This is a genomic window from Kocuria varians (assembly GCF_006539885.1).
GTDB classification, from domain to species: Bacteria; Actinomycetota; Actinomycetes; order Actinomycetales; family Micrococcaceae; genus Kocuria; species Kocuria varians.
This window is the reverse complement of sequence record NZ_BJNW01000003.1, coordinates 114,974-198,105: the sequence shown is the minus strand read 5'-3', so window position 1 is coordinate 198,105 and position 83,132 is coordinate 114,974. Positions and strand designations below refer to the sequence as shown.

General features: G+C 71.1%; 65 protein-coding genes, 2 tRNA genes, 1 pseudogene and 1 riboswitch (1 of these 69 cut by a window edge). Of the genes and pseudogenes, 39 read left to right on the top strand and 29 right to left on the bottom strand.

What is annotated here, in order from left to right; translation table 11 throughout:
* The first annotated feature begins 223 nt into the window (after nucleotides 1–223).
* The 3 genes and pseudogenes from KVA01_RS03000 to KVA01_RS12825 all read left to right on the top strand — a co-directional run bounded on the left by KVA01_RS03000 (nucleotide 224) and on the right by KVA01_RS12825 (nucleotide 3,928).
* A complete protein-coding gene (locus KVA01_RS03000) occupies nucleotides 224–1,213 on the top strand; it encodes an IS481 family transposase (protein WP_141268866.1) in 990 nt (329 codons plus the stop codon).
* Between the two features lie 331 nt (nucleotides 1,214–1,544).
* A pseudogene (locus KVA01_RS12830) lies at nucleotides 1,545–2,561 on the top strand (AMP-binding protein).
* Nucleotides 2,498–3,928 carry an AMP-binding protein gene (locus tag KVA01_RS12825; protein WP_233438733.1) on the top strand — a complete coding sequence of 477 codons (1,431 nt, stop codon included), beginning with the start codon at nucleotides 2,498–2,500 and terminating at the stop codon, nucleotides 3,926–3,928. The pseudogene KVA01_RS12830 and the gene KVA01_RS12825 overlap by 64 nt, the downstream one beginning before the upstream one ends.
* On the opposite strand, the gene KVA01_RS02990 is transcribed toward KVA01_RS12825, so the two are convergent.
* The 3 genes from KVA01_RS02990 to KVA01_RS02980 all read right to left on the bottom strand — a co-directional run bounded on the left by KVA01_RS02990 (nucleotide 3,903) and on the right by KVA01_RS02980 (nucleotide 7,254).
* Nucleotides 3,903–5,579, bottom strand: a complete 1,677-nt coding sequence (locus tag KVA01_RS02990; protein WP_068471224.1) for an FAD-binding oxidoreductase — start codon at nucleotides 5,577–5,579, stop codon at nucleotides 3,903–3,905. The genes KVA01_RS12825 and KVA01_RS02990 overlap by 26 nt on opposite strands.
* 28 nt (nucleotides 5,580–5,607) lie before the next feature.
* A complete protein-coding gene (locus KVA01_RS02985) occupies nucleotides 5,608–6,354 on the bottom strand; it encodes a lysophospholipid acyltransferase family protein (RefSeq protein WP_231860717.1) in 747 nt (248 codons plus the stop codon).
* Nucleotides 6,355–6,471: 117 nt separating this feature from the next.
* Complete coding sequence (locus tag KVA01_RS02980) at nucleotides 6,472–7,254, bottom strand: SDR family NAD(P)-dependent oxidoreductase (protein ID WP_141268864.1); 783 nt, start codon at nucleotides 7,252–7,254, stop codon at nucleotides 6,472–6,474.
* A 145-nt stretch (nucleotides 7,255–7,399) separates the two neighbouring features.
* Between KVA01_RS02980 and KVA01_RS02975 the strand changes: the two genes are divergently transcribed.
* Together KVA01_RS02975 and KVA01_RS02970 are read left to right on the top strand one after the other, a co-directional pair.
* Complete coding sequence (locus KVA01_RS02975; RefSeq protein ID WP_068469882.1) at nucleotides 7,400–9,655, top strand: HAD-IB family hydrolase; 2,256 nt, start codon at nucleotides 7,400–7,402, stop codon at nucleotides 9,653–9,655.
* A gap of 3 nt (nucleotides 9,656–9,658) precedes the next feature.
* Entirely contained in the window at nucleotides 9,659–10,300 is a 642-nt protein-coding gene (locus tag KVA01_RS02970; protein ID WP_068469884.1) for a TetR/AcrR family transcriptional regulator, read from the top strand.
* On the opposite strand, the gene KVA01_RS02965 is transcribed toward KVA01_RS02970, so the two are convergent.
* From KVA01_RS02965 to KVA01_RS02955, 3 genes are all read right to left on the bottom strand, one after another.
* On the bottom strand, nucleotides 10,297–11,517 hold the full coding sequence (locus KVA01_RS02965; protein ID WP_231860661.1) for a DUF4032 domain-containing protein: 1,221 nt from the start codon (nucleotides 11,515–11,517) through the stop codon (nucleotides 10,297–10,299). The genes KVA01_RS02970 and KVA01_RS02965 overlap by 4 nt on opposite strands.
* A gap of 61 nt (nucleotides 11,518–11,578) precedes the next feature.
* Nucleotides 11,579–12,376 (bottom strand): trehalose-phosphatase, encoded by a 798-nt coding sequence (gene otsB, locus KVA01_RS02960; protein ID WP_068469888.1) that lies wholly within the window; start codon nucleotides 12,374–12,376, stop codon nucleotides 11,579–11,581.
* On the bottom strand, nucleotides 12,369–13,934 hold the full coding sequence (locus KVA01_RS02955) for an alpha,alpha-trehalose-phosphate synthase (UDP-forming) (RefSeq protein ID WP_141268862.1): 1,566 nt from the start codon (nucleotides 13,932–13,934) through the stop codon (nucleotides 12,369–12,371). Before KVA01_RS02955 ends, otsB begins: the two co-directional genes overlap by 8 nt.
* Before the next feature lie 291 nt (nucleotides 13,935–14,225).
* Between KVA01_RS02955 and KVA01_RS02950 the strand changes: the two genes are divergently transcribed.
* On the top strand, nucleotides 14,226–15,101 hold the full coding sequence (locus tag KVA01_RS02950) for a DsbA family protein (RefSeq protein ID WP_141268860.1): 876 nt from the start codon (nucleotides 14,226–14,228) through the stop codon (nucleotides 15,099–15,101).
* Nucleotides 15,102–15,491: 390 nt separating this feature from the next.
* Here the strand turns inward: KVA01_RS02950 and KVA01_RS02945 are convergent, their stop codons facing one another.
* Nucleotides 15,492–16,031 (bottom strand): hypothetical protein, encoded by a 540-nt coding sequence (locus KVA01_RS02945; RefSeq protein WP_141268858.1) that lies wholly within the window; start codon nucleotides 16,029–16,031, stop codon nucleotides 15,492–15,494.
* A 97-nt stretch (nucleotides 16,032–16,128) separates the two neighbouring features.
* Here KVA01_RS02945 and KVA01_RS02940 point away from each other — a divergent pair, with 97 nt between their 5' ends.
* Nucleotides 16,129–16,596: a tyrosine-type recombinase/integrase gene (locus tag KVA01_RS02940; RefSeq protein ID WP_141268856.1), complete on the top strand. Its 468-nt coding sequence runs from the start codon at nucleotides 16,129–16,131 to the stop codon at nucleotides 16,594–16,596.
* A gap of 39 nt (nucleotides 16,597–16,635) precedes the next feature.
* On the opposite strand, the gene KVA01_RS02935 is transcribed toward KVA01_RS02940, so the two are convergent.
* Nucleotides 16,636–16,712, bottom strand: a tRNA-Thr gene (locus KVA01_RS02935).
* Between the two features lie 193 nt (nucleotides 16,713–16,905).
* On the opposite strand from KVA01_RS02935, the gene KVA01_RS02930 reads away from it, so the two are divergent.
* On the top strand, nucleotides 16,906–17,409 hold the full coding sequence (locus KVA01_RS02930; protein WP_068469900.1) for a ferritin: 504 nt from the start codon (nucleotides 16,906–16,908) through the stop codon (nucleotides 17,407–17,409).
* 87 nt (nucleotides 17,410–17,496) lie between these two features.
* Here KVA01_RS02930 and KVA01_RS02925 read toward each other — a convergent pair whose 3' ends face one another.
* The 3 genes from KVA01_RS02925 to KVA01_RS02915 form a co-directional block, all read right to left on the bottom strand.
* On the bottom strand, nucleotides 17,497–18,099 hold the full coding sequence (locus KVA01_RS02925; protein WP_068469901.1) for a TIGR03085 family metal-binding protein: 603 nt from the start codon (nucleotides 18,097–18,099) through the stop codon (nucleotides 17,497–17,499).
* 86 nt (nucleotides 18,100–18,185) lie between these two features.
* Nucleotides 18,186–20,147: an ABC transporter ATP-binding protein gene (locus tag KVA01_RS02920; RefSeq protein WP_068469903.1), complete on the bottom strand. Its 1,962-nt coding sequence runs from the start codon at nucleotides 20,145–20,147 to the stop codon at nucleotides 18,186–18,188.
* On the bottom strand, nucleotides 20,144–21,892 hold the full coding sequence (locus KVA01_RS02915; RefSeq protein ID WP_141268854.1) for an ABC transporter ATP-binding protein: 1,749 nt from the start codon (nucleotides 21,890–21,892) through the stop codon (nucleotides 20,144–20,146). Before KVA01_RS02915 ends, KVA01_RS02920 begins: the two co-directional genes overlap by 4 nt.
* Nucleotides 21,893–22,081: 189 nt before the next feature.
* On the opposite strand from KVA01_RS02915, the gene KVA01_RS02910 reads away from it, so the two are divergent.
* The 8 genes from KVA01_RS02910 (at nucleotide 22,082) to KVA01_RS02875 (ending at nucleotide 33,720) form a co-directional block, all read left to right on the top strand.
* Nucleotides 22,082–22,873 carry a DeoR/GlpR family DNA-binding transcription regulator gene (locus KVA01_RS02910; protein ID WP_141268852.1) on the top strand — a complete coding sequence of 264 codons (792 nt, stop codon included), beginning with the start codon at nucleotides 22,082–22,084 and terminating at the stop codon, nucleotides 22,871–22,873.
* The gene (locus KVA01_RS02905; protein ID WP_068469910.1) at nucleotides 22,870–24,000 is read left to right on the top strand and encodes a 1-phosphofructokinase family hexose kinase; all 1,131 of its coding nucleotides are present in this window, start codon (nucleotides 22,870–22,872) and stop codon (nucleotides 23,998–24,000) included. Before KVA01_RS02910 ends, KVA01_RS02905 begins: the two co-directional genes overlap by 4 nt.
* Before the next feature lie 42 nt (nucleotides 24,001–24,042).
* Complete coding sequence (locus tag KVA01_RS02900; RefSeq protein ID WP_068469912.1) at nucleotides 24,043–26,238, top strand: PTS fructose transporter subunit IIABC; 2,196 nt, start codon at nucleotides 24,043–24,045, stop codon at nucleotides 26,236–26,238.
* A 5-nt stretch (nucleotides 26,239–26,243) separates the two neighbouring features.
* A complete protein-coding gene (gene ptsP, locus KVA01_RS02895; RefSeq protein ID WP_267899920.1) occupies nucleotides 26,244–27,977 on the top strand; it encodes a phosphoenolpyruvate--protein phosphotransferase in 1,734 nt (577 codons plus the stop codon).
* 83 nt (nucleotides 27,978–28,060) lie between these two features.
* Nucleotides 28,061–28,342 (top strand): HPr family phosphocarrier protein, encoded by a 282-nt coding sequence (locus KVA01_RS02890; protein WP_068469914.1) that lies wholly within the window; start codon nucleotides 28,061–28,063, stop codon nucleotides 28,340–28,342.
* A 77-nt stretch (nucleotides 28,343–28,419) separates the two neighbouring features.
* On the top strand, nucleotides 28,420–30,333 hold the full coding sequence (locus KVA01_RS02885; protein ID WP_141268850.1) for an FMN-binding glutamate synthase family protein: 1,914 nt from the start codon (nucleotides 28,420–28,422) through the stop codon (nucleotides 30,331–30,333).
* Between the two features lie 87 nt (nucleotides 30,334–30,420).
* Nucleotides 30,421–31,503 (top strand): lipid II:glycine glycyltransferase FemX, encoded by a 1,083-nt coding sequence (locus KVA01_RS02880; RefSeq protein WP_068469918.1) that lies wholly within the window; start codon nucleotides 30,421–30,423, stop codon nucleotides 31,501–31,503.
* A gap of 117 nt (nucleotides 31,504–31,620) precedes the next feature.
* Complete coding sequence (locus KVA01_RS02875; protein WP_141268848.1) at nucleotides 31,621–33,720, top strand: threonine/serine exporter family protein; 2,100 nt, start codon at nucleotides 31,621–31,623, stop codon at nucleotides 33,718–33,720.
* A 99-nt stretch (nucleotides 33,721–33,819) separates the two neighbouring features.
* On the opposite strand, the gene KVA01_RS02870 is transcribed toward KVA01_RS02875, so the two are convergent.
* The gene (locus tag KVA01_RS02870; RefSeq protein WP_141268846.1) at nucleotides 33,820–34,671 is read right to left on the bottom strand and encodes a siderophore-interacting protein; all 852 of its coding nucleotides are present in this window, start codon (nucleotides 34,669–34,671) and stop codon (nucleotides 33,820–33,822) included.
* Between the two features lie 19 nt (nucleotides 34,672–34,690).
* Nucleotides 34,691–35,374 (bottom strand): uracil-DNA glycosylase, encoded by a 684-nt coding sequence (locus tag KVA01_RS02865; RefSeq protein WP_082810392.1) that lies wholly within the window; start codon nucleotides 35,372–35,374, stop codon nucleotides 34,691–34,693.
* A 62-nt stretch (nucleotides 35,375–35,436) separates the two neighbouring features.
* Here KVA01_RS02865 and KVA01_RS02860 point away from each other — a divergent pair, with 62 nt between their 5' ends.
* The 4 genes from KVA01_RS02860 to KVA01_RS02845 all read left to right on the top strand — a co-directional run bounded on the left by KVA01_RS02860 (nucleotide 35,437) and on the right by KVA01_RS02845 (nucleotide 39,210).
* The gene (locus KVA01_RS02860) at nucleotides 35,437–35,661 is read left to right on the top strand and encodes a DUF3263 domain-containing protein (RefSeq protein WP_068469923.1); all 225 of its coding nucleotides are present in this window, start codon (nucleotides 35,437–35,439) and stop codon (nucleotides 35,659–35,661) included.
* 77 nt (nucleotides 35,662–35,738) lie between these two features.
* Nucleotides 35,739–36,050, top strand: coding sequence for a hypothetical protein (locus KVA01_RS12820; protein WP_231860663.1), 312 nt, complete (start codon nucleotides 35,739–35,741; stop codon nucleotides 36,048–36,050).
* 266 nt (nucleotides 36,051–36,316) lie between these two features.
* Nucleotides 36,317–37,951, top strand: coding sequence for a chaperonin GroEL (gene groL, locus KVA01_RS02850; RefSeq protein ID WP_141268844.1), 1,635 nt, complete (start codon nucleotides 36,317–36,319; stop codon nucleotides 37,949–37,951).
* A gap of 149 nt (nucleotides 37,952–38,100) precedes the next feature.
* Nucleotides 38,101–39,210 (top strand): ribonuclease H family protein, encoded by a 1,110-nt coding sequence (locus KVA01_RS02845; RefSeq protein WP_068469927.1) that lies wholly within the window; start codon nucleotides 38,101–38,103, stop codon nucleotides 39,208–39,210.
* 7 nt (nucleotides 39,211–39,217) lie between these two features.
* Here KVA01_RS02845 and KVA01_RS02840 read toward each other — a convergent pair whose 3' ends face one another.
* The 4 genes from KVA01_RS02840 to KVA01_RS02825 all read right to left on the bottom strand — a co-directional run bounded on the left by KVA01_RS02840 (nucleotide 39,218) and on the right by KVA01_RS02825 (nucleotide 42,141).
* Entirely contained in the window at nucleotides 39,218–39,508 is a 291-nt protein-coding gene (locus KVA01_RS02840) for a WXG100 family type VII secretion target (protein ID WP_068469930.1), read from the bottom strand.
* 105 nt (nucleotides 39,509–39,613) lie between these two features.
* Nucleotides 39,614–41,086, bottom strand: coding sequence for a sensor histidine kinase (locus tag KVA01_RS02835; RefSeq protein WP_174805692.1), 1,473 nt, complete (start codon nucleotides 41,084–41,086; stop codon nucleotides 39,614–39,616).
* A 4-nt stretch (nucleotides 41,087–41,090) separates the two neighbouring features.
* A complete protein-coding gene (locus KVA01_RS02830; protein ID WP_068470152.1) occupies nucleotides 41,091–41,804 on the bottom strand; it encodes a response regulator transcription factor in 714 nt (237 codons plus the stop codon).
* 79 nt (nucleotides 41,805–41,883) lie between these two features.
* A complete protein-coding gene (locus KVA01_RS02825) occupies nucleotides 41,884–42,141 on the bottom strand; it encodes a hypothetical protein (RefSeq protein ID WP_068469932.1) in 258 nt (85 codons plus the stop codon).
* Nucleotides 42,142–42,299: 158 nt separating this feature from the next.
* Between KVA01_RS02825 and KVA01_RS02820 the strand changes: the two genes are divergently transcribed.
* The 3 genes from KVA01_RS02820 to KVA01_RS02810 are packed head-to-tail and all read left to right on the top strand — an operon-like array spanning nucleotide 42,300 to nucleotide 44,786.
* Nucleotides 42,300–42,683, top strand: a complete 384-nt coding sequence (locus KVA01_RS02820) for a cold-shock protein (RefSeq protein ID WP_068470154.1) — start codon at nucleotides 42,300–42,302, stop codon at nucleotides 42,681–42,683.
* Nucleotides 42,676–43,515 carry a DUF3027 domain-containing protein gene (locus KVA01_RS02815; protein WP_141268842.1) on the top strand — a complete coding sequence of 280 codons (840 nt, stop codon included), beginning with the start codon at nucleotides 42,676–42,678 and terminating at the stop codon, nucleotides 43,513–43,515. Before KVA01_RS02820 ends, KVA01_RS02815 begins: the two co-directional genes overlap by 8 nt.
* A 56-nt stretch (nucleotides 43,516–43,571) precedes the next feature.
* On the top strand, nucleotides 43,572–44,786 hold the full coding sequence (locus KVA01_RS02810; protein ID WP_068469936.1) for an MFS transporter: 1,215 nt from the start codon (nucleotides 43,572–43,574) through the stop codon (nucleotides 44,784–44,786).
* Between the two features lie 45 nt (nucleotides 44,787–44,831).
* On the opposite strand, the gene serC is transcribed toward KVA01_RS02810, so the two are convergent.
* Entirely contained in the window at nucleotides 44,832–45,959 is a 1,128-nt protein-coding gene (gene serC, locus KVA01_RS02805; protein WP_068469938.1) for a phosphoserine transaminase, read from the bottom strand.
* A gap of 196 nt (nucleotides 45,960–46,155) precedes the next feature.
* Between serC and KVA01_RS02800 the strand changes: the two genes are divergently transcribed.
* The 4 genes from KVA01_RS02800 (at nucleotide 46,156) to KVA01_RS02785 (ending at nucleotide 49,748) form a co-directional block, all read left to right on the top strand.
* Nucleotides 46,156–46,866, top strand: coding sequence for a metal-dependent transcriptional regulator (locus KVA01_RS02800; RefSeq protein ID WP_068469939.1), 711 nt, complete (start codon nucleotides 46,156–46,158; stop codon nucleotides 46,864–46,866).
* Nucleotides 46,867–47,253: 387 nt separating this feature from the next.
* Nucleotides 47,254–47,420: riboswitch (cyclic di-AMP (ydaO/yuaA leader) on the top strand.
* Between the two features lie 5 nt (nucleotides 47,421–47,425).
* On the top strand, nucleotides 47,426–48,037 hold the full coding sequence (locus KVA01_RS02795) for a C40 family peptidase (protein WP_068469941.1): 612 nt from the start codon (nucleotides 47,426–47,428) through the stop codon (nucleotides 48,035–48,037).
* A gap of 243 nt (nucleotides 48,038–48,280) precedes the next feature.
* A complete protein-coding gene (locus tag KVA01_RS02790; RefSeq protein ID WP_141268840.1) occupies nucleotides 48,281–49,282 on the top strand; it encodes a C40 family peptidase in 1,002 nt (333 codons plus the stop codon).
* Between the two features lie 181 nt (nucleotides 49,283–49,463).
* Complete coding sequence (locus tag KVA01_RS02785; RefSeq protein WP_068469945.1) at nucleotides 49,464–49,748, top strand: hypothetical protein; 285 nt, start codon at nucleotides 49,464–49,466, stop codon at nucleotides 49,746–49,748.
* 155 nt (nucleotides 49,749–49,903) lie between these two features.
* On the opposite strand, the gene KVA01_RS13090 is transcribed toward KVA01_RS02785, so the two are convergent.
* Nucleotides 49,904–50,785: a DUF4031 domain-containing protein gene (locus KVA01_RS13090; RefSeq protein ID WP_068469947.1), complete on the bottom strand. Its 882-nt coding sequence runs from the start codon at nucleotides 50,783–50,785 to the stop codon at nucleotides 49,904–49,906.
* A 60-nt stretch (nucleotides 50,786–50,845) separates the two neighbouring features.
* On the opposite strand from KVA01_RS13090, the gene KVA01_RS02775 reads away from it, so the two are divergent.
* Nucleotides 50,846–50,918 (top strand) — tRNA-Arg (locus tag KVA01_RS02775).
* Nucleotides 50,919–51,081: 163 nt separating this feature from the next.
* Here KVA01_RS02775 and KVA01_RS02770 read toward each other — a convergent pair.
* Entirely contained in the window at nucleotides 51,082–51,783 is a 702-nt protein-coding gene (locus KVA01_RS02770; protein WP_141268838.1) for a hypothetical protein, read from the bottom strand.
* Nucleotides 51,784–51,888: 105 nt separating this feature from the next.
* Here KVA01_RS02770 and KVA01_RS02765 point away from each other — a divergent pair, with 105 nt between their 5' ends.
* Nucleotides 51,889–52,620 (top strand): NHL repeat-containing protein, encoded by a 732-nt coding sequence (locus tag KVA01_RS02765; RefSeq protein ID WP_231860664.1) that lies wholly within the window; start codon nucleotides 51,889–51,891, stop codon nucleotides 52,618–52,620.
* 89 nt (nucleotides 52,621–52,709) lie between these two features.
* Nucleotides 52,710–55,166 carry a DNA helicase PcrA gene (gene pcrA / locus KVA01_RS02760; RefSeq protein ID WP_068469953.1) on the top strand — a complete coding sequence of 819 codons (2,457 nt, stop codon included), beginning with the start codon at nucleotides 52,710–52,712 and terminating at the stop codon, nucleotides 55,164–55,166.
* Nucleotides 55,167–55,267: 101 nt separating this feature from the next.
* Here pcrA and KVA01_RS02755 read toward each other — a convergent pair whose 3' ends face one another.
* Nucleotides 55,268–56,125: a hypothetical protein gene (locus KVA01_RS02755; protein ID WP_068469955.1), complete on the bottom strand. Its 858-nt coding sequence runs from the start codon at nucleotides 56,123–56,125 to the stop codon at nucleotides 55,268–55,270.
* 216 nt (nucleotides 56,126–56,341) lie between these two features.
* Here KVA01_RS02755 and sucC point away from each other — a divergent pair, with 216 nt between their 5' ends.
* Together sucC and sucD are read left to right on the top strand one after the other, a co-directional pair.
* Nucleotides 56,342–57,511: an ADP-forming succinate--CoA ligase subunit beta gene (sucC, locus tag KVA01_RS02750; protein WP_068469957.1), complete on the top strand. Its 1,170-nt coding sequence runs from the start codon at nucleotides 56,342–56,344 to the stop codon at nucleotides 57,509–57,511.
* A gap of 32 nt (nucleotides 57,512–57,543) precedes the next feature.
* Complete coding sequence (gene sucD, locus KVA01_RS02745) at nucleotides 57,544–58,461, top strand: succinate--CoA ligase subunit alpha (RefSeq protein ID WP_068469959.1); 918 nt, start codon at nucleotides 57,544–57,546, stop codon at nucleotides 58,459–58,461.
* A gap of 171 nt (nucleotides 58,462–58,632) precedes the next feature.
* Here sucD and purU read toward each other — a convergent pair whose 3' ends face one another.
* From purU to KVA01_RS02730, 3 genes are all read right to left on the bottom strand, one after another.
* Nucleotides 58,633–59,505 carry a formyltetrahydrofolate deformylase gene (gene purU, locus KVA01_RS02740; RefSeq protein WP_068469962.1) on the bottom strand — a complete coding sequence of 291 codons (873 nt, stop codon included), beginning with the start codon at nucleotides 59,503–59,505 and terminating at the stop codon, nucleotides 58,633–58,635.
* 744 nt (nucleotides 59,506–60,249) lie between these two features.
* A complete protein-coding gene (locus tag KVA01_RS02735) occupies nucleotides 60,250–61,413 on the bottom strand; it encodes a VIT1/CCC1 transporter family protein (RefSeq protein ID WP_141268836.1) in 1,164 nt (387 codons plus the stop codon).
* 90 nt (nucleotides 61,414–61,503) lie between these two features.
* Nucleotides 61,504–64,494, bottom strand: a complete 2,991-nt coding sequence (locus tag KVA01_RS02730) for a DEAD/DEAH box helicase (protein ID WP_141268834.1) — start codon at nucleotides 64,492–64,494, stop codon at nucleotides 61,504–61,506.
* A 188-nt stretch (nucleotides 64,495–64,682) separates the two neighbouring features.
* On the opposite strand from KVA01_RS02730, the gene KVA01_RS02725 reads away from it, so the two are divergent.
* The 4 genes from KVA01_RS02725 to KVA01_RS02710 all read left to right on the top strand — a co-directional run bounded on the left by KVA01_RS02725 (nucleotide 64,683) and on the right by KVA01_RS02710 (nucleotide 73,306).
* On the top strand, nucleotides 64,683–67,811 hold the full coding sequence (locus KVA01_RS02725) for a hypothetical protein (protein ID WP_141268832.1): 3,129 nt from the start codon (nucleotides 64,683–64,685) through the stop codon (nucleotides 67,809–67,811).
* 157 nt (nucleotides 67,812–67,968) lie between these two features.
* On the top strand, nucleotides 67,969–70,122 hold the full coding sequence (betT, locus tag KVA01_RS02720) for a choline BCCT transporter BetT (RefSeq protein WP_068469971.1): 2,154 nt from the start codon (nucleotides 67,969–67,971) through the stop codon (nucleotides 70,120–70,122).
* Nucleotides 70,119–71,612 (top strand): aldehyde dehydrogenase family protein, encoded by a 1,494-nt coding sequence (locus tag KVA01_RS02715; RefSeq protein WP_068469973.1) that lies wholly within the window; start codon nucleotides 70,119–70,121, stop codon nucleotides 71,610–71,612. The genes betT and KVA01_RS02715 overlap by 4 nt, the downstream gene beginning before the upstream one ends.
* 113 nt (nucleotides 71,613–71,725) lie before the next feature.
* Nucleotides 71,726–73,306, top strand: coding sequence for a GMC family oxidoreductase (locus tag KVA01_RS02710; RefSeq protein WP_141268830.1), 1,581 nt, complete (start codon nucleotides 71,726–71,728; stop codon nucleotides 73,304–73,306).
* Nucleotides 73,307–73,426: 120 nt separating this feature from the next.
* Here the strand turns inward: KVA01_RS02710 and KVA01_RS02705 are convergent, their stop codons facing one another.
* Both KVA01_RS02705 and KVA01_RS02700 read right to left on the bottom strand, forming a co-directional pair.
* Complete coding sequence (locus KVA01_RS02705; protein WP_068469977.1) at nucleotides 73,427–73,723, bottom strand: hypothetical protein; 297 nt, start codon at nucleotides 73,721–73,723, stop codon at nucleotides 73,427–73,429.
* Between the two features lie 375 nt (nucleotides 73,724–74,098).
* Entirely contained in the window at nucleotides 74,099–75,271 is a 1,173-nt protein-coding gene (locus KVA01_RS02700; protein WP_068469979.1) for a glycosyltransferase family 4 protein, read from the bottom strand.
* A 117-nt stretch (nucleotides 75,272–75,388) separates the two neighbouring features.
* On the opposite strand from KVA01_RS02700, the gene KVA01_RS02695 reads away from it, so the two are divergent.
* The gene (locus KVA01_RS02695; protein WP_141268828.1) at nucleotides 75,389–77,290 is read left to right on the top strand and encodes a cell division protein PerM; all 1,902 of its coding nucleotides are present in this window, start codon (nucleotides 75,389–75,391) and stop codon (nucleotides 77,288–77,290) included.
* Nucleotides 77,291–77,443: 153 nt separating this feature from the next.
* Here KVA01_RS02695 and KVA01_RS02690 read toward each other — a convergent pair whose 3' ends face one another.
* Nucleotides 77,444–78,061: a hypothetical protein gene (locus KVA01_RS02690; RefSeq protein WP_068469981.1), complete on the bottom strand. Its 618-nt coding sequence runs from the start codon at nucleotides 78,059–78,061 to the stop codon at nucleotides 77,444–77,446.
* Nucleotides 78,062–78,129: 68 nt separating this feature from the next.
* On the opposite strand from KVA01_RS02690, the gene purN reads away from it, so the two are divergent.
* Both purN and purH read left to right on the top strand, forming a co-directional pair.
* Nucleotides 78,130–78,723 (top strand): phosphoribosylglycinamide formyltransferase, encoded by a 594-nt coding sequence (gene purN, locus KVA01_RS02685; RefSeq protein WP_141268826.1) that lies wholly within the window; start codon nucleotides 78,130–78,132, stop codon nucleotides 78,721–78,723.
* Between the two features lie 177 nt (nucleotides 78,724–78,900).
* Nucleotides 78,901–80,511, top strand: a complete 1,611-nt coding sequence (gene purH, locus KVA01_RS02680; RefSeq protein ID WP_068469983.1) for a bifunctional phosphoribosylaminoimidazolecarboxamide formyltransferase/IMP cyclohydrolase — start codon at nucleotides 78,901–78,903, stop codon at nucleotides 80,509–80,511.
* Nucleotides 80,512–80,669: 158 nt separating this feature from the next.
* Here the strand turns inward: purH and KVA01_RS02675 are convergent, their stop codons facing one another.
* Complete coding sequence (locus KVA01_RS02675) at nucleotides 80,670–81,203, bottom strand: gamma carbonic anhydrase family protein (RefSeq protein WP_068469985.1); 534 nt, start codon at nucleotides 81,201–81,203, stop codon at nucleotides 80,670–80,672.
* Between the two features lie 67 nt (nucleotides 81,204–81,270).
* Nucleotides 81,271–83,132, bottom strand: the 3' portion of a protein-coding gene (locus tag KVA01_RS02670) for a beta-phosphoglucomutase family hydrolase (protein ID WP_141268824.1). 1,495 nt of this gene lie beyond the right edge of the window; 1,862 of the gene's 3,357 nt are visible here — the last part of the coding sequence; its start codon lies beyond the right edge, outside the window; it ends in the stop codon at nucleotides 81,271–81,273.

Genomic DNA, 83,132 nt, shown 5'->3' with positions numbered 1-83,132 from the left:
GCCACGCCCGCGCCACCCACGTGGGACCGGGGTACGTGGATGGGCGGGGGGACTGGCGGGGACCCGGCGCCCCATGCAGTGGGGGCCGGCCCCGGACGCTGTCTAGATGTGGTGTCCAGGGACGTTGTTTCGGTGACACGGGCCTGATCTGCTGAAGGGCGAAGACCTCCGGTTGTGAAGTGGAGCTGTTGAGTTCAACCGCTTCACGAACCAGGAGGCCTTCGTGTCCCACGCTAACGCTGCTCTCACTCCTCGCGCTCGTCTGCGCTTGGCGCGCCTGATCGTCGATGACGGGTGGCCACCGTCGGTGGCGGCAAAGATGTTCATGGTGTCAAGCGTGACCGCCCGCAAGTGGGCGGCGCGGTTTCGCGCGGAAGGCGCCGCGGGGATGCAGGATCGGTCCAGCCGTCCGCACTCAATGCCCACGAAGACGCCACTGCCGGTCGTCAAACGGATCGTGAAGGCGAGGTGGCGACGGCGGCTCGGGCCCGTCCAGATCGCCGGCGAGCTCGGCATCGCACCCTCGACCGTTCACGCGGTCCTCGTGCGCTGCCGGATCAACCGGCTCAGCCGCATCGACCGGGTCACGGGGGAACCGATCCGCCGCTACGAACACGACCACCCCGGCTCCTTGATCCACGTCGATGTCACGAAGTTCGGCAATATCCCCGACGGCGGCGGGCACCGCTTCCTTGGTCGTGCGCGCGGCACGAGGAATCGGCATGCGATGAAGGGCGTGAACCGCGACGCCCGCCATCAGCCCCGGCTCGGGATCGGCTACCTTCACACCGTCATCGACGACCACTCCCGCGTCGCCTACGTCGAGATGCACGCGGATGAGCGATCCGAGACCGCCATCGGCGTCTTGCGCCGCGCGACAGACTGGTTCGCCGACCAGGGCGTCACCGTCGAACGTGTCCTCTCCGACAACGGCGCCTGCTACCGCTCTCACGCCTGGCGAGACGCTTGCGAGGATCTCAGCATCCGACACAAACGAACTCGCCCCTACCGGCCGCAGACCAACGGCAAAATCGAGCGCTTCCACCGCACCCTCGCCGACGGCTGGGCCTACGCCCGTTTCTACAAATCAGAAACCGAACGCCGCGCAGCACTACCGGGCTGGATCCACTTCTACAATCACCACAGGCACCACTCCGCTATCGGAGCCCCACCCCTCAGCAGACTCAACAACCTGCCTGGACACCACATCTAGAGTGTGTGCGGCCATGCGTAGCCGGGGTAGGTGAACCACCGGGGTGCTTATCCACCCTCTTGCATGTGGGGTGGCGTGTGGTGTGATTGGGTGTGGGCTCGGGGCCGTCAGGCTCGCGGGCCTTTTTTCATGCCCGAAATCCGCATTCGCGGGGACCGAGTTCGGTGTGTGGGGGGTCTGCAGCTCGGAGACATCTTCTCGGCCCTATGGTCCAGACACGTTCTTGGGCCGCTGCCGGGGCCTCGGCTGTGGTGTTGGCCCCGATAAGTTCCTGTGTGCTGTGACAGCCATCCCGGCGGCTACCGGGTAATCTGCGCCACACGATGAAGGGATGGACCTACCCATGGACATAACCGCCAGGGACCAAGAACATGCTCTGCTCTGGAATCCCTCCGAGGAATCGGTGGTGGGGTCCCGGATGGATGCTTTCGCCCGCTGGGTGGAGCAGACCCGCGGTGTGATGCTGCCCGGATATGCGGCTCTGCACACGTGGTCGGTGGAGCACCTCGAGGAGTTCTGGGGCGCTGTCTGGGAGTACTTCGGGGTGGTGGCTTCCGCACCCTGTGAGCGAGTGCTGACCACCGAGCACATGCCGGGGGCGCAGTGGTTCCCCGGTGCGCTGCTGAACTACGCGGAGAACTCGCTGCGAGCCGCGAAGACCAGACCGGACGAGGTCGCCATCGTGGGCGAGCACGAGACACGGGAACCGAACCGGTGGACGTGGCGGGAGCTGGAGGCCCGTGTGGCGTCTCTGGCCGCGAAGCTGCGGGAGCTGGGCGTGGAACCGGGGGACCGGGTGGCCGGCGTGCTGCCCAATATCCCCGAGATGGTGGCCGCACTGCTGGCGACCGCGTCTGTAGGGGCGGTGTGATCCGTGGTGAACACCGACTTCGGTCCCACGGGTGTCGCGGACCGGTTCGCGCAGATCGAGCCCCGCGTGCTGTTCGTGGTGGACGGCTACGAGTTCGGCGGCTCGGTGCGTGACATGACGGGGACGTACGCCAACCTTCTTGGAGTGCTTCCCTCCGTGGAACAACTCATCGTGGTTGATCAGATGGGCGAGGACCAGGTGGGGGAACTGCCGGAGAGCGCCCTGCGGTTCTCGGCGATCGTGGCGCAGGAGGCCGAGCCCCGGTACGAGCAGCTGCCGTTCGAGCACCCCCTCTGGATCCTCTACTCGTCCGGGACCACCGGGCGCCCGAAGGGGATCGTCCACTCGCACGGCGGTGTGACCCTGGAGTTCTGCAAGTCGCTGGGTCTCCACTCGGACTGGGACCGGAGGATGTGGCCTACTTCGCCGTGGCCACCACCTGGATGGTGTGGAACATGCTCGCCGGCATCCTGCTGACGGGTGCGCAGATCATCACGTACGACGGCTCACCCGCGTTCGGCGGCCCGCAGAAGTCGTTCGAGCTCGTGGCGCGCAACCGTGCCACGTTCTTCGGTGCCGGGGCGGGTGTGCTGAGCATGGTGCAGCGCGCGGGGATCACGCCCAACGTGAGCATGGACTTCTCGGCGCTGCGCTCGATCCTCGTCACGGGCTCCCCGCTGCCCGACGCCGCGTGGGACTGGATCTACCAGGCGGTCTCGGACAGCGTGCGGCTGGGGTCGGACTCCGGCGGCACGGACGTGACGAGCGCGTTCATCGGCACGAACCCCTACCAGCCGGTCTACCGCGGTGAGATCATGGGCCCCTACCTGGGCGTGGACGCCCAGCCCTGGAACTCCCGGGGCGAGCGTGTGTGGGACGAGGTGGGGGAGCTCGTGATCACCCGGCCCATGCCGAGCATGCCGGTGTTCTTCTGGGATGACCCGGATGGTTCGCGCTACCGAGCCGCGTACTTCGACATGTTCCCGGGGGTCTGGCGCCAGGGCGACTGGGTGACGCAGCTGGGGGCCGGTCCGTTCGTGGTCCACGGCCGCTCGGACTCGACGATCAACCGCGGGGGCATCCGCACGGGATCCGCCGACCTCACGCACGTGGTGGACCGCGTGGACGGCGTTGCGGCCTCCATGGTGATCGGCGCGGAGCTGGCCGGCGGCGACTACTACATGCCGCTGTTCGTGGTCCCGCAGCCCGGCACGCGCCTGACCGAGGAGCTGCGCGAGCGCATCGTGGACGCGATCCGCACGCAGGTCTCTCCGCGCTACGTCCCGGACGAGATCATCGAGGCCCCCGCCGTTCCGCGGACGCGCACGGGAAAGCTGCTGGAGATCCCCGTGAAGAAGCTGTTCCAGGGCGCCGACCCCTCCAGCCTCAACCGTGCCACCGCGGAGGACGCCGGGGTGCTGGACTGGTACGCCGACATCGCGAAGAGCCACGTGGGTGGTGACAGGACCAACGACGGTACTGGCAGGCCGCAGGCGTCGCGGTATCCGCGCGGGAGGATCCTCTGCGGGAGGTGGAGAACGTGTGGTCCCCGCCCCGCCTCCGGCGGACCAGGGCTCTGGCCAAGGGCGGCGTGGCAGCGCGCGCCTCGGTTGCCACGCCGGCCCTGGGTCGTCGGGGGAACCGGCGCGGAACGAGCGGTCCGGCCCGGAACTGCTGTCCGGCGCCGGGATCGCCCCGCAGCTGCCTGCCCGGGGGGGGGCGGCCACCCGGGACGCGAAACGGGCCCCGCGGCGTCGTCGTACGACGTCACGGGGCCCGTCGACCATGTGGCACAGACCGCAGAGAAGGGCGGGGCCGTCAGGAGACGATCTTGCCCGGGTTGAAGTGCCGTCCGGGGTCCGCGACCTCGAACAGGCCCTTCATGAGGCGCACCCCCTCGGGCGAGACGTCCTGCTCCATCCACGGCTGGTGCTCCACGCCCACGCCGTGGTGGTGGGAGAGCGTGGCGCCGGAGTCCACGAAGGACTGCTGGATGGCGGACTTGATGACGTGGTACTCCTCGTACGGGTTCTCCTCGTCGAAGACGTACGCGAACGTGAAGTACAGGCATGCCCCCGAGTGGTACGAGTGGGACATGTGCGACATGATCCAGCCGATCTTGCCGAGCTGCGCGTAGGCGCGCTGGGCGGCGTCGTACGCGGCCTTGTGCACCGTGGTCAGCCGTGACCAGGGGGCGGCGGTCTCGGAGACGTCCCCCACCGTGTTCTGCTCGAGCAGGAAGTCCCGCAGATGGGGCGTGTCGAACTTCTTCTGGTCGTAGAGCGCACCGGGCCCCGGGCCGAGGACGACGGCGCCCTCCGCCCTCGCGATCCGGGCCACCGCCTTCTTGCGCTCGGCGACGTCCTTGGCGGTGCCCTCGAAGCACACGTAGGACAGGCACATCGCGTCCGTGTCCCAGCCGCGTCGACGCATCACGGCCCACAGCGCCTCCTGCCCCTTGGCCGCGAGCCGGCCCTTCATGGACGTCGCGGCCTTCTGCGTGGCGAGCGAGAACCCGGTCTCGTGGGCGTCCGAGACGCGGGCGAAGGTCAGCGGGATCTCCGCCTCGGTGTAGCGGCGGACGGCCGTGAGCGCCTGCTGCCACGTGGGGAACATGTAGGCGATGACCTCGTGCTCCTCGGGCAGCCGGTGCACCTGCACGGTGAGCTCCGTGATGATGCCCAGGCGCCCCTCCGAACCGAGGACCATCTCCCGCAGGCTCGGCCCGGTGGACGTGGACGGCAGTGGGCGCAGCACCACGGTGCCGGTGGGGCGTGCCATGCGCAGGCCGCGCACGATGTCCGCGATGTCCCCGTACTTGTCCGACTGCATCCCGGAGGAGCGGGTCGCGGCCCAGCCGCCGAGCGTGGAGTGGGCGAACGAGTCCGGGAAGTGGCCGAGCGTCCAGCCGCGGTCGTTGAGCTGCTCCTCCATGTCCGGGCCCAGCACCCCGGCCTGGATGGTCGCGAGCCCGGAGGTCTCGTCGATCTCCAGGACACGGTTGAGCCGGCCCAGGTCCACGGAGACGATGCAGCGTTCCTCCGCCCTCTCCGCCTGCAGGCTGCGCGAGATGCTGGAGCCTCCACCGAACGGGATCACCACGAGGTCCTCGGCCACGGCGGCCTCCAGGATCCGATTGAGCTCCTCTTCGGAGCCGGGGTAAACGACGACGTCCGGGACGCGCTCGAAGTCGTTGCGCAGCGTCTGCAGCAGCTCCAGGACGGACTTCCCGGCCCAGTGCACGATACGCAGCTCGTCGTCCACGCTCACGTTCTCCGCACCACTGATCCCGCGCAGAAGGGCCAGGACATCCTCCGGGGCGCGCGAGGCGGGGACCCGCGCGGTGTCGAAGTCCACGGTGTCGCGCTCCCGGGGCCGCAGGCGGACGCCGATCGCCTTCTCCACGAACGGGGCGAACGCTGGCTTGTTCTCGTAGTCGAAGAACACGCCCTCCTCGCCCCAGCCCCACCACTTCTGATGCTTCACGTGTGCCACCGGGGGACCACCTCTTCCTGGGAGACGACTAGTCCTGGATCATGCGACGGTTCGCGGCGTACAGCGCACGCACCGCGGCCTCGATCCGTTCGTTGAAGCTGCGCGCGGTCTCGTTGCCGCGGGCCCGCAGGGGAGCGCCCACGGCCACGACCACGGGCGGGCGGCCACGGCGCGGCCAGTTGGCCCCGCGCGGCATGGCCTCGTGGGCACCGATCAGGGCGACGGGCACCACCGGCACCTGGACGGCCAGGGCCAACGACGCCGCCCCGACCTGGAACGGGGCCATCTTCCCGGTCTTCGAGCGGGTGCCCTCCGGGAAGATCAGCAGCGGGACCCCGGCGGCCAGCAGCTTCTTGGACAGTCCCTTGTTGGCGCCCTCGCCCCGGCGGTCCACGGGGAAGGCGTTGAACACGAGCTGCGTGAAGAACTTCTTGTGCCACGCGGTGAAGAAGTAGTCCGCGGCCACACCGGTCGCGAGATTACGGGAGATGTAGCGCGGCACGCCGCTCATCACGAGCGGCGCGTCCAGGTGGCTGGAGTGGTTCGCCACGACCACGCACGTGCCCTTCACGCCGTACGCGGCGGGGTCCACCACGTCCGTCCTGCGGATGGTGCGGTTGACCAGTCCACGGAAGAAGATGCTCTGCACGATCCGTCGCGCGATGCGCCGCGTGCGGTTCGTGTAGTGCGCGGCGGTGAGCTCCGCGGACTCGGCGGGAGGTGCGGGGGGCGCCGGCTCCTCCTCGCCCGCGCTGCCCTCCAGGGAGTCGAGCACGCGGGGGCGTGGCTCCGGCTCCTTCCGCGCGGGACGTGACGGGCGTGCGCGACGGGTGCCGACGGCGTCGTCGTCGTTCTCGGGCGAGGGCGTGGCTCCGCGGGCGGGGGACACCGCTCAGGCCTTCGGCTCGCGACTGCGCACGCCGGTGATGGCGCGCGAGATCCAGCGCACGGTCGGGCGGGGGAGGTGGTGCAGGGCGGCGACCATGACCTTGTAGCGCAGCGTGGGCACCGAGATCACCTTGCCGCGGGCGACGTCCGCCAGGGCCTCCTCGACCAGGCGGTCCGCGTCCAGCCACATGAAGTCCGGGATGGAGGTGCCGGCGATGCCCGCGCGGCTGTGGAACTCGGTGCGCACCCACCCCGGCAGCACGGCGGTGACGTGGACGCCGGTGCCGTGCAGCTCCACGGCGAGGGACTCGGTCATGGTGGTGGTGTAGGCCTTGATCGCGGAGTACTCGCCCATGGTCACGCACCCGGAGGTCGAGGACACGTTGACGATCCACCCCGAGCGGCGTTTCGTCATGGCCCGGGCCGCCGCGCCGGACAGCCGTGTCACGGCCGCGCACATGACGTCGAAGCCGGCCTCGTGCTGGCTGAAGTCCTCCGCGGTGAAGGGCGCCTTGACGGAGAAGCCCGCGTTGTTCACGAGCATGTCCACCGGCGCGGAGGGGTCCTCGAGCCGCTGGGCCACGCGCCACACGTCCTCGCGCACGGCGAGGTCCGCGGTCAGCGTCTCCACGTGGATCCCGTGCTCGGTGCCCAGCTCCGCCGCGGTCTGCTCGAGCCGGGCCGTGTCCCGGGCGACCAGGACGAGGTTGAAGCCCCTGCGGGCGAGGGAGCGTGCGAACGCGGCACCGATGCCTGACGTCCCACCGGTCACGAGAGCGGTAAGCATGCCCCTAAGATACACTACGGTAGGCGTAGCGAAGCCCCTCGACCCCCGCGCGCGAACCCCCGTGGACCCCGCCCCGACCGGCCACGGCACCAAGGCGCGCGCCGTGTCCGCGCGACGCCCACCTTCCCACCGACGGAGGAATTCCTTGACCGAGACCACCCCCACCCGTGTGCTCCTCACGGGGGCCACAGGGTTCCTGGGACAGGCCGTCCTGGAGCGTCTTCTCTCGAGCTCCGACGACATCCACGTGACCGCGGTGGTCCGCCCCAGAGGGGGGCAGTCCGGCGCGGACCGGCTGCGGCAGCTGCTGCGCAAGCCCGCCTTCAGCTCGTGGCGGGCCGCAGTGGGGGAGGAGCGCGCGGCACAGGTCTTCGCCGAGCGCACGAGCGTCCTGGAGGGCGACCTCACGGGGCTCGCGGCGATCACGGAGCCGTTCGACGTGGTGGTCCACTCGGCCTCCACGGTGTCGTTCGACCCGCCGATCGACGAGGCCTTCAGGACCAACGTGGGCGGTGCCGTGGGCCTCTACGACGCCCTGGGCGCCGCGGGCCAGGATCCCCACGTGATCCACGTGTCCACGTGCTACGTGGGCGGCATCGCCAAGGGGCTGCGGCCGGAGACCTCGGTGGAGCACGACGTCGACTGGCGGGTCGAGTTCGAGGCCGCCGTCCGTGCCGCGGACACGGCAGAGGTGGAGTCCCGGACGCCCGAGCGGCTCGAGTCCTTCATCCGCCGGGCCACGGTGCTGCACCGCAAGGAGGGCCCCAAGTCTGTGGCGCGCGCCGCGGAGGAGGCCCGGCTCGAGTGGGTGCGCTCGCGGCTCGTGGACCACGGCCGCACCCGGGCGCAGTCGCTCGGGTGGACGGACGTCTACACCTTCACCAAGGCCCTCGGCGAGCGCGTGGCCGAGCAGAAGTGGGCGGGGGAGGGGCACCGGCTGTCGGTGGTGCGCCCCTCGATCATCGAGTCCGCGCTGCGCCACCCGTTCCCGGGGTGGATCGACGGCTACAAGGTCGCGGACCCGCTGATCATGGCCTACGCCAAGGGTGCGCTGCCGGAGTTCCCCGGACTGCCGGACTCGGTGCTGGACGTGATCCCCGTGGACTTCGTGGTCAACGCGATCCTCGCCCTCGTGCAGGGTGGCCACCGGGACCCGAACGGGACGCCCACCCCGCAGGGGGTCGAGCCGCGGGCCGCCTACTACCAGGTGTGCTCCGGGGCCTCGAACCCTCTGCCGTTCCACCAGATGTACCGCAGCGTGCGCTCCTACTTCCTGGAGCGTCCGCTGGAGGACGCGCACGGCCAGCCGATTCCCGTGCCCGAGTGGACGTTCCCCGCGAACAACTCCATGGAGCGAGGTCTCGCCGTGAGGGAGAAGCTCGCGGCCGCGGGGAGCCTGCTGAGCTCGGTGCTGCCGGCCACGGCGACCACCCGGGAGTGGACCAACTCGCTGCACCGGATGCAGACCGGGCTGGGCTCGCTGCGCACGTACGTGGACCTCTACCAGAACTACGCACGCACCGAGATGATCTTCGACGACACCCACCTGAGGCGGCTGGACCGCTGCCTGCCGGAGGGGACGCCGCAGGACCGGCACTTCGACGTGCGCGCCATCGCGTGGCCCGAGTACTGGCGGGAGGTCCACCTGCCCGCGCTGACCGAGATGACGCGCGCCTACAACCGGGCCAGGGCGGCGTCGCGCCAGGGGGCCGTGCAGGGGCGCGGGCTGACGGAGGCCACGGACGTGGTGGCCGTGTTCGACCTCGAGGGCACGGTGTCCCGCGGGAACATCATCTCGCAGTACGCCCGGCTGCGGCGCCTGGAGCTCAGCCCCCTGCGGTGGCCCGCGGAACTGGGCGAGCTGGTGGGCCACGCGCCCACGTACATCCGGGCCGAGCGCCGTGACCGCGGCGAGTTCATCCGCGCATTCCTGCGCCGCTACCGGGGTGTTCCGGTGGCGCGGGTGGAGGAGCTCATGGCGGGGCCGCTGGGCCGCGAGATGGCGCGCAGCGTGCAACCGGGGGCGCTCGAGCGGATCCGGGAGCACCGCGCCGCCGGGCACCGCACCGTGCTCGTGACCGGCTCGCCGGACCTCATGGTGAGCCCCATCGCGAGGCTGTTCGACGACGTCGTGGCCGGCCGCATGGACCAGGTGGACGGTGTGCTCACCGGCTACCTGGCCGCCCCGCCGCTCGTGGACGAGGCACGCGCCCAGTGGCTCAAGCGCTACGCGCAGGACCACGGTCTGGACCTGAGCCGCTCGTACGGCTACGGGGACTCCGTGGCGGACGCGAGCTGGCTCGCGCTCGTGGGCCACCCCTGCGCCGTGAACCCGGACCTGCTCCTGTACCGGCGTGCGCGCACGGCGCACTGGCCGGTCGAGGACTGGCGGGGGGCCTGAGCGGTGGTCGCGGAGGTTCCTGCCGGGGTCCGGGGCGCGGGGGACGACGACGCCGCGCGCTCGGCTGCGCGGGGGGCGCCGCCCTCCGGCGATCCCCGTACGGCCCGCACGGACCGCAAGATCGTGGCCGGTGCCCTGCGGCTGCTGCGCGAGGGCGGGCCGCAGCGGGTGACGATCGAGGCGGTCTCCGCGCGCACGGGTGTGGCCAAGACCTCGATCTACCGCCGCTACGACAACAGTGCAAAGATGCTCGAGGCGGCCCTGCGCCAGACCGCCGCCGCCGAGGTGCCCGTGGTCGAGGACGCCACGTGGCAGGAGGCACTGGACGACGCGCTCGACCTGCTGCTGCGCGACATGGGCATGGGAGTGGCCATCACCCTGCTGCAGGAGCCGCACTCGGAGACGTCCAGGGTGCTGCGCGCCTCCGTGGTGCGACCGCGCATGGACGCCCTGCGCGCGCTGCTCGAACGGGACCGCAGCCGCGGCCTGATCCGCGAGGCCGTGGACCTGGACATGGTCGTGGACTTCGTGCTGGGCGCCGCCTACGCCCACGTGGCGCGCTACGGCTCGCTCGACGACTCGTGGACGCAGCGGGTGCACCGCAGCGTGACGGACCTGATCTGCACGCGCCCGGGGGCGGACTAGAAGACGTTCTTCTCGTCCGGGAGCTGCGCGAGGTAGTGCTTCACGTAGTCGCGCACGGCCTCCAGGGTGGGGATGTCCGCGCGGGCGCTCTCGGACATGAACCAGCGGTGCTCCAGCACCTCGTGGATGATCTGGGCCGGTTCGCGCTTGCGCCGCAGCTGCCCGGGGATGGCCTCCATGATCGGCACGAAGACCTCACGCATCCACAGCTGGGCCGTGAGGTCCTCCGGCAGCCCCGGGTACAGGGTGTGGCCGAACTGGTGGATGTCCGTGAGGATGCGTCGCGCCTGGTTCTCCTGGGTGTTCAGCCCCGTGAGGTGCAGCAGCCGGCGGGCGTGGTGGCCCGGCTCCACCACGCGTGGGCGCAGGTGGACCTGACCGGTCTCGTCCTTGTCCAGGGAGGCCTCCTCGACGTCGAAGCCGAGGTCGTTGAGACGCTCGACCCTGGCCTGCACGCGCCAGCGGTCGTCCACGGGGAAGGTCTCCGTGGCGGTGAGCTCCTCCCACAGCCCCTCGTAGGTGTCCACGAGCCGCTGGGAGATCTCGAACGGATCCACGGACGCCGGGTCCACGCCCACGTCCAGGAGCCGGCGCTGCATGTCCTCGCCGGCGAGCAGGTCCATGACCTCGCCGGCCACGTTCGTGCGGGCGAGGTCGATGTCGTACCCGCGCTGCCCGGGTGTGAGCTGCGGGTGCAGCTCGCCGGTCTCGGCGTCCACGAGGTACGCGGCGAAAGCTCCGGCGTCCCGGCGGAACAGCGTGTTGGACAGCGAGACGTCACCCCAGTAGAAGCCGGAGAGGTGCAGCTGGACGATGAGCAGGGCCAGGGCGTCCACGAGCCGTTCGATCGTCTCCGGCGCGGGGACCTGCTCGAAGATCGTGCGGTAGGGCAGGGAGAAGCTCAGGTGGTCGGTCACCAGGGCCGCGGGCAGCGGTTCCCCGTCCGATGTGTAGCGGTCCGTGACCACCGAGTCCGGCACGACGGACGGGGTGGACATGGGCTGGAGCTTGCGCAGCAGTCCGTACTCGCGCCGGGCGTAGTGCGCGGTGGTCTCCTTGACCGCCACGACCTTGGGGCCCACACGGGCGAAGCGCACCACGTGGCGGGACAGTCCCCGCGGGTAGGTCGCGAGCACCTCCGGGGGCCACTGCTCGAGCGGGAGCTCCCAGGGCAGTTCGAGCAGCGCAGGATCCGGGAAGGCCGTGCTGATGGACACCCCTCGCAGGGGTCGCGGTGCTCCCTGTGCCGGAGAGTCGGGGGGTGAGGTGGCCGTCATGTCAGTTCATGCTAGTCACGGCGGGGGTCCTGCGCTGCGCGAGACGCGTCAGCAGGGCTGCCAGGGCCTCGGGATCTGCCACCCGCCAGCGCGCCACGGAGTCCTTCTCACCCACCTTGATGCCCACGTCCTGCGGGCCCAGGACGGCCAGGGCGTCCTCGTCCGTGACGTCGTCCCCGGCGAACACGGTGGCGTCCGGGTGCAGCGCCGCGGTGATGGTCGTGAGGCCGTCCCCCTTGGTCGCGCCGAGCACCGAGCACTCCACGACGAGCTGGCCGGGCGTGAGCCGCAGCCCCGGCATGGCCGAGTACACCGCGGTCATCTCCTCGAGCGCGCGCTCGGCCACCGCGGGGTCCTCGATCGGACGCGCGTGGAAGGCGACGCCGGCGGGCTTGAGCTCCGCGTGGGCGCCGGGATAGCGCTCCACGAGCGCGAACGTGGCGTCCACGGCGCGCTCCAGCAGGTCCGTCTGTGTGGAGGTGAGCTCAATCGGGGTGGTCGCCCCGGAGCCCTGGGCAGCGGAGAGGTCCACTTCCGCGCCGTGTGAGCCGGAGAGCACCATGCGCCCCTGCGGGTCCACCACGGTGCGCAGGAACTCGAGGGGCCGCCCCGAGATCACGGCCACCGTGGTGTGCGGCAGGGCCGCAAGGGCGTCCAGCGCCTGCTGGGCGGCGGGCAGGGGGCGGGTGTCCGCGGGGTCGGAGGTGAACGGGGCGAGCGTGCCGTCGAAGTCCAGCGCCACGAGCAGCTCGTCCGCCTGCGCGGCGCGCGCCAGGGCGTCTCCCAGGCCGTCATCCACGGTCGGTCCCGCTGCCCTCGTTGCCCGCGGCGGCGTCGTCCCCGGAACCGGAAGCCGAGCCCGGGCCCGACCCCGCGGCCGGCCCCGGGATCGAGGGGTGGTAGGCCGCGTGATCGGCGAGGTCGTCCAGGAAGCGGCGGGACCAGTCCACGACGTCGTGCGTGAGCACCTGCCAGCGCATGGCCGCCATGCGCTTGCGGGCCTCGGCGCGCGGGAGGTCGCGGGCACGCAGCATGGCGTCCTTGAGGCCGTCGATGTCGTGCGGGTTGACGAGGATCGCGTGCTTGAGCTGCTCCGCGGCACCCGTGAACTCCGAGAGCACGAGCGCACCGGAACCGTCCCGGCGCGCGGCCACGTACTCCTTGGCCACGAGGTTCATGCCGTCCCGCAGCGCGGTCACGAGCATGACGTCCGCGGCCAGGTAGAGCGCGACCATCTCCTCGAACGGGTAACCGTGGTGCAGGTAGCGGATCGCGGTGTGGGAGATCGTGTCGTGCTGGCCGTTGATCCGGCCCACCATGCCCTCCACGAGCTCGCGTAGCTGCCGGTAGGAGTCCACGCGCTCGCGGGAGGGGCTGGCCACCTGGATCAGCACGGAGTCCGCCACGCTCAGCTTGCCGTCGTTCAGCAGCTCCCCGTACGCCTTGATGCGGTGGCGGATGCCCTTGGTGTAGTCCAGCCGGTCCACCCCGAGGTAGATGGTCTCCGGGTTGCCCAGCTCCTCGCGGATCTCCCGGGCCCGCGCCTGCACCGACGGGTCCGAGGCGAGCTCCTTGATGGACTCCACGTCGATCGAGATGGGGTAGGACCCGGCGCTGACCGTCCACGAGGTCTGCTCGCCGTCCGCGGTGGACTCCGAGAACTCCGCACTGCCCTTCGTGAACTGCACCCCCAGGTACCTGCGCACGCAGCGCTGGAAGTTCTGGGCGTCCCCGGGGCGCTGGAAGCCGATCAGGTCCGCGCCCGTGAGGCCCTCCAGCACCGCCCTGCGCCACGGCAGCTGCGAGAAGATCTCGGTGGGAGGGAACGGGATGTGGTTGAAGAAGCCGATGGTCACGTCCGGGCGCAGCCGCCGTAGCATGCGCGGCACGAGCTGCAGCTGGTAGTCCTGCACCCACACGGTGGCCCCCGCGGCGGCGGTCTCCGCGGCGTGGCGCGCGAAGCGCTCGTTGACCCGGCGGTAGGCGTACCACCAGGTGCGGTGGAACTCCGGGGACGCGATCACGTCGTGGTACAGCGGCCACAGGGTCGCGTTGGAGAAGCCCTCGTAGTAGCGGCGGACCTCCAGCTCGGACAAGGACACCGGGACAAGGTGGAAGACGTCATGGTAGAACGGCTCCAGGTCCTCGTCCGGGGCGCCGTGCCAGCCGACCCAGGCGCCGTCGCGCTGCGCCATCACGGGCGCCAGCGCGCTCACCAGACCGCCGGGGGAGCGGCGCCACGTGCTGCCGCCGTCCTCGTCCACGATCCGGTCCACGGGCAGCCGGTTGGAGACCACCACGAAGTCGTAGCCGTCCTGCGGCACGCTCACTTCTTCCAGAGACTGTTCTGCGGACACGGTGGGTTCCTTCCCCCGGGGACGGCTGGTCACCCCATTCTAAGTGGGCGTACTACCGGCGGGCTGGGTGACGACGTTGCTGGGGCGGTCGACGCCGTGGGGTGGGGTGCAGACGCCGCGGAGTCGCGGCGAGGTCCGGGCGACGATGCCGCCGGGCCGGGGCCGCGGCGTCGTCGCCCGCCCACGCCGGGCTGGGAGCGGGCTGGACCGGCCTGAGGAGGGGCCGGGTACCCTGAGATCAGGAGCAGTACCACCCCGTGCCCACCCCCTCGGAAGGAAACCCGGAGCCCCATGGCCGCACAGAAGAAGAACGTGGCTGCGTCCGCGTCGGAGGACGCCAGGGAGCGCGCCCGCCGGATCGCCGACCAGCAATCCCGCCGCTCCAACGGCAAGCCCACCGGCCTGATCATCGGCATCGTGGTGCTGGTGGTCGTGATCGCGCTGATCATCGGACTCGTGATCTGGCAGAACAACAAGGCCAAGATCCCTGACGCCGGGCCCGTGCCCGCGAGCTCCAACCAGTACGGCGGCATCACGCTCGCCAAGGACGGGATCAAGAAGAACACCTCGGACGTCCAGGAGCGCGACCTCTCCACGCTGCCCGCCGCCGAGGAGAGCCCGGACACCACCAAGACCCCGCTGGGGATCGTGGACGCGGACAAGGCCGCGAGCAACGGCAAGCCCGTGCAGCTCGTGATCTTCCAGGACTTCGAGTGCGTGCACTGCGCGGACTTCGAGAAGGAGAACGCGGACACCATCAAGAAGGCCGTGGACTCCGGGAAGGTGGAGGTCGAGTACCGCAACCTCAACTTCCTGGACAAGGCCACCGCGGACCAGTACTCCTCCCGCTCCGCGAACGCCGCGTACCTCGTGGCCGAGCAGGTCAGCACCGACCAGTACATGGAGTATGCCCAGGAGATCTTCACCCACCAGGGCAGCGGCGGGCTGAGCAACGAGCAGATCGCGGAGATCGCCAACAAGCACGGCGCGCACCTCACCGCGGACGACCTGGACGAGAACACCTACCGTCCCCTCGTGAACGTGGACGCCCGCGAGGCCGTGAACAACGGCGTGGCCGGCACCCCCACCATCTACGTGGACGGCAAGCGCTACGAGCAGGGCACCTTCTCAGACGTCCTGAACAAGGCCGTGAAGGCCAAGAAGTAGAGTCTGCGGCGGCGTCGCGGGGATTCCCGACGACGCCGCCCGCTCACCCCGGCGCGAAGAGCCCCGGTCGTCGTGGGCGGCCGGGGCTCTTGCGTGGGTTCACGTGGAGGTGGTGGCAGCGGGGCTCACCGGGTCTTTCGACCAGCAACGGCCAAGCGGTCAGCGGTCGTGTGTCCCTCGTGCCCGGTGTCCGCCCTGGTCGGATCGGAGCCCCCTGCCGGATTCGAACCGGCGACCCTCTGTTTACAAGACAGGGGCGCGGACAGACAGAACCCCCGGCTGACCTGCTGTTCCGCAGGATGCCGGGGGTTTCGTGTGTTCAGCGTGTTGCTCAGTGTGGCTCAATGTTGGTGTGTGCGTGTGCCCGGAACACACGGGGAACACACACGCTCAGGACGACCACTTGCCGTCCGGGAGGCGGTCACTGCCGACCATGACCCCGTCCGAGGAGTACACGGCCACGAGGTCGATGTTCTTCGCCTGCGGGGTGCCCGTGAGCTCCTGCACCTTGGACGCCAGGACGCCGGCCGCGTGGTTCTGGGTGGCACCCACCCCGGCGGGGGTAATCAGGTGGACGATGTAGTCGTCACCCTCCATGCCCTCAGACTCGATGATCGACACACCCTCGGCCGCGGGCGCTTCGGTGGGCGCCGGCGTTGCAGCTCCCGCAGTGTTCTCCGCGGGGGAGCCCTCAGAAACGGTGGGCGCGGTGGTCGGTTCTGCGGCCTCCGCCGCCGGGGCGGTCTCGGCAGCCTGGGGCTCCGTCGTGGTGGTCTCCAGGCTTGCCGTAGGGGTCTCGGCGAGCGGTATGGCGGTGACCGTGACGTGCGGGGCCGAGGTGAATGACTGGGTCTCCGGGTGCTCGATGAACAGGCGGTCGATGATCAACACCGCGCCAATCAGGGCAAGCAGCACCACCAAGGCGCTCAACACTTTGCGGAGAGGGGATGAAGAACTGTCCCGAGGGGACGGGGAGGGAGAGCTCATGGGGGGTGCTCCTAGGTAGGGGGCTCAGGTGAGCCGGTAGATGTCGAACCCGGTGCGCTCCCGGATCAGGATCGCCCGCGACCTGGACGCTGAGGGCCGGGAGGATTACACGAAGAGCCGCCGCACCAGGTGGGTGCCGGTGCCGGCCTTGCTGCTCCCAGACCTGGTGAAGGCCGCGGCACGCTCTGGTTCGGGCGGGTACATCTTCCCGGGGCCCACTGGCACTCGGTGGACGTCGGCGATGTGGCGGCGCCGCTGGGCTCGGGCCCGTACTGCGACAGGCTACCCGGACTTCGACACCCACGAGCTACGGCACACGGCGGCGTTGTGGGCGATCGCGTCCGGTGCGGATGTGAAGCTGGTGCAGCGGATGCTCGGCCACGCCTCAGCGGCGATGACCCTGGACACGTACGCGGAGCTCATGGAGGACCGGATGGGCGACGTCGCTGACCGGATGGGCGCGATGCTCGCAGGTGCCCCCAACACACGAGGGACACACAGCCGGTAGCCGCACATCCCTCGTGGTGGGCGTCTACCCTAGTCAGAGTGGAGCCCCCTGCCGGATTCGAACCGGCGACCCTCTGTTTACAAGACAGATGCTCTGGCCATCTGAGCTAAGGGGGCGCTCGGTCCCGGCCGCGGCGGCCGGGTGCCCCCCGGCCCGCGCCGTGCACGGGACCGCTTCATGATACTGGACGACCGGTCGCCGGGCGCGCACCCGCGCGGCACCGGGCGGGTGAGACCCCTCGGTGGCAGGTGCCACTGAGGCAGGCATAACTCACTATCCACGGGGGCCAAAACGTGGTTCGATGAGCGCATGGAAATCAAGGGACGTATGGCAGAAGCAATCACCGAGCAGATCACCATGGAGCTCCAGGCGAGCGTGGTCTACCGCCAGCTCTCCATCGAGATGGACGTGGCGAGCCTGCCCGGGTTCTCGCAGTGGTTCCGCGCCCAGGCCGCGGAAGAGGTCACCCACGCGGAGAAGTTCATCGCCCACGTGGTGGACCGCGGCGGCGACCCGAAGATCGGTTCCATGAGCGGTCCCACCCTGGAGGACACCTCCCCGCTGGGCTGCTTCCAGGCGGCTCTCGAGCACGAGCGCAAGGTCTCCGAGTCGATCCGCAACCTGTACCGGTTGGCCCAGGAGGAGGGCGACATCGACGCCATGCCCCTGCTGCACTGGTTCATCAGCGAGCAGATCGAGGAGGAGGCCAGCGTCGAGGAGATCGTCGACCAGGTCCGCCTGGTGCACAACGACGGCCCCGGCCTGCTGCGCCTCGACGCCGAGCTCGGTTCACGCAAGGTCGAGAACGACTGACACACCCCGCACCGACGACGACCGGCCCCGCTCTCGCGAGCGGGGCCGGTCGTTTCACCTCCGGAGGAGATCAGCGGAGAACGGCGGTCACTCCTGGGTGATCTCCACGTCCGCCTGCTCCCGGCGCCCGAAGGCCCAGAGCAGCAGCTCAGCGGGTTCGCCGCGCACGATCCGCACCTTGCGGGCGGACTTCTTGCCCCCGCGCACCGCGCCGAAACCGGCGGCGATCAGCACCACGGACTCGGGCTCCTTGCGTAGCAGCCCGGGACCCATCAGCTTCAGAGTGCTCCACAGTGCACGCTGCTCGTCGTTGAGCAGCTGACGCGCGTGCCACTGGGGCTGTGCGCGCCGGACGTCCTCGTGGTGGATGAAGAACTCACCCGTGTTCAACCGCTTGTCGATGGGCGACCACCGGCCGGGGGAGTGCAGCGGCGGACGCTCCACCAGGTTCACGAGCTCCTCCCACGGCAGCTCGCGGTACTCGGCGTCCACCGTCTCCGCGTGCTTGCCGAGCACCGGGAGCTTGGGGGAGAGCAGCCCCGGGATGGCGTCCGGGCGGGCGTCCCGCACGGCCAGGTGCACGGCGAGATCGCGGGTGACCCACCCCTCGCACAGCGTGGGGGCATCCGGGCCCACGCGTCGCAGCAGGGCCGCGAGGTGACGGCGTTCGACGTTGGCAAAGTTGGTCACGACAGCATCCGATCTGTGGGGGTGGCCGGTCACGTCAACCGTAGACGCGCCCGGTGGTGATTGCCACCGGTCCGACGTCCCGGCCGTCACGGCGCCGGGACGTCCGGCGGCGTCGTCGTCGGCTGCTCGGGCGGGGCGTCCGCGCCGTCCGAGAACTGCGCGCGGTAGAGCCGGGCGTACGCGCCGTCCCGGGCGATGAGCTCCGCGTGCGAGCCCTGCTCCACGATCCGCCCCGCCTCCATGACGACGATCGTGTCCGCGTCCCGGATGGTTGAGAGCCGGTGGGCGATCACGAAGGACGTCCGGTTCTCGCGCAGGGCGGCCATGGCCTTCTGGACGAGCAGCTCCGTGCGGGTGTCCACCGCGGAGGTGGCCTCGTCCAGGATCAGCAGGGAGGGCTGGGAGAGGAACGCACGGGCGATCGTGATGAGCTGCTTCTCGCCGGCGGAGACCGAGGTCTCGTCCTCGGTGAGCACGGTGTCGTAGCCCTCCGGCAGGGCCCGCACGAAGCGGTCCACGTAGGTGGCCTTCGCCGCGGCCACGACCTCCTCGTCCGTGGCGTCCTGGCGGCCGAAGCGGATGTTCTCCATGATGCTGCCGGTGAACAGCCAGGCGTCCTGCAGCACCATGCCCACCTGGGAACGGAGATCGTCCCGGGCGAGGTCCCGGATGTCGATGCCGTCCAGGAGGATGCGCCCGGCGTCGATCTCGTAGAAGCGCAGCACCAGGTTCACGAGCGTGGTCTTGCCCGCGCCCGTGGGCCCCACGATGGCCACTGTGCGCCCGGGGGAGGCATGGAGCGAGAGGTCCTCGATCATGGGCGGCTCGCCCGCGGCCAGTCCGGTCTTGTCGTAGGAAAAGTCCACGTGCTCGAAGCGCACCTCGCCGCGCAGCCGCTCCGGCAGCCGCGCGGTGGGCGTCTCGGGCTCCTGCTCCGGGGCGTCGAGAAGCTCGAACGTGCGCTCGGCGGAGGCGATGCCGGACTGCAGCTGGTTGGCCATGCCGGCGATCTGGGACAGCGGCTGCGTGAACTCGCGGGAGTACTGGATGAACGCGGTGGCGTCACCGAGCGTGAGCTGTCCGGAGGCCACGCGCAGACCGCCGAGCACCGCGATCCCCACGTAGGAGAGGTAGGAGATGAACTGCATCACCGGCATGATCGTCCCGGAGAGGAACTGCGCTCCGAACGCGGCGCGGTAGAGGTCCTCGTTGCGCTCGTCGAAGCGTGCCTGCATCTGCCGTTCCCGTCCGTAGGCGTGCACGAGCTCGTGGCCGGAGAAGGACTCCTCGATGTGGCCGTTGAGCGCGCCCGTGGCCTTCCACTGGCGGGTGAACATCTTCTGGGAGCGCGAGCCGATCACGCCGGCGGCCACCGCGGACAGCGGCAGGGCCAGCAGTGCCACGAGGGCGAGCTGCCACGAGACCGCGAACATCATCACCACGATGCCCAGCACCGTGAGCACGCTCTGCACGAGCTGCGCGAAGGTCTGCTGCAGGGCGGTCTGGATGTTGTCGACGTCGTTGGTCACGCGGGACATCACGTCCCCGCGTTGGCGGGTGTCGAAGTAGCTCAGGGGCAAGGCGTTGAGCTTGCGCTCGATCTCCGCGCGCAGGTCGTAGACGACCCGCATGACCACGCGGTTGAGCACGTAGCCCTGCAGCCACATCAGGGCGGAGGCCAGCAGGTACATGGCGAGCACCACGAGGATCAGGGTCCCCAGTCGCTGGAAGTCCACGCCCTGGCCGGGCACGAGGTCCATGCGGGAGACCATGTCCGCGTACGTGTCCTGGCCCTGGGAGCGCAGCATGGCCTCTGCCTGGCGCTGGTCCGTGCCGGCGGGCAGGGAGCGGGCGACGACGCCGGCGAAGATCACGTCCGTGGCGCGGCCGAGCACGCGCGGGGCGAAGACGCCGAGCAGCACCGAGCCCACCACGGAGCCCACCACCACGGCGAGTGCCGCGCGGTGGGGCGAGAGCAGTCCGAGCAGGCGCAGGGCCGAGGACCAGAACTTCTGCGGCTTCGCGGCCGGCTGGGGGGTCTCGCTCACAGGTCGCCTCCGGTGCTCTGCTCCGCCGTGAGCTGGGAGCTCACGATCTCGCGGTAGGTGGGGCTGGTCTCCAGCAGCTCGTCGTGGCTGCCGCGGGCCGTGATGCGCCCGTGTTCAAGGACCAGGATGAGGTCCGCGTCCGCGATGGTGGACACGCGCTGGGCGACGGTGACCACGGTGGCGTCCCGGGTGACCGGGCGCAGGGCCGCGCGCAGGGCGGCGTCCGTGGCGACGTCCAGGGCGGAGAAGGAGTCGTCGAAGACGTACACGCGGGGGCGGGCCACGATCGCGCGGGCGATGCTCAGCCGCTGGCGCTGACCGCCGGAGACGTTGGTGCTGCCCTGGGCCACGGAGGACTCCAGGCCGTGCGGCATGGCGCGCACGAAGTCCTCGGCCTGGGCCACCCGCAGGGCCTCCCAGAGTTCCTCGTCCGTGGCGTCCTCGCGGCCGAAGCGCAGGTTCTCCGCAACGGTCCCCGAGAACAGGAACGCCTTCTGCGGCACGAGCCCCACGCGGCCGGCGAGGTCCTCGGGCGCGTAGTCCGGCAGGGCGACGTCGTCGAGCAGCACCCGCCCGGCCACGGGATCGAACAGCCGGGGGATCAGGCTCACGAGGGTGGTCTTGCCGGAGCCCGTGGCTCCCACCACGGCCACGGTGGTGCCGGGCTCCGCGGCGAAGTCGATCTGGTCGAGCACCGGCTCCTCGGCGCCGGGGTAGCGGAAGCAGACGCCGTCGAAGCGCAGCCTGCCCCGGGGCTCCGGCGCCGTGGCCGGGTGCTGCGGCGGGTGGATGCTGGGTTCGGTGTCCAGGACCTCGCAGATGCGCTCGGCGCACACGATGGCGCGCGGGACCATCATGAACATGAAGCTGGCCATCATCACGGAGGTCAGGATCTGCAGCATGTACTGCAGGAAGGCGGTCAGCGCACCGATCTGGATCAGGCCCTGGTCCACGCGGTGGCCACCGAACCACAGGACGGCCGCGGTGGCGCCGTGCATGATCATGTTGACCACGGGGAACATCAGCACGAACAGGGCGCCGATCCGCAGCGAGATCTCCGTGAGGTCCTGGTTGGCGCGGCGGAAGCGCTGGGTCTCGAACGGCTCCTTCACGAAGGCCCGGATCACCCGGATGCCGGTGATCTGCTCGCGCAGCACCCCGTTGATGCCGTCCAGGCGCTCCTGCATGGTGCGGAACCACGGCATCAGCTTGGCCATGAGCACGCCGAGCAGCACCCCCATGACCGGGATGGAGACCCACACGAGCCAGGACAGCCCGGCGTCCTCGCGCAGGGCCATCACGATCCCGCCGATGCACATGATGGGCGCCATGACCATGAAGTTCAGGGTCATCAGTGTGAGCATCTGGATCTGCTGGACGTCGTTGGTGTTGCGGGTGATCAGCGAGGGCGCTCCGAAGGCGCCGACCTCGCGGGCACTGAACGCGCCGACCCGGCGGTAGACGTCCCGGCGCAGGTCCCGGCCCACGCCCATGGCCGTGCGTGCCCCGCACCACACGGCGGCGACGGCGGTGACGATCTGGCCCAGCGCGACCGCCAGCATGAGGGCGCCGGTGCGCCAGATGAAGTCCGTATCCCCGCGGGCCACGCCGTCGTCGATGATCCGGGCGTTGAGGCTCGGAAGGAAGAGGGTGGCTATGGTGGAGAGCAGCTGGAACACCAGGACACCCACGACCCACGGAAGGTAGGGGCGGGTGGAGGTGCGGAGCAGACGCAACAGCGACATAGAGGAGGATCCTGACGCGGGGCGCCGACGGCGCGAGGGCTGGTCCGGCCAATATATGCGCGCCCGGAGACACGGTGGGACCACTCGCCCCGGTGAATGTGGGGTAGGGGCTGGTAAAACCACATAAACAGACATAAGCTCACATTTAGAGGGGATGTCACCGCCGTCACCCCCGTCCGTGAGGTGAAGATGTTCGCAGCAGAGCGCCACGAGGAGATCGCCCGGACCGTGGTCCGCGAGCGACGCGTGAGCGGTGCCGAGCTCGCCCGCCGGCTCGAGGTCACCATGGAGACCGTCCGCCGGGACCTCGCGGTCCTGGAGTCCGAGGGCAGGTTGCGCCGCGTGCACGGCGGGGCAGTGTCCGTGGACCAGTCCACGAGCGGTGAGCAGGGCATGGACTCCCGCCAGCGCCTGGCCGCGGTGGAGAAGCGAAGCATCGCGCGCAGGGCCCTGGAGCTGCTCGAGCAGGCCGGTGCCGGTGCCGTGGTGCTGGACGCGGGAACCACGGTCGAGGCGCTCGCGGAGCTGCTGCTCTCCCGTGACAACCACCTGGCCGGTGGCCAGGAGCAGCTGATCATCACCCACGCGCTACACATCGCCGCGAAGCTCTCGGAGGCCGAGGGCGTGGGTCTGGAGCTCGTGGGCGGGCGCATCCGCAAGCTCACCTCCGCCGCCACCGGCTCCCGGGCCGTCCAGCACTACGACCAGCTGCGCCCCGACCTCGCGTTCGTGGGCTGCAACGGGGCCCACGCACAGTTCGGCCTGTCCACCCCGGACCCCATCGAGGCCGTGGTCAAGGCGGCGATCGTGCGGGCCGCGCGGCGCGTGGTGGTCCTGTGCGACGCCAGCAAGCAGGACCAGGAGACGCTCACCCGGTTCTGCTCCCTCGAAGAGATCGACACGTTCATCACGGGCCGGGCCCCCGTGGGGGACCTGGCCCGAGCCCTCGAAGACGCCGATGTGGAAGTGGTCCTCGCATGATCATCACCGTGACCCTCAACCCCTCCGTGGACCGCACGGTGGACCTCTCGCAGCCGCTGCAGCGGGGGGAGGTGCAGCGCGCGAGCGGGACCCGCCAGGATCCCGGCGGCAAGGGCGTGAACATCTCCCGGGCGCTGGCGGCCAGCGGCGAGGAGACCGTGGCGCTCGCACCGGGCGACTCCTCGGACCCGCTGTTCACCGGCCTCGACGCCGCGGGCGTGCGCTACGAGAACGTGCCGATCGGTGCGGCCATCCGCTCGAACATCACCATCACCGAGCCGGATGGCACCACCACCAAGATCAACGAGCCGGGCCCCCCGGTCGACGAGGACACCGTGGAGCGGATCGTGGAGCGGATCGTGCGCCGCGGCCCGGGTGCCTCGTGGCTCGTGTGCGCCGGTTCCGTGCCTCCCGGTCCTGCCCCGGACGTCTACGCGGTCCTCGCGGCACGCGTGAAGGGCGCCCTGGGTGCCGCCGCACCCCTGCTGGCCCTGGACACCTCCGGCGCTCCGCTCTTCGAGGCGCTGGCCCCGGGGTTGCCGGTGCTTCCGGACGTCATCAAGCCCAACGGCTTCGAGCTGGCGGAGTCCCTCGGACGCACCGACGGCGCGGCCTTCGAGGCCGATCCGAAGGCCGCCGCCGAGGCCGCGCGCGAGCTTGTGGCCCGCGGCGTGGGCGCGGTGCTGTGCACACTGGGTGGCAACGGCGCCGTGCTCGTGACCGCCGAGGGCGCGTGGCACGCCGTCCACGAGCCCGTCACCGTCCGCTCCACCGTGGGTGCGGGGGACAGCGCACTGACCGGCTACCTCGTGGCCTCCCAGCGCGGCGACTCCCCGAGCGAGTGCCTGCGCCAGGCGGTCGCCCACGGTTCCGCCGCGGCGTCGCTGCCCGGCACGCAGATGCCCACCGTGGCCCAGACGCGGCCGGAGGCCGTGCACGTCACGGACCTCAGTCTGCCGCCGCTCGCCCTCGCCGCGGGGAGCGCAGCTGACGACGCCGCGGCGTCGTCCCCGGCGGGCCCGGCCACCGCGCCGCAGGCGCACGAGCCCGCGGCAGCTGCCGCACCCACCAGCCCGCGGACCGCCGGAGACCCCTCCGGACCCGCCCCCACAGACCCCCGATCCTGACCACACCAGCGCGCCCCACGGGACGCAGCCAAGGAGCCTGACATGTCAGATCTCATCAACCCCGGACTGGTCCTGCTGGACCGGGACCTGGGCGGATCCACGGACAGCGTGATCCGTGCCCTCGCGGCGACCGTCCACGCGGAGGGGCGTGCGCGGGACACGGATTCCCTGGCCGCGGATGCCCTGGCCCGCGAGGCCAAGAACGCCACGGGCATCCCCGGTGGCATCGGGATCCCGCACTGCCGCTCGGAGGCGGTGACCGAGGCGACCCTGGTGATGGCCCGGCTCGCCCGGGCCGTGGACTTCGGAGCCAAGGACGGCCCCGCGGACATCGTGTTCTTCATCGCGGCACCCGCCGGCGCGGACCAGGAGCACCTCAAGCTGCTCTCCAAGCTGGCCCGCTCGCTCATGAAGAAGCCCTTCGTGGCCTCGTTGCGCGCCGCGCAGACGCCGCAGGAGGTCGTGGACATCGTGGACCGCGCCCTCGGACTCGCACCCCCGGCCGAGGAGGCCTCGGCGGACACCACCGCGAGCACCGCCGGATCCGGCGACGCCGCGGGGTCCGCGGGATCCACCGCCGCCGGCACCGCGCAGGCGGGGGCCGGTGCCGCTGCCGGAACCGGTGCTGCTGCCGGAGTTGCCGGAGCAGGCGCGGCGGCCGGGACGGCGGCGTCGGCGGGAGAGACCGCCACGACCGCCGTGCCGGACACCGCCGCGGCCGCGTCCGGCACGCGCCGACTCGTGGCCGTGACCGCGTGCCCCACCGGCATCGCCCACACCTACATGGCCGCGGACGCCCTGACGAACACGGCCGAGGAGATGGGCGTGGACCTGCAGGTCGAGACGCAGGGCTCCTCCGGGGCCACGCGGCTGGACCCCAAGGTCATCGCCGACGCCGAGGCCGTCATCTTCGCCACGGACGTGGACGTGCGGGACCGCTCCCGCTTCGCCGGTCTGCCGTACATCGCCTCCGCGGTCAAGCGCGGCATCGACGAGCCGCGGGAGATGATCCAGGAGGCCATCGCGGCCGCGGACGACCCGCGTGCGCCGCAGGTCATCGGGGACGGCTCCCAGGCGGATGCCGGGATGACCGGCAGCGAGGGGTGGGGCACCCGGATCCGCAAGGCCGTGATGACGGGCGTGAGCTACATGATCCCGTTCGTGGCCGCGGGTGGTCTGCTCATGGCCATCGCGTTCATCATCGCGGACCCCGTGCGCGTGGCGCAGCAGGCGGATGACATCCTGGGCACCGTGACCCTCGGCAACCTCGGGGACGTCTCCCTGTCCATGTACCTGGGCGCGGTGCTGTTCAAGATCGGCAACCTCTCCATGAGCCTGCTGGTCCCGGCGCTCGCGGGCTACATCGCCTACGGGCTCGCGGACCGGCCGGGCATCGCCCCCGGCTTCACCGCCGGCCTCGTTGCCAATTTCATGGGTGCGGGCTTCATCGGCGGCATCGTGGGCGGTCTGCTGGCCGGGCTGTGCGCGTACTGGCTGACCCTGCCCAAGCTGCCCCGCTGGCTCGGCTCGCTGATGCCCGTGGTGATCATCCCGTTGCTGGCCTCGCTCTTCGCGGGCGGTCTGCTGCTGCTGTTCATCGGCGGTCCCATCGCGGCGTTCATGACGTGGCTGACCGGGCTGCTCTCCGGAATGAGCGGCGCGTCCGCCGTGGCCCTGGGCGCGGTGCTCGGCCTCATGATGTGCTCCGACCTGGGCGGGCCCATCAACAAGGTGGCCTACTCGTTCGCGGTGGCCGGCCTCGGCGCCGCGACCGCGACCAACACCGCCCCGCAGGAGATCATGGCCGCGGTCATCGCCTCCGGCATGGTGGCCCCGCTGGGCCTGGCCCTGGCCTCCACGGTCCTGGGCCGCAAGTACTTCACCGCTGCGGAGCGTGAGAACGGGAAGACCTCGTGGCTGCTGGGGGCGTCCTTCATCTCGGAGGGTGCCATCCCGTTCGCCGCGGCGGACCCGCTGCGCGTGATCCCCTCGACCATGCTGGGCGGCGCCGTGACCGGTGCCCTGTGCATGGCGTTCGGTGTCACCTCCGCCGCCCCGCACGGCGGCATCTGGATCCTGCCGGTCATCGGCAACCCGCTGGCGTTCGTGGCGTCGATCCTGGTGGGCACCGTGGTCACCGGCGTGGTGGTGACGCTCCTCAAGCGCGTGGGCAACGTGAAGCAGCACGTGGCGGACGTTCCCGGCGTGCCGCAGACCAAGCAGACGGTGGAGGCGTGAGCACAGTGAGCGAGAACACCGTGAAGACCGAGGCCGGCGCGCGCGACGAGCTGCACGGCGTGGGCGTGAGCCCGGGGCGCGTGATCGCGCCGCTGGTGCACATGGCCCCCGCCGTCAGCGAGCCCCCTGAGGGCGATCCCCTCGAGGGCGACCCCGAGGCCGCGACCGACCGGCTCAAGGCCGCCGCGCTCGCCGTCAAGGCCGGGCTCAAGGAGCGCGCCGCCAGGGCACGGTCCGAGTCCGCGGCGGAGGTCCTCAAGGCCACCGCGCTGATGGCCGGTGACAAGGCGCTCGTGAAGAACGCGGGCAAGCTCGTCACGGAGCAGGGGCTCAGCCCCGAGCGCGCCCTGTGGCAGGCCGCCACCGCCTACGCGGACCAGATGCGCGCGATGGGCGGCTACATGGCCGAGCGCGCGGCGGACATCGAGGACGTCCGGGCGCGCATCGTCGCCGAGCTGCGCGGCGAGGACGCGCCGGGCGTGCCGCAGCGCCGCGAGCCGTTCGTGCTGGCCGCCGAGGACCTCGCGCCCGCGGACACCGCGGTGCTCGACCCGGACGTCGTGATCGCCCTGGTCACGCAGTCCGGTGGCCCGCAGTCCCACACGGCCATCCTGGCCCGCAACCTGGGGCTGCCGGCGGTCGTCGCGGTCGACGGCGTGCTGGACGTGGCCGGCGGGGCCTCCGTCTTCGTGGACGGGGCCACGGGCACCGTGGTCGTGGCGCCGGGCGACGCCGAGCGGGACGCCGTGCTCGCGTGGCAGCGCGCCTCCGAGCAGCTCGCGTCCTTCGACGGCGGCGGCGTCCTCTCCGACGGCACGGCCGTCCCGCTGCTCGCCAACGTGGGCACCGGCGACGACGCCCGGGCCGCCGCGGAGGCCGGTGCCGAGGGCGTGGGCCTGCTGCGCACCGAGTTCTGCTTCCTGGGCCGGGACAGCGAACCGACCGTGGACGAGCAGGCGGACGCCTACGCCGAGGTCTTCGAGGCGTTCCCCGGTCGCAAGGTCGTGGTGCGCACGCTCGACGCCGGCGCGGACAAGCCCCTGCCGTTCCTCACGGACGCCACGGAGCCGAACCCGGCCCTGGGCGTGCGCGGCTACCGCACCGACTGGACCACCCCGGGCGTGCTCGAGCGCCAGCTCGAGGCGATCGGAGTGGCGCAGCAGCGCAGCACCGCCGAGGTGTGGGTCATGGCACCGATGATCGCGACCGTCGAGGAGGCCGCGCGCTTCCACGACCTCGTGGTGGCCGCCGGGCTGCGGGTCGGCGGCGTCATGGTCGAGACCCCCGCCGCAGCGATCACCGCCGAGCAGATCCTGGAGCGCGTGGACTTCGTGTCCCTGGGCACCAACGACCTCACCCAGTACACGATGGCCGCGGACCGCATGCTGGGCTCCCTCGCGGAGCTCAACTCGCCCTGGCAGCCGGCTGTGCTGCGCATGATCCGGGCCACGGCCCAGGGCGCCGCGGCGGCCACCGAGCTCGGGGGCGCGCACAAGCACGTGGGCGTGTGCGGCGAGGCCGCCGCGGACCCGGCGCTCGCCGTCGTCCTCGTGGGACTCGGGGTGGACACGCTGTCCATGAGCCCGCGGTCCCTCGCGGCCGTCGCGGCCGTGCTGCGCGGGGTGGACCTCGCCGAGGCACGCCGCCTGGCCGAGCTCGCCGTGCACGCCACGAGCGCCCACGAGGCGAAGGACACGGTGCGGGCCCAGCTGCCCGTGCTGGCCGAACTGGGGCTGTGACCCCGGCGGGACCACCGTCCTGCGACGGGTCGGCGGCACCGCACCAGACCGACCACCGATGCACGACGAACAAGGAGCTGACAATGACCGAACGCACTGCGACCGTGGCCTCCCGAGTGGGCCTGCACGCGCGACCCGCGGCGATCTTCGCCGAGGCCGCCGGGGAGTACGAGAACCTGGAGATTACCATCCGCTCGGAGGGTGAGGATGCCGAGGAGGGCATGGACGCCTCGTCCGTGCTGTCCCTGATGTCCCTGGGGGCCTCCCACGGGGACAAGGTCGTCCTCGCGGCCGAGGGCGACGGCGCCGAGGAGGCGCTCGAGCACCTGGCCGGGATCATCGAGACGGACCTCGACGCCGAGTGATCCGCCCCGCACACCGGTGAGGCCGGGCACCCGTCACGGGGGCCCGGCCTCGTCCGTGCGGGGGTAGCCTGACCGGCATGGTTCGTTCACTGATCATCTCCGGTCTCGCCGCGGCGACCCTTTTCGCGGTTCTCGCCGCGGTTCTCGGCCCGTGGGGCTGGTGGATCCTCGCGGCGGTGCTGCTCGCCCTGCTGCTCGTGGGCATCGCCGACGCCACGCAGCGCCGGCACTCGATCCTGCGCAACTTCCCCGTGCTGGGGCACATGCGCTTCATGCTCGAGAAGATCCGACCCGAGATCCAGCAGTACTTCATCGAGCGCAACTGGGACGGCAGGCCGTTCGACCGCGATCAGCGCTCGCTCGTGTACTCCCGGGCCAAGGGCTTCAAGGGGGACAAGGCCTTCGGCACCGAGCTGGACGTCAACGCGCCCGGCTACGAGTACTTCGTGCAGTCCATCGCGCCCAAGGCGGCGCCGGAGGACGAGCACCGCGTGCGCCTGGGTGGCCCGGACTGCACCCGGCCCTACGACGCCTCCCTGCTCAACATCTCCTCCATGAGCTTCGGCTCGCTGTCCAAGAACGCGGTGCTCGCCATGAACAAGGGTGCGGCGCTGGGCGGCTTCGCGCAGGAGACCGGCGAAGGCGGGCTCACGAAGTACCACCTCGCGCACGACGCGGACATCTTCTGGGAGTTCGGCTCCGGCTACTTCGGCACGCGGGACGCGGACGGCAACTTCGATCCGGAGGTCTTCCGCAAGAAGGCCACCCTGCCGCAGGTCAAGGCCATCAACATCAAGCTCTCGCAGGGTGCGAAGCCCGGCCTGGGCGGCGTGCTCCCCGGGGCCAAGGTGACCGAGGAGATCGCCGAGGCGCGCGGCGTGCCCGTGGGCCAGACGTGCATCTCCCCGGCGAGCCACTCCGCGTTCACCACCCCGCGCGAGCTCGTGCGCTTCATCGCCGAGCTGCGGGAGCTCTCGGACCGCAAGCCCATCGGCTTCAAGCTGTGCGTGGGCTCTCGCGTGGAGGTCCTGGCCATGTGCAAGGCCATGATTGAGGAGGGCGTGACCCCGGACTTCATCATCGTGGACGGCTCCGAGGGTGGCACCGGCGCTGCTCCGCTGGAGTACCAGGACCACGTGGGCACCCCGCTCGTGGAGGGGCTGATCCTGATGCACAACGCCCTCGTGGGCTCGGGGCTGCGGGACCGCATCAAGCTCGGCTGCGCGGGCAAGATCACGTCCGGCCACGACATCGTGCGCCACATCATCCAGGGCGCAGACTTCTGCATGAGCGCCCGCGCGATGATGATGGCGGTGGGCTGCATCCAGGCCCAGGCGTGCCACACGAACAAGTGCCCGGTGGGCGTGACCACCCAGAACCCTCGGCTCTACAAGGCCCTGGACGTGGCGGACAAGGGTGAGCGCGTGGAGCGCTACCACCGCCTCACCGTGCAGGAGGCCGGGCAGATCATCTCCACGATGGGCTGCGAACACCCCGAGGAGCTCACGCGCGAGATGCTGCGCCGCAAGGTCACGGCCACGCAGAGCATCTCCTACGAGTCCCTCTACCGCTGGCTGCAGCCCGGCGAGCTCTTCGACGGGGTGGAGGGCGGCTGGGGTGAGGACTGGCGCTTCGCGGACCCGGACCGTTTCACCGCGGGGCACCCGGGCAAGTACGTTTTCCACGACCGCAGCCCCCTGAGCCCCGGCGGGGTCGTTCCGGAGGCGGACCGGGCACCCGAGCTGGTCACGGCGGGGCGGAAGGCCGGCAACGACGCAGCCGCCCCCGGCACCCGGGCGGGCACGGCGGCGTCGGCAGCGGGTTACGACGACGCCGCGCAGCCCGCTCCTGCGGCCTCCGGCCGTCCCGAGGGCCGCCCCGGCACGGAGGCCGGCGCGCAGCACACCACGCAGGATCCCGCCCCGGAGTCCGAGACCGACCACGTGGACCCGGCGGACGGCGCCACGGGCCGCGACCCGGGCCTCGCCTGAGGTCGGAGATAGCATGTGAGGCGACGGCGTTGCCCAGCGGCGCCGCGCACGGTCAGAGCACGCCCGCGGTACAGGATTGAGAGACCCTTGCGAGAATTCACGGCACGTTTTGCGACCGGCCAGGAAATGGCCGAGTGGGACTCCCACGTCACGGCCAACCCCTCCGGCGGCAACCTGCTCCAGTCGGAGGCGTTCGCCGAGGTCAAGAAGGACCACGGCTGGAAGCCGGTCCACGTGGTCTACGAGCCCACCGACGGCTCGCAGCCCAGCTACAACCTGGTGCTGGAGAAGTCCGTGCGGGCGCTGGGCAAGCTCTGGTACATGATCAAGGGCCCGGACGTGGAGAGCGTGGACGACATGCCGGGCATCGTGGCCGCGAACGAGCGCTTCGTGGCCGGCGCCGCCCACGGCGTGTTCGCCATCAAGTACGAGCCGGAGATCCTCGCCTCGGACTACGCGAGCGGTGTGCTTGCCCGCTGCGGCCTGGTGAAGTCCTTCCAGATCCAGCCCAACGACTCCACCGCCGTGCTGGACACGGACATGGACGAGAAGGCCCTGCTGAAGTCCCTGCATTCCCGCGGGCGCAACGCGGTGCGCCGCGCCATGCGCGAGGGCTGCGAGGTGGAGCAGGTGCCGCTCACCGAGGAGAACATGCGCGCCATGTACGCGCTGATGGACTCCGTGGGCCAGGGCAACGCGAAGGTCAACCTGCGCTCCTACGAGTACTACAGGGCGTTCTGGAACAACTTCGCGGACCGCGGTCAGGGCCGCCTGTACTTCACGTACGAGGACGGCAAGCCCTCGGTGGGTGCTTACGTGATCGCGTACGGGAACAAGGGAACCTACAAGGACGGCGGCTCCAAGCCCCGCCGCCGCCAGTACGGCGACTCCCACCTGGTGCAGTGGAGCGCGATCACGGACCTGAAGCAGGACCACGGGATCGTCCAGTACGACTTCTGCGGCACCCCGCCCTCGGACCAGCTCAAGAACAAGGAGCACCACTACTACGGTCTGGGCCTGTTCAAGACGAGCTTCACGAAGACTGTCGTGGACTACGTAGGAGTTTGGGACCAGCCGCTCAGCCGGGCGAAATACGCTGTGTGGACGAACCTGGCGGAGAAGGTCCAGCGCCAGCTCTGGGTGCGCCGCACGGGCCAGCCGTTCTACTGAGCGGCGGCGGTCCCGCGCGGACACCCCGCCACCACGGCGCGCTCGCGGTGCCACCGCGGGCGCGTCACCGTATAAGAGTCCAGCAGTGCCTGCGGGGGCAGGGGAGGTTCATCCGACGTGAGCGTGACCGATCAGCTGACGCGTCTGGCGCACCAGGGGTACCCGTCCTCGGGTGAGGACCGGGACGCCGCGGGCGCGGACGTGAAACCGTTCGGTCCCGGTGGGGACACCGCGCTGCACGGTGCGGTGCGCCGCACTGTCCCGCGCCGTCGCGTCCGCGCCGCCGCGCGTCCCACCGAGGAGCAGGCCGCGCAGGCCCAGCGCCGCAGCGCCGCCCTGCACGCGGAGACGGGGACCGCGTCGTCGCCCCAGTCGTCCGTGACGCACGCCCCGCGGACGGCCTCACCGAAGGCCACCGCGCTGCCGGTGCTCACGCCCCGCCAGATCGCGGAGGACCGAGCCGGTGGCGAGCGCCGCAGTGGTGTCCCCGCGGCGCTGACCGAGCCCATCAGCGGCGTCTCCCGCCGCAGCACGGCCGCGGCGGCGTCGCCGGTGGAGCGGCCCGAGACGGTCGTCCACGAGATCGCCCCGGCCACCACAGCCATCCCGCGCGCCACGTACCCGGCCGCCAGCGTCAAGCCCGCCCGCGCGCCGCGCTCCCTGCTGCGCTCGCTCGTGCAGGGGGACACCGCCCCCACGGCGCCCATGAAGGTGGTGGACCGGCTCACCGCCACCCCGTTCCAGCACCTGCGCAAGTTCGGGGACAGCACGGACCGGCAGGCCCGGCGCACCCTGAACTTCGCCCTGCGGCTGGCCGAGACCATGTTCCACTACGGCGCGGACGCCCTGGACGTGGAGAACGCGATCATCGCCGTGTGCGCCACGTACGGGGTGGAGAACCTGGACGTGGACATCACCAACCAGTCCGTGACCATCAACTACGTCGCGGAGTCCACTGCCACGGGCAAGCTGCCCGGCGTGGACGAGGCCCCCAGGAAGGCCGGCTCCTCCGCGCACCCCACCACGGCGTCCTTCGACGGTGTCCCCGGCACCACGGGGGAGCACCGCAAGGCCTCCCACGACCGCGACCGGCACCGGGAGGACCAGGACCTGTGGGGGGACTCGACGACGTCGAGCCACACGGTGATGCGCGTGGTGCGCTCGTGGACGGACAACTACGCCGGACTGGCGGACTCCCACCAGCTCGTGACGCGCATCATCGAGGGCGAGATGCCTCTGCGCGAGGCCGAGCGGGAGCTCAAGCAGATCAACGCCAACCCCAAGCCCTATCCGCGGTGGATGGTGTGGGTCGCAACCGTTCTTGCGGCGGGCACCCTGACCCTCGCACTGGGCGGCACGTTCGTCGGGGCGGTCGTTGCCATGGGCTCGGCCACCCTGGTGCAACTGGTCGGCGCCAAGCTGGGAGGGTGGCGGATTCCGGAGTTCTTCTCCCTGGCGGCCAACGCGCTGGTCGTGACCCTGGGCGCCATGGTGATCTCTGCCCTGGGGGTGGAGCTGTCCCCACCGAGAGTCATCGCCGGTGGGCTCATCATGCTGCTGCCCACCACCCGCATGGTCTCCACCATGCAGGACGCCATCAACGGCTTCCCGGTCACTGCGGCGGGGCGGCTGCTCTCCACGGCCATGGCGTTCCTGGCGATCGTGGCGGGGATCGCGCTCGGGATCACGCTGACCGTCCGCGTGGGCAACGTCCCGGGCATCGACGTCTCGCAGTCCAGCTTCACACCCTCCGGCGTCCTGCAGAACGTGGTGTTCATGCTGGTCTCGGTGGTGCTGATCGCGGTCACCATGCAGGCGAAGCCGCGGCACATCCTGCCGGCGGTGCTGGCGGCGTTCGCGGGTCTGCTGGTCTACCACGGGATCGGCCTGGTGGACCCCGGGACCCGGCTGGCCACGGGCGTCAGCGCGGTGGTCAGCGGCTGCGTGGCCGCGCTGCTCGCGGCGCGCGAGCGGATCCCGCAGGCGGTCCTGGCCATCCCCGCCATGACCTACCTGCTGCCGGGTCTCACGCTGTTCCGCGGTATGTACGCGATCACGGTGGAGAACCAGACCGCCGGGCAGGGCATCACCGAGCTGCTCAACGCCATGGCGTCCATCGTGCTCCTGGCCGCCGGCGTGGTGCTGGCGAAGTACCTCATGCGTCCGTTCATCGAGCGGATGCAGCACTTGTCCCAGCGGCGCAACCGGCGCCGCTGAGAGGACGGACGCGGCCCGTGCAGGTGCCGACGTCGGGCGCCTGCACGGGCCGTGCGGGCACGCCCGCAGGCACGCACCCCGCTCAGGAACCGGCGGGGTTCAGAGGATCTTGCCCACGGGCAGCTTCTTCTCCGCCTGGAACACGTCCTCGGTGCGTCCGCCGGCCCAGTACCCGGACAGCGACACCTGAGCGCGGTCCAGGCCGCGGACCTCGAAGAGCTCGTGGCGCGCGGCCTTCATGGTCTCCCGCTCGCCGTGCACGAAGGCCTGCACCCCGCTCACGTCCTCGGGCCACGCCGCGTCCGCGATGCCCCGGACCAGGGCGCGCTCGCCGGCGGCCTGGTCTGCGCGGTGCACCCAGCGCACCGTGAATCCCTCAGGGATCGAGACGTCCGAGAGATCGAACTCGTGGCTCGCGTCCGCCACCTCGAGCACGGCCTCCCCGTGAGCGGAGGCGGGCATCGCCTCGAGGTTCGCGAGCACGGCGGGAACGGCGGCGTCGTCCCCGGCGAACAGGCTCCACGTGGCCCGGGGATCCGGGACCCACGTGCCGCCGGGGCCGAGCGCGACCACGCGGTCACCGGGTGCGGCGGCGGCCGCCCACGGCCCCGCGTAGCCCTCGGAACCGTGCAGGGCGACGTCGATCCACACCTCACCGGCCTCGGGATCCGTGCGGCGCAGGGTCATGTGGCGGGAGACGGGCTGGTCGGCGGGAGCTGCGGTCTCGCGGGCCCGCCAGTAGTCGGGGAACTCGCCAGAGGCCGTGTCCGCGAGCGTGGCCCGTGAGAAGAAGATCAGCTTGACGTACTTCTCCGGGGGCTCGACGTCCTGGAACTCCGCGGCGTTCTCGATCCTGCAGACCACCCGGACCATGCCCGGGGAGAGGTCTACGCGCTGGGTGACGGTGAGGTTCAGCTGCGGTTTGTGCGGACGTGCGGGGGTCTTGGTCATGACTCCAGCTTAGGTCGTCCTAACCAGGAAGTCCCCAGGAGACGGGTTCCGCTCCCTGCTCGCGCAGCAGCTCGTTCGTGCGGGAGAACGGGCGGGAGCCGAAGAACCCCCGGGAGGCCGAGAGCGGCGAGGGATGCGCGGACTCCACGGTGGGCGCCCCGCCGAGCCACTGCTTCGTCCCGCGTGCGTCCCGACCCCACAGGATCCCCACGAGCGGCTGCTCGCGCGCGCCCAGGGCCCGGATCGCGCACTCCGTGACGGCCTCCCAGCCCTTGCCGCGGTGGGACGCCGGGGCACCGGCCTGCACCGTGAGCACCCTGTTGAGCAGCATCACGCCCTGCCCGGACCACGAGGAGAGGTCCCCGTGCTCCGGCGGGGTGATCCCCAGGTCCGACTGCAGCTCCGCGTAGATGTTCTTCAGCGAGCGCGGCACGGGGCGGACGTCCGGGGCCACCGAGAACGAGAGCCCCATGGCGTGGCCCGGCGTGGGGTAGGGGTCCTGGCCCACGATCAGCACCTTCACCGCGGAGAAGGGCTCGCGGAACGCCCGGAAGATGTTCTCCCCGGCGGGCAGCGTGTGGCGGCCCTGCGCGTGCTCGGCACGCAGGAACTCGCCCATCCTGCGAATCTGCTGCTCCACCGGGCGCAGCACCTCGGCCCACTCCTCGTGCATGATCTCGTGCAACGGACGCGGTGCGTTCACCGGTGGACCTCCAGCGTGGACGGCGGGCGCGGGCCCTGGGCTCGCGCGTTAGGGTGGGGCTCATGTCTACCACGGGGCCGGAGCTCGACGAACTGGACCGCGCCATCCTGGACCTCGAGGCCGAGCACTGGAAGTACCGGGGTGCCAAGGAGTCCGCGATCCGCTCGACCCTCGGGCTGAGCCCGGTGCACTACTACCAGCGGCTCAACGCGCTGATCTCCTCGGAAGCCGCGGCCCGGCACGCCCCCATGCTGATCTCGCGGCTGCGCCGGGCCCGCTCGCGCTGAGCGGACTCCCGGGTGCCCGTGGGATAGTGGGCCGTAGCTGCACACCCCCACCGCGCGCCGTCCAGGAGAGCGAGAGCATGAGCGAGTACCCCCGTGACGAGTTCGACGACGTCCCCGAGGACGGCGCCCGCCAGGGCGCGCACCGGGGCCACAACCCGAACGCCCGCAACGGCTCGCGGCGCGAGTTCCGCGCGATCCTCGTGACCGGTGTGCTCGCGCTCGTGCTGGGGACGGTGTGCTTCGTGAACGCGCCGCGCACCGAGCAGGGTGCGTCCGTGCCGCCCTCGCCGGCCGGCGCCTCGGCGCTCGCCCCGCAACCCGGTGGGGCGGCGGCGGCAGCCACGACGACGACGCCGCGCGCGGCCCCGGGTGACATCGCCGCGGCCTGAGGGGCCGGGCGCGTTCAGCCCATGATGAAAATGCACCGTGCGGGATCCCGGTTCGGTTGCGGAGCCGCGCGCGCCGGTGCCACTATTGATTCAGCACTCAGTCGAGTGGACTGCTAACCGGGTCCGGTGGCCGCCCTCGGCACCCGGGTGAAACCACATCACGATGAGGTGGACGCGGCGCGGTGAGGATCGCGCCGCCCCGCCGTCCGTCGCGGGCATCGTGGTGACACGTCTTGTTTGTCAACCGTCCAGGAGGGACGAAACACATGGCAAAGATGATCGCATTCGATGAAGAAGCACGCCGCGGTCTCGAGAAGGGACTGAACACCCTCGCGGACGCCGTCAAGGTCACGCTCGGCCCCCGCGGCCGCAACGTGGTCCTGGAGAAGTCCTGGGGCGCCCCCACCATCACCAACGACGGTGTCTCCATCGCCAAGGAGATCGAGCTCGAGGAGCCGTTCGAGAAGATCGGCGCCGAGCTCGTCAAGGAGGTCGCCAAGAAGACAGACGACGTCGCCGGTGACGGCACCACCACGGCCACCGTGCTCGCCCAGGCCCTCGTGAAGGAAGGCCTGCGCAACGTGGCCGCCGGTGCGGACCCGCTGTCCCTCAAGCGCGGCATCGAGAAGGCCGTCGCCTCGGTGACCGAGCAGCTGCTGTCCTCCGCCAAGGAGATCGAGACCGAGGAGGAGATCGCCGCCACCGCGTCCATCTCCGCCGCGGACCCGGAGATCGGCAAGCTCATCGCCGAGGCCATGGAGAAGGTCGGCAAGGAAGGCGTCATCACCGTCGAGGAGTCCAACACCTTCGGGCTGGACCTCGAGCTGACCGAGGGCATGCGCTTCGACAAGGGCTACCTCTCCGGCTACTTCGTCACGGACGCGGACCGCCAGGAGGCCGTCCTCGAGGATCCCTACATCCTCATCGTGAACTCCAAGATCTCCGCCGTGAAGGACCTCGTTCCCGTGCTGGAGAAGGTCATGCAGGCCGGCAAGCCGCTGCTGATCATCGCCGAGGACGTCGACGGCGAGGCCCTCGCCATGCTCGTGCTCAACAAGATGCGCGGTGCCGTGAAGTCCGTGGCCGTCAAGGCCCCCGGCTTCGGCGACCGCCGCAAGGCGCAGCTCGCGGACATCGCCATCCTCACCGGTGGCCAGGTCATCACCGAGGAGGTCGGCCTCTCCCTGGAGTCCGCCACGCTCGACATGCTGGGCCAGGCCCGCAAGGTCGTGGTGACCAAGGACGAGACCACCATCGTGGACGGTGCCGGCACGCAGGAGGAGATCGAGAGCCGCGTGGCGCAGATCCGCGCGGAGATCAACAACTCCGACTCCGACTACGACCGCGAGAAGCTGCAGGAGCGCCTGGCCAAGCTGGCCGGCGGCGTGGCAGTGCTCAAGGCCGGTGCCGCCACCGAGGTGGAGCTCAAGGAGCGCAAGCACCGCATCGAGGACGCCGTGCGCAACGCCAAGGCTGCCGTGGAGGAGGGCATCGTCGCCGGTGGCGGCGTGGCCCTCATCCAGGCCGGTGCGAAGGTCTTCGAGTCGCTGGACCTCTCCGGTGACGAGGCCACGGGTGCCAACATCGTCAAGGTCGCCATCGACGCGCCGCTGAAGCAGATCGCCCTCAACGCCGGCCTCGAGCCGGGCGTCGTGGTCGACAAGGTGCGCGGTCTCGAGACCGGCTGGGGCCTCAACGCCGCGACCGGCCAGTACGAGGACCTTATGGCCGCCGGAATCAACGACCCCGTGAAGGTCACCCGCTCGGCGCTGCAGAACGCGGCGTCCATTGCCGGGCTGTTCCTCACCACGGAGGCTGTCGTCGCCGACAAGCCGGAGCCCGAGGCCGCCGGTGCGGGCGCCGGTGCCGATCCCATGGGTGGCATGGGCGGCATGATGTGATCTCGCTCTTCTGAGCGAGCCGCTGCCCGGTCACACCGGGTGGACGGAGCAGGAGGACCCCGGATGCGTGCAGCGCGTCCGGGGTCCTCCTTGTCGTGGGGCGGGTGCCGCGCGTTCTGCGTGTCGGGGCGCTTTGCGAGGATGGGCGCATGACGATCATCGCTGCCGCGGACGGCTCCGCACTCGGCAACCCCGGTCCCGCGGGCTGGGCCTGGTACATCGATCCCACGTCGTGGAAGGCCGGCGGCTGGGCCCACGGCACGAACAACATGGGCGAGCTGACGGCCGTGCTGAACCTCTTGGAGGAGACCCGCCACCGCAGGGACGAGCCGCTGCGCGTGCTGTGCGACAGCCAGTACGTCATCAACTCGGTGACCAAGTGGATGCCCGGGTGGAAGAAGAAGGGCTGGAAGAAGCGCGACGGCAAACCCGTGCTCAACGTGGAGATCATGAAGGCGCTCGACAAGGAACTCGCCGGCCGTGACGTCACCTTCGAGTGGGTCAAGGGCCACGCGGGCCACGAGCTGAACGAGGCCGCGGACGACCGCGCCCGCGCCATGGCGGTGGCGTACCAGAAGAAGACGGGGCCCGCCCAGATGCCCGTGGGCCCCGGTTTCCGCGACGACGACGCTGCGGTGCCCGGCACGAGCGGCGCCCCCGGCTCCTCCGCGGGCACCTCCGACGCACCGACCGCTGGGTCCCACGTCTCGGGACGCCCCACGGCCAGGGTCGCAACGCCCCCGCCCGGGGCATCCGGGGCCGAGGCCTCCGGGGCCTCAGCGCCCCGCCCCTCCTTACCCCGCGCGGCGAGCACCGTCTCGGACCCGGACCAGCAGCCGGACCTGTTCTCAGAGCTGGCCGCGACCGCGTCGGCCGGGGAGGATCCCTCGAACGGGATCTCCGGCAACGGGGGCTTGGCGTCCCAGCTCGTCACCGAGGCCGTGCAGCGCGAGATCCTGGTGATCGGCGCGTCCGCGCAGCAGCAGACGGCGGTGGAGTTCCTCCATGCAGATGCGCTGTGCGTGGACCTGCGCGGCCGCTCGGTCACGGGCGATGCGGTGCTGGAGGTTCTGGGGGCCTCCGGGGCGGTGGACGAGACCCGCGTGACTCCGCTGGGATCTGTGGCGTACCACCTGAGCTACCGGGCGGAGGGCCCCGCCGCGGTGACCCGGCGCAGCTCGGTGTGGGTCCGGGAGGACCAGCACAACGAGATGGGTCCGTGGCTGCTGCGCTACCACCAGGTCACCGCGGAGGAGTGAGCGCGGTTCAACCCGCGAACATGCGGGTGTTGGCCGCCTCGGTCTCCGCGTACTGCGTTCCGGCGGTTGCGAGCGCCTGGTTGATCTGCGCCACGGCCTGCTCCATCTGAGCCTGCGCGGAGCGCCACGAGCGGAACGCCTCCTGGAAGCTCGCGGACGCCGTGCCCGTCCACGAGTCCTCCAGGTCCGCGAGCGTGCCGGTCATGCCGTTGACCTCGGCGCTGAGCCGGTCGATGTGACCGTGGGCCTGCTGGGACTTGGCGGCGATGGTGTCGCTGTCGACGACGAAGTGGGCCATGGTGTTCCTCCCCGGAAACGGTGGTGGTGCCCGGCGGTGCGCCGGTTCCGTCACGCTAGAGGAGGCGCCGGCCGCGCAGGAGCGAAACCGGGTCGGGCTGGGGACTCAGGAGTCCTCGGAGGCGTGGTCCACAGGAGCCGAGTGCGGGATCCGCACGGTGAAGGTGGCACCGCCGCCATTGGTCTCCGAGAGTTTCACGGTGCCGTCGTGCTGCTCGATGACCGCCGCGACGATCGACAGCCCCAGTCCCGTGCCGCCCGTCTCGCGCGTGCGGGAGGAGTCCGCGCGGTAGAACCGCTCGAAGACCCGCTCGGCGTCCTGCCCGTGGATCCCGGGCCCGTGGTCCCGCACCTGCAGGACGGAGGTGAACGTGCCGTCCACCGAGGGCTCCAGGCCCACCGCGAGTTCCAGCGGAGTGCCCGCCGGGGTGTAGCGCAGCGCGTTGGTCAGCAGGTTCGCCACGACCTGCCGCAGCTTGGACTCGTCCCCGTGCACCCACGCCGCCTCGGGCGTGGAGTCCTCCAGGCCGCGGACGACCACGGCGCGGTCCGGCGCCGTGGCGTGGGCGTCCGAGGCGGCGTCGTAGGCGAGGTGCAGGAGGTCCACGTGGCGGTTCGTGGCCACACGGCGCTCGTCCAGGCGCGCAAGCATCAGCAGGTCCTCCACGAGTTGCGTCATGCGCTTGGACTCGGACTCGATGCGGTCCATGGCCTTGCCGACGTCCTCGGGGGTCTGCAGCGCACCGTGGCGGTAGAGCTCGGAGTACCCGCGGATGGTCACGAGCGGGGTGCGCAGCTCGTGGGAGGCGTCCGCCACGAAGCGCCGCAGCTTGGTCTCGGAGCGGGTGCGCGCGTCGAAGGCGTCCTCGATGTGACCCAGCATGGCGTTCAGGGAGGCCGAGAGCTGGCCGATCTCCGTCTGCGGGTTGTACCCCTCCATGCGCTGGGAGAGGTCTCCGTCCGCAATCCGGGCCGCGGTGGCCTCCACCTGGCGCAGCGGCTGGAACGCGCGCGTGACCATGACCCAGCCCACCGTCATGGCGGCGAGCAGCGTGGCCAGCCCGAAGCTGAACGTCAGCAGCCCCACGCCGGAGATGATCGCGGTGGTGCGGTCCAGGGGCTGCGCGACCACCACGGACATGTCGAACATGGTCAGCTTGGCCGAGACGATGCGCCACTTGCGCTCCGAGGAGCCCACGGAGCCCACCGTCCTGGCCTCACCCTCGTGGGCGCGCACGTAGTCCAGCGTCATGCCCTCGAGGTCCGGGGTGGACTGCTGGGCCGAGTTGCCGGAGCCGCTGCGGGCCGTGGCGATCACGTTGCCGTCCGCGTCCAGCAGGAACCCGGAGTTGGACACCGGGGTGTTCACCTCACCCTGCAGCGCGCTCGTGAGCACGGGGGCAACGGTGGGGATGGAGGCGCGCAGCTCGTCGTCGATGTTCGCGACGAGGCTGTCCCGCAGCACCGATACCGCGACCAGCGTGGTCACCAGGACACTGATGGCCAGCAGCACCCCCGTGAGGGCCATGAGCTGCGAGCGCAGGGACGCGGTGCGGAACCGGCGGGCCAGGAGGTTCAACGGATCAGTGCCGCTTGTCCGAGGAGCGCAGCAGGTAGCCCACGCCGCGCTTGGTGTGGATCAGGGAGGGCTGCTCGGGATCGTTGTCGATCTTGCGGCGCAGGTAGGAGATGTAGGACTCCACGATGGAGGCGTCCCCGTTGAAGTCGTACTCCCACACGTGGTCCAGGATCTGGGCCTTGGACAGCACCCGGTTGGGGTTGAGCATGAGGTAGCGCAGCAGCTTGAACTCGGTGGGGGACAGGTCGATCTCGCGGTTGCCGCGGAAGACCTCGTGGGCGTCGTCGTCGAGGACGAGGTCGTCCACCTTCAGGCGGGAGTCCTCCTCCTCGAGCGGCTGGGTGCGGCGCAGCACCGCGCGGATGCGTGCGACGACCTCGTCCAGGCTGAAGGGCTTGGTCACGTAGTCGTCACCGCCCACGGTCAGGCCCGCGACCTTGTCGTCGGTGTCGTCCTTGGCCGTGAGGAACAGGATGGGGAACTGCCGCCCGGCGGCCCGCAGCTTGCGGGTCACGGAGAAGCCGTCGATGTCCGGGAGCATGACGTCCAGGACGGCCAGATCGGGTTCCTCGGCCTCTGCCTTGAGCAGGGCGTCGCGGCCGTTGGCCGCGGTGACCACGTCGAAGCCCGCGAATCGCAGGGAGGTGGCCAACAACTCGAGGATGTTGGGCTCGTCGTCGACGACGAGCAGCTTCGCTTCGGGAGTTTTCGCATTCACGGTGTTCAGTATCTCCAAGTTTCCTGTGTGCAGTCTGTTCCCACCCCGGAGAGACTCTGGAAGCTCGTGACGGGCGGGATCAGGTCCGCGCGCGACGTCGTGCCCCGCGCAGCAGCTCGACGCACATCAGCAGGAAGGCGATGGGGAAGCAGATCGCGGGGAAGAGCGTGAAGCCCGCCCAGATCACGTGCCCACCCGCGGCCGCCACGAGCACGGTCACGAGCGAGAGGGCGCACAGCACGGCGAGCACCAGGGCGACGAGCAGGAGCGTGGAGATCCCCCGGGGAGGGGCCTCCGGTGCGGAGCGGGAGACGGTGGAGGCGGCGGAGTCAGGCATGGCCCTAAGGTAGCAAGGTCCCGTTACGCGGTGGGTTGAATCAGGGGCGGCGCCCGCCGCCGGGGAGATAGGCTGTTGACTTCGTAAGCCACCGCGTCCACCGCAGCACGGGGACGCACCAGGCGCAGACGCAGTGACGAGAGACTGAGGTGATCCCGGTGCCCACGGGCAAGGTCAAGTGGTTCGACGCAGACAAGGGTTTCGGTTTCCTGGCCACCGACGACGGCCAGGAAGTGTTCCTGCATTCGTCGGCGCTGCCCCAGGGGGTCACCACCGTGAAGCCCGGGACCCGGATGGACTTCGGGATCGCGGACGGCAAGCGCGGTGCCCAGGCGCTCTCGGCCACGATCCTGAGCAGGCCGCCGTCGGTCGCGCGCAACACGCGCAAGCCCGCTGAGGATATGGCCGGGCTCACCGAGGACCTCATCCGCCTGCTGGACGGCATGTCCAACGGCCTGCGCCGGGGCCACTACCCGGATCCCGCCCACGGCCACAAGATCGCGGCCATCCTGCGCACGGTTGCGGACGAGCTCGATGTCTGAGGCCAGGGGAACCGAACAGGACACCACGTTGGAGCCGCAGCAGAAGCAGCAGAGCCTGCCGCTGCGCGAGACCGAGCAGGCGGTGACGCAGCGCGAGGGCTCCACCGAGGAAACCGTGCTGACGGACGCGCTGCTGCGCACCGACACCCCGCAGGATGCGAACGCCCCGCGGGACTCGGGCGACTCGCAGGCCACGTCTGCCGCGCAGGGCACGGACGGGGACGACGCCGCCGGGCCGGCAGCCGCCGACGCCGCCGCGGCGCCCGTTGCAGACGCACCCTCCGCCGATACCGGGGACGGGACCGCCGCCGGCGAGGAAGCACCCTCGCGGGCCGAGGCGCCGGCCGCCCCCCGTGCCCGCACCGGATCGCGCTCGGCGGGCCGCACGCGCACCCCGAAGCAGGACCCTGTGCTCACAGAGGCCGTGGCGCTGGCGCGCGAGGCCGTCGTGGACTCGCCGCAGGGCGAGCAGGCCGTGGGGGAGCACCTGGGCGTGGTCGTGCACGAGGACCGCCTGCTCACCCACCTCTTCGAGTGCCAGCTGCGCGGCTACCCGGGCTGGACCTGGTACGCCACGGTGGCCCGGGCCCCGCGCACCAAGCACGTGACCGTGTGCGAGTCCGGTCTGATCGCCGGCCCGGACTCCCTGCTCGCCCCGGACTGGGTGCCGTGGGAGGAGCGGATGCAGGCCATGAAGGAGCAGGAGTCGCTCGAGAACGCGCAGGAGGACGGCTCCTCCTCGGACGAGGGCGACGAGAGCCACCAGGGCGAGGACGGCGAGTCCGAGGACAGCAGCGCGGCGGAGTCCGCCCAGGACGGCGCGTCATCGTAGCTGACGGCTCACCAGAGGGGGCCGGTGCCACGGCCTCGGAGGTGCGCAGCACGGGAATGTTCCGTTCCCTGCACATCCGCAACTACCGGTTGTGGTTCATGGGCGCGCTGGTGTCCAACATCGGAACGTGGATGCAGCGCACGGCGCAGTCCTGGCTGGTCTTCGACGAGCTGACCGACCACGACGCCACCGCCATGGGCGTGGTCATGGCCCTGCAGTTCGTGCCGCAGCTCGTGCTGGCCCCGTACGCCGGTGTGCTCGCGGACCGCTACGACCGGCGCAGGATCCTGGTGCTCACGCAGGGCGCCATGGCGCTGCTGGCGGCGGCCCTGGGCGCCCTGCTGCTGCTCGGTCTCGCGCAGCTGCCCACGGTGTACGTCTTCGCGCTCGCGCTGGGCATCGTGGCGACCTTCGACGCCCCCGTGCGCCAGACGTTCGTCTCCGAGATGGTCCCGGACACCCACCTCTCCAACGCGGTGGCACTGAACTCCACGTCGTTCAACTCCGCGCGGCTGATCGGACCCGCGGTGGCCGGCGTGCTCGTGGCCCTGGTGGGCACGGGCTGGGTGTTCATGATCAACACCCTGACGTTCGGGGCCATGATCTGGGCGATCCTGCTGATCGACGGCGCACGGCTGCGGCCGTCCCCGCGCGCCGAACGGGCGAGGGGCCAGATCCGCGAGGGCGTGGGCTACGTCCTGCACCGCCCGGACCTCGTGGCGGTGATGACCACGATCTTCATGATCGGCACGTTCGGCATGAACTTCGCCGTCTACCTCGCGGCCATGGCGGGCACGGTCTTCGGGCAGGGCTCGCAGGAGTTCGGCGTGCTCAACTCCATGCTCGCCGTGGGGACGGTCACCGGTGCGCTACTCTCGGCGCGGCGGGCGAGCGCTCGGCTGCGCTACATCTTCATCGGCTGCGCGGCGTTCGCGCTCTCGTGCCTCGGCGCCGCCACCGCGCCCTCCCTGTGGGTCTTCGCCGTGTGGCTCGTGCCGTGCGGCGTCTCGTCCTTGACGATCATGACCACCGCCAACGCGTACGTGCAGACCACCACCTCACCCACCATGCGGGGCCGGGTGATGAGCCTGTACATGGCCATCTTCATGGGCGGCACACCCATCGGCGCGCCGGCGGTGGGCTGGCTCACCGACACCCTCGGTCCCCGCTGGGGCATGGGATCCGCGGTGCTCGCGGGCTTCACCGGGGTGCTCGTGGGGCTGCTCTACGCGTGGCGGCTTCGGGCCGGCCGCGCGGTCGAGCGGTCCTGACCCCGCACCGACGACGCCGCCGCGGGGCCGGCTCGGGGACGGGGCTCAGTCCAGGCCGTGGGCCACGGTCCAGTCGATGCAGGCGAGCAGTGCGCGCACGTCCTCGGGCGGGACCGAGGCGAACGTGGCGATCCGCAGCTGGTTGCGACCGAGCTTGCGGTAGGGCTCCACGTCCACCACGCCGTTGGCGCGCAGCACCGCCGCGATCCGGGCGGCGTCCACGGCGTCGTCGAAGTCCACGGTGCACACGACCGGGGAGCGGTGGGCGGCCTCTGCCACGAACGGGTGGGCGACGTCGCTGTGCTCGGCCCAGTCGTAGACCAGGGCGGAGGTCTCCGCGGTGCGCGCGGCGGTCCAGGGGAGCCCGCCCTGGTCGAGGAACCAGCGCAGCTGCTCGTCCAGCATCACGAGCCCGGCCAGCGCGGGCGTGTTGTAGGTCTGGTGCTTGCGGGAGTTCTCCACCGCCGTGGCCAGCGAGAGCACGTCCGGGATCCACCGCTGCGAGGCGGCCACCTGCTCAACCCGCTCCAGGGCGGCGGGGGAGAACGCGGCGAACCAGATTCCGCCGTCGCTGCCGAAGTTCTTCTGCGGGGAGAAGTAGTAGACGTCCGTCTCGGCGAGGTCCACGGCCATGCCGCCGGCGGCGGAGGTGGCATCCACGACCGTCAGGGCACCCTGGTCCCCGTGGACGCGGCGCACGGGCATCGCCACACCGGTCGAGGTCTCGTTCTGCGGCCACGCGTAGACGTCCACCCCGGCCGCCACGCGCGGCCCCTCCGGGCGCGAGCCGGCGGGAGCCTCGACCACCACGGAGGGCTCCAGGAACGGGGCACGGTCCGTGACGCTCGCGAACTTCGCACCGAACTCCCCGAAGGAGAGGTGCTCGGCGCGCGAGGAGACCAGACCGAACGCCGCGGCGTCCCAGAAGGTGCTCGAGCCGCCGAGACCCAGGACGATCTCGTAGCCCTCCGGGAGGGAGAAGAACTCGCCCAGCTGCTCCTGCACCCGCGCCACGAGGTCCTTGACCGGTGCCTGACGGTGCGAGGTTCCGAGCAGGGTGGCGCCGGCGTCCCGCAGCGCGTCGACCTGCGCGGCGCGCACCCGCGACGGGCCGGCTCCGAACCGGCCGTCCTCGGGCACCAGGGCCGGCGGGATCACGGGCGTGCTGCTCACGGGAACTCCTCGGGGAGACGGTGGGGTGTCACCACCCATTATGCCCGCCCGTGACGTGCCCGGCCGCCACGGGGCGCAGTGCACCGGGGCACATCTAGATACAATCGTCGCAAAGTTGCGGGAGCGGGCCGCGCGCCCCCTCTCCACACCACACGGTTGACGTGCGCACCCCTGCGCAGAGATCTGAGGACGAAGCATGAGCGGCGATCTGATCGACACCACTGAGATGTACCTGCGGACGGTGCTGGACCTCGAGGAGGAGGGGATCACGCCCATGCGGGCGCGCATCGTGGAGCGCCTGCACCACTCCGGGCCCACCGTGTCCCAGACGGTCTCCCGGATGGAGCGGGACGGGCTGCTCTCCGTCGCCCCGGACCGCTCCCTCCGCCTCACAGACACCGGGCGCACCATGGCCGTCTCCGTGATGCGCAAGCACCGCCTGGCGGAGCGGCTGCTCGCGGACGTGGTGGGCCTGGACATGGCCCACGTCCACGAGGAGGCCTGCCGCTGGGAGCACGTGATGAGCGAGCGCGTGGAGCAGCGTCTCGTGGACCTGCTCGACGATCCCGAGACCTCCCCCTACGGCACCCCCATTCCGGGGCGCAACGCGAAGGGCGGCACCGTGAGCGCCACGCAGACGTTCCAGGGCCGCACCCTGTGGGAGGTGGCGGAGGAGGACGGCGCCACCCCGTACGAGATCACCCTGCTGCCGGAGGTCGTGCAGGCGGATCCCGAGCTGATCGAGATGCTCAGTTCCGCGGACGTCCTCACCGGTTCACGCGTCACGGCCGAGATCAACCCCGGGGACGAGCACCGGGTGCTCGTGACCCACGTGGGGTCCGGGGTCTCCCTGGACCTCGACGCCACCACGGCGCGCGCCATCCGGGTGGGCGAGCCCCAGGGCTGAGCGGTCACGCCCCTCGTCCGTCCCCGGGCCGACGCCGCCGCCGGCCACCGTGATCTTCTCGGTCTCCGTCGTGACCTTCGTGATGTGTGGACAATCACCCGCCCGAGGCCCCGTCGCCCGGTCCTCGATCGGAACCGCCCGGATGAAAGCGCAGGTCAGAAGGGTGTTTGTGGCTTGCGAGGGGGTGGGCGGGCGGCGTGCAGGTGCGGCCCATTCATAGCGGAAGCAGATAAGAAACCGCGCATTATTCACCGGCAGTGCCGGATCCGTGATCCGTTGTAATCAAAACGTGACTTTATCGTTACCTGTCCTGTACAGTCGTGACCGTGCCGATCACTGGTCGGATCCGGCACTCCCGGGCGTTCGCCGAGTTCTGCCAGGCGCTCCGGGACCCGTACACAGAAATCCGTTTGGCAGAAGCGGGGGAACCACTTTCCGGGTTCGTTGCACCACAGCGGATCCTCGGGGTTAAGCCTGCGCGAAGCACCACCTCGCGCGGCCGGATGTCTCCCATCCGAACCCGACAGCTCACCTCGTAGGCGCAGGGAGGAACACACTCATGTCTTTCGTGAAGCACAGCTCTGCCCGCCACCGCGCGGAGACGAACTCGCACCTCGTGCGCAACTCCACCGTTGCCGCAGTGGCCGCCGGCGCCGTCGTCGCCGGTTTCGCCTCCCCGGCGCAGGCAGCCAGCGGGGTCATCGACCTCGGCACCACGCCGTCGGCCCACACCACGACGTCCTACAGCACCTCGACCTCCTACAGCGTCGAGTTCAGCTCGCAGTCCTCGGACCTGCTGGCCACCGGCTCGAACGTGAGCACCCAGTCGAACCACTCCGCCAGCGGCATCGTGGGCACCGCCTACGAGGGCATCGGCGGCGCGTACGTGTGGGGCGGCACCGGCTTCAAGGCCTGGGACTGCTCCGGCTTCGTGCAGTGGGTCTACGCCCAGAACGGCGTCCAGCTGCCCCGCACCACCTGGGCCCAGTTCGCCGCAGGCCACGCCACCTCGAACCCGCAGCCCGGAGACCTCGTCTCCCAGAACGGCGGTTCGCACGTGGGGATCTACATCGGCAACGGCCAGATGATCTCCGCTCTCAATCCTTCGCAGGGCACCCAGGTTCACTCCGTGAACGCCATGCAGGTGGACGGCTTCTACTCCGTCCGCTGAATCCCTCGGGATCCGGTCGTCCCCGCGGATGACCGGCAACGTCCCGTGTCGAGCTAGACAGTAGGCCGTGCGTCGCGCCGCCGCCCCAGGGGAGGGCGGCGTGCGCACCGGCCCGAACACCTGAAATCGCAAGTAACCACATCACCGCCCGACACGGTGACCCGTGACGTCCACCGGACGCTCGCAGGATCACCGCACTTCACGTGCCCTGGGTGGATACGAACGTGTTAGGAAACCACACGCATGTCGAACGAAACCGTCACCACGGCCAAGAACCTCTTCGCCGGCAAGGCCCGCACCGTGGCCGCCGTCGCCGCCTTCTCCGGCCTGGCGATCGCCACCACCGTGTCCGTGCAGGCCACGCAGAACGCTGACGAGCAGGCTCCCGCGGCCGCCGTGTCGGAGGCTCCGGCATCCGAGAACACCGTCTCCGCCGAGCCCGCCGCCAAGGCTGACAAGGCCGACACCGCCAAGAAGTCCGAGACCAAGAAGGCCGCGAAGACCGAGGCCGCCGCCCCGGCCGCCCAGTCCTCCGTGGTCGAGGCCGCTCCCGTGGCCAACGTGACCCCGCTGCAGGCCCCCGTGGTGACCACTGCGTCCGAGAACGTGACCCCGGTTGCCGAGCAGGCCCCCGTGGTGACCACTGCGTCCGAGAACGTGACCCCGGTTGCCGAGCAGGCCCCGGCGGCCCAGGGCCGCCACGCCGCTCCGGCCTCGCAGCAGACCATCGCCGCCGAGACCGCCGCCCAGCAGTACAGCCAGGTCTCCAACCCGGTCGTCCCGGAGAGCAACACCACCGGCAACCAGGGCTACGTGCACACCGGTGCCGCGGGCACCACCCCGGCAGAGACCCCCGTCAAGGCCGCCGCGGCCCCGGGCAAGGTCTCCACCCAGTCGACCTCCACCCAGTCCGCGTCCGGCAAGGGCGGCGCGATCCTGAGCGCCGCCGAGGGCCAGATCGGTGAGTACCAGGACTGCACCGCGCTGGTCTCCGACTCCCTGGCTGCCGTGGGCATCAACTTCCACGGCTGGCCGGCCGACTACAAGTCGCTGGGCACCTCGGTCTCCGCGGACCAGGCGCGTGGCGGTGACATCGCCTACTATGCGGACGGCGGCGCCGGTGTGGCCCACGTGGCGATCTACGCGGGCAACGGCCAGGCCGTGCACGGCGGCTGGAACGGCAACCAGACCGTGAAGACCACCGCGTACGTGGGCTCCGGCCCCGAGTTCATCCGCGTCGGCTGATTCGGATACATGGCGGCACCGCGGTGACCAGCCGCGTGCCACACCTCGTCGCGAGCCGGGACCGGTTGTGTACCCGCTCCTGACGCGCGCGACACGAGACGTGAGGACCCTGTGTTTTACAGGGTCCTCACGTCTTTTTCATGCCCGGGGTCCGGGTGGTGCCCGCCGTAGAATGGGGGGCATGTCCACCGACTTCTCGCACGCCGCCCGCACCCCCCAAGACCAGGAGTTCACGTACTACGCGATCGGCATGGTGGCCGGCGCGGTTCCCGGCATCGTGGTGGGCTTCCTGGTCGCCGCGTTTGCCGGCCACGTGGCCATGTGGCTCTCGGTCTGCGGCGGTGTGGGCATCATCCTGGGGCTCGTGGTGGCCTCGCTCCTCTTCCGACGACGCCGCGCGGCCGCCCGCCGTCGCGAGGCCGAGGTCCAGGCGCAGTCCCCGACACCGCAGAACCCCGGGGCGTAGGGATCCGGCGGGTGGCCCGGGAAGCGCTGGTCACTGCGGTGGTCTGGGTCCGGAAAGGCGCGGGTCACGGGTGCCCCGTGCACTGCCCACCGATCACGGCATGAGGCGTTCGGCCCCTGAACGCCGCCCCTGACAGCTGTCCCTCTCAACGACGGTCAGGCGGCGCTGAGCTGCTCGATCTCCCGCGTGACGTTCTCCCGGGCCCGCGCCTCCCACAGCTGGACGGCGAGCGGGTCGTGGAACAGGGGCGGCGTTGCCATCAGCGTGCGGAGCACCTCCGCACGGGCCGCACGGAACTCGGGGTCCGGGACGTGCTCGTACTCCCGCCGCACCGCCGCCGCGTAGCGGTCGTACTCCGTGGGGGAGCCGCCCAGGATGCTGAGATCGGCGTCCACGAGCAGGCATGAGCTGCGGTCCGCGGGATCGGGGCGGTGCGCGAGGGTGACGAGGACGAGCTCGGCGACCCGTTCCCCGAGGCCCGGCTCCCACCCGTCACCCGTGAGCTCCCGGCGGGCCAGCTCCGCGGACTCCTCCTCGTCCCGCCCCGGAACACCGCGGTAGACGGCGTCGTGGAACCAGACGGCGAGCAGCAGCTCATCAGAGGGGCTCCCACCGGTCAGCCGGTCCACGGCCTCGAGCGCCTGCAGCAGGTGGGACGTGCCGTGGTAGTGGCGGTGCGGCTCGCCCCACCGGGAGACCAGCGCCTCGCCCAGGGCCGGGTGGACGGGGAAGTGCCGCCGCCAGCGGTCGGAGAGCGTGGCCGCGATCTTGGCCGGGCGGCCTCGTGCGGGGATCCTGAGCCCGCTGCGGATCAGCAGCCGGGTCAGCTGCTTGCCGTCCACCGCCCGGACTCCCAGGGCCACCGCGTCCGCGTGCCGGTGGGCCGGGACGTCGTAGTGGTCCTCGTCGAAGGCACGGACCGAGATGCCGAGCGCGCGCGCCGTCTCGTGCAGCTCGTCGAGCGAGGTGTCCGAGACCATGTGGGAGAACACGGTGCCGTGCGCGGGCCAGCGCGGCGGGTCGATGTAGACGGTCATGCCCCCATTGTGCGCCCAACTCGCGGGTGGCCCGCGGCGCGGATAAGGTGGGGCAGTGTTGCCCTCGTAGCTCAGGGGATAGAGCACGGCTCTCCTAAAGCCGGTGTCGTTGGTTCGAATCCAATCGGGGGCACGGAGAAAGCCCCACCCGTGAGGGTGGGGCTTCGTCGTGCCAGGGCACGGAGGTCTTGCAGGTCCCGGTTGACCCGGCTGAGCTTCCCGGAGAGGCAGCCGCCGAGCCGGGTTCTCGGCTTCCCGAGGCACGGGGGCAACGGCGTGGAGCCAACCGCCCGGACTCAGCCCCGCGGACGCTGCCCCGGCAGCTTGCCCTGGGAGAAGTCGTCCAGTTTGCGCCGCACCACGGAGACCGCGACCAGTACGGCAACCAGCACGAGCAGCGCGAGGAGCACCCAGCGCGCGACCACGAGGCCCGAGGCCCAGGCGGCGGCGGAGGGGTTGTCCGGGTGGGCCACGGCGGCGTCGAGCGCGGAGTTGCCCAGCAGGAAGACCACGGCGTAGAGCAGGGGCACGGCCCAGTACACCCACTTGCGGGCGCGCTGCGGGGTGTTCAGGCCGATGAAGAGCAGCCAGCCGAGCCCCACGAGCAGGGGGGTGAACAGCCCGGTGGTGGCGTGGACGCCCGAGTACTCGGTGCGGCCGTTCTCGCCGAGCGCACGGGCGAAGTCCGCGAGGTGATCGCCCGAGAACCCGCCCGCGAGCAGCTCCGGCGCGGTGACGCCACCGGCGAGGTTGCCGGACACGCCCTGCAGGACGAGCAGGTGGTAGTAGAGCCACAGCGCGAGCCCCACGAAGAACGCGACGCCCACCAGGATCCCGGCGGACGAGCCCTTCTCCGGCTCCGGCGCGAGCTCGCCCGAACGCATCTCGTGCACGCTCACGGGACGCACCGGCGCCGCCCTCGGAGTGCGCGGGGTGGTCGGTGCCGACCCCGCGTCCTCCCCGTACTTCTTGGCCTTCTGCGCTCTGGTCATACCCATGGCCCCATTATCCCCCGGGTTGTACTGTGAACGACTACGGGTACCACTCCCGTGACGGGGTGGCGGACGGGTGCCCCGCGGGCACCGCGAAAGGTGGTGACGGTCATGGAGCTCTCCATCGGCCTTCCGGACGGCCTGCTCCTCAGCGCCGGGGACGGCAGCGGGCTCACCCTCTACGAGGCGGACCACACCACCGTGCGACGGCGCATCGACTGCGCCGTCCTGGCCGGGTCCCGGATCGCGGACATCGTGTGGTCGCACAAGCTCTCCGCCGTGGTCGTGGCGGTCCCGGACGCGAACCAGTTCTTCCGCTGGGACCCCTACACGGACGTCCTGCAGGAGTACGGCGGCACGGGGGAGTCCGGCCGGCGCCACGGGAAGATCGCCCAGGCCAAGTTCGCCGCGACCGTCTCCATCACCGAGGGCTCGGACGGCAGGCTGTGGCTCGTGGACCGGGACTCCTCCTCCCTGCGCTGCATCGTGGTGGACACGGACCGTCCGGACGGGGACCCGCACGTGGTCACGGTCGTGGGCAGGCACGGGGCCGGCTTTCAGGACGGCCCGGCCGCAGACGCCAAGCTCGACCACCCCGAGGACCTGCAGATCCTCTACGACGGCTCCGTGGTGGTCGCGGACACCGGCAACGACGCCCTGCGCCACCTGGACCCGGACGAGGGCGAGGTCACCACCACCTACGGCGGCCCGGAGCAGGACCCGGAGGACTTCGACGACGACGCCGTGGTGCTCAGCGCTCCCGTGCGGGTCACCGTGGCGGACTCGAACCTGTGGGTCGAGGACGCCAACGGGCGCCACCTGGTGGAACCCCGCTACGTCTGACCCGGGATCCGACCGGGTCCGTTGGGGAGTCACGCGGCCCGTCCCGGGCCGGCCCGCGCGTCGGAGGCGCTGGCTAGACTGGGCGCACCATGGACTACCTCTCTGACAACCCCCTGCTCTCCGCGGCGTCGGTTCGGACCACCGCGGGAACCCGCGACCACGCACCCGCGGAGGTGGCGGCGTCGCCCGCGGACCTGGTGGCCGGCCTCAACGACCCCCAGCGCGCGGCCGTGGAGCACTCCGGCTCGCCGCTGCTGATCGTCGCGGGCGCCGGATCGGGCAAGACCAGGGTCCTGACGCACCGGATCGCCTACCTGCTCGCCACGGGCCGTGCCCGGCGCGGGGAGATCCTGGCGATCACGTTCACCAACAAGGCCGCAGCGGAGATGCGCGAGCGGATCGTGGACCTGGTGGGGGAGTCCGCGCGGTCCATGTGGATCTCCACGTTCCACTCGCTGTGCGTGCGGATCCTGCGCCGCGAGGCCAAGACCCTGGGCCTGAACACCAACTTCTCCATCTACGATGCCGCGGACTCCCTGCGGCTGATCACGCAGGTGGCCAAGCAGCACGAGCTGGACCCCAAGCGCTTTGCCCCCAAGGCCATCCAGCACAAGATCTCCGCGCTGAAGAACGAGCTCGTGGACGACGAGACCTACCTGGCGCGCGCGAACTCCACGGACCCCTTCGAGTCCGCCGTGGCGCAGGTCTACCGGGGCTACACCCAGCGGCTGCGGGCGGCCAACGCCATGGACTTCGACGACCTCATCGGCGAGACCGTGCACATGTTCCGGGCCTTCCCCCAGGTGCTCGACTACTACCGGCGCCGCTTCCGCCACGTGCTGGTGGACGAGTACCAGGACACCAACCACGCCCAGTACGCGCTCGTGCGCGAGCTCGTGGGCGCGGACGCCCCGCAGGGCAGTGACGCCACCGGGCTGCCGCCGGCGGAGCTGACCGTCGTGGGCGACTCGGACCAGTCCATCTACGCGTTCCGCGGCGCGGACATCCGCAACATCACGGACTTCGAACGCGACTACCCCTCCGCCCGGACCATCCTGCTGGAGCAGAACTACCGCTCCACGCAGAACATCCTCTCCGCCGCCAACGCTGTGATCTCCCAGAACGCGGACCGCCGGGACAAGAAGCTGTGGACCGCGGAGGGGGACGGTGCCCCGATCGTCGGCTACGCCGCGGAGAACGAGCACGAGGAAGCACGCTTCATCGCGGAGGAGATCGACCGGCTCCAGGACGAGCACGGGATCCGCCCCGGGGACGTGGCCGTGTTCTACCGCACCAATGCGCAGTCCCGCTCCCTCGAGGAGATCCTGATGCGCGTGGGGCTGCCGTACAAGGTGGTGGGCGGCACCCGGTTCTACGAGCGCAAGGAGATCAAGGACGCCATGTCCTACCTGCGCGCGATCGCCAATCCCGCGGACGACATCACGGTGCGCCGGATCATCAACGAGCCCAAGCGGGGGATCGGGGACCGTGCGCAGGGTTCGATCGCCGCGCTCGCCGAGCGGGAGGGGATCTCCTTCTCGGACGCCATGCACCGCCTGGACGAGGCCCCCGCGCTCGCCACACGCTCCGCGAACGCCGTGGCCAAGTTCTCGCAGCTCATGGACGACCTCCGGGAGCTCTCGGAGGGCGCCTCCGTCACGGCGGTGCTCGAGGCGGTCCTGGAGCAGTCCGGCTACCTGGAGGCGCTGCGCTCCTCCTCGGACCCGCAGGACGAGTCCCGTGTGGAGAACCTCGCGGAGCTCGTGGCCGTGGTGCGGGAGTTCGAGAAGGACCACCCGGACGCCGGGCTCGGCGAGTTCCTGGAGCACGTCGCGCTGGTGGCGGACGCGGACCAGATCCCCCAGCAGCCCTCGTCCGAGGAGGGCGGGGCCAGCGCCCAGCAGATCGCGCGCGAGGTCGAGGAAGCCCGTTCGCAGGGCGTGGTGACCCTGATGACCCTGCACACCGCCAAGGGTCTGGAGTTCCCCGTGGTCTTCCTGACCGGCATGGAGCACGGGATCTTCCCGCACCAGCGCAGCTTCGCGGATCCCTCCAGCATGGAGGAGGAGCGCCGGCTCGCCTACGTGGGGATCACCCGCGCCCGGCAGCGGCTCTACATCACCCGCGCGGAGTCACGCTCCATGTGGGGGCAGTCCCAGTTCAACCCGGCCAGTCCGTTCCTGGACGAGATCCCCGCCCACCTCATCGACTGGAAGCGCGAGGGCGCACCGGCCGGCGGTGGCTGGGGTTCGCCGGTCCACAGCACGGGACAGGCGAGGGACCCGCTGCGCGGCTCGTCGTGGGGCGCGGGGGCGGGATCCGGGGCCACGTTCCGGCGGCTGTCCCCGGCGTCGTCGGGCCGTGTGGAGCCCAACCGTGAGATCCCCGCGCTGAGCGTGGGTGACGCCGTGGAGCACAAGGCGTTCGGCCGCGGCTCGGTCGTCGCGCTGGAGGGCTCCGGGGACAAGACCGTGGCGAAGGTGCGCTTCGGCGCGGAGGAGAAGCGGCTGCTGCTGCGGTACGCGCCCATGACCAAGGTGGACTGAGGGGTCTCACGCCGCCGGGGGCCGCGGCAAGGAACCATGGCGCGGACCCGCGGCGAGGCAGCGCGGCGCGGAAGAGTGCCGCATCGGAGCGCGGCGCCGTGTCAGAGCACGGCGAGGACGAGCACCGTGAAGCAGGCGGTGACGCGCAGGGACTCGCCCGAGCGCACGTGCAGCATGCCCAGCAGCACGTAGGTCACCAGCGTGGTGAGCGCCATGGCGCCACCCTCCGCCAGGAAGGCCACCGCACCCAGGAGCACCCCGGTGACGAGCCCGCCCCACGGCACCCAGCGCGCGAACGGGCGGTCCACGAGCTCGCGCACGGCGCGGTGTGAGTAGGCCAGCACGCTCGCCGCGACCGCTCCGTAGCCGAGGAGCCGCAGCGTCCACGCCAGCATGGCCAGCCACGCCGCGCCGCCGTACTCCGTGAACAGCGTTCCGTAGCGCTCCACGGCGGCCATGGTCCAGGTGTCCTCGAGCAGCCCTGGCAGCAGGAACGCCACGAGCACGGCCGCGAGGAACAGCAGCAGCATCCCGCGCCACGGCCGGTGGTCCAGCAGCTCGCCCGAGCCGTCACCCGACGCGCCGGCGGACGTCAGGCCCTTCGTCCTGGTCGACGCTGCGGTGCGGGCTCGGGCCTGCACCCCGGCAGGGGCAGCGGTCCGTGCCGCCGCCGGTGTCGCAACCGGCGCCGCTGCAGGCAGGGGGTCCACGCCGCGGCGTCGTGACCATGCGACCAGTGCGCGGGCGACGAGCAGCCAGGCGACCCCGAGACCGCTCCACACGAGGCACTGCGCGCCCAGGGGAAAGAGCCCGGGGACGGCGCCCGTTACGGTCAGCGCGGTGCCTGCCACCACCAGCTCGAGGCCCAGCGAGAGAAAGGCGATCGTGGCGAGGGAGGCCATGAACCCGCGGTCCGCCTCGCGGGCGTCCCAGGTCTCCGGCAGGGGGATGCGTCGCATGGGGACCAGTCAACCAGGCCGGTGCGCGGGGGCGGAAACCCCGGTCCGGGCCCCGGGCCCGCCCGGACACATGTGCCCTGCGTCGGTCCCATGGACTAAAATCGCCGAGAGGGCACTGTGAGCGCAGCGCTGCGCCGCATCCCCCCACATCAGGTCGATCCAGCCGGGGGTTCCCGGCATGGGCCGACACACCTCGACGCAGAAGGACACTTATCCGTGGACCTGTTTGAGTACCAGGCACGCGACCTGTTCGAGAAGCACGGCGTTCCCGTGCTGGCCGGCATCGTCGCCACTACCCCAGAAGAAGCCAAGGCAGCTGCCGAGAAGATCGGCGGCGTGACCGTCGTCAAGGCCCAGGTCAAGGTGGGCGGACGAGGCAAGGCCGGCGGCGTCAAGGTCGCGAAGACCGCCGACGAGGCCTACGAGTACGCCCAGCAGATCCTGGGGATGGACATCAAGGGCCACACCGTCCACCGCGTGATGATCGCGCAGGGTGCGGACATCGCGGAGGAGTACTACTTCTCGGTGCTGCTGGACCGCGCCAACCGCTCGTACCTGGCCATGTGCTCGGTCGAGGGCGGCATGGAGATCGAGCAGCTCGCCGTCGAGCGCCCGGACGCCCTGGCCCGCGTGGACGTCAACCCCGCGGAGGGCATCACCGAGGCCAAGGCCCGCGAGATCGTGGAGCAGGCCAAGTTCGACTCCGAGACCGCGGAGAAGGTCATCCCCGTGCTCGTGAAGCTCGGCGAGGTCTACGCCAAGGAGGACGCCACCCTGGTGGAGGTCAACCCGCTGGTGAAGACCGGTGACGGCCAGATCCTCGCCCTGGACGGCAAGGTCTCCCTGGACGACAACGCCGAGTTCCGCCACCCCGAGCACGCCGATCTCGCGGACAAGTCCTCCGCGGATCCCCTTGAGGAGAAGGCCAAGGAGAACGACCTCAACTACGTCAAGCTGGACGGCGAGGTCGGGATCATCGGCAACGGCGCCGGCCTCGTGATGTCCACCCTGGACGTCGTGGCCTACGCCGGTGAGAAGCACGGCAACGTGAAGCCCGCCAACTTCCTGGACATCGGCGGCGGCGCGTCCGCTGCTGTGATGGCCGCGGGCCTGGACGTCATTCTCGGTGACCCCCAGGTGAAGTCCGTGTTCGTCAACGTCTTCGGCGGCATCACCGCGTGCGATGAGGTCGCCCGCGGCATCGTCAAGGCACTGGAGATCCTCGGGGACTCCGCCACCAAGCCCATCGTTGTGCGCCTGGACGGCAACAACGTGGACGAGGGACGCGCCATCCTCCGCGAGGCCAACCACCCGTTGGTCACCAACGCGGACACCATGGACGCCGGCGCCGACAAGGCCGCCGAACTCGCCCACTCCGCCAAGTAACCGCCCACGCGCAGATCTACCAGGAAGAAGACATGTCGATCTTTTTGAACAAGGACTCCAAGGTCATCGTTCAGGGCATCACCGGCGGCGAGGGCACCAAGCACACCGCACGCATGCTCGCGGCCGGCACCCAGGTGCTCGGCGGCGTCAACGCCCGCAAGGCGGGGACCACGGTGAGCCACCAGGACAAGGACGGCAACGCCGTCGAGCTGCCGGTCTACGGCTCCGTGAGCGAGGCCATGAAGGAGACCGGCGCGAACGCGTCGATCGTCTTCGTGCCGCCGGCCTTCTGCAAGGACGCCGTGATCGAGGCCATCGACGCCGAGATCCCGCTCGTCGTCGTGATCACCGAGGGCATCCCCGTGCAGGACTCCGCCGAGTTCTGGGCGCACTCCCAGGCGAACACGGACGCGGACGGCCGCCCCAAGACCCGGATCATCGGCCCCAACTGCCCGGGCATCATCTCCCCGGAGGAGTCGCTGCTGGGCATCACCCCGGCAAACATCACCGGCAAGGGCAAGCTCGGGCTGGTCTCCAAGTCCGGCACGCTGACCTACCAGATGATGTACGAGCTGCGGGACCTGGGCTTCACCACCGCCATCGGCATCGGCGGTGACCCCGTGATCGGGACCACCCACATCGACGCCCTCGAGGCGTTCGAGGCGGACCCCGAGACCGAGGCCATCGTGATGATCGGCGAGATCGGCGGCGACGCCGAGGAGCGCGCCGCGGAGTTCATCAAGGGCAACGTCACCAAGCCCGTCGTGGGCTACGTGGCCGGTTTCACCGCCCCGGAGGGCAAGACCATGGGCCACGCCGGCGCCATCGTCTCCGGTTCCTCCGGCACCGCGCAGGCCAAGAAGGAGGCCCTCGAGGCCGCCGGGGTGAAGGTCGGCAAGACCCCCTCGGAGACCGCGCAGCTGATGCGGGACATCTTCGCCGGCAAGTGACCGGTTCCCGGGACTCCGGGACCCAGCTACGACGACGCCGCTCGCCCACCTCGGTGGGGAGCGGCGTCGTCGCGTTGTGGCGCGGGCTCACGGCGCGTGACCTGGCATCGGCGGGCTCGTTCGCCAGGGGCCGGTGCGGAGCGCAGGTCCGCGGCGGGGCCCGCGCGGAGTTCAGGCGAGCACGATGGTGCGGTTGCCCGAGATCACCACGCGACCCTCCGCGTGCCACTTCACGGCGCGGGACAGCGCCTGGGTCTCCGCCTCCGAGCCCACCGTCACGAGGTCCTCGGGGGTGTGCGCGTGGTCCACGGGGATCACCCGCTGGGCGATGATCGGTCCCTCGTCCAGGTCCGGGGTGACGTAGTGGGCGGTCGCGCCCACCATCTTCACGCCGCGCTCATAGGCCTGGTGGTAGGGCTTGGCGCCCTTGAAGGACGGCAGGAACGAGTGGTGGATGTTGATGCAGCGCCCGGCGAGCTGCTGGGTGAGCTCGTCCGAGAGGATCTGCATGTAGCGGGCCAGCACCACGAGCTCGGTGTCGTACGCGTCCACGAGCTCGAGCAGCTGTGCCTCCGCCTGAGCCTTGGTGTCCCGGGTGACGGGGACGTGGTGGAACGGGATCTGGTAGAAGTCCACGAGGGGCTGCAGGTCCGTGTGGTTGGACACCACGGCCACGATCTCCACGGGCAGGGAGCCCACGTGCGCACGGTGCAGCAGGTCGGCGAGGCAGTGGGAGATCTTGGACACCATCACGAGTACGCGGGTCTTCTTGCGGGCGTCCACGAGGCGGAAGTCCATGCTGTGCTTCTCGGCCACGGGACGGAAGCCCTCGATGAGCGACTGCGTGGTCACGGTCCCCGGCGCGCTGATGGTGTGGCAGCGGATGAAGAACTCGTTGTCGTGGCGGTCGGAGAAGTGCTTGACGTCGAAGATGTCGCAGCCCTGATCCGTGAGGTTGGATGCCACCGCGCTCACGAGACCGTAGGCCTCGGGGCAGTGGACGGTCAGGATGTGCTCGTCGGACGTGGCCTGCTGGGCGGACATGAGGGGGTTGCTCCTGGGTCAGGGTGGGTCACGGTGCGGTGCGCCCGCTCTGTGCGGCGTGGCGACCGGAGCTGATCTTATCGTCCCGGCGAGACGCTTTCCGGGGAGAGGCCGCCAGGGGTGGCAGAACGCCCGGTGCCGGCAGTTGCGGCGAAGCACCGCCGGTGGGTGGAACCGCGGCCGACGAACCGCCCCGGCGGCGAAAGCCCCGGGGAAAGACCCCGGGGGAAGAAAGCCCGGGGCGTTGTCGACCGGTGGCCGCGAGAGCGGACGGTAGGAGCCCGTCCGGCGCGGGGAGAGGTGCGCCTCTGTCGGAGAACCAGCGGCCACCGGCAGGCGACAACGCCTCAACGGGATCAAGCCGTGGGCTGAGCGGCTACCGACGCACAGCATCAACCACAGTGCACCCCCCAGTGCAGGTGTGGCGATTTCCCTGTGCGAAGTCTCCCGTTGCGGTGGTTCGTAGAACCACGTGCCCAGAATATCCGAATTTCTCAGAGTGCTCCTAGCCATTGATTTTTCATGCACACCGTCCGGTGTGGAACACGATCCGACCCGCGGGTTGCCCGCCACTCTCCGATGACCTAAAACATGGCTCTGACTAAGGGGAATGCAAAAACGACGGTGTGCTATAACGATGAGCGATCGGGAATCCCGGGTTATGTTCTGGATCACACATCATCTTGTGGGCGGTAGAGGGGACAAGTGTGGTGTGTCACCGGGAAGAAGTACTCCCGGTCCGGATCACGCCGTGCCCGTGTTGAAGGCCAGTCCGAGCAGGTAGGTGGCCATGGCGGCCCCGTATCCGATCCCGAGCTGCCGCAGACCACGCTTGAGCGGGGAGGCTCCGGAGAGCAGGCCCACGAAGCCGCCGGTCAGCAGCAGGGCGGCACCCACCAGGGCCATGCCCACCACCAGGGCCACCCAGCCGCCCAGGCCGAAGAGGTAGGGCAGGATCGGGATGATCGCGCCGGAGGCGAAGAAGCAGAAGCTCGACGCCGCCGCCCCCAGATCCGTGCCCAGGGCCTGGTTCTCGCCCGAGCCGCCGGGGGCGTCGTCGTCGGCCGCGCCGGAGAGCGCGAGGCGCGCCTTCTCGTCCTGGAAGGACAGGGATGGGTCGCAGTCGCAGTCGTGGTAGCCCAGGCGTTCGGCCGCGCGGTGCTCGGCAGCCTCCTCGCTCATGCCGCGGGCCCGGTAGATGAGCGTGAGCTCGTTGGCGTCCAGGTCCAGTTCCGGGGCCACCTGCAGGGTCACCTGGGTGGGCTGGGACGCGTCCAGCAGCTCGCGCTGGGAGCGCACGGACACGAACTCGCCCGCGCCCATGGACAGGGCGCCGGCGAGCAGGCCCGCGATGCCGGAGAACAGCACCATGGAGCTGGAGGTGCCCGTGGCTCCCACTCCCATCACGAGTGCGAGGTTGGAGACCAGGCCGTCGTTCGCACCGAAGACTGCCGCCCGGAAGTTGCCGGAGAGCCGGGTGCGCCCGTCGGTGGCCAGAGCGCGGATGATCTCCTCGTGCACGGCCTCGTCCGCGGCCATGGCGTCGGTCGCGTCCGGGTCCTCGCGGTAGGGGGAGCGGGACTCCGCGCGCTGCAGCAGCGCGAGCACGAACACCGAGCCCACGTGCTTGGCGAGGAACATCAGGATCCGGGCCTGCAGCGCGGGGCGCACCGTCTTCTGCGCGTGGGGGCCGAGCAGGCGGCGCCAGTGCTCCGCGTGGCGGCCCTCGCCCTCCGCGACGCTGTGCAGGATCTCCGCGTGGCGCCCGGAGCTGTGGCGGGCCAGGTGCTCGTAGGTTGCGGCCTCCGCGAGCTCGTCCGCGAGGTAGTGGCGCCAGCGGCGGATCTGGGCTGGCGTGGGCTCCGGGGCCCCGGGCGCGGGGGAGGGCGTGACGGTTTCTGGTGGCATGGGTGAGGATGCTACGCCGCTCGGCGCGCAGAGTGCTTTCGGCGGTCCGAACCTGGGTGGCGCGGGTCCACGCACCAGGGAGGTCCGGGCTCACACCCCCACGAGCGCGCGGATGTCGTCCGCGTCGAGGGTTGCGGAGAACACGCGCTCGTCGTCCAGCACGGCGCTGAAGAGGTCCGCCTTGCGGGTCTTCAGCTCCATCACCTTCTCCTCGATCGTGTTCTCGGCGACCATCCGGTAGACCATGACCTTCTTGGTCTGCCCGATCCGGTGGGTGCGGTCCACCGCCTGGTTCTCCGCGGCGGGGTTCCACCACGGGTCCAGGAGGTAGCAGTAGTCCGCCTCGGTGAGGTTGATGCCGAAGCCGCCGGCCTTGAGGCTCACGAGGAACACGGGTGCGCGCCCGCTGCGGAACGTCTCGAGCGCCCCGGCGCGGTCACGGGTGCTGCCGTCCAGGTACGCGTACGCGATCCCGGCCTCGTCCAGCCGGTCCGCCACGATCTTCAGGAAGCTCGTGAACTGGCTGAACACGAGCGGGCGGTGGCCCTCCTGCACGAGCTGCGGCAGCTGCTCGAAGAGGACGTCGAGCTTGGAGGAGGCCGCCGTGGACTCCGGGTCCACCAGGGACGGGTCCAGTGCGAGCATCCGCAGCGTGGTCAGGGACTGGAAGATGGTGAACCTGTTGCGGTCGAAGTCCCGCAGCAGCCCCAGGATCTTGGCCCGCTCCCGCTGCAGCCGACGGTCGTACGCGGCGCGGTGCTCGGGGTTCAGCCCCACGGGCAGCACGTGCTCGAGCTTGGGAGGAAGCTGCAGGTCCACGTCCGCCTTGGTGCGCCGCAGCATGAACGGCCGCATCCGGGCGCGCAGCCGCGCGAGCGCTTCCGGGTCCATGGCACGTTCGATCGGGCGCTGGTAGTGCTCCACGAACTGGCGGCGGGACGGGAACAGCCCCGCGGCGGTGAGGGAGAGCAGGGACCACAGCTCGGCGAGGCTGTTCTCCATGGGCGTGCCCGTGATGGCCAGGCGCGCCCGGGAGCGCAGGTTCTTCACGGCACGGTAGGCCTTGGTGCGGGGGTTCTTCACGAACTGGGCCTCGTCCATGACCACGCCGCCCCAGTCCACGCCCTGGTAGGCCTCGGCGTCCAGGCGCAGCAGCGCGTAGGAGGTGAGCACCACGTGGGAGCCCGCCGCGGCCGCCGCCACGGAGTCCTTCGTGCTCGTGAGCACGGTGCTGCTCAGGGAGGGCGCGAAGCGGCGCAGCTCCGAGGACCAGTTCGCCACCACGGAGGTGGGCGCGATCACCAGGTACGGCGGCTGCTGCGGGTCCCGCTCGACGGCGCGCAGCACGGCCGCGATGGTCTGCACCGTCTTGCCGAGGCCCATGTCGTCCGCGAGGATCCCGCCCAGGCCGTGGTCCCACAGGAAGCTGAGCCAGCGGAAGCCCTCGTACTGGTAGGGGCGCAGCGTGGCCTGAAGCGTGTGCGGGACGGCGGGGGAGGGGATCTCGTCCAGGTGCGTGAGGGCCCGCACGCCGTGGCGCCACTGCTCGGCCTGCTCGGTGTCCGTGGCGAGCTCCTCGAACTGCTCCCACAGGCTGCTCTGGTACCGGTTCAGGGCCAGGGGGGCGCCCTTGTCCTCCTGCAGGGTCCGGGCCTCCGCGATCAGCTCCCGCAGCCGCACGAACTCCGGGCGGTCCAGGGAGAAGTAGGAGCCGTCCGGCAGCAGCATCACGTCCTGGCCGCGGTCCAGGGCCTGGAAGATCTCGGAGAACGGCAGGTAGTGCTCGCCCACCTTCACGGTCACCCCCAGCCCGAACCAGTCGTGGTGCTCCGTGGGGGCCGTGGAGACCGTGATCTCGGTGGGCTCGGTGATCTCCTCGTAGACCGGGCGCCCGCCGGTCTCCTCGATCCGCAGGTCCGGGATCTTGCGCAGCTCGGGCAGCCAGGAGCGCAGCAGCGTGAGGGCGTCCTGCGCGGCGTAGGAGCCGCGGCGGAAGTCCAGCTCCGGGATCCGGCGGTGCACGGCCTGGACCATGGCGGACTCCCACCCGGACTCGCGAGCGACGACCTCGTCCCCCAGGGGGTCCAGCGGACGGAAGGGCAGGCGAACGCGCTCCCGCCCCTTCTGGTACTCCCACTCCCACTCGACGCGCTCCGTGAGGTCGTCGTGGTGGACGGTGAGCACGAACTCCGGGTCCGCGACCTGCGGCAGGGTGAGCGACTCCTCCCCGGCGGTCACGTGCATGCTCTGGTGCAGCCGCGGGAAGTAGTTCTCGAAGAACTCCTCGACCCCCTCCTGCGGCACGGTCAGGCTCTCCGCGCGGTCCAGGAAGGAGCGCTGCTGCTTGTTGAGGCGGGTGGCCAGGGGCACGAGGTGCAGGGGGAACTGGTTGAGGTCCTCGGCGGCGTCGAGCGCCTCCGGGGTGGCCTGCGGGTAGAAGAGGCCGTGGCCGGGGTCCCCGATGATCCGGGTCCAGCGCATCGGGATCTCCGCCTCTCCCACGACCACCTGGGGCCGCAGCCGCAGCTCGCCGTTCTCGCCCGGGTCCACCCGGACCTCGAAGCGCCCGGCGGGATCCAGCTGGACGGGCGCCGCCGTGCCGCGCGAGACGAGCGGGATGCCCAGGGACTCGGCGCGGGCGAGCAGGGGCCACAGCAGCGGCGAGGTGTAGCGCTCCACGCGCAGCTGGTAGCGGTCCGCGGCGAAGCTGCCCCGGTGGGACTCCGCGAGTGCCCGCAGCTCCTCGAACCAGTCGAGCTGCTCGTCGTCGAGCACCCCGGAGCGGGCGTTGGAGCCGAGGTTCGCCCAGTCGATGCCCGAGCGCACCCAGCCGCGCCGGCCACGCACCACGGGCCGGGCCGAGAGGGTCACGGGGATCTCCCCGGGTGATTTCTGCCACGCCCTGGGTGCCCTGTTCTGGACCCGCGCGAGGTCGAGCTCGAGCGCCACGGTGGGGCCGGAACCGGGATCCGCGACCACCCGGTCCGTGCCCGAGCGGGGGACGATGAGGGAGAGTTCGCTGCGCCAGTCCGGCGCGGCTCCGGACGTGCGGGGATCCGGGAACTGCGCAGCACCAACCATGGCGTCTACCGTACCGCCCGCTCCCGACACCGCCGCGGGGCGGGTGCCGCGGTGCCCGCGCGGCGTCGTCGTCCCCGGGAGGGGGGACGACTGCGGCGCCCGGCGCAGCGGAAGCGGCCACCCGGGGTCACTACAATTGACGAGACTGTGATGACCACGGAGCGCCACCCGGCGCAGACGGAGGATTTGTGGCTGACGCTGCCGGTTTCCACACGGGGGACCACGCAATTGCATCCGGACCGCAGGAGGTCGAGTACCTGCGCTGGAACGACGCCGTGGCGCGGGCGTTCTTCGGTCCCCGGTGCGCCGGGGAGCTCGTCCAGCTGGACCTGGACGAGAAGATGCTCGAGCAGATTGGCTCGGAGTTCGGCCTGGATGGACCCGCCACGCTGCGGGCGCTCGCGGACTCCGTGACGCCCCTGCTGGTGACGGACGGCTCCCGCCGCTCCGTGTTCGACGCCTTCAACAAGCTCACCGAGGTCTGGTACCGGATGTCCCGGCGCCAGCTCGGGGACCTCACGAAGATCGGCCCGCCGCCCATCGTGGCGCTGCTGGCCCTGCTGTCCCTCGCCGGGCGGCACATGTCCGCGCTCGCGGCCCGCACGGGCAAGCGCTCGGTCTCCAGCTTCTACCTCCCGCTCGCCGTGCTGCTGCAGGCGGGGCAGGACAACGTCAAGACGCTCGAGGCCTCCGTGCGCAAGGACTCCGAGACGTACTGGGACGCGCTGCGGTACTGGCTCGAGGCGTTCGACGGCCAGCTCGGGCTGCCCTCGGCCTATGCGGTGAACCACCGCCCCGTGGGTCTCGCCCTGTCCCAGACGCTCTTCGGCCCCTCGGAGCTGCGCCAGCTGCACCAGATGTTCGAGGACCTGGAGCTGACCACTGCCCAGGGCTTGAGCGCCGGCGAGCTCGGCATCTACATCGACTTCTGGCTCGACATCGCGGACACGGACGTGTCCAAGGGCATGCGCAGCATCTGGGCGAACCCGCTCACGCGCGATCCCGCCCTGCAGGTGGCGCTCGCGCAGCTCGCGGCGTGGGAGTCCGCGCCGGACGACGACGCCGCGGCGGCCACGCGCGGCACCCGGCACCTCGGCACGCGCAGCCCCGAGCTGTCCCTGAGCGACGGCACCGACTACGTGGGCAACCCGGTCTACGAGCTCGGCTTCGTGGTGCCCAAGCGCCTGGTGCCCGGCCGCGAGGTGGATCTGGACACCACCGCCGGGCCGCGCACCATGTTCCTGTCCTACATCGGGGACGCCTTCCTGGGGATCTCCGCGTACAACGCCCGGATGACCAACGACACCCTGCTCTCGGGGCAGCTCACGGTGACCGCGGGGGACCTGACGCTCACGCGCAACCCGCGCCCCGTCGTCGTCTTCGCCAAAGACGCGTACTCGGACACGTTCCTGTCCGTGGACCACGTGCCCGCGGCGTGGCCGTGCCGGATCATGGTGCGCGACCAGCCGGAGTGGGTGGACCAGATCCGCGCGATCCTGGACGACTCCGCCTCCCCGGACTACCGCGTGGTGGGCCCCGGCGAGAACGGTGTGGCCGAGGGCTGGGTGCTCTTCGACGACGTCCAGGTGCTGCGCGCCGGCGATCCCGCCCTCACGGTCAACGACAACTTCTCCGCGCTCGTCCCGCGCCTGGTGCCCGCCATGACCCTGTCCGGTGGGCTGCGGATCCCGGGGGACGTGGAGCGCTTCTCCGCGCTGCGCCCGCCCCAGCTGACCGTCACCTCGGACAGCGACGACCCGCTGTCGGTCGAGTGCGAGTGGCGCAACCCGCACTCCTTCAAGCTCGTGAGCACCAAGCTGACCCCGCCGCGCGTGCCGCCGTTCCAGGTCAGCCTGGGCCGCACCGAGCTCGCCCTGCCGGACGGCCGGCTCAAGCCCAACGACTACACGCTCGTGCTGCGCGCCGGGCGCACCGTCAAGCAGCGCCTCGAGTTCCGCGTACGGGACAGCTCGTACTACATCACCCAGCGCTCGCTGGGCTACGAGGGCGAGATGGTGCACGTGGCGCAGGAGCCGCTGTGGCCCGTCACCGCCGTCACCCGCGACGAGATCCCGGACGAGTACGTGCAGGGCTCCTTCGACAACATGGACCCGTGGGAGCAGGACGAGGACGCCACGGCGGTGGCCGAGGTGCCCGAGGTCCCGGGATGGGAGTCGGCCGAGGGCCAGATGTTCCCCGAGCGCAGCAACGAGCTGCCGACGGCCCCGGACGTCTCCTGCATGGTCACGGGCAAGCACAAGGTGGTCCTGCCCCCCATGGACCCCAAGGCGAAGGCCCCGTGGGTGTTCGGGCGCTGCAAGTTCTGCGGCCTCACCAAGCGCTACCCCGGTCGGCTGACCAAGCTCTCCGCGGTCGGGCAGACCGGCTCCGTGGAGGCCCTGCAGTTCATCGGCCCGGACGAGGGGGAGTACCCCGGCTCGTGGGCGCCGCTGAAGGACGCGCTGACGTTCCTGGGCGGCGGGAAGCGCTCGAGCCTGTCGATCGTGGCGCGCCAGCTCGAGGACTCCGAGCGCTTCGAGGAGTGGTTCGTGGGCCACCTGCAGGCCCTCGGCTTCCTGGAGGTGACCCGCGACGAGAACTGGACGGTGCGCCGCTGGCAGGTGTGCTCCCCGGCGCTCACCCAGCTCGTGGACGGCTCCGTGCTGCTCACCGGCGGGTGGAAGACGGAGCAGGAGGACGCCGTGACCACGGCCGTGGCCGCCCAGGGCGGCGACGTCGTCGTGCTCTCCCCGGAGGACCACGCGACCACCATGCTCCAGGACGTGGATCTCGAGGTCCTCAGCAAGGCGCTGCCCAGCGGCATGTGCGACGTGGTCTACGACGCCGGGCCCGTCATGCTCGACACGCTGCCGCCGCTGTCCTCGGTGGTTGCCGCGCTGCCCCGCCGCGAGATGCAGTACAACGGCGTGGCCGAGCGGTTCGTGCCCCAGGACGCCACCTGGGAGCACACGGAGGACCGCAACCAGCCGGGGCTGTACCGGATCAACCACCACCACAAGACGCGCTACGCGTACCGCACGGTGGAGGACGTGGCCTCGGGGCACGCCCGCTCGGTCTCGTCCAACCTGGGCAAGCATGTGGTGGCGGGCGAGACCGGGGTGGCCCTCGTGAGCTACGACCCCGAGCTGCGGCTGCTCTCGGTGCCCATCGGTGCCGCGCTGCCCGGGCTCTACGGACGCGCGGCCGTGTTGTGCTCCGGGCTGCTGCCCACCCTGGTGGACGAGGACTTCTCCCTCAACTACGGTGACGTCTCCGAGGAGTTCGCGGCCGCCCTCGTGGCCAAGCTGCTGGGCTGACCCGCGGGCGGCGGCCTGGCGGGGGTGCCACCCCCTCGGCGTCGTCGCCCGTGCTCCTCGTCCCCTACAGTGGGAGGGCCGCCGATGACTACCGAGCGGTAAGCAGACGCCTCGACCCAGGGCCCACCTCGTCAGGCCCGGAGAAGCGAACCGACCCGTGAACGACGCCTCGATCGCCCCGCCGGAGCACTCCGGCTCCACCACCCCCGCCGCGCACGGCGCGCCGTCGAACCCGGCAACGGTGCCCAAGCTGCCCGTGAACTGGCGGGTCCTGATCGCTGCGGGCACCGCCATCGTGGCGCTGTCCGCGTGGGCCATCCTGGCCCCGGCCCAGGCCGACGCCGTGATCGCCGGTGTGGTGGCGTGGGTGGCCTCGCGTCTCGGCTGGTTCTACATCCTCACCGCGACCCTGGTGATCGTGTTCGTGGTCATGGTGGCGGCGAGCCGCGGCGGAAAGGTGCGGATGGGCCCGGACCACGCCCGCCCGCAGTTCAACATCTTCACGTGGACGGCCATGCTCTTCGCGGCCGGGATCGGCGTGGACCTGATGTTCTTCTCCGTCTCCGAGCCGGTGAGCCAGTACTTCGCGCCGCCCTCGGGGGACGGCCAGAACATGGAGGCCGCCCGGCAGGCCGTGGTGTGGACCCTGTTCCACTACGGGATCACGGGCTGGGCCATGTACGCCCTCATGGGCATGGCCTTCGGGTACTTCGCCTACCGTTTCGGGATGCCCCTGAGCATCCGCTCCGCGCTGTACCCCCTGCTGGGGCGCCGCATCCACGGTGCCGCGGGCGACGCCGTGGACACCGCCGCGCTGCTCGGCACCGTCTTCGGCGTGGCCACCTCGCTGGGCATCGGTGTGGTGCAGCTGAACTACGGTCTCAAGACGCTCTTCGGGGTGCCCGAGAACCTGGCCGTGCAGTCCGCCCTGATCGCCGTGGGCGTGGGCATGGCGGTCGTCTCGTGCGTCTCCGGCGTGGACAAGGGCATCCGGCGGCTGTCCGAGCTGAACATCATCCTGGCCATCGGCCTCATGCTCTACGTGCTCGTGGCGGGGCGCACGGCGTTCCTGCTGGACGCGATCGTGATGAACATCGGGGACTTCGTCTCCCGCTTCCCGGGGATGACCCTGAACACGTTCGCCTTCGAGGCGCCCCAGGAGTGGATGAGCACCTGGACGCTGTTCTTCTGGGCCTGGTGGATCGCGTGGGCGCCCTTCGTGGGGCTCTTCCTGGCGCGGATCTCCCGCGGGCGCACGCTGCGCCAGTTCGTGGTGGGCACCATGACGGTCCCGTTCGCGTTCATCCTGCTGTGGATCTCGATCTTCGGAAACTCCGCACTGGACATCGTGGTGGGAGGCAACACGGAGTTCGGGGACGTGGCCATGAACACCCCGGAGCGTGCGTTCTACTCCCTGCTGGAGCAGTACCCCGGCGCCACCGTGGCCGCCGCGATCGCCACCTTCACCGGGCTGCTGTTCTACGTGACCTCCGCGGACTCCGGCGCCCTGGTCATGAGCAACTTCACGTCCAGGATCGAGGACCCGAACCAGGACGGCCCCAAGTGGCTGCGTGTGTTCTGGGCCGTGACCACCGGCGTGCTGACCCTGGCCATGCTGCTGGTGGGCGGTGTCACCACGCTGCAGAACGCCACCCTGATCATGGGGTTGCCGTTCTCGGTGGTCATGTACCTGATCATGGTGGGCCTGTGGCGCGCACTGCGCGTGGAGGTCAGCACCGCGGAGTCCGGCGCCGTGGCCAGCCGTTCGGCGGTGGCCGGGCGCACCGGCAGGGACACGCACTGGCGCTCGCGCCTGTCGCGCCTCGGGGCGTACCCCGGTCCGCGCGCCGCGCAGCGCTACGTCAAGGACGTGGCGGCCCCCGCCCTGGAGACCCTCGCGGCGGAGATCCGCGAGTCAGGGGTGGCGGTCACGGTGGAGACCGTGCCGGTGGAGGAGAACCCCGCGCTGCAGCAGACCAGCCTGCACGTGGACCTCGCCCCCGAGCGGGACTTCCTGTACCGCATCCACCCCGTGGCGTTCCCCACCCCGGGCTTCGGCGGCTTCCGCACCAACCCGGACTCGGACCGGTACTACCGCCTGGAGGTCTTCACGGCCACGGGTTCGCTCGGCTACGACGTCCTGGGCTACACCTCGGAGCAGCTGATCAACGACGCCCTGGACTGCTACGAGCGCCACCTCGAATTCATCCGACTGAACCACGAGCACCCCGGCAGCACCCAGATCGGCCTCCCCACGGCCGAGACGGGTGTGTGGGCCGAGGGTGCACCGACCAAGGAGGACGCACCATGAGCAACACCCTGTACATCGACGGCCAGTGGGTTCCCGCCCTGCAGGGCGGCACCCGCACCATCACGTGCCCCGCGGACGGCAGCGAGGTCGCCGTCGTCGCCGAGGCCACTCGTGAGGACACCGAGCGCGCGATCGGTGCCGCCCGCGTGGCCTTCGACGACGGCCGCTGGTCCGGCGTCCCCGCAGGGGAGCGCGGCAGCTTCCTGCTGCGCGTCGCGGCCCGGCTGCGGGAGCGCTCCGAGGAGTTCGCCCGCGCGGAGTCCCTCGACACCGGCAAGCGCATCGACGAGTCCCGCCAGGACATGTCGGACATCGCGGACTGCTTCGAGCACTTCGGCAAGATCGCCGCGGAGGATGCAGGCCGCGTGGTGGACGCCGGGAACCCGGACGTCGTCAGCCGCGTGGTCCACGAGCCCGTGGGCGTGTGCGGGCTGATCACCCCGTGGAACTACCCCCTGCTGCAGGCCGCGTGGAAGATCGCCCCGGCGCTGGCCGCGGGCAACACGTTCGTGCTCAAGCCCGCGGAGCTCACGCCGCACACCGCGATCCTCATGATGCAGGTACTGGAGGAGCTCGAGCTGCCCGCGGGGGTGGCCAACCTCGTGCTGGGTGCGGGTGCGGAGGCGGGAGCCCCGCTGTCCTCGGACCCGCGCGTGGACCTGGTCTCCTTCACCGGCGGTCTCGTGACCGGGCGCGTGATCGCCCGCGAGGCGGCGGCCACCGTCAAGAAGATGGCCCTGGAGCTGGGCGGCAAGAACCCGAACGTGGTCTTCGCGGACGCGGACTACGACGCCGCGCTGGACAACGCCCTGAACGCGGCGTTCGTCCACTCCGGGCAGGTCTGCTCCGCCGGTGCTCGGCTGGTCGTGGAGGAGTCCATCGCGGGGAAGTTCGTGAGCGACCTCGCGGCGCGTGCAGAGGGCATCCTGCTGGGCGGGCCCTTCGACGAGAAGGCCGAGACCGGCGCCCTGATCTCCGAGGCGCACCGGGAGAAGGTGCACGCCTACGTGGAGCGCGCCCGCGAGCAGGGCGCGCGCATCCGCTGCGGCGGCCGCTTCGCCGAGGGCCCCTCCGCGGACGGCACCCTGCAGCTGGAGAAGGGGTTCTTCTACCTGCCCACGGTGATCGACGAGTGCACCCCGGACATGGACTGCGTGCACGACGAGGCCTTCGGCCCCACCGTGACCGTGGAGACCTTCCGCACCGAGGAGGAGGCCGTGGCGATCGCCAACGACACCTACTACGGTCTGGCCGGCGCCGTGTGGAGCCAGGACGCGGGCAAGTCCCAGCGCGTGGCCGGGAAGCTTCGCCACGGCACCGTGTGGATCAACGACTTCCACCCCTACCTGCCGCAGGCGGAGTGGGGCGGCATGAAGCAGTCCGGCGTGGGCCGCGAGCTCGGCCACGACGGGCTGGGGGAGTACCAGGAGACCAAGCACGTCTACCAGAACGTCCGACCTGCCGTGACCGGGTGGTTCGCGCAGCACTGAGCGCACCGCCGCACCGGGCCCGTCCCCGCGCGGCCCACGACCGACGACGCCGCGCCCGTGCCGCCCGCTGACGGGCGGACGCGGCGTCGAGCACCCCATCGAAAGGAGAACACATGGGCGAGAAGAACACCCTGGCCGAGTACGACTACGTGGTGGTGGGCGCAGGCTCCGCGGGCGCTGTGGTCGCCGCGCGCCTGAGCGAGGACCCGAGCGTGTCCGTGGCGCTGCTGGAGGCGGGCGACCACGACGCCGGCTACCCCGAGGTGCTGCAGCTCAACCGCTGGATGGAGCTGCTGGAGTCCGGGCACGACTGGGACTACCCGCTGGAGGAGCAGGAGAACGGCAACTCCTTCATGCGCATGGCGCGCGCCAAGGTGCTGGGTGGCTGCTCGTCCCACAACTCGTGCATCGCGTTCTGGGCCCCGAGCGAGGACCTCGACGAGTGGGAGTCCACGCACGGGGCGGACGGCTGGAACTCCGAGCTGGCGTTCCGGCTCTACCAGAAGCTCGAGAACAACGAGGACCCGGGCAGCCACCACGGCCACGACGGGCCCGTGCGGCTGCGCAACGTGCCCCCGGCGGACCCGAGCGGCGTCGCCCTGCTGGAGGCCGCCGAGCAGGCGGGCATCCCGCGCGCGGATTTCAACACCGGCAAGACCGTGACCCAGGGCGCGAGCTTCTTCCAGATCAGCGCCCGTGAGGACGGCACGCGCTCGTCCTCCTCCGTCAGCTACCTGCACCCCGCCCAGGACCGTGAGAACCTCACGATCCTCACGGGTACCCAGGTCAAGCGCGTGCTCTTCGACGAGAACCGCCGCGCCGCCGGTGTGGAGGTCACGGACAACGCGTTCGGCAAGGCGCACGTGATCTCCGCGCGCCGCGAGGTGGTCGTCTCCGCCGGTGCGATCGACACCCCCAAGCTGCTGATGCTCTCCGGCATCGGACCCGCCGAGCACCTCGCGGAGGTGGGGGTGGACGTGCTCGTGGACTCCCCGGGCGTGGGATCGCACCTGCAGGACCACCCGGAGGCGGTGATCCAGTGGGAGGCGAAGAAGCCGATGGTCGAGGACTCCACCCAGTGGTGGGAGATCGGCGTGTTCGACCAGGTGGACCAGGGCCTGGACCGCCCGGACCTGATGATGCACTACGGCAGCGTGAACTTCGACATGCACACCTACCGGCAGGGCTATCCCACCGCGGACAACGCGTTTTGCCTGACCCCGAACGTCACCCACGCCCGTTCCCGCGGCACCGTGCGGCTGCGCTCGCGGGACTTCCGGGACAAGCCCCGTGTGGATCCCCGCTACTTCACCGATCCCGAGGGCTACGACATGCGGATCATGACCGCGGGCATCCGCCGCGCACGGGAGATCGTGGCGCAGCAGGGCATGTCCGCGTGGGCCGGCACGGAGCTGTTCCCGGGCGAGGACGTGCAGAGCGACGAGGAGATCGCCGACTACATCCGCCGCACCCACAACACCGTGTACCACCCGGCGGGCTCGTGCCGCATGGGCCCGGTGGAGGACACCGAGTCCCCGCTGGACCCGCAGCTGCGCGTCAAGGGCGTCAGCGGGCTGCGCGTGGCGGACGCCTCCGTCATGCCGGAGCTCGTGACCGTGAACCCCAACCTCACCGTCTACATGATCGGTGAGCGGGCCGCGGAGCTGATCGCCGAGGAGCACGCCGGAGCGTGATGCGGTGAGATGGTCGGGGCGGGCTCCGTGCCCGCCCCGACCACGGCACGACGACGGCCCGCCCGACGGGTGGTCGGACGGGCCGTTCTTCGAGCCCCGCGGTGAAGCGGATGCCGCGGGTCACGCGGGCATGGGCTCCAGCTTGTAGAAGGGGGCTCCTCCGGTCACGCGGGACGCACCCGGGACGAGGAGCCGACGGTACTTGGCGCACCACTGGGCGCTGCCCCGTGTGTGCTGGGTGGCCAGTGCGACCTCGCGGACGTCGTCCGCGAAGTACTCGTGGGCCTGGCCGTTCGGCTCGGTGATCGAGACGACGTGGCGGATGGTGTCCGCGCGGACGGTGACGTCCACCCACTGCTCGCGGGCGGTGTCCGTGGTCTCGACGGTCCGAGGGGGGATCTGTGCTGCGGTGTTCATGATGTCTGGCCTCTGATTTTCCTGGTTGCTTGCCGGGACCACAGGTGTGGGCGCGGCCGCTTCGTCATCCAATCCACCCCTGAACCGAGGGTTGGCGTGTGCCGAGTTGGAGCTCTGGGTGCGCGCGGGCTTGCCGCCCTCGCGCAGGCACATCTCGTGAAGTTGCTTCGAGCCTATCCGCGGCGGCTGTGCGCCAGCCAGGGATCCGCGCCAGATGTCATCAAAACTTAACCAACCCTCAGTGGGCGTCCGCCCGGTGCGTGTGGGGAGGACGGGTGCAGCGTGAGGAGTGCGGATGCGGCCAGGGGAGCGGGTCTGCCGCGAGAAACGGGGGCGGGAGAGCGCGCGGACGCCGGGGACTCCGCACGCTCCGTCTCAGCGCACGCCGACCCTGCGGGCGAGGCGGGTGCGCAGGGTCGGGGGCAGGGGCGACGCCGCCCGGGCGTGCTCGTAGTGGCCGAGCAGCTCCGAGCACACGGACTCCCACGTGCGGTCCTGGACCGTGCGGTGGGCGGTCGCCGCGAAGGCGAGCCGTTTGGCGTCGTCGCCCAGCAGGTCCCGCACGTGCTCGCGCAGCCGGGCGGTGTCCCCGGGAGGGTAGAGCCAGCCGTTGTGCGAGGGCGTCACGAGGTCCAGGGGGCCGCCGCGGCCCACCGCGACCACGGGGACCGCGCACGCCATGGCCTCCTGGATGGTCTGGCAGAACGTCTCGTGCTCGCCGGGGTGGACGAACAGGTCGAAGGAGGCCATCACCGAGGCCAGCGCGGCACCGGAGCGGAAGCCCTCGAAGTGGGCGTTCGGCAACGCACGGCGAAGTGCCTGCTTCTCGGGACCGGAGCCCACGACCACGAGCCGGGCGTCCGGCAGGGCGTCCAGCACCGCGAGGTCCGCGACCTGCTTCTCGGGTGCGAGCCGGCCCACGTAGCCCACGATCCTGCGCCCGCCGCCCACGCGTTCACGCCATGCGTCGTCGCGCAGCTCCGGGCGGAACCGGGCCGTGTCCACGCCCCGGCCCCACCGGTGCACCCGTTGCACGCCGTGCTTCTGCAGCTGCTGCACCGAGGCGGTGGAGGGTGCCAGGGTGAGCGTTGCACTGTTGTGCATCGTGCGCACGTGGGCCCACAGCGCTGGTTCGAGGGCGCCGATGCCGTAGCGGCCCGCGTAACCCGGAACGTCCGTCTGGTAGACCGCGATGCTCGGCAGCCGCATGCTCGCCGCGGCCTGCAGGGCACGCCATCCCAGGACGAACGGGGACGCCACGTGCACCACGTCCGGGGCGAAGCTCTCGAGCAGCCGCTGCATGCGGTGCACCGTGCACCCGGCCACACGCACCTCGGGGTAGCCGGCGAGCGGCAGGGACGGGATCCGCTCCACGGCCACCCCGGGCAGCTCCGGCACGGTCTCCGGGCCCCGGACCTTCTCGTAGGACGGGGCCACCACCATGACCCGGTGGCCCCGGGCCCGCAGCTGCTCGGCCACGCGCAGCACCGAGTGGGTCACACCGTTGACGTGGGGGAGGAACTGTTCTGCGACCAGCGCGACTCTCATGCCTCCACCGTGCGCCGTGCGCTGCACCGCACGGCCACCCCGGGGTGACCGTGCGGTGAAGAACGGGCGAACTCCGGTGCGGGCCGTGCACGCGCGGACGTGGAAAGATGGAACCCGATGAGACTTCCTTCCCTGCCCGGCGCGATCTCGGGCGTGCGCGACCGATTCAGAAGCCGCGGGTCCTCCGCCGCGGGCACCGCGGAGCGGGGTGGCCCCGCTCCGGGCGAGAACCCGGGCATGCCCATGCCCCTGGCGTTGCAGGGCGTGATCGAGCTGCTCGTGGTGGCCGTGGTGGGCCTGCTGCTCAGCGCGGTGCTGCTCGGGGCCGTGTGGGCCGCCGGCGGCTTCGCGACGCTCGGCGCGGCGGGGACCTTCCGGCTGGCGGGCCAGGTCTGGCTGCTCGCGCACTGCACGCCCATCAGCATCGAGTCCGTCCAGGGCCTCTCCCTCGACGGCGCCGGGACACTGACCCTGGTGCCGCTGGGTCTCACGCTGCTCCCGTTCGGGCTGGCCGTGGTGGCCGGGCGGCGGATCGCCCGTGCCTGCTGGCGGGGCCAGTTCCTCGTCCCGTTCGCCGCGGGAATGGTCGGGTACGGCGTGTTCGCCGCACTGGTGGCCCTGCTCAGCCGCACGGACCAGGTCAAGGTGGACCTCCTGCCGGCCGCCCTGCTGCCCCTGATCCCCGCCGGCCTCGGGACCCTCGTGGGCGGGTGGAGCGTCTCACGCTCCCTGGCCGCGGTGCTGGGCGCGGACGTCGCCTCGTGGCTGGAGCGGACGAGCCAGTACTCGCGCTGGGCCGGGTCCTACGTGTGGGCCGTGATCCGCGCGGGCTTCCTCGCGGCGGTCGCGGCGGTGGGCGCCGGAGCCCTGCTGTTCGCGGTGACGCTGCTGTGGCACTGGGACCGCGTGATCACGGTCTACCAGGACCTGGGCGCGGACGCCGCGGGGGACACCGCCCTGACGGCCCTGCAGCTCGGCTACCTCCCCAACATGGTGCTCTGGGCGCTCGCCTGGGCCACCGGCGCGGGCTTCTCGCTCGGCACGGGCGCCGTGACCTCGCCGTTCCAGAGCGTGCTGGGGCCGCTGCCGCAGTTCCCGGCGCTCGCGGCGCTGCCCACCGGCGATCCGTGGGGCATCGCGCCCGCCGTGCTGGTGCTGCCGGTCCTCGCGGGTGTGCTGGCCGGATGGTGGTTCTGCCGCGAGGGGGAGAACCACCTGGACGACTGGATGGCCATCCGCCTGCCCCTGCGCTGGATCACGTTCCTGCTCTCCACGCTGCTCACGGTCGCGTTCATCGCGGCTGTGGGGGCGGGCCTCGTCTCGGGGCTCGCGTGGCTCTCCAACGGTTCCCTCGGCATCGGGCGGCTCACGGACATGGGCCCCCACGCGTGGCAGGTCTTCCTGTGGCTCGGGGCCGAGCTCGCGGTGGGCGCAGCAGTCGGCTACCTGCTGGGCCCGTGGCTCGAGCGGGAGGGCTACCGCTCACGCTCGTGGAGCGCGGAGGACGAGGACACCGACGACGACGCCGCTGCCGCGCCGTCGCGCCACACGGCCCCGGTCCGTGAGCACTCCGACCCGGCGGCGCGGGAGCACACGGTGGCCCCTGCTGACCGCGCGACGGTCGAGGACCGCCGTCCCCCGTACGACGACGGCTCACGTGGCCGTCCCCGCGTTCCCTCCGTCCTCTCTGCTGGGCGGGAAGACGTGGAGCCTCAGCGCGGTTCCTCGGCGCTGGGCACCGGTTCGGCGGTGCGGGACGCGGTGGCCCCAGAGGCGGGAGCGTCCTCTCGGGGCGCGGTGTCGTCCTCCCCGGGGTCGGGCTCCTCCGCGGTGTGTGCCGGCGCGGCAGTGCCTCGGTCCCAGCGGGCGGCCACGACCCGGGGGGCTGCGGCCCCGTCCGACGAGACGCCGGACCGGGCCTCGCAGCGCGTGGAGGCCAAGCGGCGTCGGGCGGAGAAGAAGTCCGCCAAGCGCAAGGCGGCCCGCCTGGCGGCCCTCGACGAGGACGAGACGCGCTAGCGCACGCCCGGTGCCTCCCCGTCTCCTGCGGGCCTCGGGGTCACCGGTCGGCGCGGCGTACCCGCCGCGCCGGGTCAGTACGGGCGGAGAGGAACGGGGAGGAACCCGGGTGGTCCGTGCGCCCGGTCGAGTTCCGGGCCCGGCCCTCGGCCGCTACGGGGTGGCCGACGCGGTGGCGCTGGGGTGGGCGCCGGTGGTCGCGGTGCTCGACCCGTGCGGCGTCGGCGTCGCCCTGCCGGATGCTGAGGCGCTCGGCGAGGGTGTCGTGCCGGGCGTCGTCGACCTCGGCGACGGCGCGTCCGACGCCCCGGGGAAGCCGGTCTCGAGCGGTCGGCCAGAGACCTGGTGCATCGCGTTGTCCTGGAACTGCTGCTCGCAGCGCTCCGAGGAGGACAGCGTCAGGGCGTTCTCGGTGCACTCCTGGTAGACCTGCGCGGCGGGCCAGACCAGAAGGCGCACGCCTCCACCCACGGCGCCGAACCCGCCCCACACGATGCCCAGGACGGCCAGGCCGACCACGACCGCGCGGGACGTCGAGCGCCCCGAATGCACCAGCGCGACGATCCCCAGCACGACCGCCGCCACGGCCGTGAGCACCCCGGCGCTCGTGGACCAGACGTCTCCCACCACGAGGGCGGACGCGAGCATCGACAGCGCGGCGGCAGCGGCGGCGAGGCGCAGGGGAGCCGCGGAACGGTCGCGCTCGTCGGGAGCCGGGGCACCGGACTCGGGGGCGCGCCGGGAGGGGCCCGGAGTGCGTGAGGGTTGCATGACCTCCACTGTAGGGGAGGTGGCCCGCAGCGAACGGCCCCCGGGGCGGGCCCCGCTAGCATGGGCCCATGCGACTAGTGGTTCTGGTGTCCGGTTCCGGTACGAATCTGCAGGCGATGATCGACACCCTGCACACGGGGGAGGGCCCCGTGGAGATCGTCGCGGTGGGGGCGGACAAGCCGTGCACCGGGCTGGACCGGGCCGGGGCCGCCGGGATCGAGACGTTCGTCGTGGCACCGTCCGAGCACGCGGACCGTGCCGCATGGAACCGTGCCCTGCAGCGGGCCGTGGCCTCCCACCGCCCGGACCGGGTGGTCTTCGCCGGGTTCATGCGGATCGTGGACGCCGAGTTCGAGGCCGCGTTCCCGGGCGCGATCGTGAACACCCACCCCTCCCTGCTGCCGTCCTTCCCCGGGGCCCACGCGGTCCGGGACGCCCTGGCCTACGGCGTGAAGATCACGGGTGCCACGGTGCACGAGGTGGTCGCGGACGTGGATGCCGGGCCGATCCTCGCGCAGGTGGCCGTGGCCGTCGCGGAGGACGACACCGAGTCCTCCCTGCACGAGCGGATCAAGACCGCGGAGCGCGAGCTGCTCGTGTCCACCCTCGACCGCCTCTCGCGCGGCGCGCACGGTTCCGGGGAGCCCCGGCCGCGGCCGTAGACTGGACCGGGCGGCCACCCGCGTGCCCCGCGCCCGAGTCCCCGCACCGCGTCCCAGCGTGGACTCGAGGGGCGCGGCCGACGGGCGCGGGCGACGTCGTCGGCCCCACGGGTGCCCCCGCCGCTGTGCCTCGCGGGCGGTGCCGCAGCACATGAACCCACGTCTTCTGGAGAGTCCGTGAACACTTCCGACCTGAACCGTGTGCCGCTCAAGCGTGCACTGATCTCCGTCTACGACAAGAGCGGGCTGGAGGATCTCGCGCGCGGGCTGCACGACGCCGGCGTGGACATCGTCTCGACCGGCTCGACCGCCAGGACCATCCAGGCGGCCGGTGTGCCCGTGACCGAGGTCTCCGAGGTGACCGGTTTCCAGGAGTGCCTGGACGGCCGCGTCAAGACGCTGCACCCGCGCGTGCACGCCGGGGTCCTCGCGGACCGGCGCAAGGAGGACCACGTGCGTCAGCTCGACGAGCTCGGCATCGACCCGTTCGACCTGGTGGTCGTGAACCTGTACCCGTTCCAGGAGACCGTGCGCTCCGGGGCGGCCCAGGACGACGTCGTGGAGCAGATCGACATCGGAGGGCCCTCGATGGTCCGCGCCGCCGCGAAGAACCACGCCGCGGTCTCCGTGGTCGTGGACCCGGCGAGCTACCCGGACGTCGTGTGCGCGGCCCAGGAAGGCGGCTACGACCTCGCGGCACGCCAGAAGCTCGCCGCGGCCGCGTTCGCGCACACCGCCGCGTACGACACCGCGGTGGCCACGTGGACGGCCCAGCAGTTCGACCACGACCCCGAGGCCAACTTCTGGCCCCCGTACGCCGGTCGCGCGCTGCAGCGCGCGGAGTCCCTGCGCTACGGCGAGAACCCGCACCAGAAGGCCGCGCTGTACACCAACGACGCCGCGTCCCCCGGGGTGGCCCAGGCGGAGCAGCTGCACGGCAAGGCCATGTCATACAACAACTACGTGGACGCGGACGCCGCCGTACGCGCAGCCTACGACTACGAGCAGCCCGCCGTGGCCGTGGTCAAGCACAACAACCCGTGCGGCGTGGCCGTGGCCACGCCCGGTGCCGCGGACCCGATCGCGGACGCCCACCTCAAGGCCCACGCGTGCGACCCGCTCTCCGCGTACGGTGGCGTGGTCGCGGCCAACCGCACCGTCACCGAGGAGATGGCCCGCAACCTCAAGCCCATCTTCACGGAGGTCGTGATCGCCCCGGGCTTCGAGCCCGCCGCGCTCGAGGTGCTGCAGGCCAAGAAGAACATCCGGCTCATGCAGCTGCCCGAGGGATTCGCTCTCGACCCCCTGGAGTACCGCGCGGTCTCCGGCGGCACGCTGTTCCAGCAGGCGGACCGCCTCGACGCCGAAGGCGACGACCCGGCGAACTGGACGCTCGTCTCCGGCGAGCCCGCGGACGAGCAGACGCTGGCGGACCTCGAGTTCGCGTGGCGCTCGCTGCGCGCGGTGAAGTCCAACGCGATCCTGCTCGCGCACGACGGCGCCTCCGTGGGCATCGGCATGGGCCAGGTCAACCGCGTGGACTCGTGCCGCCTGTCCGTGGAGCGCGCCAACACGCTCGCCGAGGACGGCGCCGAGCGCGCCCGCGGCGCCGTGGCGGCCTCGGACGCGTTCTTCCCGTTCGCGGACGGGCTGCAGGTGCTGCTCGACGCCGGCGTGAAGGCCGTGGTCCAGCCCGGCGGCTCCATCCGTGACGAGGAGGTCGTCGCCGCCGCCGAGGCCGCCGGCGTGACCATGTACGTCACCGGGGCGCGGCACTTCTTCCACTGAGCCCCTGCCGGTCGTGCGTTGCACGCGCCCGGCCGGCGGCACCGCGGACGCGACGGCGGCCCGGATCCTTCGGGATCCGGGCCGCCGTTGCCGTGCGGGCGTCCCACGGTCTCCAGGGCACAGCGCCTTCCGGAGCTAGGCGCCCATGAGCTCGGAGCTCAGGAGTTCAGGGCGCGGTGCTCGCGGGAGAGGCCGATGTAGTTCTGGGCGTTGCGGCTCACGCCGTGGCGCTCCGGCTCGGTCAGCTCGCGCCGCACCTTCCCCGGCACGCCGGCCACGAGCGAGCCCGGCGGCACGTGCTGGCCCTCCAGCACCACGGCTCCGGCAGCGATCAGGCTCCCGCTGCCCACCACGGCACCGTTGAGCACGGTCGCGTTCATCCCCACCAGGACGTCGTCCTCGAGCGTGCAGCCGTGGACGACGGCGCCGTGGCCCACGCTCACACGTTCGCCGATGGTCGTGGGGTGGCCGGGGTCCGAGTGGACGCTCACGTTGTCCTGCAGGTTCGAGTTGGCCCCGATCCGGATGGGCGAGCGGTCGCCGCGGACCACCGCTCCGTAGAACACGCCCGCGCCGGCGCCCACGGCGACGTCGCCGATCAGCGTGGCGGTCGGGGCCACGAACGCGGTCTCCGCCACGGTGGGGCGGTGCGGTCCGTAGGGCAGGATCAGGGGCTGTGGCTGCGGTGTCATGCGTCACAGTGTAGGACGACGCCGCACGGTTCGGTGACTGTGCGGCGTCGTCGTGACGTGGGGTGACTCAGTCGCGGTCCTCGTCCGCGACGAAGCGGCGGCGCAGCGCCGCCATGGCCTTCTCCGGGCGGCGGGACTGGCGGTGGCGCAGGGCCACGGAGATCTTCTGCCCGCCCTTGAGGACGTACTCGGCGCCGTTCACGTGGATGGTCACCGGTGCGGCCTTGACCGAGACACCCTCGAGCTCCAGGATGTCGTGGTCCAGGGAGACCTCGATGACCTGGCCGCAGTAGAGCACCGTGAAGTCCACGGCGTCGAGCTCGCGCGGCAGGGCCGGCTGGAACTCGAGCCACTGGCCGCGCACGCGCAGCCCGGCGTAGGCGCGCGTGACCACGTCCACGGAGCCGGCCATCGCACCCAGGTGGATGCCCTCGCCGGTGGTGCCGCCCTGGGTGTCGTCCATGTCGATCATGAGCGAGTCCTGGAACGAGCCCCACGAGCGGTCCGGGTCCAGCCACGCCAGCACGGCCGCGTTGACCACGCGGGAGAGCGAGGAGCCGTTGGAGGACCGGGCGATGTAGTGGTCCACGGTGCGCTGCACGGCGTCGAGGTTGGTCGTGTAGCCCATGCGCGCAAGCTCCTCGATCACACCCTCGGGCCCGAGCAGGTAGACGAGCATGATGGTGTCCGCCTGCTTGGAGAGCTTGTAGTTGTTGGTGAGGTCGCCCTCGTTCTCCAGCAGCAGGTCCAGACGCCCGATGTTGCGGTACTTGGTGCGGTAGAAGTCCCAGTCCAGCTCGGCGAGCTCGTCGTAGCCCTCGAACTGCGCGATCGTGCCGTCCGCGTTGAACGGGACGTACATGTTCTTGGCCATGTTCAGCCAGGTCTGCACCTCCCGCGCGGAGATCTCGAACCGGGACTCGAGCTCCTCGCGCTGGTGCTCGACCATGTCGTTGAAGATGTGCGCGGAGTGGCGGAACAGCCATGAAGCGAGCACGTTCGTGTAGGCGTTGTCCTTGAGCCCGCCACCGTGCTGGCCCGCGGGGCCGTCGTGGTACTCGTCCGGGCCCATCACACCGGCGATGTGGTACTTGCCGTCGTGGGAGTCGTACTCCGCGAGGGAGGCGAACAGGCGGGTGATGCCGATGATCAGCTCCGCGCCGTGGCCCGAGAGCCAGTCGATGTCCCCGGTGGACTCGTAGTACAGCCACGCGTTGTACGCGATGGCCAGGCCCACGTGGAACTGGCGCCACGAGTTGTCCGGCAGCCAGCGCCGGGAGTGGTGGTTGTAGAGCTCCGGAGGGGTCTCCTCACGGCCGTCCGAGCCCGACTGCCACGGGAACGCTGCACCGTAGAGACCGATGTCCTGGGCGCGCTGCTGCGCCATGGCCAGGCGCCGCCAGCGGTAGGAGAGCAGGGAGCGCGTCACGTGCGGCTGGCGCATGTTGACGACCGGGAGGATGAACAGCTCGTCCCAGAAGATGTGGCCGCGGTAGCCCTCGCCGTGCAGGCCACGGGCGGGCACGCCGGCGTCGCGCAGGGACAGGTGGGGGGCCAGGGTCTGGGCCGCGTGGAAGAGGTGCGTGCGCACGGCGAGCTGGGTGCTCAGGTGCTCAGGGGTGTTCTCCGTGGACTCGAGCGTGACCTCGTAGCGGTCCCACAGCCGGGCCCACTCGATCTCGTGGGAGGCGAGCAGCTTGCGCACCCCGAACGGCGTGCGGTTCAGCTCCGCCAGGGCGCCCTCGCGCGGGGAGCCGATCGCCGCGTCGCGGCTCGTGACCACGGCGGTGGTGCTGTCCACCAGCACGGGCTGCTCGGGGGAGATCTGCACGGTGTGGCGGCGGAACTCGATGCCGCCGGGGCGGACCTCGCGGCGCTCGCGCACGGAGGCCTCGGACTCGATGCGCGTGCGCTGGGCCATCGCGATCT

Excerpts from the sequence above, each read along its gene's own strand:
- KVA01_RS02980 (WP_141268864.1), bottom strand. The coding sequence starts at position 7,254 with ATGCTTACCGCTCTCGTGACCGGTGGGACGTCAGGCATCGGTGCCGCG.
- KVA01_RS02950 (WP_141268860.1), top strand. The coding sequence starts at position 14,226 with ATGGCCGCACAGAAGAAGAACGTGGCTGCGTCCGCGTCGGAGGACGCC.
- KVA01_RS02940 (WP_141268856.1), top strand. The coding sequence starts at position 16,129 with ATGTCGAACCCGGTGCGCTCCCGGATCAGGATCGCCCGCGACCTGGAC.
- KVA01_RS02930 (WP_068469900.1), top strand. The coding sequence starts at position 16,906 with ATGGAAATCAAGGGACGTATGGCAGAAGCAATCACCGAGCAGATCACC.
- KVA01_RS02915 (WP_141268854.1), bottom strand. The coding sequence starts at position 21,892 with ATGTCGCTGTTGCGTCTGCTCCGCACCTCCACCCGCCCCTACCTTCCG.
- KVA01_RS02910 (WP_141268852.1), top strand. The coding sequence starts at position 22,082 with ATGTTCGCAGCAGAGCGCCACGAGGAGATCGCCCGGACCGTGGTCCGC.
- KVA01_RS02905 (WP_068469910.1), top strand. The coding sequence starts at position 22,870 with ATGATCATCACCGTGACCCTCAACCCCTCCGTGGACCGCACGGTGGAC.
- KVA01_RS02900 (WP_068469912.1), top strand. The coding sequence starts at position 24,043 with ATGTCAGATCTCATCAACCCCGGACTGGTCCTGCTGGACCGGGACCTG.
- KVA01_RS02890 (WP_068469914.1), top strand. The coding sequence starts at position 28,061 with ATGACCGAACGCACTGCGACCGTGGCCTCCCGAGTGGGCCTGCACGCG.
- KVA01_RS02885 (WP_141268850.1), top strand. The coding sequence starts at position 28,420 with ATGGTTCGTTCACTGATCATCTCCGGTCTCGCCGCGGCGACCCTTTTC.
- KVA01_RS02870 (WP_141268846.1), bottom strand. The coding sequence starts at position 34,671 with ATGACCAAGACCCCCGCACGTCCGCACAAACCGCAGCTGAACCTCACC.
- KVA01_RS02860 (WP_068469923.1), top strand. The coding sequence starts at position 35,437 with ATGTCTACCACGGGGCCGGAGCTCGACGAACTGGACCGCGCCATCCTG.
- KVA01_RS12820 (WP_231860663.1), top strand. The coding sequence starts at position 35,739 with ATGAGCGAGTACCCCCGTGACGAGTTCGACGACGTCCCCGAGGACGGC.
- groL (WP_141268844.1), top strand. The coding sequence starts at position 36,317 with ATGGCAAAGATGATCGCATTCGATGAAGAAGCACGCCGCGGTCTCGAG.
- KVA01_RS02845 (WP_068469927.1), top strand. The coding sequence starts at position 38,101 with ATGACGATCATCGCTGCCGCGGACGGCTCCGCACTCGGCAACCCCGGT.
- KVA01_RS02840 (WP_068469930.1), bottom strand. The coding sequence starts at position 39,508 with ATGGCCCACTTCGTCGTCGACAGCGACACCATCGCCGCCAAGTCCCAG.
- KVA01_RS02825 (WP_068469932.1), bottom strand. The coding sequence starts at position 42,141 with ATGCCTGACTCCGCCGCCTCCACCGTCTCCCGCTCCGCACCGGAGGCC.
- KVA01_RS02815 (WP_141268842.1), top strand. The coding sequence starts at position 42,676 with ATGTCTGAGGCCAGGGGAACCGAACAGGACACCACGTTGGAGCCGCAG.
- KVA01_RS02810 (WP_068469936.1), top strand. The coding sequence starts at position 43,572 with ATGTTCCGTTCCCTGCACATCCGCAACTACCGGTTGTGGTTCATGGGC.
- KVA01_RS02800 (WP_068469939.1), top strand. The coding sequence starts at position 46,156 with ATGAGCGGCGATCTGATCGACACCACTGAGATGTACCTGCGGACGGTG.
- KVA01_RS02795 (WP_068469941.1), top strand. The coding sequence starts at position 47,426 with ATGTCTTTCGTGAAGCACAGCTCTGCCCGCCACCGCGCGGAGACGAAC.
- KVA01_RS02790 (WP_141268840.1), top strand. The coding sequence starts at position 48,281 with ATGTCGAACGAAACCGTCACCACGGCCAAGAACCTCTTCGCCGGCAAG.
- KVA01_RS02785 (WP_068469945.1), top strand. The coding sequence starts at position 49,464 with ATGTCCACCGACTTCTCGCACGCCGCCCGCACCCCCCAAGACCAGGAG.
- KVA01_RS13090 (WP_068469947.1), bottom strand. The coding sequence starts at position 50,785 with ATGACCGTCTACATCGACCCGCCGCGCTGGCCCGCGCACGGCACCGTG.
- KVA01_RS02770 (WP_141268838.1), bottom strand. The coding sequence starts at position 51,783 with ATGGGTATGACCAGAGCGCAGAAGGCCAAGAAGTACGGGGAGGACGCG.
- KVA01_RS02765 (WP_231860664.1), top strand. The coding sequence starts at position 51,889 with ATGGAGCTCTCCATCGGCCTTCCGGACGGCCTGCTCCTCAGCGCCGGG.
- pcrA (WP_068469953.1), top strand. The coding sequence starts at position 52,710 with ATGGACTACCTCTCTGACAACCCCCTGCTCTCCGCGGCGTCGGTTCGG.
- KVA01_RS02755 (WP_068469955.1), bottom strand. The coding sequence starts at position 56,125 with ATGCGACGCATCCCCCTGCCGGAGACCTGGGACGCCCGCGAGGCGGAC.
- sucD (WP_068469959.1), top strand. The coding sequence starts at position 57,544 with ATGTCGATCTTTTTGAACAAGGACTCCAAGGTCATCGTTCAGGGCATC.
- purU (WP_068469962.1), bottom strand. The coding sequence starts at position 59,505 with ATGTCCGCCCAGCAGGCCACGTCCGACGAGCACATCCTGACCGTCCAC.
- KVA01_RS02735 (WP_141268836.1), bottom strand. The coding sequence starts at position 61,413 with ATGCCACCAGAAACCGTCACGCCCTCCCCCGCGCCCGGGGCCCCGGAG.
- KVA01_RS02730 (WP_141268834.1), bottom strand. The coding sequence starts at position 64,494 with ATGGTTGGTGCTGCGCAGTTCCCGGATCCCCGCACGTCCGGAGCCGCG.
- KVA01_RS02715 (WP_068469973.1), top strand. The coding sequence starts at position 70,119 with ATGAGCAACACCCTGTACATCGACGGCCAGTGGGTTCCCGCCCTGCAG.
- KVA01_RS02710 (WP_141268830.1), top strand. The coding sequence starts at position 71,726 with ATGGGCGAGAAGAACACCCTGGCCGAGTACGACTACGTGGTGGTGGGC.
- KVA01_RS02705 (WP_068469977.1), bottom strand. The coding sequence starts at position 73,723 with ATGAACACCGCAGCACAGATCCCCCCTCGGACCGTCGAGACCACGGAC.
- KVA01_RS02700 (WP_068469979.1), bottom strand. The coding sequence starts at position 75,271 with ATGAGAGTCGCGCTGGTCGCAGAACAGTTCCTCCCCCACGTCAACGGT.
- KVA01_RS02695 (WP_141268828.1), top strand. The coding sequence starts at position 75,389 with ATGAGACTTCCTTCCCTGCCCGGCGCGATCTCGGGCGTGCGCGACCGA.
- KVA01_RS02690 (WP_068469981.1), bottom strand. The coding sequence starts at position 78,061 with ATGCAACCCTCACGCACTCCGGGCCCCTCCCGGCGCGCCCCCGAGTCC.
- purN (WP_141268826.1), top strand. The coding sequence starts at position 78,130 with ATGCGACTAGTGGTTCTGGTGTCCGGTTCCGGTACGAATCTGCAGGCG.
- KVA01_RS02675 (WP_068469985.1), bottom strand. The coding sequence starts at position 81,203 with ATGACACCGCAGCCACAGCCCCTGATCCTGCCCTACGGACCGCACCGC.